Origin of the sequence: Mesorhizobium sp. AA22 (assembly GCF_001672375.2) — a bacterium.
GTDB classification, from domain to species: Bacteria; Pseudomonadota; Alphaproteobacteria; order Rhizobiales; family Rhizobiaceae; genus Mesorhizobium; species Mesorhizobium wenxiniae.
On the sequence record NZ_CP048406.1, the window covers coordinates 1,641,043 to 1,751,879 of the forward strand.

Here is a 110,837-nt window from a genome sequence, read left to right on the forward strand (position 1 = left end):
GCGCGGCACTTTCGTGCTTTTGCGCAAGCGGCTGTCCTATCCGATCGGCGCCCGCACCCGTTTTTCGGAGGGCTTGCAAGGGCAGGCGACGGAGCGCCGCAGCGTGCTGCTCGAATCGGCGGTCGAGCCGGCCAGCCGGCGCGTCGCCGAAGGGCTGGGGCTTGCCAAGAGTTCGAATGTCATACGCCTTGAGACGCGCGGCGAAGCCGACGGACAGCCGGTCTCGCGTGCCACCGGCTGGTTCGATGCGAAACGCTTCGAAGGCATCGAGGCCGCTATCGCGGAAACTGGATCGGTGACCGCCTCGCTCCAGCGTTTCGGCATTAGTGACTATCTCAGGCAATCGACAGTGCTGTCGGCGCGCCACGCAGATGCCGCCGATCTCGCCGATCTCGATCTGCAGTCCGGCGCCATCGTGCTGGTCACGGTCGCGGTCAATGTCACGCCGGACGGCCAGCCAATCCAGTTCGCCGAAACGCGTTTTCCGGCTGAGCGCGTCGAGCTCAAATTGTCGGCGCGGTAGGTAGGAGCGCGTCTATCCCGGTCTCATCCGACCTGAATGACCGCCTTGATCAGGCCGGATTTCTCATGCGCCCAGCGGCCGAGGTCGCGCGGTGTGTCGCCAAGCGTCGTGCGATGGGTGACGAGCTTTGCCAGCGGCACCGCGCCGTCGCGGATCGAGGCGGCGACGTGGTCGAAGTCGGCGCGCAGCGCGTTGCGGCTGCCGATCAGCGTCATCTCGCGCTTGTGGAATTCGGGGTCGGAAAAGACGATGTCGTCCTTGACGACGCTGACCAGGACCAGCGTTCCGCCATGCGCGACATGGGCGAAAGCCGACTGGACTGACTGGGTGTTGCCTGTGGCGTCGAAAACCACGTCAAAGCCTTCGCCGTCAGTCGCCTCCCGCGCCAGATCGGTTGCCGATCCCTTCGAGCCGTCGAGGGTGGCAAAGTCGAGTTCCCTTGCGGCGAAACCCAGCCTCTCGGCACTCATGTCGAGCAGCTTCACGTCGAGACCGGCGATGCGGGCAAACAGCGCCGTGCCGAGCCCTATCGGCCCGGCGCCGACGACCAGCGTGCGCGCGCCGGGCTGCGCCAGCGAGCGCCGAACGGCATGCGCCCCGATCGCCAGGAACTCGACGGCGGCGGCGTCGGCCAGCGACAGGCCGTTGGCCGGGTAGAGGTTCTGCGCCGGCACCAGGATCCGTTCGCACATGGCGCCGTCGCGGTGGACGCCGAGCACCTCGATCCTGACGCAGCAATTAGGCTTGCCTTGCCGGCAGGCGATGCATTTGCCGCAAGCGAGATAGGGATTGATGATCACAGGTTCGCCAACGGCCAGATCGACGCCTTCGCCGGCCTCGATCACAGTGCCGGAAACCTCGTGGCCCATGATGCGGGGATAAGCGAGGAACGGATGCTTGCCCTCAAAGATATGATAGTCGGTGCCGCAGATGCCGACATGACTAACCGCGACCAGCGCCCAGCCAGAGGGCGGAGTGCCTGGCGCCGGGCGGTCTTCCAGAACAAGCTCACCGGGCGAGCGGCAGACGACGGCTTTCATAGTTCAATCCAGTCTGTTCATGAAACCGCCGGCCCCGCTAGCGCCGGGCCGGCGGTTGTTAATATGGTCTACTTGCCGCGGCGGCGCAGGCCGTCGAAATAGACGATGACGATAATTAGCACGCCGGTAATGATGCGCTGCCAGAAGGCATTGACGTTCAAGAGATTGGCGCCGTTGTTGATGGTGGCGAGGATGAAGGCGCCGAGCAGCGGTCCGTGCACCGAGCCGACGGCGCCGAACAGCGAGGTGCCGCCAATCACCGACGAGGCGATCGCCTGCAACTCCCAGCCCTCGGCCTGCGTCGGATTGCCGATGCCGATGCGCGAGGCAAGCAGCACGCCGACAAAAGCCGCACAGAGGCCCGACAGCGTATAGGCCATGTAGATGGTGCGCTGGACGTTGACACCGGACAGACGCGATGCCTCGGCGTTGGAGCCGACCGAGAACAGATACCGGCCCCAGCGGCTGTGATGCAGGAAGGTGTAGGCGGGGATGCCGACGAGGATCACCATCCAGAACAGATTGGGGACGCCGAGAAACGAGCTGCGCGAAAACATTTGGAAGGCATCGTTGTTGATCGAGATCGAGTTGCCGTTGGTCATCAAGAGGCCGATGCCGCGCAAGGATGTCAGCGTCGCCAGCGTGATGATGAAGGGCGGCAGGCCCATTCTGACGATGCCAAAGCCATGGAACATGCCGATGGCGACGCCAACCAGCAAGGTGATCAGGATGGCGAGGAAAATCGGCACGCCGGCATTGATCAACATCGCCACGATGACGGTGGCGAAGCCGACGACGGCGCCGACGGAAAGGTCGATGCCTCCGGTGATGATGACGAAGGTCTGGCCGACTGCCAGGATGGCGATCATCGAACCTTGCCGCAGCAGATTCGAGATGTTGTTGGCAGAGGCGAAGCTCGGCGTCGCCACCGACAGGATGACCCACAACAATACCAACAGCGCCAGCAGTGTCAGCCCGAACAGGGCGTTGTAGTTGCGTTTCGGCCTTTCGGCCGGGATCGCCTCGGTGCTCATATCTGTCCTCCCGGTTTTTCTTGTTTCTCGGCCAGCGCTTGGGTGAGGATCTCCTCATGGTCGGCAGTGCGGAAACCATGAGTGGCCACCAGTTTGCCGCGCCGGAACACATGCAGTGTGTCGGCCAGTTCATAGACCTCGGGCAGATAGGACGAGATCAGGATGATGCCGGCGCCATTGGACAAAAGCGCGCTGAACAGGCGGTAGATCTCGGCCTTGGTGCCGACATCGACGCCGACTGTCGGCTCGTCGAAGATGAACAGCTTGGCGCCGTGCGCCAGCCACTTGCCGATGACGATCTTCTGCTGGTTGCCGCCGGACAGGCTGGAGGCGAGCGCGTTGCGCGTCGGTGTCTTGATCCTGAGATTGGCGATCTGGCGATCCGCCTCGGTCTTCTCCTGTGCGCTGGAGATCAGCAGATTGCTGGAGATGCGCTTGTAGATCGGCAGATTGAGATTGAGGCCGACCGGCAGGTTGAGGCAGAGGCCCTGGTCGCGGCGGCTTTCCGGCGCCAGCGCCATGCCGAGCCTGATAGCGTCATGCTCGGAATTGACCTGAACCGCCTTGCCCTCCCAGAGGATCTGGCCGGCCGACTTGCGATGACGGCCGTAAAGCGTGGTGACGAACTCGCTGCGCCCGGCACCGATCAGGCCGTAGAGCCCGACGATTTCGCCGGCACGGACCGTCATCGAGACATTTTCGAAGCCCTTGCCGGAGAGATTTCGGGCTTCGAGCAGCGTCGCGCCCGGGGTAAAATGCTCCTTGTGATAGACTTGCTCGATCGAGCGGTTGATCATCATCTTGACCAGCTCGGCGTCGTTGGTTTCGGCGATGTTCCTGGTGCCGACAAGCGTGCCGTCGCGCAGCACCGAGACGCGGTCGGCGAGCTCGAACACCTCTTCCATGCGGTGGCTGATGTAGATGATGGTGACGCCTTCGCCCTTCAGCCGGCGGATCAGCGTGAACAGCTGGTCGGCTTCCTTCCGGGTGAGATAGGCAGTCGGCTCGTCGAAGATCAGGAACTTGGTGCCGCGCACGGTGGCGCGGGCGGCGGCGATCAGCTGCTGCTGGCCTATGGTCAGGTCACCTAGCACGACATGCGCCGGCAGATCAAAGCCGAGATCGTCGATGATCTTCTGCGCTTCCCTGACCATGGCCCGCTGCTGCAGGATGCCGAAGCGGGAATCCTCCTCGCCGAGGAACATGTTGGCTGCGACAGTGAGATGGCGGCACAGAACGACCTCCTGATGCACAGCATTGATGCCCAGCGCCATCGCCTCATGCGGCGTCGCCAGCGCTGCCGGCTTGCCCTCCCAGATGACGTCGCCGGAGGTGCGCGGCATGACGCCGGTCAGCAGCTTGATCAGGGTGGATTTGCCGGCACCGTTCTCGCCGACAATGGCGTGGATTTCGCTGGCCTTGAAGGCGAGGTTAACCGGCTTCAGCGCGTGCGTGCCGGGATATCGCTTCTCCAAGCCCTTGAGTTCGAGGATCGTCCTGCCCGGTTCCAGCGTTGGGGCCGGATGCAGTTCCTGCGCCGTCGATGTCATGACAATCCTCCCAGATTGGCCTCACGATTGGCACGTAGCGATGCTGGCCGGGTCGCATCGTCAAGGGTATTGAAGCCGGCTGATTTCGAACCACTTTCAGGGTGTTTCCGGGGCAACGAGGCCCCGGAAACGGTGCACCTGCCGGTGCTCAGTCGAGCTTCGGATTGAGCAGCGCGTCGATCTTCGGATCCTTCATATTGGCCTTGGTGACGAGGTTGGCGCCGGTGTCGACATTGGCCTCGACCTTCTCGCCTTTCGAGGCCGCGAGCGCCGTCTTGATGCCGTCATAGCCCATCCGGTACGGATCCTGGACGACGAGAGCCGAAATGACGCCGTCGTTGAGGAACTTGATCAGCTTCTCGTCGCTGTCGAAGCCGACGAGTCCGACCTTGCCGGCCAGGCTGTTCTCGGCGATCGCCTGACCGACGCCCTGCGCCATGATCAGGTTGGAGGCGAAGATGCCCTTGAGGTTCGGATTGGCGGTTATCAGGTCGGTCGCGATGTTGAGGCCGGTAGTGGCTTGGCCGTCGGCGTACTTGTCGGCAACAAGCTTCAGGCCGGGATATTTGGCGGCAAGCTGCTCCTTGAAGCCCTGGGCGCGCTGTTCGAGCGAACCAGCGCCCGGAAGTGCGGTGATCAGGGCGACGTCGCCCTCGATTTTGCCGCCATTGGCTTCGCCGATCGCGGCCGCCAGCCCGTCGGCGGCGACGCGGCCGCCCTGGATATTGTCTGTGGTCAGGAACGAGGTGAAGGCCTTGGAGTCGGCGCCGGAGTCGATGCCGATGATCTTGACCTTGGTGGCTGCCTCATCGATCGGCTTGCCGAGCGCCTTGGCTTCGGTCGGCGCGATGACGACGGCAGCCGGGGTGCCGGCGACGGCGTTTTCAAGGATCGAGATCTGGCCGTTGACGTCGGTCTCTGCCTGGGCGCCGAGTTCCGGCACATTGACGCCGAGGTCCTTGCCGGCTTTGCGGGCGCCGGCCAGGACGATCTGCCAGTAGAAAGAGGTGGTGTCCTTGACGATGATCGGAATGGTTACGTCCGCCGCCGAAGCTGGCGCCGAATGCAACACGCCGGCAAGCATCGAGGCGGCGGCGAGCGCCACGAATGCGCGGCGGTTGAGAATGCTGGTCACGAATTTCATAAGGCTTCCTCCCTAAGTCGCCCGGTGAACGTTGCTGAAGCTCGGTTTGGATGGGCGCTGTCCAAACAGAACTTTATCAATAAAAAACATTTACCGCATTTTGATAGTGCATAGGTTGGGTCGACGCAAGCGGTGTTTCGCATCGGTCTCCTTATGGCTAGACCGATCTCATTGCCAAACCCTACAGATCCTCTCGAAAGGTATGGAATATTAATTCCACCAACCAGTCAAGGTGGAATATTCATTCTTTTGGGGGCGTCCGATTGTTACGCCTCCTGATTGCGCCGTCCGCCGTTTAACCGACGAGGGCGAAGGCCGCAGCGCGTTAGCCGAGTTTCTGTACGACCGTGTAACGATCATATTTGGCGAATTCGGTTTCGGGCACCTGGATGTCGAGCAGTTGGAGATTTCGCGCCAGATTGGTCGGTTTGGCGGTGCCCGTCAGCACAGAAGCGACAACAGGCTCGTGCAGCGGGAACTGAAACGCCGCCGCTGCAAGCGGATAGCCGCCTTCGGCGGCGATTTTTTCCATCGCCCCGACGCGGCCGAGAATGTCCGCGGTGGCCGGCAGATAATCGAAATGGGCGCCCGGTACCGGGCCCGTTGCCAGGATACCGGAATTGAAGACGCCACCGATGATCAGCGAGGTCTGCCGTTGCCGGCAAAGCGGCAGCAATTCGGCTTCGACGGTGCGGTCGAGCAGCGAATAGCGGCTGGCGAGCAGGATGCAGTCGAGCGGCGCCTGGCGCAGCACATCGAGACAGATCTGAACCTCGTTGACGCCAAGGCCGTAGGCGGAAATGACCATGGACGACTTCAGCTCTTCCAGCGCCTTCAGTCCGCCATCCATGAACTGGCGGAAATGCAGCTTCGTCTTCTCGGCTCCATGTGTGTAGACGCCGATGTCGTGGACGAACAGGATGTCGATCCGATTGAGGCCAAGCCGCGCATAGCTGAACTCGACCGAGCGCATAATGCCGTCGTAGGAATAGTCGTAGTCGAGCGCAAAGGGCAGCGGATCGACATAAGAATGGTCTGGAATCTGGTCTTCCGGCACCGGCCGGAACAGGCGCCCAACCTTGGTCGACAGCACGTAGGAGTCCCGCGGCTTGTCGCGCAGGAAATCGCCGAAGCGGCGTTCCGAGAGGCCGAAGCCGTAGAAGGGCGCCGTATCGAAATAGCGCAGGCCGGCTTCCCAGGCGACCTGCAGCGTCTGCATCGCCGCCTCGCGCGGGCAAGCTCGGTAGAGGCCACCGACCGCCGCGCCGCCGAAGCTGACCTCGGTTATTTCCAGCGCGGTGCTGCCGACACGGCGTTTCTTCATGCAAAGCCTCCCACCGGCCATTTGCCTGGCCCGCGTCTTGAGTCAGTTAATGGCTGTTCTAGAGGGTCGCGCCGAGGTGCCAGGGCACGAACTCGTTGTCGCCGTAGCCGAACTCCTCGCTCTTGGTCTTGCGGCCGGAAGCCGTCTCGACGATCAGTTCGAAGATCTCGCGGCCCATGCCGGCAATGGTCTTTTCGCCCGAGGCGATGACGCCGCAATTCACGTCCATGTCCTCTTCCATGGTGTGGTACATGGTCGAGTTGCTGGCGACCTTGATCGACGGTGTTGGCCGGCAGCCGAAGCAGGAGCCGCGGCCGGTGGTGAAGACGATGACATTGGCGCCGCCCGCCACCTGGCCGGTGGCGGAAACCGGGTCGTAACCGGGCGTGTCCATGAACACCAAGCCGTGCCCGGTGACCTTCTCGGCATAGCCGAAGACACCGTTGAGCGGCGTCTGGCCGCCCTTGGCGACCGCGCCCAGCGACTTCTCCAAAATGGTGGTCAGGCCGCCGCGCTTGTTACCGGGCGACGGATTGTTGTCGATGGAGGCGCCATGCTTGGCGACATGGTCTTCCCACCACTTCACATAGCCATCGAGCTTGGCTGCGATCTCCGGGGTCGCCGCACGGTAGGCAAGCAGATGCTCGGCGCCGTAGATTTCCGTCGTCTCGGAGAGGATGCCGATGCCACCAACACCGGCCAGGATGTCGACGGCGGCGCCCAGCGCCGGATTGGCGGTGATGCCGGACATGCCGTCCGAGCCGCCGCATTGCAGGCCGACGACGATCTCGCTGACCGGGATCGGCTCACGCTCAAGCTTGCCGACCTCCTCGGCGATCTGGGCCAGCACCAGCATCGCCTTCTCGACCGATTTGCGCGAGCCGCCGGCTTCCTGGATGTTGAAATGGCGTTTTCCCGCAGCGACACCCTTCTGCCCATAGAGGGTGAGCTGGTTGACCTCGCAGCCGAGCCCGACCATCAGCACGCCGCCGAAATTCGGATGGCGGGCGTAGCCGGCCAGCGTGCGGTGCAGCACCATCATGCCGTCGCCGGTGGCGCTCATCCCGCAGCCCTGGCCGTGGACGATCGGAACGAAGCCGTCGATGCCGGGATATCTGGGCAGGAGAGTGCGGTTCGCCTCGTCGGCGATGGCATGGCAAACGGTGGCCGAGCAATTGACGCTGGCGAGAATGCCGACGAAGTTGCGCGTGCCGGCACGGCCGTCGGCGCGACGGTAGCCCATGAAGGTGCGGGCGCGGTCGGCCTCGGTCGCGTGCACGGCTTCGCTCGGCGGCACCACCGGCAAACGCCCGGACTCGAAGACCAGATTGTGCGAATGGACATGCTCGCCGGGTGCGATGTCCTGGGTGGCGCGGCCGATCGCCTGAGCGTATTTGACCACGGCCTCGCCGGCGGCGATCGGCTTGATCGCTACCTTGTGGCCGGGTTCGATCAACGCGGTGGCGACGGCACCGCCCGGCAGTACCGCGCCGATCTCGATGCGGCCGTTGGCGACCGCGACATTGTCGGCGGGGGACAGAAGAATGCTGTTTGCGGCGTTCACGGGCAGTTTCCTGGGTGTTCCTGGGATGGGCAAGCGGATTGACACGCGCCTGTTAACAGTTAATGTCTTTTATCGTGAAAAAACAGTTTTGCGTCAATTGTTTTTTCGTGACAGCGCCGCGCGTTCTTAAGGATGTGCAGAGGATCGGACACTGGAACCAGGGCTGACTTTCGAAAAGCGATTCTCGCTTTTTTGGAGGCCTTTGCGTTTGGAACATTTGTCATATCGCGCTTCAAACCGCCGCAAGCGCCGGCGTAACGGGGCAGGGGATGTCGAAGAGCAACAACGTCTACAAAGACGCCTACAATCGGGGTTTGCGGCTGCTCGACGAAACGAAAAGCCTGCCGTCCGAGCCCGAGCTTGGCACGCTGCTCGGCGTCAGCCGCACGACGATCCGCACCATCCTTACGCGCATGGAAGAGACGGGGCTGATTGCCTGGAACAAGCGCAGCAAGACGGTTTTGCGCGTGCCGCGGCCGGACGATTTTTTCCCCGAGGAAGAGACCGACACGCTGTCGCAAATCATCGAGCGCTCCTTCATGCGGCGGCTGCTTGCCGGCGGCGCCGAGCCCGGCATGCAGATCAACGAACTCGAGTTGGCGCGCGAGATCGGCGTCGGCACCACCAGCGTGCGCGAGTTCCTGATCCGCTTTTCCCGCTTCGGGCTGATCGAGAAACGCCGCAACAGCCATTGGGTGCTGAAAGGTTTTACCCGCGCTTTCGCGCTGGAATTGACCGAAATCCGCGAGATGTTCGAATTGCGCTCGGCTGCCGCGTTCGCTGCTCTGCCGGACGATAGCCCGGTCTGGGCCGACCTCGACTGGCTGGAAGACGAGCATCGCCGGCTGGCGAGCGAGATCGCCACGCGCTTCAACGAATTCTCGGAGCTCGACGAGCGCTTTCACCGGCTGATCCACCGCGCGTCGCACAATCGCTTCATCGTCGATTTCTACGACGTCATCGCCATGATCTTCCACTACCACTACCAGTGGAATAAGGCGCAGGAGCGCGAGCGCAACGAAGTGGCGGTCGCGGAACACCTGGCCTATATCGCGGCGCTCAAATCGCGCGATCTCGGCAAGGTCGACGCTGCCTGCCGCAAGCATCTGAAGTCGGCGCGCAATACCCTGTTGACCTCGATCCCCGAGGGCCAGCAACCGTAGCGGGCTTAAAGCGCTGCGTTGCCGCAGTAGTAATTTGGCGATTTTCCGCCCGCCGAGCGCGTGCTAGGTATTTGCCGTTGCTGCGTGAAGAGGCAGGCTTTTGAACATCCAGCGGAGACGATGGAGCATGCCGGCGGCGTTCGTCGCGGCCTATTTGCTCGTGCTCCAGTCGGTGTTTGGCGCATTCGCCTCCGGCTTCCCCGATGCTTCGCAACTCGACGCCTTCGGCAATGTAATCTGCACCCAGCAGGGCGCGGCCCAGCTTCCAGGCGGCGATCCTCACCAGCAGCACGTGCCGGCTTGCTGTGTGCTCGGCTGTGGCATGGCCTCGGCGGCTTACGCGCCGCCGCCCGTTGCCGCCACTGTGTCCGGCATTTTTTCCGTCGAAGCCGTTGCGTTTGTGCTGCCGGCGTTCAGGCATCTCGACTTTGCCCGCGACCGCTCTCCGTCGAATCCGCGCGCGCCGCCGGTGACGGCCTGATCCGTTCCAGTTCGCCTTGCGGAGTTTTTCGCGGGCGAATTCGTTCAACATCGAAACTGTTCGCGACCGGCCGACGGCGCGATTTTCTCAGTTCCTGGAGCTATCATGTCTCACACTTTTCGCGCGCGGCTCGGCCGCAACAGCCGCTTCCTGCGCAGCTTCGAGGAGCGACTCGGCATCACCGTGTTCCTCCTTGCCGTTCTGTCCATCAGCGCCCAGGCCGTTTTCGCGCATGAGTTCAGGGTTGGCGACCTCAAGATCGTGCATCCCTGGTCGCGCGCCACGCCGCCCGGCGCCAAAGTGGCCGGCGGCTACTTCAGTATCACCAACACTGGCAGTTCGCCGGACCGGCTGCTGTCGATCTCCTCTGAAATTTCGGCCAAGACCGAACTGCATGAGATGGGCGTCAAGGACGGCGTCATGACCATGCGGCCGGTCAGCGGCGGCCTCGAAATCCCGGCCGGCGGCAAGGTCGCGCTGGCACCCGGCGGCTATCATCTGATGTTCGTCGGGCTGAAACGGCAACCGAAGCAAGGCAAGGCGTTTTCCGCCACGCTGACTTTCGAAAAGGCCGGCACGGTGACCGTCGAGTTCGCCGTCGAGGGCATGGGCGAAACGGGCAGCATGGCTGACCACGCAAATTGATCCGGAAAAATCTTAAAGGTCGCAATCAGAAGCACCATAATGGAAAACAGAGAGACCATCATGAACAAGTATCTTTTGTCGGCCTGCGCGTTTCTCGTCTTCGGGACGGGTGCGGCTTTCGCCCATGTCACGCTCGAAACCCAGGAGGCGCCTGTCGGCTCGACCTACAAGGCGATCCTGCGCGTGCCGCATGGCTGTGAGGGCAAGGCGACGACCGCCGTGCGCGTGCAGATCCCAGAAGGGGTGATTTCGGTAAAGCCGATGCCGAAGCCGGGCTGGACGCTGCAGGCCAAGCAAGGCAGATACGAAAAGTCCTACCAGCTTCACGGCCAGGCGGTGACATCAGGTGCCAAGCAAATCGACTGGAGCGGCGGCAGCCTGCCGGACGAATTCTACGACGAGTTCGTCTTCCGCGGGACACTGGCGGCGGACCTGCCGGCCGGCCAAACGCTCTATTTCCCGGTGGTGCAGGAATGCGATGGCGTTACCGAACGCTGGATCGAGATTCCGGCGGCCGGCCAGGATGAGGATGCGCTGGAATATCCCGCACCTGGTCTCAAGCTGCTGCCTAAGAAGTGATCCTTAGGCGGCGCGCTCTATCCGAAAGAGCGCGCCGCTGTTTGTATGGCAGTGGCATGAGCGCGGCACCCTTCCTGCGGACGATCTGCACAACCAGCAAGCGCGCCGGTCGGCTTGCGGTCGGGCAGCTGGCTGCGATCGTGCTGCTCGCCATAATTGCTGCGCCAAGTCAGGTCTTTGCCCATGCGGCGCTGATCACGACCGAGCCGGCTGATGGCGCGGTGCTGGGACAAAGTCCTACGCAATTTTCGCTGACCTTCAGCGAACCGGTGTCACCGCTGGTGCTGACCTTGGTGCGGCCTGACGGGACGCCGGTTCCGCTGACCTCGTTTCGGCTCAATGGCCAGACGCTCGACATCGACAATCCGCAAAGGCTCGGATCCGGCACGCATGTGCTGAGCTGGCGGGTGATCTCCGCCGATGGCCATCCGGTCGGCGGCTCGGTGTTGTTTTCCATCGGCGCGCCGAGTGCTGCGCCCGCCGTCTCCGAAGCTGTCGACCGGGGCCTGAGGTCGGCAATCTGGATCGGCAAGATCTTTCTCTATGTCGGCCTCTTTCTCGGCGTCGGCGGCGCCTTTGCCATCGCTTGGCTGGCGAAGGGCGGACGTTCCGGCCACCGCTTCGCCATCGCCGCAATCCTATGCGGCCTTGTCGCGGCGCCTTTGTCGCTCGGCTTGCAGGGACTGGACGCGCTCGGTGCACCGCTCACCCGGCTGGCGCAGCCGGGCGTCTGGCAGGCCGGGCTCGCCACTAGCTTCGGCTGGACGGTGCTGATCGCGCTGGTGGCGCTCGGGCTTGGGCTGCTGTCGCTGGTCGGACCGCGCGGCGGCGCAAAACTGTTTGCCGCTGCCGGTTTGGCCGGTGTCGGCGCCGCCCTCGCCGCCAGCGGGCATGCAAGTGCCGCCGAACCGCAATGGCTGACAAGGCCGATGGTGTTTCTGCACGGCGCCGGCATTGCCTTCTGGGCCGGGGCGCTGGCGCCGCTCGGTCTCGCCATGCGGCCGAAGCCGGCCGAGGCCGCGCCTTTCCTGCATCGGTTTTCCCAAGCGATCCTGCCTGTCGTGGCCGTGCTTGCGGCCACCGGCATCGTGCTGGCTGTCATCCAGGTGCAGGCGCCCGCGGCTTTGCTCGAAACCGCCTATGGCCGGCTGCTGCTGGTCAAGCTGGCGCTGCTGTTCCTACTGTTTACGCTTGCCGCCATTAACCGCTGGAAGCTGACCGGTCCCACGGAAGCGGGAGAGACGGAAGCACAGAGGAGGCTGGTCCGCTCGATCGGCATTGAGATGCTGATCGTTCTGGCGATCTTCGGCGTTGCCGCCGGCTGGCGCTTCACGCCGCCGCCACGCGCCCTGGCGATCGCAGCGGCGCAGCCGGCGTCGGTGCATATCCACACGCCGAAGGCGATGGCCGACCTCAGCATCACGCCCGGCCATGTTGGGCCGGTTGCCGCCTCGATGGTCATCATGACCGGGGATTTCGGCCCGCTCGATGCAAGCCAAGTGACGTTGGTGCTGTCAAAACCCGACTCCGGCATCGAGCCGATCAAGCGCGCGGCGAAAAAACCAGGCGACGGCACCTGGCGCGTCGACGATCTCGTCGTCCCGGTTCCCGGCCGATGGACAGCGCGGCTCGATATCCTCATCTCGGACTTCGAGATCGTGAAGATAGAGGCGCCGATCGACATCAGGCCGGAGTGACGTGCTGATATTCAGGTGATGCCGGCTTGCAAATGGCGGTATCCTGCGCTTGCCTACAGCGCCGCGCGCCCTCTCGGGCGCGCAAAGGACGCTGTAGCACTTTGATTTTGCGCATGATCCTTTCCGAAATCCACCTCGATTTCGGGGTCATGCGCGTGCTCACGTACTCAAGTACGCTCCGCTCCGGTTCTCGGAAACCACCTGTTTGGTCGCTTCGCGCCCGTCTTCGACTCCGGCTCGGCCTGACCTGAATCACAACACGCCCCAGCTGTAGCACAATTCGGCAAGGCGGTTGACGCGGCCCTGAAGGCCCGTCAATCATCCCAGCAAGAATGGCATCCCGAAAAGAATGGGCATCGCCACAAATCGCGGCCTCAACAAAAGATCCGAAAGTAGGGAAGAAACGATGGAAAAAGCCGAAATCGGCCTGATCGGCCTTGGCACGATGGGCTCCAACCTGGCGCTCAACATCGCCGAGAAGGGGCACCGCATAGCCGTTTTTAACCGCACCGCGGCACGCAGCGACGCCTTTGTCGAGAATGCCGGGGCGCTCAGGGATATGGTGGTGCCCTGCTACAGCCTGGAGGAACTCGCCGCCGCCATCCGGCCGCCGCGGCCGATCATCATCATGGTGCTGGCCGGCAAGCCGGTCGATGAGCAGATCGCGGCACTGAGCGGCGTGTTGTCGGCCAACGACATCGTCATCGATGCCGGCAACGCCAATTTCCGCGACACCATGCGGCGCTTCTCCGAGCTTTCCGGTTCGGGGCTCACCTTCATCGGCATGGGCGTGTCCGGTGGCGAGGAGGGCGCGCGCCATGGACCGTCGATCATGGTCGGCGGCACGGAAGAGTCCTGGAAACGCGTCGAAAAGGTGCTGACCGCCATTTCGGCCAAGTTCAGGGACGAGCCCTGTGCGGCATGGCTTGGCACCGATGGCGCCGGGCATTTCGTCAAGACCGTCCATAACGGCATCGAATATGCCGACATGCAGATGATCGCCGAGATCTACGGCATTTTGCGCGACGGCTTAAGCATGGGGCCGAAGGAGATCGCACAGGTGTTTGCCGGCTGGAACAAGGGCCGGCTCAACTCCTATCTGATCGAGATCACCGCCAAGGTGCTGGCCGCCGACGATCCGAAGACGGGCAAGCCGGTGGTCGACATCATCCTCGACCGCGCTGGCCAGAAGGGCACCGGCAAATGGTCGGTCATCGAGGCACAGCAGCTCGGCATTCCGGCCACCGCGATCGAGGCGGCGGTGGCGGCGCGCGTCTTGTCGTCGATCAAGGACGAGCGCCTGGCCGCCGAAAAGGCCTATGGCAATGGCGGCGTGACCAAGATTTCCGGAGACAAGGGCGCGCTTCTGGGCGATCTCGAGCTGGCGCTGTTCGCCGGCAAGATATCAGCCTATGCGCAAGGTTTCGCGGTGATGAGCGGCGCGTCGAAGGAATTCAACTGGAACCTGCCGATGCCGACCATCGCCAAGATCTGGCGGGCCGGCTGCATCATCCGCTCGCAATTGCTGGACACGATGGCGGAAGCCTTCGGCACCGGCGGGGCGGCCACCAATCTTTTGATGGCACCGGCTTTCATCGCGATGATGCAGGAGGCGCATCCATCGCTCCGGCGGATCGTGGCAAGGGCGTCGGAGGCTGGTTCGCCGGTGCCGGCGCTGTCGTCCGCGCTGGCCTATTTCGACAGCTATCGCCAGGGACGCGGCACCTCGAACCTGATCCAGGCGCAACGCGATTTCTTCGGCGCGCATGGCTTCGAGCGTATCGACGGGCCGGGCGCCTTCCATGGCCCTTGGGGGAGCGGAGCGGCAGGCTAGCGCCTATTTCGGTCGTTCAATGGTACGATCAGCTAGCTCGAAAGCGGACGGGGTGCTGGGAGCACCGGGGTCAATGTATGGCGCCCTATAGGCCGGCCGCATTATGGCTCGATGATCGGCCTGCAGCCGGCATACGTAAAGGACATTATGTTATATAGAATTGCTCCTGCCGAAGGTTTCGACTTGTCGTTCCGGAACGCAGAGTGACAGCTCCGGCTAGCGTGTCTTCGCCGCGCGCTCGACCTGGTGCCAGATCGGGATCTTCCGACGTTTATGGGTGCAGCGGGTGTTGAACAGTTTGATCCACGCGAATTGCACGTCCATGAGGATGCCCATAGTCCGGGCTACCAAGATGTCGTCGATGGCTTCCGGATCGCCGTGGATGAACGCATTGCGGCGCTCCTGGATCGTGCGGATCTGCTCGGCCAGCGGTACGTAGTCCATGGGGCCAGGTCCTCCCAGAAGGACACACCCCACAGCGACTTGTGCAGCTCGTCGAGTTGGCCGCCGACGAACTTGAACTTGCGTAGGATCTTAGCCGCTTCGGCTTCGTCGAGGTCGCCAAGTGCCGCGTGATAGAAGCGGTCCATCAGGGACTCGAAGAACGTCCAGAACAAGATGACGATAACCAGCTTCCGCGATGTCTTGCCCATCGGCGCCGGGCCATCGTCCCCGCGCTCCCATTCCCGCCTCATCATCTCGAGCAAGAGATGGGTGGACCAGCCCAGGGCACCCGGCACGGTTCGCCGCTCGACATAGCTTCCGTCAGGCTGCCTGACCTTTTCGGCTTCAATCACGTGGCCGCAAATGGGGCAGGCGATTCGGTCGTGCAGCGCGTTGCACTCGTAGCAATGCACCTGCGTTATCAGGCCTCTGTGAAAATCGTCCACACTTACCTTCCGAACAGCCGGACAATCGCGTTCCAGATCCGCCGCAGTAGGCCGGGCTTCGGTTCGCGCGACCGATAGTAGGCTTCGCGCTTCAGCTGGTCGCTCTGAAGAGCCGCGGCGGTCTGCGCCGCTGACATCGTTGCGGCCCAATCAACACGGCCGTTCGATATGACGTAATGGGAATTGCAGGGCAGCTGACCGCTGCCGATCGACGGCCACAAGCTCGGCTTGCCGTCCGTCTTGCTGAACGTCCACTCAGCGGCGCCCAAGGGCACGGCTACCTTGCTGCCGCACCCGCAGGCGCAAAGGTGCACGGCGACGCCGAACTCTTCGGACACGTACAGAATGCCCGGCTCGAGTTCGCGGGGAACATACTGAACCTGCCTCAGCGCGATCTGGCTCAGGGGCATGTGAAAGAGAACAGGCGGTTTGAGGCGGTCTCCATGACCAGATGATACGTCGCGGCATCGCTCGCGTAAAACCCTCGCCACTGCTTGTAGCGGAGGATGGCGATGCCGGCGTTAATGGCATTCAACTCGGCAATCTGAATATTGGTGCGGTATTCGTCGCCCGGCTGGTCGGACGTCTCGACCAGGTTCTGGCTGAGGATATTGGCCGCGGTAGCGGGCTGTAGGAGGGTCGCGCGCATCATCCCGGCCAAGGCACCGTCCTGCCGGTTGAGCCCCATGCCGACGTCGATGAACGGAATCCCCAACGCGATCAATAGGTCGAAGATTTCCTTGCGGGCTGAGCCTTTGTCGACACAGACGAAGGCAAACGCGACGCCGGCCAGATCCTCCGCGCAGCTCGCGTCGATAAACTTGTCGACGAGCTTTAGCCCGTGGCGAAAATTGTCGTAGCGGGCCTGATACACTTCGACCTTCGGGCGCCGGAATTCGGCCTCGAGGACACTCCCCGGCGAGCGGTAGGCATTGTGAATGTAGTAGGCATCGGAATCGAAGCCCCTGACCTCTTTCACATTGGTTTTCACCAGGAAGTCCAGGAGATAGCTCCCGGTCCCACCCAGGCCGATCAAGGCTACCACATCTTCTTTGAATTTCGCCGCCAGGTCGCCGATCTCGGCTCGGCTAGTCAGGGTGTCGTGGAACTTGAAGATGCTGTCTTCGACCACGTCATGGTCGACGTCGAAGGTGTAAATCTTCGCGTCCGGAAATCGGCTGAGGGCGGGGCCAGCCAGGATCGTAACGTAGTGGTCGATCTTCTCGGCAAGGTTGGCAAATCCGTTCGGGGGCTTGTTGGAGAATGAGCGCTGTACGACAACATCCGGCTTGGCCAGCTGCATCGTAGTGGCTCCGCCTGCGAGATTGGGGATGGGCTGCCCGTTCAGGCCATACGGCACGTCGCCGGCGAAGTAGATCTGATGGTCATCCTGAATGACATGGTTCTGGTCGGTGAAGACGAGCTTGGAGACGATGGCCCCGTAACAGAGCTCCAATTGCGAGCTCAGGTACGGGATGTTGCGCACGACCAGGCATTTGCTGTCGAACCGGAGCGCGTAGCCCCGGTCCATCAGCTGCCGGATGTCCGCATTATGATTGGCTAGTGCGATTAACACGGAAAACCATCCCATCCTTCGCCTTCACCGAGGTGCCCGGCGCAAGAATGCCTTCCTTATCGTTGTGGCCCTTGGTGTACGTGACGGAGTAAGTCGCGCCAGGGTTTTGCGGGAAGTCGGGGTACGCGAGAGTGACGACTTCCTCGAACGACAGTTCTTCCTTCTTCGGCACCTCGTAAGGCGTGCCGTTGACGATGATCTCGATCATCTTGTCCTTACCCTTACCCTGGGCTTCGTTCTCGTTGTGCATTTCTATTCCTTTGCCTGTTTGAGTGCCTTAGCCACGCGGAGGGTAAGGGTCTCGGCCGTGGCTGTCGCTCTGCGCGATCTTGCCGTCCTGATTATGGATCTTGAGCTCAGTCGACTGATTGCGGCTGACGCCGCGCCCGAAATCCACGGCTTCCCGCTTGGTGTCGAAATGCCCGGAAGCGCGCTGGGACCCACCGCGCTTGACATCCCAACCACCGTTGCTCGGGACCACGTGATGGGTGCGCCCACCTTTTGAACCTGCCATTCCAGTCATCCTTCTTGTTTCGTAGGACTAAAAGTGCGCCTACTCCGAACATTGTGGACGCGGATCGTTTCGGTTGTCAAGCACCTGGGGTGCTGCTACTCTGAACTTATCAACTGAAAGGAGCTGTCGTGGCCACGCCTCTCGGCGAAAAAATTCGTACTTTGCGTAAGAGCAAGGGCTTCACCCTCGATCGACTGGCTGAACTGTCGGAATCGAGCAAGAGCTACATCTGGGAGCTTGAGAACAAGGATCCGCCGCGGCCCTCGGCCGACAAGATCGCGAAGATCGCGGTCGCCCTAGCTGTTACCCCGGACTACCTTATTACCGAGGAGGTGGCTGTTGAGGATGCCACCGATACTGCCTTCTTTCGCAAATACCGGCGCATGGATCCAGGGGTCAAAGAAAAGATCAGGAAAATGCTCGACGTTATGGGGGAGGACGGCGAGTGAGCTGGTCGGCGGAGCGCTGGGCATTCGAACTGACAAAGCTTCTGAATGCCGCACTCGGCCCAGACCGTTTTCCGGTCGACGTCCGCCAGGTTGCGATCGAGGTCTCGAAGCAGCGGTTTCCTGATGACCGGATCGTCGACGTCGTCGGCGCAAACCTACCGAACTTTGACGGCGCCCTCTACCGCATGAGGACCGGTGGCGGTTGGAAGATCGTCTACAACAATGCCATCGCTTCGGCCGGCCGCATCAACTTCACGCTGGCGCACGAGCTCGGTCACTACTTCCTGCATCGTCTGGCCTATCCGAACGGCTTTGAGTGCGGTCAGCAGGAAGTCGTGCGCTGGGATACGGAGTATGGCCAGATCGAGGCCCAGGCGAATGAGTTTGCGGCGACGCTGCTTATGCCGCTTGACGATTTCCGGCGCCAAATTTCTGCCCGCGAAAGGGTCGACCTCGAGCGCCTCAAGGAGTGCGCCGCCCGCTACCGGGTATCGCTCATTGCCGTTGTTCTACGGTGGCTGCGTTACACCGAGCGTCGGGCGGTCATCGTGGTATCTCGTGACGGTTTTATTCTCTGGTCGAGGGCCAGTGCCGCAGCACATCGCAGCGGCGCGTTCTTCCGAACGTCAAATGTCACGGTCCCTGTTCCGGACAATTCACTCGCAGCCAATACCCAAAATCTGGTCGGCGGGCGAGGCGATGTCGATCACCGCGCCGGTGTGTGGCTTGCAGATCCGGTACGCGAGATGACAATTCACGCAGAACAATACGATTTCTCCATATCATTGCTGACGCTCGACGATGCAACACCGCGATTTACTCAACCCGATGAAGAGCGTGAGCCTGATGCGTCTGATCGCTTCGCTGCAAAGCCACGTGAACGGTTTTCCATCGGCTAGCTTGCGACCCTGGGAAGCTCATCCCGTTGGGTCGTGTAGCCCAGCGATTTTCGATGGAACGTTGTAGACCCGCCTCCGTAGCCCATGGCAGCGGGAATCAGTGCATTCCGACCGGACCGCCATTCACCTCGTCCATGGCCTGGTTGAACCGCACTCGCTGCGACCGGTCGATCGCCGCCAGCAGCGACGTCTGCACCATATTCACCGGCGCCGGTTTTGTGCGTATGACCGCTTGCTGATTGCCCGAATGTCCATAATTCTCGCCAAATTGGGAGATTGCTGGGAATGCGCATGGTTCATCTTGATGCGAAAGCCCGTCGGAAGATCGTGGAGCTGAAGAACATTGCTGTCGCCAATTTCTCGAGTTCGCACTGGCTCGAGTTGGGGACGCTGACAAACCAGTACGATTTGGTGGACAACCACGGCCGCCTTCTCCGAAGCCTGAGCTTTGGGGATGACGACTATGACGGATGCGCGATACAGGTCCTGACGAGTATCGCCGAGGCCGCCGATGAAAATCTAGCCGAGATTGAGGATTACATAATCTCGAGGTTCGGCGGGGGAGGTCACAGCGTCTCGAGCTCGGCGCAGGCTGGCCCGAGGATCTATTTCCAGCCATCGGTGTTCTCGATGCCCTCCGAGAAGCCCGATCCAAGTCTTCTGTCAGCCATGATGCCGTTCACAGGCAGCTTCGCAGGGGTGTATCAGGCGATCCAGCAAGCCAGCCGGAACAACGGCATGACCTGCGAGCGTGCCGATAACATCTGGAAGGAATCGGCCGTGATACAGGACATTTTCGGGCTGATCTTCCGGTCGTATATCGTCGTCTGCGACTTCACGGGAAAGAATCCCAACGTGTTTTACGAGGCCGGTATCGCCCACACGTTGGGCAAGCATGTCATACCGATTACGCAGTCCGCCGACGACATTCCGTTCGACCTGCGTCATCACCGCTACCTTCTTTACTTGAACAACGGCGAGGGGCTTTCGGTCCTACAACACAAGCTGTCCGAGCGCATTGCAACGCTCTATACCGACAGTCTGGCGCGTCTGTTTTCCAACTCTTGAGCGGCCAATGGCCGACTTTGCAATTTTCCGCGGACGGCGCGGCAAGTTTCCGCCTTCCTTGCTCAAAAGCAGGTGGTCCGCTTATGATGCGGTGGACGGCTCTCCTCCGCCTTGCGGCTATAGTCGCTGGGCCAGAGCTGGAGGAGAGCTGAGATGGACAAGGGTACGACGATTGGTCTGGATATCGCGAAGTCCGTGTTTCAAGTCCACGGCGTAGATGCCGTGGGCCAGGTTGTCATTCGAAGGAAGCTGACCCGTGGGCGAGTGCTGGGGTTCTTCGAGAAGCTGCCGCGATGTCTGGTCGGGATCGAAGCCTGCAGTTCCTCGCACTATTGGGCGAGAGAGCTGACCGCACGAGGTCATGATGTGCGACTGCTGCCGGCACAGTATGTGAAGCCCTATTTGAAGCGACAGAAGAACGATGCGGCCGATGCCGAGGCCATCTGCGAGGCGGTGACCAGGCCGACCATGCGCTTCGTCCCGGTGAAGTCACCCGAGCAGCAGAGCGTGATGATGCTGCACCGGGTTCGGTTGATGCTCAACCGCCAGCGCACGCAGATATCGAACGCGTTGCGGGCCCATCTGTCCGAGTTCGGAGTCGTGGCGCCGATCGGGCGGATCGGGATCGAGCAACTGCTTGTCGTCATTAACGACGATAACGACACGAGGATACCGGCTGACGCGCGGCTCTGTCTGCGGATGCTCGAGGCGCAGCTCACAGTCGTGAAGGCACAGATCCTCGAGAACGATCGCAGGGTGCGGGCGAGTGCACGAGAGACCGAGCTGGGTCGCAGGTTGATGGAGATACCAGGGGTGGGCCCGCTGTTGGCGAGTGCGTTCGTCGCGACCGTCGCCGATCCGCTCGCATTCAAGTCGGGGCGATGCCTCTCGGCCTGGATCGGGCTCGTTCCCAAGCAGAACTCAAGCGGGGGCAAGGAGAAGCTCGGCAGCATCTCCAAAGCCGGCAATCGATACCTGCGCCAGCTGCTCGTGGTCGGAGCGATGGCGGTCATCCGCTATGCCGAGCGGCACGGGACGAGGCGACCCTGGCTCGTGCAGCTGATGGCCCGACGAACGACGAAGGTGGCGGCGGTCGCGCTCGCCAACAAGACCGCCCGGATGGTCTGGGCACTGATGACGAACGGCGAGCGCTACAAGGAGCCGATCATCGCATAAATCGAGATAGGGCGAGTGATCGCCGACGAGTTGGAAAGGGCGAACAGGAGCTAATGCACAGAGCCGGTTGAAACCGCCGGATCAGGAAAACCCACTGGGGCCGTGCACCTCGAGTGCGAGCTTTCGATCGGGACCTGAGCCGCGCGAATGGCATTATGGCCAGCGGCGCGTGAAAAGCCGCACTTACAGGTCGGATACATGGCCGCACCAACCAGCAACTGCAAAATGCTCAAATAAACCCTTGCCAACGGAGAGCCGTCCATACACGGCCCCAAGGCTGCCAATCAGCAGCGCGCATTTTGCAGCCAAGTGGAATCACTTGGCGCCGCAGAAATGCGGCTAAGACAAATAGATGGAGCGCAGTTCAATCTGACATATCCCGCTCTAGTCGGAACGGCGATAGGCCACAACCTCGCCAGGCACGCACAGGCTTTGCAAGAAGCCAGGTGCCGCGCCGCCGATCCAGCCCAGCACCGAGCGGGCGAGCTCGGCGCCGGCCAGCCGGAAGTCCTCGTTGACCACCAGCAATTCCCTGCGGAACAGGTGCAGCAGGTCGGACGACTGCTTGGACACCACGTCGACGTCCCGGCCGAGCTTGAGGCCGGCGTCCTCGATGCCGGCGACGATGGCGAGGGTAGCGGCGGCGGCACTGCTGACGAAACCGTCCGGCCTGACCTCGCGGCGCATCAGCTGCGCGGTCCTCATCCTGATCTGCTCGATCGAATGGTCGACCGAAACGGTGTTGAACGGGATCTCGCTGGCGCCGACCTCGCTCAGCGCATCGGTGAAACCGCTCAGCGTATGACTGTGGTAGGTCAGCTCGACTGGGGGCGCCAGCAGAGCCAGCCTGCGGCGGCCGATGCCGGCCAGGTGGCGCACAGCCTCGGTCGCGAACGCGTAGTTGTCGAAGTCATGGTAGGGGTGGATCAGCCCCATATCGGTGCGGCCGTGCGTGGCGAAGGGGATGCCACGCTCGAGCATGTAACGGGCCCTGGGGTCATTCGGCTGGGTGCGCGAAATGATGACGCCGTCGGCGGAGCCGGTCTCCACCAGATAGCGTATCGGGTCCAGGGGATCCTGCGAGCGTGAATAGGGCGTAACGATCAGGTGATAGGGTGTGTCGGCGATGACTTCCGAGACGCCGTAGATGATATCAGAGACAAAGCTCATGATCTCGCGCTCGGTGTTGAGCACGAGGCTTATGACGTTGGTCTTGCCGGTCCGCAGGCGCACACCGGCACGATTGGGGCGATAGCCGATCTGCTTGGCGACGAGCTGGACGCGCCGCCTTGTTTCGGCGCCGATCTCGGGCGCGTCCTTCAGCGCCCGCGACACGGTGGTGACGCCCAGCCCGGTCATGAAGGCAAGCGTCTTCAGTGTCGGCCGGCCCAGTCCCGACGCCTCGTCGTCCTTTTCCGTCTGGTCTCTGTCCATTCATCCCGCCGGTCAGGCGCATAGCAGTTGCCGTGCAGATCGGCAATCGGCGGGTCGCCCGCCTGATGAACACCCTATATACTGAAACGTTACAGATTGTCACTTGCCATCGCGCAGCGGCCAGTAAAAGCTAACCTGGATGAGTGGCGCTCCGTTCGACGCAAAGTCGTATGCGTCGGCAAGGGCTTGTCCGCTGAGCAAGGTTTTGCCGAATGTCACGCATTGCAGCATCATTTTTGCCATGCAGCCTGGCTTGCTGCGGCGCAGTGGGTGGACATTGCACGGCGAGTTTGTTTGCGGCTCGAAAAAATGCCGAACTGCTCCTGTTCGGGGTTGCGCGCCTCCAACAATTGCCGTATCGAAAATCTGTAACGTTTCAGATTCTGGGAGGAGCCGAAATGCGATACCAATTCATGACCGCTGCGTTGGCGATGACAACCGCGCTGCCATTTGCCAGCCCGGCGGCAGCGACGGATCTGGAAGTCACCCATTGGTGGACTTCGGGCGGGGAGGCGGCGGCGGTCGCCGAATTCGCCAAGGCGTTCGACGCGACAGGCAATCATTGGGTCGACGGCGCCATTGCCGGCTCCGGCGGCACGGCGCGGCCGATCATGATCAGCCGCATCACTGGCGGCGACCCTATGGGCGCCACCCAGTTCAACCACGGAAGGCAAGCGGAAGAATTGGTGCAGGCCGGTCTGATGCGCGATTTGACCGAGCTGGCCACCAGGGACAAGTGGGCGGAAATCGTCCAGCCGAAGAGCCTGCTCGACGGCTGTACCCTCGACGGCAAGATCTATTGCGTGCCGGTCAACATTCACTCCTGGCAGTGGCTGTGGCTGTCGAACGGCGCCTTCGAAAAGGCCGGTGTGCCGGTGCCGAAGAATTGGAATGAATATGTTGCAGCAGCCCCTGCGCTGGAGAAGGCAGGCATCATACCGCTCGCGGTCGGCGGGCAGCCCTGGCAATCCTCCGGGGCTTTCGACGTGCTGCTTACGGCGGTCGGCGGCACGGACGCCTTCTTGAAGGTCTATCGCGACAAGGATGCCGAATTCGCCGCCGGGCCCGAGGTCGCCAAGGTATTCAAGGCCGCGGACGATGCCCGCAAGATGGCGAAGAACACCAATGTGCAGGACTGGAACCAGGCCACCAATCTCGTCATCTCCGGCAAGGCCGGCGGCCAGATCATGGGCGACTGGGCGCAGGGCGAGTTCCAGGTTGCCGGCCAGACCGCCGGCAAGGACTATACGTGTCTTCCCGGCCTTGGCCTGAACGAGGTCATCGCCACCGGCGGCGACGCCGTCTACTTCCCGCTGCTGCAGGACGCTGAAAAGTCCAAGGCGCAGGAAGCGCTGGCCGAAACGCTGCTCGATCCCAAGACGCAGGTCGCCTTCAACCTCAAGAAGGGCTCGCTGCCGGTGCGCGTCGATATCGACCTCAAGGCGGCGAACGACTGCATGAAGAAAGGGCTCGACATCCTGGCCAAGGGCAGCGTCATGCCCTGGACGGACCAGCTGCTGTCGCAGGACACCCAAAAGCAGAAGGAGGACCTTTTCTCCGAGTTCTTCGCCAAGCCTGATATGACCGTGGAAGATGCGCAAAAGCGCTTCGCCGACATCGTCGCCTCAGCGGACTGACGATCGACGAACCGCTCGCTCCCGGCCCGCGACCGCGGGGCCGGGAGCTCCGGGACAAGTCTTGACCCTCCCGCCCTTACCCGACGGCTGTGCAGATGAGCAAGAGCGAACGCCCCAACCAACTCTTCCGCAACCTCAACGCCAAGGTCGCCTCGATTCCGATGGTCCTCACCGCACTGGTGATCTTCGTCGGCGGCAGCGCCTGGACGGTGCTCTATTCCTTCACCAATTCAAAACTGCTGCCGCGGCTGAACTTCGTCGGGCTCGACCAGTATTATCGGCTGTGGTCGACGCCGCGCTGGCTGGTCTCGATCGAGAACCTCCTGGTCTACGGCGTGCTGTCGCTGGTGTTCTCTCTGGTCATCGGCTTCATGCTGGCGGCGTTGCTCGATCAGAAGATCCGCTTCGAAGACACGTTCCGCACTATCTTCCTCTACCCCTTCGCGCTTTCCTTCATCGTCACCGGCCTTGTCTGGCAGTGGCTGCTCAACCCGGAGTTCGGAATCCAGGGGGTGGTGCGCGGCCTGGGCTGGGAAAGCTTCAATTTCGATCCGCTCTACAATTCCAACATCGTCATCTACGGCATATTGATCGCCGCGCTTTGGCAAGGCACCGGGCTCATCATGTGCCTGATGCTGGCGGGCCTGCGCGGCATCGACGAGGATATCTGGAAGGCCGCGCGGGTGGATGGGATACCCACGTTGAAGACCTATCTCTTCATCATCATCCCGATGATGCGACCGGTCTTCATCACCGCGCTTGTCATCATCGCTGCCGGTATCGTCAAGGTCTATGACCTGGTCGTCGCCCAGACCAGCGGCGGTCCCGGCATCGCCTCCGAAGTGCCGGCCAAATATGTCTATGACTACATGTTCTTCGCCCAGAACCTCGGCCAGGGTTTTGCTGCCTCGACGATGATGCTGCTGTCGGTGGTGGTCGTCATCGTGCCGTGGGCCTATCTCGAATTCGGAGGCAGCAAGCGTGGCTGATCTTGCCGTTCCCCTGCCTGCCACTACGGGCTCTATCGGGCTCGAGGCATCCGGGCCGCGAGGACCGAAGCCGCGGCATGTGTTCTCGCGCCGCAACATCTTCCTCTATGGCACGCTCATCGTGGTGGCGCTGTACTATCTGCTGCCGCTCTACGTGATGGTGGTGACGTCGCTCAAAGGCATGCCGGAGATACGCCTCGGCAACATCTTCTCACCGCCGCTCGAGATCACCTTTGAGCCTTGGGTGAAGGCCTGGTCCAGCGCCTGCACCGGCCTCAACTGCGACGGACTCTCGCGCGGCTTCTGGAATTCGGTGCGCATCACCGTTCCGTCGGTCATCCTGTCGATCGCGATCGCTTCCGTGAACGGCTACGCGCTTGCCAACTGGCGCTTCAAGGGCGCCGACACTTTCTTCGTCATCCTGATCGTCGGCGCCTTCATCCCCTACCAGGTGATGATCTATCCGATCGTCATTATCCTGCGCGAAATCGGCCTCTATGGCAGCCTGAGCGGTCTGGTGATCGTCCATTCCATCTTCGGCATGCCGATCCTGACCCTGTTGTTCCGCAACTATTTTTCTTCCACGCCGGATGAACTGTTCCGGGCGGCGCGCGTCGACGGCGCGGGCTTCTGGGGCATCTATTTCCGTATCATGCTGCCGATGTCGCTGCCGATCTTCGTCGTCGCCATCATCCTGCAGGTGACCGGCATCTGGAACGACTTCCTGTTCGGTGTCGTCTACACTCGCCCCGACACATATCCGATGACGGTGCAGCTCAACAATATCGTCAACTCGGTGCAGGGCGTGAAGGAATACAACGTCAATATGGCCGCCACCATCCTGACCGGCCTCGTACCGCTCGTCGTCTACTTCGTTTCCGGCAAGCTCTTCGTGCGTGGCATCGCTGCCGGCGCGGTGAAAGGATGATGATGACAAGAATGGAAAATCCCAGTGTCTCGATCCAGGACCTGTCGCTGAATTTCGGCGCAGTGTCGGTGCTGGAGACGCTCAACATCGATGTCGCCGAGGGCGAGTTCATCGTGCTTCTCGGCCCGTCCGGCTGCGGCAAGTCGACTTTGCTCAACTGCATCGCCGGTCTGCTCGACGTTTCCGACGGCCGCATCTTCATCAAGGGCAAGAACGTCACCTGGGAGGAGCCCAAGGACCGTGGCATCGGCATGGTGTTCCAGTCCTATGCGCTCTACCCGCAGATGACTGTCGAGAAGAACCTGTCCTTCGGGCTGCGCGTTGCCGGCATCCCCAGGGAGGAGATCGCCAAGCGCATCGCGCGGGCCGCAGAAATCCTGCAGATCGAGCCACTGCTGCAACGCAAGCCGTCGGCGCTTTCGGGCGGCCAGCGCCAGCGTGTGGCCATCGGGCGGGCGCTGGTGCGCGACGTCGACGTCTTCCTTTTCGATGAGCCGCTTTCCAATCTCGACGCCAAGCTGCGCGCGGAACTGCGTGTTGAGATCAAGCTGCTGCACAGCAAGCTGCAGAACACCATGATCTATGTCACCCACGATCAGATCGAGGCGATGACGCTGGCCGACCGTATCGCGGTGATGAAGGGCGGCGTGATCCAGCAGCTCGACGCACCGCAGACGATCTACAATCGCCCGGTCAACCGGTTCGTCGCCGGCTTCCTCGGCTCGCCGGCGATGAATTTCCTCGACGGCAGGCTGGAGAAGGACGATGGCAACTGGCGATTCGTCGCCGAGGATGTGCGGATCCCGCTTGCCACCTACGCTTTCGAAAAGGAGCCCGTGCCGGGGGCGGCCGTCTTCGGTATCCGGCCCGAGCATGTCGCGTTCAACAGCGGCGCTGGATGGCCTTTCACAGCCACGGCGAATGTCGTGGTCGTCGAACCCATGGGTTCCGACACGCTGGTCTGGCTGAAGCTCGGAAATCAGAATTTCACCGTGCGGGTGACTTCTGAGCGCACGCCAAACAATGCCGACACGGTGAGCATCGGTTTTGACCCGATGCGCGCTTCGCTGTTCGACGCCGCCACCGGCAACCGCCTCTAATTCCCAAGAACTTCACCTCAAGCACATCCATCCCCAGAGAACGGACAGAGACGATGAACTGGTCATTCCAACTTTACAGCGCGCGAAATTTCCAACCTTGGAAAGGGGTGCTCAAGATGCTGGGCGAGCTCGGCTACGCGCAAGTCGAGGGGTTCGGCGGCGTCTATGACGACCCCAAGGCGTTTCGGGCCGAACTCGACAAGAACGGGCTTGCCATGCCGACCGGCCATTTCTCGATCGATGCGCTCGAGACGGATTTCGATGGCGTACGCAAAATCGCCGACGCGCTCGGCATCACGCTGCTCATCTGCCCCTATCTGGTCGCCGAGAGCAGACCAACCGACACGGCCGGCTGGCGCGGCTTCGGCGCACGCCTGGCCAAGGTCGGCGAGGCGGCTGGCAAAGCCGGCTACGGCTTTGCGTGGCACAACCATGATTTTGAGTTCAAGAAGCTTGCCGACGGCTCGATGCCGCAGGAGCACATCCTCGCGGCGGCACCCGACATCGGCTGGGAGATGGACGTGGCCTGGGTGGTGCGCGGCGGCGGCGATCCGCTGCCCTGGATCGAGAAGTATGGCAAACGTATCGTCGCCGTCCATGTCAAGGACATTGCCAAGCCTGGCGAGGGCGTTGACGAGGACGGCTGGTCCGATGTCGGCCACGGCACGATCGACTGGGCCGGCCTGATTAAGGCGCTGCGCGCCAAGAGTGCCGCCAAATACTACGTCATGGAACAGGATAATCCCAACGACATCGAGCGTTTCGCTCGCCGCTCGATCGCAGCCGCCAGGACCTATTAGGAGCAAATCAGCATGGCAAGAAAACTTGGGATCGGCGTTGTAGGCTGCGGCAACATTTCGAAAGCATATTTTTCGCTGGCGCCGCTGTTTCGCGGCATCGAGATGCGCGCCTGCGCGGATATCAACATGGATGCGGCCAAGGCGCGGGCGAAGGAGTTCAAGCTGCGCGCCGAGACGGTCGAAGGGCTGCTCAAGGCCGGCGACATCGACATCATCGTCAATCTCACCATTCCGGCGGTGCACTACGAGGTATCGAAACAGATCCTCGATGCCGGCAAGCACGTCTATTCGGAAAAGCCGTTCGTGCTGTCGGTCATGGAAGGGCTCGATCTGAAGAAGTTGGCCGAGCGAGACGGACTGCGCATCGGCTCGGCGCCGGACACTTTCCTCGGTGGCGCGCACCAGCTTGTCCGCAACCTGATCGACACTGGCAAGCTCGGCAAGATCACCAGCGGCACATGCCATGTGATGAGCCATGGGATGGAGCATTGGCACCCCAATCCGGACTTCTTCTTCCAGCCTGGCGCCGGTCCGGTGCTCGATATCGGACCCTATTACATCACCAATCTGATCCAGCTGATCGGACCGGTGAAGCAGGTGGCAGCCTTTGCTTCGATCCCGAAGACAGAACGCACGATCTCGTCCAAGCCTCGCGCGGGCGAAAAAATCCTGGTCGCCACGCCGACGACGATTCATGGCGTGATGGAGTTCGAGAATGGCGCCGTGGTGACGCTCAATACCAGCTGGGACGTGTGGAGCCATGGCCACGCGCCGATGGAACTCTACGGCGAGTTGGGCACGGTGTTTTTGCCGGATCCGAATTTCTTCGGCGGCGACGTTCGCTTTACCGACGCCGCCAAGCCGGTCAAGAAGCTGCCGAAATGGAAGCATCCGTTCGGCGTGGCCAACCAGATGCATTCGCACGGCATGATGGCCAACTATCGCACCGCCGGTCTCGCCGACATGGCGCTGGCGATTGCGGAAGGCCGGCCGCACCGGTGCTCGATGGAGCTGGCGCTGCATGCCGTGGATGTGATGACCGGCATGTTGCGGTCGGGCGCGAGCGGAAAGTTCGTTGCCATGCAGACCACCTGCGAACGCCCTGCGGCACTGGGCGTCAAGGATGCGGAAGCGCTCTTGGCGAACAAGAAAGGGCTCCTGGCGAAGAAGAAATAGGGCAAGCGCTTCAGTGATTGCGACATGTGTTGTTTACCGTCGACCCCTCTCCCCATAGAAACGGCGAGACGCTAAGGGTGAGGGGCAGAGCCGACTCACCCTTTTTTGCGGTGGCAACTGCCGGGCTCGAATTGATTTAAAGGACTTCCCATGCCCTATGTGCCTGCCGAAAACCGCTACGAGAAAATGATCTACAATCGCTGCGGGCGATCCGGCCTGAAATTGCCGGCGATCTCGCTCGGCCTCTGGCACAATTTCGGGGACGACACGCCGCACCGGACCAAGCAGGCGATCGCGCGCAAGGCCTTCGATCTCGGCATCACGCATTTCGACCTCGCCAACAATTACGGCCCGCCGCCCGGTTCGGCTGAGACAGCTTTCGGCGAAATCCTGCGGACGGATTTCTCCTCCTATCGCGACGAGCTGATCATCTCGACCAAGGCCGGCTACGAGATGTGGGCCGGACCTTATGGTGAATGGGGCGGGCGCAAATATGTGCTGGCCAGCCTCGACCAAAGCCTGAAGCGGATGGGGCTCGACTATGTCGACATCTTCTATTCGCACCGTTTCGATCCCGATACTCCGCTGGAAGAAACGATGGGTGCGCTCGATCATGCGGTGCGCTCGGGTAAGGCGCTTTATGCCGGCATCTCTTCCTACAATTCGCAGCGCACGCGCGAGGCCGCCGACATTTTGAAGCAGCTCGGTACGCCTTGCGTCATCCATCAGCCGAGCTATTCGATGCTCAACCGATGGGTCGAGGACGATGGTTTGCTCGACACGCTGGAGGGGCTCGGCGTCGGCTCGATCGTGTTCACGCCGCTGGCGCAAGGCATGCTGACCGACAAATATCTCGGCGGCATCCCTGAGGGCAGCCGCGCCAGCCAAGGCAAGTCGCTGAGGCCGGCCTTCATCAACGACAAGACCATCGCCAACATCAAGGCGCTGAACGCGATTGCCGGCCGACGCGGCCAGACGTTGGCGCAGATGGCGCTGGCCTGGGTGCTGCGCAAGGGCCGGGTGACCTCGGCGCTGATCGGCGCCAGCCGGCCGGAACAGGTCGAGGATTGCGTCGGCGCGCTGAAGGCGCTCGACTTCAGCGATGCCGAGCTCGCGGAAATCGACACGTATGCGCGCGAAGCCGACATCAATCTGTGGGCCGCCTCCGCAGAGCGCAAAGGTCCGCCACGGAAGTGATCCACCACGGAAGTGGTCCACCACGGAAGTTTTTCACTACAGAAGTGACTGGCAACGCGTAGCCGACCAGGTGCGGCGGGAACTGCTCCCGCCGTTTTTATTTACTCGGCCCGCCAATGTCTGCTTCGAAATTTAAGCCTGCCCGGAGTTGGCCGGCTTCTGGGCCATGCCGACACAGAAACAGTAGCAAAAAGGCCCGTTCGTCGCTATCTGGATAGAACTGAAGCCGCTTGCATGCGGAAATGACGTGCGAGCGGCGCGAACGGGTTGGAAACAGGATCATGGCAGCAAGGGATGTGCTGACGAAAAACCAGTTGTGCGTGCTCGAGAAACTCGAGGCCGCCAGCGGGCCGCTCAGCGCCTATACATTGCTTGACCAGCTTCGCGAGCGGGGTTTTCGCGCACCGCTGCAGGTCTATCGCGCGCTCGACACGCTGGTTAAGTCCGGTTTCGTGCACAGGCTCGAAAGCCTCAATTCCTTTGTCGCCTGCGCCGAGCCGCACGACCACAGCCATTCGATGACCGCCTTTGCCATCTGCGACACATGCGGGCAGGTGACCGAATTTTCCGACCATGATGTCGGACACCGGCTCGACGAATGGGTGCGCTCGACTGGTTTCGTCGCGAAGAAGGCGGTGATCGAATTCCGCGGCACCTGTGCCAAATGCCTGGCCGAGGCGGCTTAAAGGTCTGGTATGCCGCGACTTAGCGGTGGATGCAGGAGGGAAGCGCCCCCCTCTGTCCTGCCGGACATCTCCCCCACTTGGGGGGAGATCGGCCATCATCCCGGCTTTCGCCAATCTCCAACGGAGCAAGATGGTTGCAGCGCCGAAGCTGCCAATCTCCCCCCTCGTGGGGGAGATGTCCGGCAGGACAGAGGGGGGCGCCAAGGATCGCTACAGATTGCAACTGGTCGCCGCGAAAATCCGCATGAGGTCCTAATGAGCCTCTTCCCAATTGTCGGCGGCGCGGGCATCGACATGCAGCGGCACCGACATCGACACCGCCGGCATCGCAGCGTTCTCCATCACATGGCGCACGACGGGGATCGTCGCCTCGACCTCCGCTTCGGCCGTCTCGAAGACCAGCTCGTCATGCACTTGCAGCAGCATACGGGCGGAAAGCTTCGCCTTTTCCAACGCATCGTCCATGCGTATCATGGCGCGGCGGATGATGTCGGCCGCGGTGCCCTGCAGCCGCGCGTTGATCGAGGCGCGCTCGTTGAAGGCACGGACTGACGGGTTTGACGACCGTATCTCCGGATAGTGGATGCGGCGGCCGAAGATTGTTTCGACGAAGCCGTATTCGCGGGCATAGGCTTTGGTAGCGTCGATATAGTCGCGGATGCCCGGGAAGCGTTCGAAATATTTCTTGATATAGGCGCCGGCCTCTTCGCGCGGGATCGACAGCTGGTTGGCGAGACCAAAGGCGGAAATGCCGTAGATGATGCCGAAATTGATCGCCTTGGCGCGGCGGCGTATCTCCGAGGGCATGCCCTCGACCGGCACGTTGAACATCTCCGACGCGGTGATGGCGTGGATGTCGGCGCCGTCGGCGAAGGCCTGTTTGAGCTGCGGGATCTCGGCGACATGGGCGAGCACGCGCAGCTCGATCTGGCTGTAGTCGGCGGAAACCAGCTTGTTACCCTTGTCGGCGATGAAGGCCGTCCTGATCTTCCGCCCCTCGATGGTGCGTACCGGAATGTTCTGCAGATTGGGATCGGAGGACGACAGCCGTCCCGTCGTTGTCGCGGCAAGGGCGTAGGAGGTGTGGACGCGCTTCGTATCGGGATGGACGAAACCGGGCAGTGCGTCGGTATAGGTCGATTTCAATTTGGTCAGCTGGCGCCAGTCGACGATCTTGCGCGGCAGCTCGTGGCCTTCGGCGGCGAGGTCTTCCAGGAGCTGCGCCGAGGTCGACCATTGGCCGGTCTTGGTTTTGGAGCCGCCGGGCAGGCCCATCCTGCCGAACAGGATGTCGCCGAGCTGTTTTGGCGAGCCGATATTGATGCGCTCGCCGACGAGCTGATAAATTTCATCCTCCAGCCGCGCGGCGCCTTGTGCCAGTTCGCCGGAGAGCCGCGACAGGATCTGCCGGTCGACGGAGATGCCGCGCTGCTCCATCCTTGCCAGCACCGGCACCAGCGGCCGTTCCAGCCGCTCGTAAACCGAGACGAGGCCTTTGGCGGCAAGCCGTGGCTTCAGCACCCGCCAGAGCCTGAGCGCGACATCGGCGTGCTCCGCGGCATAGGCTGTGGCCTTGTCGATGTCGATCTGGTCGAAGCCGACGAAGCTTCTTCCAGAGCCGGCCAGATCCTTGAGGGCAATGGTCGAGTGGCCGAGCCACTTTTCCGACAGAGCCGCCATGCCGTGGCCGCCTGAAGTGCCTGCGTCGAGCACGTAGGAAATCAGCATGGTGTCGTCGAAGGGGGCGACATCGATTCCGTGGCGGCTCATGACGACGAGGTCGTATTTCAGCTCCTGCACGATCTTGAGAACCGACTTGTCCTCCAGCAACGGCTTCAGAATGCCAAGCGCCTCTCGGATCGGGATCTGGTTTTCGACCACTCCGCCGCCGAGCAGGTCGCCGTTGCCGCTTTTGTGGGCTAACGGCACATAGGCCGCGCGACCGGGCGCGGTGGCCATGGACAGGCCGATCAGTTCGGCCTGCATCGGATCGGGCGAGGAGGCCTCGATATCGAAGGCGACGATGCCTGTCTCCATCGCCTCGGCGATCCAGGCCCTCAGCGTCGCGGCATCACGGATGGAGACGTATGCGCCGGTGTCGATCTTGCGGGCGGTCGCAGCCTCCAGGCGAAGCGCCGAAAGCAAAGAAGGCGTATCGCCTTGCTTGGCGGCTTCGGCGGGAGCCTCGTCGGACGGCGCAGGTATGTTCTCGGCAGCCGCCGGCGCGCCAAAGCCCATGTCGGGGCCATGTGCCGTATCGGCCCGCTCTATCGTAACGGCGGTGGCCGCGACGTCGCCTGGATCGGTTCCCGTCGCTTCGGCCACACGGCGGGTCAGCGAGGTGAATTCCATGGTCTTGAGGAAGCCGATCAGCCTGGCACCGTCGGGCGCCTGCAACACGAATTGGTCGAGCCCCTCGCTCACCGGAACGTCGTTCTTCAGCGTCACCAGCTCACGCGAAATGCGCGCCTTGTCGGCATTGGCGATGATCGATTCGCGCCGCTTGTCCTGCTTGATCTCGACGGCACGGGCGAGCAGCGTATCGAGATCGCCGAACTGTTCCAGCAATTGCGCCGCCGTCTTCGGCCCGATGCCGGGCACGCCCGGCACATTGTCGACCGAATCACCGGTCAGCGCCTGCAGGTCGATCATCTTTTCCGGCGGCACGCCCCATTTCTCGATCACCTCGGGGACGCCGATTTGGCGGTCCTTCATCGGGTCGTACATAGCGACCGTCGGGCCGACCAGTTGCATCAGATCCTTGTCGGAGGAGATGATGGTGGTGTCGGCGCCGGCTTCGCAGGCAAGCCGGCAATAGGTGGCGATCAGGTCGTCGGCTTCGTAGCCTTCTGTCTCGAGGCAGGGCAGGTTGAAGGCCCTGGTCGCCTGCCGGATCAGGCCGAATTGCGGAATCAGGTCTTCCGGCGGGGCCGAGCGGTTGGCCTTGTATTCGGGGTAGAGATCGCTGCGGAAGGTTTTCGACGAATAGTCGAAGATGACGGCGAAATGCGTCGGCACGATGCCGACATCGGTGTTGCGGGCGTCCTGCGTCAGCTTCCACACCATGTTGCAGAAGCCGAGCACGGCACTGGTCGGCAGCCCGTCGGATTTGCGGGTCAGCGGCGGTAGTGCGTGATACGCACGGAAGATGTAGCCGGAACCGTCGACAAGGAAGAGATGATCGCCTTTTTTCATGGGACGAAGGGATAGCGCGGCGCAGCGTCGTGGTCCATGCCAAAGGCGGCCTCAACCGCCGGTTCCGGCAACATCCCTGACAGTCGATCCGATCACGGGTATGTTACGAAAGTGTAATCTTCATGCCCTTGAATCGCCACGTTCGGAGACACAGATAAGCGCCATCGGCATTTTTCGCCGAAGTCCGGAGCAAGGCCCGTCCCCCGCCTATCCCGGACACTTGCGGCAGCCTATCCCCCTCTCCGGGCTGCCGCATCGTTTCGAGTAAAGGCCGCCGTGGTTCCCCTCCACCACGGCGGCATTTTTTTGCCTTTCGACGCCGGTGGTCCAACGACGGCCGGCTTTTCGTTTCTGCCTTGCGGCTTTAGGGTTGCTGCTCAGAATCGAAAGGCTTGATAAAAATGTCCAGAATTTCTCCCGTCCTCGATCGTCTCGACAAAAACCTCGACGAGAGCCTGGAACGCCTGTTTGGCCTGCTCAGGATCAAGTCGATGTCGACCGATCCGAGCTATGCCGCCGATTGCCGCAAGGCGGCGGAATGGCTGGTGGCGGAGCTCAAGCTGATCGGCTTCGACGCCAGCGTGCGTGACACGCCAGGTCATCCGATGGTGGTGGCGCACCATGACGGGCCGGCGGGCGCACCGCATGTCCTGTTCTATGGCCATTACGACGTGCAGCCGGTCGATCCGATCGAGCTCTGGGAAACCGACCCGTTCGCGCCTTCGGTGAAGGAGATCGAGCCCGGCCACCAGGTGATCACGGGACGTGGTTCGGCCGACGATAAGGGGCAACTGATGACCTTCGTTGAGGCTTGCCGCGCCTGGAAGCAGGTGCATGGCGGGCTGCCGTGCCGCATCACGATCCTGTTCGAAGGCGAGGAGGAGTCCGGCTCGCCATCGCTGAAGCCGTTCCTCGAGGCAAATGCGGCCGAACTCAAGGCCGACTTTGCGCTTGTCTGCGACACTGGCATGTGGGACCGCGATACGCCGTCCATCTGCGTTGCGCTGCGCGGGCTGGTCGGCGAGGAGATCACGGTGAAGGCCGCCGACCGCGACCTGCATTCCGGTCTCTATGGCGGTGCTGCTGCCAATCCAATCCGCATCCTGGCCAGGATATTGGCCGACATCCACGACGAGGACGGCCATGTCACCATTCCGGGGTTCTATGACGGCGTCGAAGAGACGCCTTCGCAGATCCTGAAGTCATGGGAGGCGCTCGGCGAAACCGCCGAGACATTCCTTGGGCCTGTCGGCCTGTCGATTCCGTCCGGCGAACAGGGGCGCTCGGTGCTCGAACTCACCTGGGCGCGGCCGACGGCCGAGTTCAACGGCATTATCGGCGGCTATACCGGCAAGGGGTTCAAGACGGTGATCGCGGCGGAAGCCTCGGCAAAAGTGTCCTTCCGCCTCGTCCACAAGCAGAATCCCCAGAAGATTCGCGCCGCTTTCCAAGGCTTCGTCAGGGAACGCCTCCCGGCCGACTGCTCAGTCGATTTCCAGCCGCATGGCGGCTCGCCGGCGATCCAGCTTTCCTACGACTCGCCGTTTCTCGCCAAGGCCAAGGACGCGCTGTCTGACGAATGGCCGAAACCGGCGGTGACGACGGGAAGCGGCGGCTCGATCCCGGTGGTCGGCGATTTCCAGACCTATCTCGGTATCGAATCGTTGCTGGTGGGTTTCGGGCTCGACGATGACCGCATCCATTCGCCGAACGAGAAGTACGAGATGAGTTCATTCCACAAGGGCCAGCGCTCCTGGGCGCGCATTCTCGATGCGCTGACACGCTGAGGGGGCGAGAATTCAACTTTCTGTTGATTTTTCATCGGATCGCGGCAAGGACGGGCTAGAGCGACGTGCGTCCAGCCGCGACCGGAGAATACGATGAGCGATATCCGCTTCCATAAGAACGACCTGCCGGGGCTCTTGCACTACGACGTCGGGGCGGTCGCCATCGACACGGAGACGCTGGGGCTCAATCCGCATCGCGACCGGCTTTGCGTAGTGCAGATCTCGCCGGGCGACGGTTCCGCCGACGTCATCCAGATCGCGCCCGGCCAGAAGAAGGCGCCAAACCTCGTCAGCCTGCTGAAGAACCGCAGCATAACCAAGCTGTTCCATTTCGGCCGTTTCGATCTCGCCGTGCTCTACAACGCCTTCGGCGTCATGCCGGAGCCGGTGTTCTGCACCAAGATCGCCTCGCGGCTTACCCGAACCTATACCGACCGGCACGGGCTGAAGGACATCTGCTTTGAGCTTCTCGGCGTCAGCCTGTCGAAAGCGCAGCAGTCATCGGACTGGGCGGCGGAGACGTTATCGCCCGAACAACTCGAATACGCCGCCTCCGACGTGCTCTATCTGCACCAGCTGCGCGATGTCCTGACAGCGCGGCTTGCGCGCGACAACCGGACCAGGGAGGCCGAAGCCTGCTTCCGCTTCCTGCCGACGCGTGCGAAACTCGACCTGATGGGCTGGGATGAGGCAGACATCTTCGCCCATAGCTAAGGCGGAACCTGGTGTTCGCCGCGACGTTCTGTCGGTCCGTGGAGGGATGAAATGGCTGCCAGAAAACCAATCGAAACAGCACCCAAGGATGGCTCCAAGGTCACCGTCTACTGGAAGGACAGCGACGGGGTGATGAACGAATCCATCGCGCAGTACCGGTCGCTCGACCGGCTGAAAGCGGCCGGCGGCGACTGGGACGAGAACGACACCGGCTGGTGGGCCTATACGGACGGTCATACGCAAAGGAAGGTCGAGCCGATTAGCTGGCGGCCTGCATCCGGGGATGGCGACGACGTATGACGCCGCTGGCGGCGCCGGCTCCTTTCCAATAGGTTGGACATGTTCAATCGGAGGTCGATTCGGAGCTCTCTGCTCCGCGACCATTCGCTCGGGAGGGATCTGCAATGGGTACTGAGAGCCTGCTTGTCTTCATCATCATCGGTGCCATCGCCGGCTGGCTCGCCGGCCTGATCGTCAAGGGTTTCGGCCTCGGCCTGGTCGGCAATATCGTCGTCGGCATCGTTGGTGCCTTAATAGCCGGCTGGCTCTTCCCAAGGATGGGGTTCGCCATAGGCGGCGGTATATTTGCCTCCATCATCCACGCCACGATCGGCGCGGTGATCCTGCTCGTGCTGATCAAATTGGTGAAGCAGGCCTGATCCTCGAAGCACATCAAGGGCGCGCCATGAAGCAGAACATGCTCTATCTCATCATCGGCGCGCTCGTCGTCGTGGTCATCGCGCTCGGCGTCTATGTCTATCGCGAGCAAACCAGGCCGAAGGGCGTGGAACTCAAGATCGACGACAAAGGCATTTCAATCCAGCAGAACTGAGCGGCGTTGGGTTGGCGCCGCAAAGGTGCCGATGACCTGCCCCATCGGGTCAAAAATTGAGCGCCAAGGCAGGCCGCTCCATCCTTCGATGCACCCGGAGAGAAGCCAATCTGGATACGGAATAAGAGTGACGTATCAACACATCCGCGGTATGATCTTGGTACAGGGAGTTTGGGGCCAACCCACCTACTATTAGGAGGTTGCCATGAGGCACCAAACACTGGACCAACTGCATGCGGTGGCAAAGGTACACAGAGACCCAACACCTCCTAGAATGGACCGAACCCAGCGTCTCGAACGTTGGTCAAAACTTCTAGAACGGCAGCCCAGCCGACTCCTTACCGCGCTTATCGGGACCGAATATCGTTCGTCGCCGGAGCGCGAAATCATGCGTGGCGAAGGCTCGCCAATATCGGTTGCCTTCGAGGATCCGATTCTGCGCGATGAGGGGCTGAAAGACGACACTTATGGCGAAGCAAAGCGTTTCTTCGAACTGACCGACGATCAGCTCCACGAAATTGTCTGCTACTGCCATGTCGGCGAGACGATGCAATCATCCTGGGCAGCGCTTTCCGTTCGTGATGCGATCGACTAACGCATGATCCACCAAGGTGAATAACTTTGGTGGCAAGGTCATGCGCAGATTCAACGGTTTAGAGCAGCGATCGAACGCAAGAGACGGTGGCTGAGCGGTTGGTGCTGAATCCGAGAAGGCCGTCGCGCGAGGGACGCCATTGTTGCAAACCGCCAGAAGCAAGGAACGCAGCGGTGACGTCCCGTAACGCGTTGAATTAACTTTGAACCATTTAACCCGCCCTTAAATCGCCGCATCTACTCTTCACCCGAACGCCATGGAGCGATGTGCGTCCGTTCGGACGCACAAGTACGCTCTCAGACTTTGAAGCTTCGCATCGTGTTTCCGAAAATCGCGATTTTCGGGGCGATGCGATAGGCATCGGGACATACAGCGCAGCGCATGGCGAACCGCAGAGACAGCCGCATCGAACCCAGCTTCGAGGGACCGCCACGGGCGAAATCCTCGGCCGGTTTTTCTGTGAGCGAGGAGGATCGCGTCGTGCCGAGCAACCGCAAGACCTCTGCAAAGCGCCAACCGGCCCGGACAAAATCGTCGCGTCGCGGACGTGGCAAAAGCCGGCGCGGCCTGTTCGGCGTGCTCGGCCGGTTGGCCTACTGGTGCTTCGTGCTGGCCATCTGGGGCGGCATCGCCAGCGCAGGCATCGTCGTCTATTACGGTGCGAAAATGCCGGCGGCCACCACCTGGGCGATTCCCGACCGCGCGCCCAATATCAGGATCGTCTCCGTCGAAGGAAAACTGCTCGCCAACCGCGGCATGAGCGGCGGCGAAGCTGTCGGCCTGCATGAAATGTCGGCCTATATTCCCGAGGCCGTCATCGCCATCGAAGATCGCCGCTTCTATTCGCATTTGGGAATCGATCCGATCGGTCTGTCCAGAGCCATGGTCGCCAACGTTCTCGGCGGGCGTTTTTCGCAGGGCGGCTCGACGCTGACCCAGCAATTGGCGAAAAACCTGTTCCTGACGCCTGATCGCACGCTGGAACGCAAGGTGCAGGAAGTGCTTCTGGCGCTGTGGCTCGAGCACAAGCACACCAAGGACCAGATCCTCGAAATGTACCTCAACCGGGTCTATTTCGGCTCCGGCGCCTATGGTGTCGAAGCGGCCTCGCGCCGCTATTTCGGCAAGAGCGCACGCGATGTCACGCTGCCCGAGGCGGCACTCCTCGCTGGCCTGTTGAAAGCGCCGTCGCGTCTGTCTCCGGCGCGTGACCCGAAGGCGGCCGAGCAGCGCTCGCAGCTCGTTCTCGCCGCCATGCGCGACGAAGGCAAGATCAGCGCTAAGGAACTGACCACGGCGATGAGCGCGCCGGCGTCGCGGGTGGCATCCTACTGGACGGGCTCGGAAAACTACGTCGCTGACACCATCGTGGAAGAACTGCCCGACCTGATCGGCGATGTGCGGGGCGACATCATCGTCGACACCACCGTCGACCTCACGCTGCAAAAGCTCGCCGAACAATCGATCCGCCGGCTGATCGACGGGAGCGGCAAGAAGCTCAATGCCAGCCAGGGTGTGCTGGTGTCGATCGACAATTCCGGGGCGGTACGTGCCATGGTCGGCGGCTATGATTATTCGACCAGCCAGTTCGACCGCGCCTCGGAGGCGCGCCGCCAGCCGGGCTCGGCGTTCAAGCCGTTCGTTTACATGGCGGCGCTGGAAGCCGGCCGCACACCAGACAGCGTGCGCAATGACGCGCCGATCAGAATAGGCAAATGGACGCCAACCAATTACGGCGGCAAGTATTTCGGCAAGGTGACGCTGGCGACGGCACTGGCGAAGTCGCTGAACTCGGTGGCTGCCCAGTTAACCATGGAAGTCGGCCCTGACGCGGTGGTCGAGGCGGCGCATCGCATGGGCATCCAGTCCGACCTCACGGCCAACACCTCGATCGCGCTCGGCACCTCTGAAGTGACGCCGCTGGAACTGACGTCGGCCTATGTCCCCTTCGCCAATGGCGGCTACCGCCCGGACGTCCATTTTATCCGCCGCGTGACGACAGCCGGCGGCAAGGTGCTCTACGACAACAATGGCGGCGGCGCCCCGCGCGTCATCAAGCCCGAGATCGTCGGGATGATGAATTCTATGATGACCGGCACTGTCGAAATCGGCACTGCCAGGAAGGCGGCCTTTGCCTGGCCGGCCGCCGGCAAGACCGGCACCAGCCAGAATTCGCGCGACGCCTGGTTCATCGGCTACACCGCCAATCTCACCACCGGAGTCTGGTTCGGCAATGACGATGGCGGTCCGATGAAGAAGGTCACCGGCGGCGCGCTGCCGGCGCAGGCCTGGCATGAATTCATGGTCGCCGCTCATGAAGGCGTGCCGGTGCGGCCGCTGCCTGGAACATGGAGGTCGACGCCCGCGGATACGATCGTGCAGGACGAAATACCGTCCAACGCGGCGCAACCGGCGCCGGTGCCGTCCGCTTCGGTTGGCCAATCCGCGCCGTCCGCCCAAAAAGCGTCGCCGCCTCGCGCCGTGCGTCCCGCCGAAACGGTCGATGCCGCAGGCTTCGGCGTGCCGGGCGGTGGCGGGACCACCGCATCGATCAAACGCCCGGTGCCGCCCGGCGATGTCGGCGGCCCGGTCAAGAAGCGGCAGACCTCGATCTTCGACATCCTCACCGGCGGCTGACCCCTCGTCATCGCTGCCGTGTTCCGCTACATCTCCGGGTTAAAAGTGCTAGAGCGTGCTTTGTGCGCCCAAAGGGACGCACGTCGCCTAAAGCGCGTCGCGTTTGACCGGCCTCATGCGATGCGCTTTAGGTTGTTGTTTTATGCATGTCGTTATCGCAAAACCGCTGCGCACTTTTGCGCGACATGCATTAGAGAGATCGCGAATGGCTGAGACCGACACCAGAAAGACAATCGTGCTGACCGGCGCCAGCCGCGGCATCGGCCATGCCACGGTCAAGCGCTTTTCGCGCGAAGGCTGGCGCGTCATCACCTGCTCGCGCCAGGCCTTTGCCGACGACTGCCCGTGGCCGGCCGGTCCGGAAGACCATATCAAGGTCGATCTCGCCGACCAGGAGGATGTCGGCATCGCGATCTCGGAAATCCGCCATCGGCTGGAGGCGCATGGCGGCCAGCTTCATGCGCTGGTCAACAATGCCGGCATCTCGCCGAAGCTCAAGGACGGCAACAGCCGCATGAATTCGATCGACACGCCGATGCATGTCTGGCGTGACGTGTTCCAGGTCAATTTCTTCGCGCCGATCATGCTGGCGCGGGGATTATTTAGGGAATTGGCGTCGGCCAAAGGCTCGATCGTCAATGTCACCTCGATCGCCGGTACCCGCGTGCATCCCTTCGCCGGCACCGCCTATGCGACGTCGAAAGCCGCGCTCGGCTCGCTGACGCGGGAAATGGCGCACGATTTCGGCCCGCACGGCATCCGCGTCAACGCCATCGCACCCGGCGAGATCGATACGGCGATCCTGTCGCCGGGCACGGAAAAGATCGTCGAGACGATCCCGCTGCGGCGGCTGGGGACCACGGCGGAAGTCGCCGACATCATCTTTTTCCTGTGCTCGCAGCAGGCTTCCTATGTGACGGGCTCCGAAATCCACATCAATGGCGGCCAGCATGTGTAAGCGAACGCCGGCGATCGAGGTCTAAGTAATCGGTGCTTTCGGCTCTTCGGCCGCCTCTGTCTTGCCTTCCATCACCTCTTCCACAATCCCACGCGCGATCTCGCGCTCACCCATGATGACCGTGTCGGCTCCGAGCCCCTTGAGATGCTCGACCTCGGCATCGGAATGGGCGCGGGCAATGACGTTGATCTTCGGGTTGGCGGCGCGGGCGCGCAGCACGATCTGTCCCGCCTCGAAGGCGTTGGGGATGGCGAGGATCAGCCGCTTGGCGCCCTCGGGATTGGAAGCAGCGAACACCTCGCTATTCGCGGCGTTGCCGGACACGGTTTCGATGCCGTCGTGCCTGAGCTTCGCCAGCGTCTTGTCGGCATCCTCGATGACGAGGAAGGGCAGGGCGGCCTTCTTCAATGACGCGCCGACGAGACTGCCGACGCGGCCATAGCCGACCAGGATGGAATGGCCGGTAAGCGCTGTCCTGGGCGGCGGGCCGTCCTCTTTCACGGGTGCCGCAACCGAAGCCAGCTGGCCTGGCTCCGTCGCGGGGCCGATCGGCTTTGCCTCGTCGAGCGAAGCCGTCTTGCCGGCGCGCCTTTCCAGCCAGGGTTTCATCCAGTCGACGGCAAGGAACATCAGCGGGTTGAGGACGATCGACAGGATAGCACCGGCGAGGATGAGGTCGCGTCCTTGTTCGTGCAGCAGCTTCAGCCCGACGCCGAGCTCGGCCAGAATGAACGAGAATTCGCCGATCTGGGCAAGGCTTGCCGAAATCATCAGCGCGGTCGCGATCGGATAGCGGAAGGCGACGACGATAGCGAAGGCCGCCAGCGATTTGCCGATGACGATGATGGCCAGTGTCGCCAGGATCGGCCAGCCATTGCTGATCAGGCTGAACGGGTCGAACAGCATGCCGACCGAAACGAAGAACAGCACGGAAAAGGCGTCGCGCAGCGGCAGCGATTCCTCGGCGGCTCGATGGCTGAGCGCGGATTCGCTCATGATCATGCCGGCGAAGAAAGCGCCCAGCGCCAGCGAGACGCCGAATAGCTTGGCGGCGCCGAAGGCGACGCCGAGCGCGATGGCCAGCACCGCCAGCCGGAACAATTCACGCGAACCGGTATGGGCGACGTAGTGCAGGATCCAGGGGATGACACGGCGGCCCACCACCAGCATGACGACGACAAAGGCGGCGACCTTGGCCAGCGTGATGCCGACGACACTCCAGATGCCGTAGCTGGCCGGCAGCGACAGCAGGCTGCTATGGGTCTCCCCTTGCTGCTGGCCGCCCAGCACGCCAGCCAACGCCGGCAAAAGCACCAGCGCCAGCACCATGGCCAGATCCTCGACGATCAGCCATCCGACGGCGATGCGGCCGCGCTCCGTCTCGATCAGCCGCCGCTCCTGCAAGGCACGCAACAGCACCACGGTCGAGGCGACGGAAAGCGCCAGCCCGAAGACCAGCCCCGCGCCCATCGACCAGCCGAGCATCCAGGCAAGAGCGGCGCCGAGCGCTGTCGCGAAGCCGATCTGCACGATGGCGCCGGGCACGGCGATGGCGCGGACCGACAACAAATCCTTCAGCGAGAAATGCAGGCCGACGCCGAACATCAACAGGATCACGCCGATTTCGGCCAGTTCATTGGCGAGGCCGGCATCGGCGACGAAGCCCGGCGTGTTAGGCCCGACCAGCACGCCAGCGATGAGGTAACCGACCAGCGGCGGGATGCGGAAGCGATTGGCAATTGCGCCGAAGACGAAAGCCAGCCCCAACCGGCGACAATGGTGGCGATAAGGGGCGTGTCATGCGGCATGGTCGATGGAGCGCCTTTCAAAAATCACGATGTCGGATATGCACCGCCCGAAGCAGCCGCCTTTGCAATATGGCGGCTCGGATGGTCGAGGCAACCCGCAAATGCCATGAAATCGACGACAGCGATGACAGAAGGCGAGCCGCCTCGGGCTGGCAATGGTTGCGCGAAAAAGAAGGGGATTGCTGCAAAAAGGAAGGGGCCTGCGCGCCCGATGCCCGCGATCAGGCCGCCTGCAGCAGGTTTTCGATGTCGACGATGGTGTGGTTGGTCAGCGTCTTCGAAATTTCCACTGTGATTTTCTCGGCGACTTCCTTGTGCAGTTTTCGACGCATGTCGCCCAGCACCTGCGGCGGTGCGATCAGCACCATCTCCTTGAAGGCGCCGCGATGCGCGAGTTTGTACAGCCGCTCGGCAATTTCGTCGGCGAAACGCTCCTTGCCGAGACGATGCCAGTCGGTGTCCTCGACTGCGCTGCGGTGGACGGAAGGGCCGTCGCTGTAGCGGCCGGGGCGGTCCGAACCTTGCTCTCGCGTCGCCGGATTTGCCTGTTCCATTTCCTGCACGACTTGAAGGTCGGGATATTGGGTGTCGCCACGGTTCTCGAGGAACAGCGCCTTCTCGCCGTCGGCCACTACGATCCACAGTCCGCGTTTCAGCTGGAGGTTATTCACGGAGCGCTCCTTTTTTCTGTTTTTCATGGTTTTCTAGGCCCCTCTCTGGAGCCATTGCCGCGGCTGAACAGCCAGGCTCGGATTCGCAGGGCAAACGCGCGCCGACGCAGGAATGTTCCGGTGTTCAGCGCATCGCAGCTTTAGTCTACTAGATTCGTAGAATTTAGAAAAAAGTGTTTTGTAATATACCTCGCTTGTCGCTAGAACCGCCACAGATCAAGGCTCGCAACAGCGGCTTGGATCCGCTCCACTCGTGGCTGTGGAATTTTTTTCTCCTGCCTTTGGTGCTTGCGGAAAAGCGATTGCTTCGCACGAAGCGATGCGCGAGTGCGTTCCTTCTGCTTTTTCGCGCCCGCGCGTAGAACTGCCAGCGTATTCAGGATCCGCTCGCCATGCCGCAGGCCACCGCCAAGCTCAACGCCTTTCCCGTATTCATGCGGGTCGAGGGCGAAGCCGTGGCCATCGTCGGCGGCGGCGAGGAGGCTCTGGCCAAGGCGCGGCTGATCGGCCAGTCGAGCGCCGTGCTGCGCATCATAGCCGATGCCGCCGAGGCCGAGTTGCTGGCCTTCATCGCCGCGAATGGTGCCATCCACATTGCTGCCGCCTACGAAGCCGCGCATCTCGAAGGCGCGGTCATGGCGTTTGCCGCCAGCGGCAATGAGGCGCTCGACCGCCGGGTTGCCGAAGATGCGCGCCGGATGGGCATTCCGGTCAATGCCGTCGACCGGCCGGAGCTGTGCGATTTCTTCACCCCAGCGCTGGTCAACCGCGCGCCGGTCGCCATTGCTATCGGCACGGAAGGGGCCGGCCCGGTGCTTGCCCAGATGCTGCGCAGCCGCATCGACCGCATGCTGTCGCCGTCGCTCGGGCCGCTTGCTTCGCTTGCCGCCTCGTTACGCGGCACCGCTGAGATATTGCTGCCGAAAGGCAATGCCCGTCGGCGCTTCTGGAGCGACTTTTTCGGCGGCGCGCCGGCCCGCGCCATGGCGGCCGGCCAGCTTTCGCAGGCGCATGATACCGCCGTTGACCTGTTGCTTTCGAACGCGCCGGCATCGGGCCACATTGCCCTGGTTGGCGCGGGTCCCGGCGCCGAAGACCTGCTGACGTTGCGCGCCCACCGCCTGCTGATGGAAGCCGATGTCATCGTCCATGACGCACTCGTGCCGGAGACGATCGTCGCCATGGGCCGCCGCGACGCCGAGCGTCTGCCGGTGGGCAAACGCAAGGGCTGCCATACCAAGAGCCAGGCCGAAATCAACGCGCTGCTGATTGAACTCGGCCGCGACGGCAAGCGCGTCGTGCGGCTGAAATCCGGCGATCCGCTGGTGTTCGGCCGGGCGGGCGAGGAAATGGCGGCGCTGCGCGATGCCGGCATCGCTTATGAGGTGGTTCCTGGCGTCACCGCGGCCTTCGCCGCCGCCGCCGATTTCGAGTTGCCGCTGACGCTGCGCGGCGTGTCGTCATCTATGGTGTTCACCACCGGCCATGACCTCAAGGGAAATTCGCTGCCTGACTGGGCCAAGCTCGCCATCTCCGGCGCAACGGTCGCCGTCTATATGGGCCGCTCAGTCGCGGCCGAGGTTGCCGGCCGGCTGATCGAGGCGGGCCTGTCGCCGGATACGGCGATCGCCGTGGTCGAGAATGCCAGCCTTGCCAACCGCCGCCGTTTCCACGGCACGCTCGCCGACCTGCCGTCGCTTGAGGTCCGCGCCGACCTTACCGGCCCGGTCATGACGATCATCGGCGATGCAGTCGCCGGCGCCAACTTTGAACGTTCCGAGCCGCTCGCGGCACACAGGCATGAAGGCGCGGCCCAAACAGCCGCCGAAGGAGCTGAACGATGAAAGTTCTGACCGCAAACCGCCTGACCGACGGCGAAGCCGTCTGGTACGCCAACGGCGGCTGGGCCGAGATCATCGACAATGCCGATGTCGCCTTTGATAAGGCGGCTGAAGACCGGCTGGAGGCGATCGGCGCCACGGCCTATGCCAACAACGAAGTGGTCGATGTTAATCTGATCGACGTGACCGTCGCCAATGGAGCGGTCGAGCCGGTCCGGCTGCGCGAAAAGATCCGCGCCGCCGGCCCGACCAACCGCAACGACCTGGGCAAGCAGGCCCGCCCGGAAGCCGCCCGGGCGGCGTAAACGACCACATTGATGAAACGGGCGGACGCGCCCGGAAAGACCAGACATGTACCGTTACGATGAGTTCGATCACGATTTCGTCCAGGCCCGCGTCGCCGAGTTCAGCGATCAGGTCGCGCGGCGGCTTGCTGGCGAGATCACCGAGGATCAGTTCCGGCCGCTGAGGCTGATGAACGGCGTCTACCTGCAATTGCACGCTTACATGCTGCGCATTGCGGTGCCTTACGGCACGCTGAACAGCAAGCAGCTGCGCATGCTCGGCCACATCGCCCGCAAATACGACAAGGGCTACGGCCATTTCACGACGCGCCAGAACATCCAGTTCAACTGGCCGGCGCTGTCGGACATCCCGGCGATCCTGGCCGATCTGGCGAGTGTGGAAATGCACGCCATCCAGACCAGCGGCAATTGCATCCGCAACGTCACCGCCGACCACTTTGCCGGTGCCGCCGCCGACGAGGTTGCCGATCCGCGCCCCTATGCGGAAATCCTGCGCCAATGGTCGTCGGTGCATCCGGAGTTCTCGTTCCTGCCGAGAAAATTCAAGATCGCGGTGACCGGCGCCGAGCGCGACCGCGCCGCCATCCAGACGCATGACATCGGCCTGCATTTGAAGAAGAACGCTGCCGGCGAACTCGGTTTTGCCGTCTATGTCGGCGGCGGTCAGGGCCGTACACCGATGATCGCCAAGAAGATCCGCGACTTCCTGCCCGAGGCGGACCTTCTGTCCTACTGCACGGCGATCCTGCGCGTTTACAACCTCTACGGCCGCCGCGACAACAAATACAAGGCGCGCATCAAGATCCTCGTCCACGAAACCGGCGTCGAGGAGATCACCCGTCAGGTCGAGGCCGAATGGCAGGAGCTGAAAGAGGCGTATCTGAAGCTGCCGGAAGCCGACATCCGCGCCATCGATGCCTATTTCGCGCCGCCGGCGCTGGCCGACCGGCCGGAAGGCGACGAGGTGGTCAAGCAAGCCCGCCTCGATTCCAAGAGCTTTTCGGAATGGCTCGATCAGAACGTGGTGACCCACCGCCATCCTGATTATGCCGCCGTGACCATTTCGCTCAAGGGCATCGGCGAAGCGCCAGGCGATGCCTCCGACAGCCAGATGGAAGCGGTCGCCGACCTTGCCGAGAAATATGCCTTCGACGAGTTGCGCGTCAGCCACGAGCAGAACCTGATCCTGCCGCATGTTGCGCGCGCAGACCTCAAGGTGGTCTATGACGCTCTGGTCGAGATCGGACTGGCGACGGCCAATTCCAACCTGATATCAGACATCATCTCCTGCCCCGGCCTCGATTATTGCGCGCTGGCCACGGCGCGTTCCATTCCGGTGGCACAGGAAATCTCGCTTCGTTTCGCTTCGCTTGAGCGGCAGCGCGAGATCGGCGAATTGAAGCTGAAGATTTCCGGCTGCATCAACGCCTGCGGCCATCATCATGTCGGCCATATCGGCATCCTCGGGGTCGAAAAGAAAGGCGCCGAACTCTATCAGGTCACACTCGGCGGCTCGGCCGACGAGAACACCTCGGTCGGCGAGATCATCGGCCGCGGCTTCAGTTCGGAAGAGATCACCGACGCCATCGAGCAGATCGTCGAGACCTATCTCGGCCTCCGGCTCGACAGAAACGAAAAATTCATCGACGCCTACCGCCGTGTCGGTCCCGCGCCGTTCAAGGAGGCGCTCTATGCTGGCGAAGCCAAGGCCGCTTGATCGTATCGTCGACGTCGAGGCCGGCATCGCCGCCGAAGCGGCAGGGCTCGATGCGCTCTATGGTCATCTGAAGCCGCTTGAGATCATCGAGCGGTCGGCCCGGGAGTTCTTTCGCGGCGAAATCGCCGCAGTTTCGTCCTTTGGCGCGGATTCGGCGGTGCTGCTGCATATGATCGCCAAGATCGACCGGACGTTGCCGGTGATCTTCCTCGACACCGGCAAGCATTTCGAGGAGACGCTCGGCTATCGCGACGCGCTCGTTGCCGATTTCGGACTGACCGATATCCGGGTGATCACGCCGGACGAAGCAGCGCTCGAACGGATCGATCCGACCGGCAATCTGAACGAGACCGACACCGACGCCTGCTGCGACGTCCGCAAGGTCGAGCCACTGGCGCGCGGCGTCGAGCCGTTCCGCGCCTGGTTCACCGGCCGCAAGCGTTTTCAGGCGACCACGCGGGCAGCACTTCCGGTGTTCGAGGCGGTCGGTTCGCGCATCCGCATCAATCCGCTGGCGCACTGGACGACATCGGACCAGGCCGCCTACATGCGCAAGCATCAGCTGCGCGAGAACCCGCTGGTCGCCTATGGCTATCTGTCGATAGGCTGCTTCCCGTGCACGCAGCCGGTGCAGCCGGGCGAGGACGCGCGCAGCGGCCGCTGGGCAGGGCACGCCAAGACCGAGTGCGGCATCCATTTGTCGGGGCTGGAAAAGTCGCTGACCGACGCATCGCTTTAGGGTATGTTGATTTTCAGGTGATGCCGGCCTGCAAACGGTAGCTTCCTGCGCTTCCGGTGCTCACGTACTCAAAAGTACGCTCCGCTCCGGTTCTCGCAAGCCACCATTTTTGCCTCGGCCTGACCTGAATCTCAACACACCCTGGACTGTTTGATTTTTAGGAATTTCGATGACCGAACCGACGACACTGGAGACCCGCCTCTGGACCCCGAAGGGTTTTCGCGAGGACGAGTGGACCCATGCCGAAAGTGCCGACGCACTGTCCGGCAATGGCCGCTTCATCCTGCCGCTGCAGGTGTTTCTCGCCCTCGACCCGGCGGTGCGCCGGTCGGCGAAGGAACGCATCGGCGTCCAGCTTCAGCCCGGCGACCAGCTCGAAAAGATCGCCGACCTGCTCGACCAGATATCGCTGGTGGCGTTGGCCTTCCCGGCTTTCAGTGACGGCCGTTCCTTCTCAAAGGGAGAACTGCTGCGCAGCCGCTACCATTTCGAGGGCGCGGTCCGCGCAACCGGGCAAGTTCTGGTCGACCAGCTGCCGCATATGCTGCGCCTCGGCTTCGACGAATTCGAAGTGTCGCATCCGGTGCTTTTGAAACGGCTCGAGGAAGGCCGCACCGGCGGTCTGCCGCTGTATTATCAGCCGACCGAGAGGCCGGAGGCCAAAGGCCCTAAATATTCCTGGCGGCGGGTGCGCGCCGGCTGATCGCCTGCGCCGGGCAGATCGCCGCATCTGGTCGGACCACCTTGCAGATTCAGTCTTTTATTTTCGGTGTCCTGCCCTTAGGATAGGCTCATCATTTCGCGCTCCGAAATAAATATGGCCACCAAGGGAGGAACCGGAATGGCTGGTAAGAAGATATTGATGCTCGTTGGCGAGTTCAGCGAGGAATACGAGATTTTCGTCTTTGAACAGACCATGCATGCGGTCGGCCACACGGTTCACGTCGTGTGTCCGGACAAGAAGGCGGGCGACATACTGAAGACGTCGCTGCACGACTTCGAGGGCCACCAAACCTATACGGAAAAGCTTGGTCACGATTACATCCTCAACAAGACCTTTGCCGAGGTGAATCCGGCCGAATACGACGCCGTCTATGCGGCGGGCGGGCGCGGGCCGGAATATATCCGCATCGACAAGCGCGTGCAGGCGCTGGTGCGGCATTTCCATGAAACCGGCAAGCCGATCTTCACCATCTGCCATGGCGCGCAGATCCTGATGGCGGTCGACGGCGTGCTGCGCGGCAGGGAAGTCGCGGCGCTGCAGTATTGCGAGCCAGAAGTCACGCTCGCCGGCGGCACCTACATCGATGTCGCGCCGACCGGCGCCCATGTCGACGGCAATCTGGTATCAGCCAAGGGCTGGCCGGGTCTCGCCGCCTTCATGCGCGAATGCCTGAAGGTGCTCGGCACCGAGATCCGCCACGGCGAGATATTGATGCGCGACGAACGCAAGGCGGCTTAAGCAAGGCTTGGGAACCGCCGCATTTGTCGTGCGGCGGCTCTACAGCGCCGCGCGTCCTTTTGGGACGCGCAAAGGACGCTGTAGCAATTTGATTCCACGCATGATCCTTTCCGAAAATCGATTTCGATTTTCGGGGTCATGCGTTACGCAGTCATCCGCGCTTCGCGAAACGATACCAGCTTGCTGCGGTTCTCATCCCACAGCGCCAGCTTGACGCAGCGCAGGCTCTCCAGAAGCGTGACACGGCCGATTTCGCGCAGTTCCGGATAGTCCCTCAGGACCTCCTGCAGTCGATAGCACGGCACCTTGGCGGAGAGGTGGTGCACGTGATGCACGCCGATATTGCCGGTGAACCAGTTCAGCACCGGCGGCAGGTCATAATAGGACGAGCCGTGCAGGGCCGCATGCTGGAACTCCCATTCGGAGTCCTTTGCCCACTCGGTTTCCTCGAATTGGTGCTGGACGTAAAACAGCCAGATGCCGGCGGAACCGGCCAGAACGACGATGGGTAAGTGGACAACCAGGAACGCTTCGAGGCCGACGAACCAGACGAGGGCGGCGGCGGCGACCGCGATGGCCACGTTGGTTGCCATCGATGACACCCAGGGCGTGAGGCCGCCTCGCATCATGCCGACCGGCAGTCTCTGCTCAAAGATGAAAAGCCAAATGGGGCCGAGGCCGAACATGACGAGCGGATGGCGATAGAGACGATAGGCAAGGCGGCCCCGCCAGGACATTTGCCGGTATTCGGCGACAGTCAGCGTCCTGATGTCGCCCGTGCCGCGCTCATCGAGGTTGCCGGCGCTGGCGTGATGGGTTGCGTGGGCACGTCGCCAGCAATCGTAGGGCGTCAAGGTCAGGATGCCTAGGCCGCGGCCGATCCAGTCGTCGGCGGTGCGGTTGGCGAAGAAGGAACCGTGGCCGCAATCGTGCTGGATCATGAAGATCCGTACCAGAAAGCCGGCGGCCGGAAGTATGAGGATCAGACCCCACCAATGACCATGGGCATAAGCAACTGAGGACAGTGCCCACAGCGTGGCAAAGGGAATGAGGGTGATGGCAAGTTCGACGGCGCTGCGCCGCCTGTCAGGTTTCTTGTAGCGCGCCAGGATCTTCAACCAGGCACGTTTGCTGTTCGCCACAGCTTCGGGGGAAATCATGTTCATCAGGAAGCATAGACAGACCATTCCGTCGCCGCAAGGCAGGGATCACGCCAAGTTACTGCGGGTAATTGTCGCGCGACGCGTAAGGTGCTTCAATGTGGGAGGGCATGCTTCCGGCGGCACGCAACGACAGGCGAATGTGTTGGTCTACCGCCGGGGGCCACGGGCGGCTACGCTGCTCTCGATGCCGTCCAGGCGGTCGAGCAATTCCCTGAAACGATCGGGAATGTCGTTCTCCGTCCGGAACGCCGGCAGCGCACGCAGAAAGCGCATCGTTGCCTCGGTGCCGAACTGGCGCCTGATGCCGGCCGCGAGCCTTTCACGTCTTTCGTCATTGTTGCGGGCGCCATTCTTGTTACGGTCGCCGTCGTTGCGGGTCATCATCTCAAAATCCTGTATCGGCTTCGAAACTCTTCCAGCAGACGAATGGTTCCTCCAACGCAGCATCTTGGCAAGCAAAGCCGGCGGGTACAGTAAAATTTGAATTAATATCGAAAGGTCTTCATGATGCGTCGTCGAACCGCCAGCGGCCCCTCCGGTATCGCTTGCCACTTGATTTTTGGCCGACAAACCTCGATATCGGGCACAAAATCCACACCATTCGAAATGACGGGAAATGGCGATGAGCGACCAGGCAAAAGACGAACGCGCGCCCGATGAAGCCGAGACGACCGGGGCTGCTACCGAACATACGGAAGGCAGCGTCGACGGCGACTACGAGGCGCTTGTGCGGCTGCTGAAGGAAAACGACGAGTTGAAGGACCGCGCGCTCCGCGTCGCGGCCGAGATGGAGAATCTGCGCCGCCGTACCGCCCGCGATGTGCACGACGCGCGTGCCTACGCCGTTGCCAATTTCGCCCGTGACATGCTGTCGGTGTCGGACAATCTGCGCCGCGCGCTGGATGCGATTCCGGCTGAGGCCAAGGCGGCGGGCGATGCCGGCTTCAAGGCGCTGATCGAGGGTGTCGAGCTCACCGAACGCGCCATGCTATCGGCGCTGGAGCGGCACGGGGTGAAGAAGCTCGAGCCGGAAGGCGAGAAATTCGACCCGAATTTCCACCAGGCGATGTTCGAGGTGCCCAATCCGGATGTGCCGGCCAACACCGTGGTCCAGGTCGTGCAGCCAGGCTATTCGATCGGCGAGCGGGTGCTGCGGCCGGCCATGGTCGGCGTTGCCAAGGGCGGTCCCAAGCATGTGGCTGGTGAAGCGCCGGTCGAGCCAGGGCCGGTGAATGAGCAAGCTGAGAAGGATGCGTGATTAGGCAGTAAGGGAGTAGGGTAGTAAGGGACTTGATAGAGGAGCCGTAGCAATCGTGCGGCTTCATGCTATTCATACTCCCCTATTCACCCACTCCCTTACTCCACTATGTCCTTGAACCCAATCGAGCTTCTCGACTATGCCGGCGTCGCCGTCTTTGCCGCGACCGGTGCGCTGGCCGCCTCGCGCAAACAGCTCGACATTATCGGTTACCTGTTCCTGGCCAGCGTAGCCGGCATCGGTGGCGGCACGTTTCGCGACGTCATCCTCAACGTGCCGGTGTTCTGGGTCGGAAACCGCGACTATGTGCTGATCTGCGCGGCGGTGGCGGTCTTGGTCTTCTTCAGCGCACACCGTGTCGAATCCCGCTACAAATTGCTGCTCTGGCTAGACGCCATCGGCCTTGCCGCCTTTTCGGTGATGGGCGCGGCCAAGGGGCTGGCGATCACCGGCTCGCCGGCGGTTTCGATCGTTACCGGCATGCTCACCGCCACCCTTGGCGGCATCCTTCGCGATCTGTTGACCGGGGAGCCTTCAGTGCTGTTGAGACCGGAGATCTACGCTACCGCAGCACTTGCGGGCGCCGCTCTCTACACGCTCGGCGATCTCGCCGGACTGCCGCCGCTCGCCTCGGGCCTGGCAGGCTTCATGGCTGCTTTTTGCGTGCGTGGCGGCGCGCTCAAATTCGGCTGGACCTTTCCGTCCTACAAGAGCAGGCCTGGTCGGCGACCGGAAGATATTCCATGAAATGAGCGCGGTTAGCGATAACAATCTGCAGCGAATTGGAGGAACTCCCGCTACTCGCTACTCGCTACTCACTGAAATCTCAAGCGGCGAAGCGCTGGGCTTCCCCGCCATAATAGTTGACGTAGCGGGCGCCGATCTCTTGGACCGGCATCACCACGAACACGTCGACCGTCGAGAATTCGCGATCGACGACGCAGCCGTCGCCGATGCGCGCGCCGACGCGCAGATAGCCCTTGACCAGCGGCGGCATCGCCGCGATCGCGGCCTTGGCATTGACCGCCTCGATCGGCATCAAATCCATGGAACAATAGCGCCCGGCGACCGCACGCACGTCCCAGGCCGAATTCGTCCGGCAGTGATGGGCGAGATAGGTCAGCGCTTCGGCGTGTGCCGCCGGCACAGTGCCGTGGAACGAAGCGCAACCGGTCATCACGCCGATCCCGTAATGGTTGATATAGGCCCAAATACCTTGCCAAAGCGCCTCGATGGTGCGCTTCGAGCGGTATTCCGGCAAGACGCAGGAGCGGCCGAGCTCGAGGAAACGCTGGCCGGGGTGGCGGGCGATAAGATTGGTCAGCTCGAATTCGCCCTCGGAATAGAAGCCGCCGGCCGCTGCCGCGATTTCCTGCCGCAGCAGGCGGTAGGTGCCAACAATGCGGCGATGCTCGGGACCGGACAGCGAGGTGTCGAAGACGAGCAAATGATCACAAAGCGGATCGAAATGGTCGGCGTCGCGGCGATCCTGCACCTGGAACAGGTTCTTCCTGGCGCCAAGCTCGTCATAGAACACCCGGTAGCGCACTTCCTGCGCGGCGGCGATCTCGGCCTCGTTGCGGGCGAGCCGCACTTCGAGGTTGCCGATACGGCCGAGCGCTTCGCCTTTTGTGACGGCATCGACGTCCCGCCCGGTGAGCAAAGCACCGCTGGCGTTCTGCCGAGCGTCACATTCCGGCATAACTGTATGCACGAGTGATTCTCCTTCGAGCCATCCCTCTTGGCACGGGGATACGGTGTAGGTGCAACAGGATTGTGACAGTACCGTGATACGGTGCTGCGGGCAATACTTCGTCGGCTGGGTAATCCTTCAACCGGCTATGTTACGCGGCGGGAGCCAGGAAGGACAGCCGGCGGATCACGCGGCCACCTGGCCCTCGACCGCATGGACAAGCGCGTCGGGGTCGAGCGGCTTGGTGACGAAGCCGCTGGCGCCGTGGGCAAGCACTGCGTGGCGGGTCTTTTCCTGGCTGTCCGCCGACAGCACCATGATCGGAACCGGCGCCACGGCGGTTTCCTCCTCATGCCGGCGGATGGCGGCGATGGCGTCCAGCCCGTCCATGACAGGCATGTGCAGGTCCATCAGCACCACGTCGAAGCGGTGCTTGTGGCCGGTGCCAGTGACTGCCTCGACGGCGGCCTTGCCGTCGCCGACCACTTTCACGCGATGCCCGGCCTTCAGAAGCGTGGCGCGGGCAAGCATGGCGTTGATGTCGTTATCCTCGGCGATCAGCACCGACAGGCCCTGCTGGCGGTTGCCAATGGCGCGGACGGATGGTGCGCCGCGCTTTTCCGGCTGTGGCTGGGTGAGGGCGGGTACGCTGCTGGTCAAAAGCACGCGCAACAGCGTCTCGCCACGCACCGGCCTTGCCAGGAAGGTCGCGTAGCCGCTGGCGCGGAACTCGCCCAGCATGCCGCGGTCGGTCGGCGCGATCAGCGTGATCGCCTCGCAGTCGGCAAAGCCGCTCTGGCGAAGGCGGCTTAGCAACCTGCCGTCGCCCTCCTCCATGGCCGCATCGACCAGAAGCACGTCGCAGCCTTCTGCGAAGGACGCTGCCTGGGCGTCGGTCGCGGCCAGATCGACCATGCCGCCATTGGCACGGATGGTGCGGGCGATGGCGTCGGCTTCGATGGCGTTCTTCGACAGTATCACCGCGCGCTGCCCTGACAGCGCATTCTGGCGGGTCTGCGGCGGCTCGGTGGCCGATATGGCAGGAATATCGAAGACGAACTCGGAGCCTTGGCCGAGCCGGCTCGAAACCGAAATCGTGCCGCCCATGGCGATCACCAGGCGCTTGGAAATGGCAAGACCGAGCCCGGCGCCGCCATGCGCGCGGGTCGACGTGCCATCGGCCTGTTCGAATTCCTCGAAGATGCGCTCCATATCGTCCTCGTGCAGGCCGGGACCCGTATCGGCGATGGTGAAGCATATGCGGTTGGTGGTTTCGGTGCAGGCACGAGCGATGCTCACCAATACGCCGCCGCTGTCGGTGAACTTGATCGCGTTGCCGATCAAGTTGAGCAGCACCTGCCTGACCCTTCCTGGATCGGCGGTGATCATCTGCGGCACGTCGGGTTCGACATGGCAGCCAAGGCCGATATTCTTGGCGAAGGCGCGCGCCGCCAAGAGTTCGACGATGTTGTCGGCGATCTCGCGCACCGACATTGGCTGCGGTTCGGGATCGAAGCGGCCGGCCTCGATCTTGGAATAGTCGAGCAGATCTTCGATCAGCGCCAGCAACGCGCTGGCCGAGGTCGAGACGGCGCCCACATAGGTCCGTTGTTCGGGTGAAAGATTGGTGTCCGCCAGCAGCCTGGCCATGCCCATGATGCCGTTCATCGGTGTGCGGATCTCATGGCTGACGGTGGCGAGGAAGCGCGATTTGGCCTGGCTTGCGTATTCGGCTCGCTCACGGGCGGTGATCAGCGACGATTCGGCGTGCTTGCGGGCGGTAATGTCGCGGGCGATGGCGCGATGCGAGACGGCGCCGCTCTCCTTGTCGCGCACGGACAGTTCGATCCATGAGAACCAGCGCGGGCCGCTCGGCGTGCTAATGGCGACGTCGGTGGAGCTCAGGCATTCGTGGTCGGAAAAAGCGGCATCGGGAACGATGCCGACGTCGATGCCGAGTTCGACCAGGGTCCTGCCGGCAAGATCGCGCTGGTCGGCTCCGACAAGATCGGCGAAAACCTTGTTGGCATAGACGATATGGCCGTCACGGTCGCGGTGGACGACGAGATCGCCAAGCGCGTCGATCAGCCCGCGAAAGCGTTCCTCGCTCTCCTGCATCTCCCACATGCGGTCGGCCAGGGTCTCGACCTCGGCGCGGCTGCGAGCTGCGGTCTCGCCAAGGATGGCAACCGTGCGACGCACCGTGCGCCTGGCACGCAGATGCACGGCGAGACCGGCCATGCCAGTCGCCAAAAGGCCAACGGTGATGACGATCGGCGCGCCAGTCAGGTGCGACAGCCCTGCCAGCATGACGATGGCGACGAGCGTCAGGAATGGCAGGCCTTCGCGATTGGCGGCGGGCAGTTCGGGCGCCAGTGGCGGCGCTGCGATATGCTGCCGCCTTGGCGCCTCCGGGCCGATCGCGTCGACGCTTTCGGCGCTCTCCGTTTCTCCGATGGCGGATTCCGTGACCATGCGGAAACCCTTGCCAGACAGAGATTATGGAAAATTGCGGCGGATCGTTCGAATTTTATCGGTCGCGCGGTTTTTGCCTTTCTTTCGTGCAAAACGGCAGACGCCAGAACTCACATATCCACCACTACGCGGCCACGGATCTTGCCCTCGACGATGTTGTGCGCGGCGTCGATGATGCCGTCAAAGCCGATGGTCGTGGACAGGCTGGCGAGCTTCTGGAGGTCGAGGTCCGTGCCGATGCGGCGCCACGCCTCCATGCGGACCGGCTTTGGCGCCATCACCGAATCGATGCCGAGCAGGCAAACGCCGCGCAGGATGAACGGGGCGACGCTCGCTGGCAGATCCATGCCGCCTGCCAGGCCGCAGGCGGCGACGGCGCCGCCATACGAGGTCATCGAAAGGACGTTGGCCAACGTGTGACTGCCGACCGCGTCGACGCCGCCGGCCCAGCGTTCCTTGGCGAGCGGCTTTGCCGGCTGGGCAAGCTCGTCGCGCGAAATCACCTCCGCAGCACCCAGGTCGATCAGGTAGGAGCTTTCAGCGCTGCGGCCGGTCGAGGCGATGACATGATAGCCGAGGCTGGACAGGATCGAGACCGCGACGGAGCCGACGCCGCCGGCCGCGCCCGTCACCACCACCGGGCCGCGATCGGGCACGATGCCGTGCCGTTCCAGCGCGATGACGCAAAGCATGGCGGTGTAGCCTGCGGTGCCGATCGCCATGGCATCATGCGGGCTCATACCCTGAGGCAGCGGCACCAGCCAGTCTCCCTTGACTCGGGCGCGCCCGGCATAGGCGCCAAAATGCGTTTCGCCGACGCCCCAGCCGTTCAATATGACCTTGTCCCCCTTGCGCCAGTCGGCATGGGAAGACGAGATGACGGTGCCGGCGAAATCAATGCCCGGCACCAGCGGCCAGCGGCGGATCACCGGCGCCTTGCCTGATATAGCGAGGCCGTCCTTGTAGTTCACCGTCGTCGCCTCGACGGCGACGGTGACATCGCCTTCCATCAGGTCGGCCTCGGTGAGGTCGGTCACCGCGACCGACTGCTTCTTCTCGGCATCGCGCGAAACGAGGATGGCTTTGAAGGTTTCGGGCATGTCTTCTCCTCGGGCTTTTCGAATGGCCACTGTATGGCGGCAGAAGGCCAGGTCAATCGCTTGAGGGCTTGGCCTCGCGCCGCCAACCGATGAGTTCGTCGAAGACGACCACCACCGCGCCGACCGCGATGAAGGCATCAGCGAGGTTGAAGATGGCAAAGGACCATACCGGGGTGTGGAACAGGATGTAGTCTATCACGTGACCATGGGTAGCGCGGTCGAGCAGATTGCCGAGCGCGCCGCCGACGATCAGCGCAAAGCCGATGCGGGTAAGCACGTGGCCGGGCGGAGTGCGGGCCGCGAGATAGAGCACGAATGCGACGACGAAAGCGGCGATGACCACCAGGCCGGTGTCGCCGAAGGATGAAAACATGGAGAAGGCAATGCCGGTGTTGTAGGTGCGGTACAATGCCAGGAACGGCACAAGATCGACCTTTTCCTGGAAGGCGAGGCCGGTCTCGACCAGATATTTCACCCACTGGTCGAGCGCTATCGCGGCGGCGACCAGCAGGATGTAGGGGAACCACGATTTTGCCGTTTGGGATTTCACCATTTGGGATGTCACGGTCTGGCGTCCTCCGGGGCAAATTTCAGCGCGCCGCGCCGGATCTCGAACAGCATGATGCCGGTGGCCACCGCGAGATTGAGCGAATCGGCCCGGCCGGCCTGTGGAATCCGCAGCAATCTGTCGCAGCTTTCGGCTAGGCTGTCGGGCAGGCCCTGCTGTTCGTTGCCCATCATCAGCAGCACCGGGCCTTTGGAAAAGTCGACCGAACGGTAGTCGACCGCACCTTTCAGATGTGTGCCGGCAACGAGGCCAGGAAAGTTTTTTCGCCACACGAGGAAGGCGTCCGGCGTCGCCTTGGCCACCGGCACGGCGAAGATCGAGCCCATGGTGGCGCGCACGGTCTCGACGGAAAAAGGATCGGTGGTCTCGCCGACCAGTATGACGCCCTTGGCGCCAACGGCATCGACGGTGCGGATGACGGTGCCGAGATTGCCTGGGTCGCGCACGCGGTCGAGCGCCACCCAGACGTCGCTGTCTCGAACGCGGATGTCCTTCAGCGGCAGGAACTTCTGCGAAAAGACGCCGACCACCATTTGCGGGTTATCGCGGCGGGTGATGGCGACGAGCACTTTTTCGGAAACTTCGAGCACGGTGCCGCCGGCGGCAACCGTGCGCGCAGCGACCTTTTCGACTGCCGCGTTGCCGCGTCCGGCCTTGGCAAAGACCAGCGTCCGGATCGACCAGCCGAGGTCGAGCGCGTCGATGACCAGCTTCAGCCCCTCGGCCATGAAGGCGTTCTGCTGGTCGCGGAATTTCTTCAGGGCGAGAGCCTTGATGTCCTTGATCAACGGATTGGCGAGGCTGGTGACCTCTTTCACCTGCCCTGGCGCGCCGACGTGCCGCTCGCTCATCAGGCCACCCAGCGCGAGAACAGCGACGTCGACAGCGCCCGGCCGGCGGATTTCTCGCGGATGATCAGTTCGCCGGATTCGACCGTGCCGCCCATGCCTGCGAAAGTGTCGCGCATTAAGGCATGGATGGCGAAGAAGGAGGCGCGGATCGAATAGGCGGTCAGCACGACAGCAAGCGGCTTCGGCGTCAGGATCGAGCGGCAGATGTCGGTCAGATCAGGCAGGTCCTCGAACAATTGCCAGACCTCGCCCTTGGGGCCACGGCCATAGGCGGGCGGATCGAACAGGATGATGTCGTAGCGGCTGCCGCGGCGCTCCTCGCGCTCGGCGAATTTGATGGCGTCGTCGATGATCCAGCGGATCGGCTTTTGCGACAAGCCCGCCATCTCCTGGTTCTCCCTAGCCCAGCCGATTGCCTTCTTGGACGCATCGACATGGGTGACCTCGGCGCCGGCGCGCGCCGCCACCAGCGAGGCAAGGCCGGTATAGCCGAACAGATTCAGTACCTTGACCGGTCGCTTCGCCGCCGCGATCAGCCCGGCCATGTGGTCCCAGTGCGAGGCCTGCTCGGGGAAGACGCCGACATGGCGAAACGAGGTGAAGCGGCCGAGATAGTCGATGCCGTCATGCTTCATCGGCCAGGTCTCGCCGAGCGGCGTCCTGGGGAAGCGCCAGCGGCCGATGCCTTCCTCGTCGGTGTCGCCGGTGAAAATGGCGTCGGCGCGGTCCCAGTTTTCGGCCGGCAACGCTTTTTGCCAGATCGCCTGGCCTTCGGGCCGGACGATGCGATAGGGCCCGTACTGCTCGAGCTTTTGACCGGCGCCGCTGTCGAGCAGCGCATAGTCGGCGTTGGGCGCCACTTCGAGGATCAGCGGCAGGTGTTCGGCGGGCAGGGCGCCGTCGCGGCGGGAAAGGACGCGCGGCGCGGTGCGGTTGCCCGATGCTGTGCCGGTTGCGCGCGGCGCCTGTTCCGCCCCGCCCTTTGCGAGCTGATGCGAGCGGCTGTCGCGGCGTTTGTCGCGAAAAGGTTTCAAGAAGAGCATCTCCGGGGCGACTTGGCCCGCTTCTGCCACAGCACCTTCACCGGTGCAACAAACGCGGTCGCTGGACATTTCCGAAACGGTCAGCCGCGCCTGATCCAAAGCAGGGCGACAATCAGCGATACGAAACCGACGGCCTTGAAGCCGGCGACGATCATATGGCCGGTTTCCCAGCGCAGTCGGATCACTTCGAAATTTTCCGGGATCGGTCCAGGCACCCAGGTGGCCAGAATATCGTTCGCCGGCTTGACGAGAGCAAACCACATCGCAAGAGACACCGCATAGAGCACGGCAGCGGCCAACGCATACCAGAACGCCGGACGGTCATTGCGCAGCATCCATGCGAGAAGTCCCGGACAGCCGATCGCGGCCACGTCCAGTGGCGCGCCAATGACGGCAAACAGCTGGAACTGGGCCTTGAAGACAGTCGTCTCGCGCCAGAGAGAAGGTGACCACTTCGTCAGCCGAGGAGCCGATTCCAGGACATGGGCGAAGGATGGTCCAAGGCTGAGCGCCGCCATGACGGCGGCCAAGATGGACCAGAACAACAGGAACCCGCGGATCTCTATAACGCCCGAACAACGGTGCGACGCCGGAGACGTTCCCGCCGATCGGGAACAGAGAAGTAGGGGAGTAGGGGAGTAGCGGAGTAAGGGAGTAAGGGAGTAAGGGTAGATATGACTGGCACGAAGCCGCACGATTGGTATAGCTTCCCTACTTCCCTACTTCCCTACTTCCCTACTTCCCTACTTCCCTACTTCCCTACTTCCCTACTTCCCTACTTCCCTACTTCCCTACTTCCCTACTTCCCTACTTCCCTACTTCCCTACTTCCCTACTTCCCTACTTCCCTACTTCCCTACTTCCCTACTTCCCTACTTCCCTACTTCCCTACTTCCCTACTTCCCTACTTCCCAGCGCCTTGTACACCGCAATGCCGGCGGCGAGGTCTTCGAGGGCTGCGCCGACCGATTTGAACAGCGTGATCTCACTGGGGCTCTGCCGGCCCTTCTTCTGGCCGCGTGCCAATTCATGCAGGTCGGCGACGATGGCTTGCGGCTTCAGCACGCCCGAGGCCAGCGGCTGGACGATATCGCCCGCCTCCTTGGCGGCGCCTGCCCGGGTATCGACGTAGACGCGAGCACGCGCAATCGCATCGTCGTCGCTTTCGCGCATGACCGGCGTGAAGCCGCCGACCAGATCGACATGGGTGCCCGGCTTCAACAGCGCGCCCTTGATCAGCGGCGTGGTCGTGATGGTCGCCGACGAAACGATGTCGGCCTGGCCGATTTCGGCGTCGAGATCGCTCGCGGCGGTGGCCGCAAAGCCCTCGGCGCGCAATTCCGCCGCAACCTTTTCGGCATTGGCCGGTGTGCGGTTCCAGATGCGGATTGCGGTGATCGGCCGCACCGCTGAATGCGCCCTGGCGAGGAACGGCGACAGCGCGCCGGCGCCGACCACCAGCAGCCGCTCAGCGTCCTCGCGGGCCAGATAGGAAGCGGCCAGCGCCGAGGCGCAGGCCGTGCGCCACTGCGTCAGCCGCTGGCCATCGATCATGGCTTCAGGCTCGCCGGTCGCGCCGTCGAGCAGGAGGTAAAGCCCCATCACAGCGGGTTTGCCTACGGTGTTGTTGTCGGGCGACACCGTGACGATCTTGACGCCGATATGGCCGCCTGCCGACGTGCCGGCCGCATTGAAGTCGGTCCAGGCAGGCATCAGGAGCAGCGTCGAGGCCGCGCCGTCGGGCCGTTCGACCGTATGGTGATGCCTGACCGGTTGTACCGCGCCATCGCGAAAGGCCGCGCGCAGCGTCTCGACCAGGCCGGGAAAGGTCAGCGCTTGATCGACCTCGGCCGCCGAAATGGTCAGCATGGGAAACTCCATGGAGAGAAATACGCCTAACGCATAACCGAAAATGGTACAGCGTCCTTTGCGCGTCCCAAAGGACGTGCGGCGCTGTGTTGGCTCAGCTGGTCGGCTTCGGCAAGGCGGGGCCTTGTGGCGCAGCCGGTGCGCGGCTGACTGCCTGGCGCAGGTTTTCGGCCTCGACGCCGCGCTGGCGCGCCAGCTTGCGATAGCGGCCCTGCTTGACCCAAGTGGCCAGGCTGCCGACGATCATGCCGATGGCGAGAGCCAGGAACAGGAAGATGAAAAGCGGCAGCGTCATCGTTAGCGCCGGATTGCCGGGGTTGAACGGATCCAGGGTGAAGGCAACCGGATCGCGATTGGCGACCGCCAGCGCGATCAGAATGACGGCCAGCGGTACGAAGACCACGATGAGCATGAGGCGATTGAACATGGAATTTCCTGTCGAAGGCGGGCTCTACCGCAGGCCTACTGAAAAGGCCGGCACGCTGCACGAGCTCGCGCGGCGCCTATTTGCCGCCGTTCAGCCTTTCACGCAATTCCTTGCCGGTCTTGAAGAACGGCACCCATTTCTCCTCGACCTCGACGGATTCGCCGGTGCGCGGGTTGCGGCCGGTGCGGGCGGGGCGGTTTTTCACCGAGAAAGCACCGAAACCGCGCAGTTCGACCCGGTTGCCTTCGGCAAGCGCGTCGGTGATCTCGTCGAAAATCGCGCCGACGATGTTTTCGACGTCGCGCAGAAAAAGGTGCGGGTTGCGTGTGGCGATGATCTGCACAAGTTCGGATTTGATCATGAGAAGGCTCCCCGTGAAAACACAGCAGTCAAAATTATGAGGATGATTTTATTTGCTTTTTTCACTCGTCTCAAGGGTGCCAGACGGAAACGAGACCGTCAAGAAACAAGCGGTCGGCACCAAGTTCGTGAATGATCTCGCCGCCATAGTCGGGCAGGCCGAGCGCACTGCCGATGGTTCGCGCCATCGCTTTCGAGAACAGGAAGCCGCTGCTTTCCGCGTCCTTCCACTCCACCACCTTGAGCTTGGCGTCGACGCCCTTGGTCGCGAGCCAATCGATCGCTTCGGTCTCGCCGCCGACCGCGTCGATCAATTTGTTGGCAACAGCCTGCCGGCCGGTGAAGATCGACCCGTCGGCCAGGGCCAGCGCCTCGGGCTTGGTCATGTTGCGGCGCTCGGCGACGACGCCGACGAACCAGTCGTAGCTGTCCAGGATGAGCTTGCGGACCATGGTGCGCTCGTGGTCACTGGTCGGCTTGAAAGGCGATGGCGAGGCTTTCAGCGGCGAGGATTTCACTTCCTCGAGCTTGATGCCGAGCTTGTCCATAAGGCCGCTGACGTCCGGATACTGGATCAGCACGCCTATCGAGCCGACGATCGACGATTTGCGCGCGACAATATGATCGGCCGCGGTGGCGATCATATAGCCCGCCGATGCGGCCAGCGTGCCGACCTCGGCCACCACCGGCTTCTCGGCGGCCAGCTTGCGAACTGCCTCGTAGATCGATTCGCCCCCGACGGTGGTGCCGCCCGGTGAATCGATCGACAGGATCACCGCTTTCACCCTTGAGGATTGACGGATGGTCTCCAGTTGTTTGATCAGGTCTTCGTCTTCGGTAATGGTGCCCTCGATCTTGACCTTGGCGATATGGTCGACCGCCGTGCCGGTGAAGTCGTCACCGTAAATCCAGCTCGAAAAGGCAATCAGCCCGGCTGCTGCGACAACAAGCGCTGCAACGCGCCAGAATGTCAGCTTGCGGCGCAAGCGGCGGCGGTCGATCAGGTCGTCGGCTCTCAGTGCCATGGTCAGCCTCATAGTCGGTGGAAGCAGATGCTTTTAAAGCAACCATCCGCGCCCGGCTACCGATTCCTGACGAGCTTGCGCCAAAGACAGGTCTCGACGTTCGCGAACCGGCGTTTCAAGAGATGTTAAGACCAATCCACAGGCCCCTAACGCTGCCCGCCTGTATCTGGTATGACATGCAAGTTGTGCCGGTTTCATTTTCGTTTGTGCAACAGCAACCGTCACACTTTTGCGGTTTTCCTCCGCTTGTGCTTGCTTGAGGGCGCCGGCATCCCACCTATAGGGGTGCTTGGCGGCAGGGGTTTAAAAGAAAGCAGTTATGTTAGCGCGACCGATTGAACCGACCAACACCGAGACGGAGTTGGCTCCCCCGGACGTAGGCCCGGCGCGGGTCGACGCCTTCGGCATTGCCCAGCGCCATTCGCGCCGCGTGCGGATATTGAAGCTGGCGGTGCCGCTGGCCGCTGCCGCGATCGCGGTCGCCTTCCCGGTCTATTCCTATCTCGCGGCGCCTGGCTCAATTCAGGTCCAGGCCGACGGCAGCGCCTTCGCCAACGGCAAGCTGGTGATGGCCAATCCCAAGCTCAACGGGTTCACCAAGCAGAAACTGCCCTATTCCATGACGGCCTTGCGCGCCATACAGGACGTGACCAAGCAAGGAATCATCAACTTGGAGGGCATCGACGCCAAGCTGCCGATATCGACCGACAATGTGGCGGCCATCAATGCCTCGCACGGCACCTATAATCGCGATGGCAACACGATGAGCCTGACCAGCGATGTCACCATAACCACCACCGATGGCTTGGCGGCAAAGTTCAAATCAGTCTTTCTCGACATGGGCAAAGGCACTATGAAGACGAACGATCCGGTCGACGTCAGCCGCGGCGGGTCGCGGATCACCGCAGAGTCGATGTCGATCCAAGACAACGGCAAGATCGTGGTTTTCGAGAACAGAGTGCGTGTCAACATCGATCCCGCCAGCTTGAAGGCGGCAGAGGCAATGAGCGGAGAATCCAATGCGGTTCAGTAGTTCGACACGGCTCGTGGCCGCAGCTTCGGCGTTGCCGGCCCTTGGGTTGGCTTTGGGGCTGGTCCTGGGGTTGGGGACGGCGCCGGCTCTGGCGCAGTCCAAGGCCACCAGCCAGCTATCGGGCCTCAAACTGTCCGGCGACAAGCCCATCCAGATCGAAAGCGATAAGCTCGAGGTCCGCCAGGCGGATAGCGTCGCCGTGTTCACAGGCAATGTGAGCGTCGTCCAGGGTCCGACCTTGCTCAAGGCCGGCAAGATGACGGTCTATTACGTCAAGGATGCCGACGCTGACGCCAAGGATGCACAGGCCGCAGGTGCCGCGATGACCGGCTCGGCCAACATCGACCGCCTGGAGGTCGCCAACAAGGTCTATATCAAATCGGACGACCAGGTCGCCACCGGCGACAGCGGCACCTTCGACATGAAGACGGAAGTGCTGGTGCTTTCAGGCAGCAAGGTCGTGCTTTCGCAAGGTGACAATGTATTGGTCGGCTGTAAGCTCACCGTGCAGATGAAGAGCGGCCTGGCTCAGGTCGACGCCTGCGGGGGCCGCGTCATGATGTCGATCACGCCGCCGGCGAAGTCGGGAGCGGCGAACCCCTGATGGTCGACGTAGCATCGCTGATGGCGCGTCTTCCAGGACGCGTCGCCAGCAAACTTGCGGCACCGGCCACGGTCAGCGTCGACCAGGTAAAGTTCAAGGGAACCTTGATCGCCAAGGGCCTGACCAAGAGCTACAAGGGCCGCAAAGTTGTCAGCGGCGTGACGATCGGCGTGCGCGCCGGTGAGGCGGTCGGACTGCTCGGTCCCAATGGCGCCGGCAAGACGACCTGCTTCTACATGGTCACCGGCCTTGTGCCGGTCGACGAAGGCACAATCGAAATCGACGGCTTCGATGTCACCTCGATGCCGATGTACCGCCGCGCCCGCCTCGGCATCGGCTACCTTCCGCAGGAAGCGTCGATCTTTCGCGGCTTGAGCGTCGAGCAAAACATCCGTGCCGTGCTCGAAGTGGTCGAAAAGAACCGCAAAAAGCGCGAACACAGTCTCGACGAACTGCTCGATGAGTTTCACATCAGCCATCTGCGCAAAGCCCCGTCGCTGTCGCTTTCCGGCGGCGAGCGGCGGCGCCTTGAAATCGCGCGCGCACTGGCGACCCGCCCCGCATACATGCTGCTCGACGAGCCTTTCGCTGGCATAGATCCGATCGCCGTCGCCGATATCCAGCAACTCGTGCGTCATCTGACGGCGCGTGGCATCGGCGTGCTCATCACCGATCACAATGTCCGCGAGACGCTCGGCCTGATCGACCGCGCCTACATCATCCATGCCGGGCAGGTGCTGACCCATGGCCGGGCCGACGAAGTGGTCGCAAACCCGGATGTGCGGCGGCTTTATCTCGGTGAGGGATTTACACTCTAAGCGGGAAAATTCTCCTCGAAACGCGATTTTTGGCGCGAGACCAGCCTTTTTTCTCCGATTTCTCTTCCAAATAAAGCAGCGACAGGCGAGTTTTGATCGCCGTCGCCTTGACAAGCAAAAGCCGGGCCAGTTTCTATGCCCGACTCCTTCCGGCAGTCCGGGTGCGTAGACAGGGCGTTTGAAACCGAACCATGGCGTTGGCGGCAAAACTACAGCTACGACAATCCCAGTCGCTGGTGATGACGCCGCAACTCATGCAGTCGATACGGCTGCTGCAGTTCACCCACATCGAGCTGGAACGCTTCATTGACGACGAGATCGAGCGCAATCCTCTGCTCGAGCGCGCCGAGCCGCAGGACGATCCCGTCAGCGACCAGGCGCAGAAGATCGATGCCGCGCCGGAAACGGCCACCGACGGCGATTGGTTCGAGAAGGAAACGGCGTGGAGCGCCGAGGCGATCTCGGAAAAGCTCGATACTTCGCTTGAAAACCTATTTCCCGACGACCCCGGCATCAGCGAGCGGCTCGGTCCCGACCTGACGGCTCAATGGAAGTCGGCATCCGGCAACGGTTCCGCGTCCTCTTCCGACGGCTTCGACGTCGGAGACATGGCGGCCGCCGCCATCACGCTGCGCGAGCATGTCGGCGAACAGGTCGCGCTTGCCTTCGCCGACCCGGCAGCACGCCTGATCGCCAGCGAACTGGCCGATGGCCTCGACGAGGCCGGCTATATGCGCGCCGACATGGCCGAGATCGCCGCCCGTCTCGGCACCGACCGAGCGGCGGTGGCGAATGCGCTCGCGGTCTGCCAGACATTTGAGCCCGCCGGCATCTTTGCCCGCGACCTCGCCGAATGCCTGTCGCTGCAGCTTGCCGTCCGCGACCGGCTCGATCCGGCGATGAAGGCTTTGATCGCCAATCTCGAACTCTTGGCGCGGCGCGATTTCCAGACCCTGAAACGGATTTGTGGGGTCGACGAGGAGGATCTGCTCGACATGCTGGCCGAGATACGTGCGCTCGATCCGCGCCCGGGCATGGCGTTTTCGGCGGGCGCCAGCGACGCGATCATCGCCGATGTCGAAGTGCGGGCGGCTAATGACGGAAGCTGGGTGATCGAACTCAACCCCGAAACGCTGCCGCGCGTGCTGGTCGACCATATCTATTTCGCCCAGGTTTCACCGCATGCGAAAAACCAGACGGAAAAGGATTTCCTGGCAGAATGCCTGCAAAACGCCAACTGGCTGACGCGCAGCCTCGACCAGCGGGCAAAGACCATTCTTAAGGTTGCCTCAGAAATCGTGCGCCAGCAGGACGCCTTCCTCATCCATGGCGTGCGTCACCTGAAGCCGCTCAACCTGCGCACGGTGGCCGACGCCATCGGCATGCACGAATCGACCGTCAGCCGGGTCACCACCAACAAATACATGCTGACGCCGCGCGGCGTGTTCGAACTGCGCTATTTCTTCACCGCGTCGATCGCTTCGTCGGCTGGCGGCGATGCGCATTCGTCTGAAGCGGTGCGCGACCGCATCAAGCAGTTGATCGATGAGGAGAAACCTGCCGACGTGCTTTCCGACGACGCGATTGTGGATATGTTGCGGGAAAGTGGCGTCGATATCGCCAGGCGCACGGTCGCCAAGTATCGGGAGGGCATGAATATTCCCTCGTCGGTGCAGCGGCGGCGTGAAAAACGCGCTTTGGCCAGCGCCGGACGTTGATCTCCGACGGAATTTCCACAACTTTCGCGCTTCATTGACAAGCCGCAATGAAGTGGCTAGAAGCCCGCCCGCATGGGACGGGCTACTGCCCGCATGCGGATGGTCCGTCACGACGTTGGCCACGGGACGGTCAAAGAAGGCGGCTTGTGATCAACCGGAAAGTTCGGATTTAAAATCGGCGCAAGTGACGCCGCAAAGCTTGTGCGCACAGACCACGGGTATAAACTCGGGACAGTTTGAAGCCTGAGCAAGGAAGGTCAGTTTTCAGATGACACTGCGCATATCAGGAAAACACATGGACATCGGCGATGCGTTCCGTACGCGCATCAACGACCGTGTCGGAGAAGTGATCGGGAAATATTTCGATCGGGGCTTTTCAGGGCAAATTGTAGTCGTCAAATCGGGGTCGCGCTACACGGCCGATTGCATGATCCGGCTGGATTCCGGCGCTTCGCTGCAGGCGACCGGTGAAGCCCAGGACCCGACGCTCGCTTTCGAGGCGGCGGCGGATCGCCTCGAAACCCGCCTTCGGCGCTACAAGCGTCGGCTGAAGTCACATAATTCAGGCAATGCCAACGGCGAGCTCACCGACATCGCCTATACGGTGATGGCGCCGCTTGCCGACGACGACGAGGAAATACCGGAGAATTTCGCGCCAGCCATCGTCGCCGAATCAACCATGACGCTGCGGACCATGTCGGTGGCGTCAGCCGTGATCGAGCTCGACACCAAGGACAGCCCGGTTCTCGTCTTCCGCAATGCCGGAACCGAGCATCTCAATATCGTCTATCGCCGGCCGGACGGAAATATCGGCTGGATCGACCCGTCTACGACCAAGGTCGCGCAGGGATGACGGCCAAGGCCGCACTGGGATAAAGCACCAAGCCGCACGCGAGAGTGAGGGCTGGCGACGGTAGGCGAACGAGGGATTTCAAGTATGGATCTGAGCGATCTCATCAACGTTCCGGCAATCTTGCCGGCGTTGAAGGCGAACTCCAAGAAGCAACTGCTGCAAATGCTGTCCGAAAGGGCTGCGGCGATTGCCGGCATTCCGGAACGGGAGGTGTTCGACACCATCCTGCAGCGTGAACGGCTGGGCTCGACCGGTGTCGGCAATGGCATTGCCATTCCGCATGGCAAGCTGGCGGGGGTGAAGCGGATCGCCGGGGTTTTCGCCCGGCTGGAGACGCCGGTCGATTTCGAGGCGCTGGACGACCAGCCGGTCGATCTGGTGTTCCTGCTTTTGGCGCCCGAAGGCGCCGGCGCCGACCACCTCAAGGCGCTGTCGCGCATCGCGCGGGTGCTGCGCGACGCCGACACGGTGGCCAAGATAAGGGGCACCCGCGACGCCGCAGCGATCCACGCGCTTTTGTCGGACACGCAGGCCTCGCATGCAGCCTGAGCTTTTTTGATCAGATCCGTTGAAGGGCCGCCGTGAGCGGCCCTGTCCGTTTCCAATGAGATCGCTGCGCCGTATTGTTAGTGGATGGGGACAGGGGTCAGGTCGTTCTCCAGGGCGCCAGCCAGCGCTCTGTCACGAGCGTCTGAAAGCAGGATCGGCTGGCCATTGGCGGCAAACAGGGCCCACAGTTCCAGGCCGGGCGCGATTTCGCCGAGGCCCGGGAAACGGCCGCGCAGATCGTCGCTCGACACTTTCCTGAGATAGGCGACCGAGCCTTCGCCGAGATGGGCGAATTCGCCGCTGGTCATGATGAGGTTTTCGTCAGTTCTGGTCATTTCAAGCCTCCTTGGCGCGAGGACGCCGCTCAAGGCCGCCTCGCATGAGAGCCATTTGAGCGCCGTGTGTCCAATTGGACACACAAAGGACGCTCTAACACTTCAATTTGCTGCATCATGCTTTCGGAAAATCGGTTCCGATTTTCCGGCCGATGCAGTGGTAAGGATCAGTCTTTCACCGATATATTTATTTTCCGTACCATCCGTTCGGATTCGGGCCGATCGAGATCGATCGCCAAAAGGCCGTTCTTCAGCTCCGCTGCGATCACCCGCATGCCGTCGGCCAGCACGAAACAGCGCTGGAACTGGCGTGCGGCAATGCCGCGATGAAGGAATTCGCGCTCGGTGTCATCGTTCTGACGGCCGCGCACGACCAACTGGTTCTCCTCCGTGGTCACATCGAGATCGTTTTCGGCGAAACCGGCGACAGCGAGCGTGATACGCAGCCTTTCGGCCTTCCCGTCTGCACCGCTGAGGCGCTCGATGTTGTAGGGAGGGTAGCTGTCACCCGACTTCGCCAGACGTTCCAGGGTCTTTTCCATGGCGTCGAAACCCAGGAGCAGCGGGCTAGAAAAAGGCGTCATTCGGCTCATGTTACACTGTCCTCTCAAGAGCGACATAAAGTGGAAAAACCCAGATGGCATTTTTCCCGATGGCCTTGATATGGTCCGCCCCGCGGTCAAGTTCAAGCCGTCAAAAGCCCCGCCCAAAAAGACTCCCCAAACAAGGAATTGAAATGCCCGAATCCCGCAAGATCATCATCGACACGGACCCCGGCCAGGATGATGCCGTCGCCATTTTGCTGGCACTCGGCAGCGCCGAGTTGGAGATCGTCGGAATGACCGCCGTTGCCGGCAACGTGCCGCTGAGGCTCACCGAAAAGAACGCACGCAAGATCTGCGAACTGGCTGGCAGGCCAGACATCAAAGTCTATGCCGGCGCCATCCGCCCTTTGGCGCGTGAACTGGTCACCGCCGAGGAGGTGCATGGCGAGACCGGTCTCAATGGACCGCAATTGCCCGAACCGACAATGAAGCTGCAGGACCAGTATGCCGTCGATTTCATCGTCGAGACACTGATGAAGGAAGAGAGCGGCACGATCACGCTCTGCGCGCTCGGGCCGCTCACCAACATAGCGCTGGCGCTGATCCGCGAGCCGAAGATCGCACCGCGCATCAAGGAAATCGTACTGATGGGCGGCGGCTTCTTCGAAGGCGGCAATGTCACCCCGACCGCCGAATTCAACATTTATGTCGACCCGCATGCCGCCGATGTCGTGTTCAAATCCGGCATCCCAATCGTCATGATGCCGCTCGACGTCACCCACAAGGCGCTGACCACGGCCAAGCGCACCCAGGCCTTCCGCAAGCTCGGCACCAGAGTCGGCACGGCTACGACGGAGATGCTGGAATTCTTCGAGCGCTTCGACGAAGAGAAATACGGCACCGATGGCGGACCGCTGCACGACCCTTGCGTCATCGCTTATCTGTTGAAGCCGGAGCTCTTCAGGGGCCGCAACTGCAACGTTACCGTGGAAACCGCCTCGGAGCTCACCATGGGCATGACCGTGATCGACTGGTGGGGCGTGACCAAGCGACCGAACAACGCCATGGTGATGCGCGACATCGACCACGATGCGTTTTTCGCGCTGCTGCTGGAAAGGCTGGGGCGGCTTTAGAGCCGCTCACTCACTCATCGAGCAATTGGTACGTTTCGGTGCCATTGAGACGGTACCGCCGCTCGATCGCAACTTCTGATCCGATCGCTCGCGGCATTGCTGCGTTACCATATACGAATACCAGAAGGTCATTTTCGTTGAGACGGATTCCGTACTGATAACGGAATCCTCTTCCGATCCATGCTTCGGGGCTCGGAGGAACATTGAGAACGTTGACCACAGTGCCAGTCGTCGACTCCACATCGACGATTGGGCTGCTCCGCCTTGCAATAAGTGCGCCGATTGCCAGAATGCAGACACCGACCACAAGGCTGGTGATGACGATGCCCCGGAGATTTTCCCGCAGTATTAGCAAGGTGAGGGCCAGCCGCGCTCTTGCCATACGGTTCACTCCGGAAACCGGTAGAAGACGAAGCCGTTGTCGCGCGTGACGCGCTCTATGGCGACACGCGCACCCATAAGATGCGGCCGATCGTCGTCGATGAAGACAGATGAACAGTCCTCGAACAGCATATAGACACTCTGGCCTTTGCCCCAATGCGGACTTTTGACCGTGGCATCGATTGGCTCGACCGAGCGGATCGGGCTGGCGTCATTCGTCCACTTGTGCGGATCCAAGGCAAGCAACGCCACAAACAACGATGCGATCAGGATCACGCCGATCGCGTGCCTTTTCACATCCGCAAAAGTCCATGGCACCGGCATGAATCCCCAGCCATCGATTCATGTGGTGCACAGAAGGCCGACTTTCAATCGGCCTTCCTGTCCAGGAGATCGCTGGTTGCGTCCCGGCTCTCGGCCGCCGTTACTTCGCCTTTGAAAACGCCAGCCACAGGCCGCCGCCGATCAGGAAACTGCCGCTGATTCTGGACATGAGCTTGATGCGGCCGGCCGAGAGCAGGCGTCCGGCGCGGCCGGCGGCCAGCGCGAAGGTCGAATCCGACACGGCGGCGAAGATTAGTGCGGTGAGACCCATGACGAGGATCTGCAACGCGTAGTTACCTTCAGGGGCGACGAACTGCGGAAAGAAGGCGCCGAAGAACACCAGCGTCTTGGGATTGCTGATCGCCACCAGCAGGCCTTGCAGGAAGAAGCCGCCGCGCGGTGTCTTCGCCGATCCGTCCGCGTTCAGCTTGCGCTTGGAGCGGAACATCTGCACACCCATCCAGATCAGATAGGCAGCGCCAATCAGCCTGACCCATTCGAACCAATGGCCCATGCCCGCGATCAGCGAAGTCAATCCGATGCCGACAATGGCAATCATGATGGCCAGCCCGGCCTGCGTGCCGGCGACGTTGGCGAGGCCGGCGCGGGAGCCATGGCGGATGCTGTTGGCGATGATCAGCGTGACCGTCGGTCCAGGCACCAGGACAATGACGATACAGGCAACGACATAAGTAGCGTAGAGTTCCAGTGACATGGTTTTCCTCGACAGTATGCGGCTTGCGACGCGGCCGACCGTGATCAATGCATGACAGCAACGCAGGTGCAAGCCGGCAGCACATGTCGCTGGCAGCCCTGACCTGGATTTTAGGCTCCGGCCTGCCATGGCAGCGTCGTCTCGTAGGCCGCCGCCGCTCTCAGCACGGCCATGTCGCCGCGCGGCCGTCCGATCAATTGCATGCCCATCGGCCTGCCTCTGGCATCGAAGCCCGCCGGTACGTTGACCGCAGGGCAGCCGCCCAGCGTGGCGAACGCTGAAACCTGCATCCAGCGGTGATAGCTGTCCATGGCACGCCCGGCCACTTGCGTCGGCCAGTGGGTGGAGACCTCGAAGGGGAAGATCTGCGCAGTCGGCAATGCGACGAGGTCGAAGCGGTCGAAGAGCGATAGTAGGGTTTTGTGCCAGGACGAGCGCCTCACCGTGGCGGCGTGGATCTGCGGCGCCGTGAGCTGAAGCGCGTGTTCCACCTCCCACACGGCCTCCGGCTTCAGAAGACTGCGTTTCAGGGGATCGTCGTAATGCGCCTTGAGCGCACAACCGCTGCTCGCCTGGCGCAGCGTCACAAAGGCCTGCCACAGCGCTTCGAAGTTGAAATCAGGTACCAGCGCTTCCGTCTGAAAGGATACGTCGGCGAATCGGCCGAGCGCGGCCTCGCAAAGCTGTAGAATGCCGGGTTCAACCGGAAGATGGCCGCCAAGATCGCCGAACCAGGCGATGCGGCCGCCGGTCGTCGGCGTTCGAAGCCCTTCGAGGAACGAGCCGAGCTTGTGATGTGAGAGCGGCGCGCGAGGGTCGTAGCCAGCCTGCTCGTCGAGCAGCAGCGCCATGTCGCGCACGTTGCGGCCCATCGGCCCTTCGACTCCCATCTGCGCGTGAAAGACGTCAAGCTCGCCGGCCGGGACAAGTCCCTGCGACGGACGGAAGCCATAGACATTGTTATAGGCGGCCGGGTTTCGCAGCGAGCCGCCAAAGTCGCTGCCGTCGGCGACAGGCACCATGTCGAGCGCCAGTGCGACCGCCGCGCCGCCGCTCGAACCGCCGGCGGTCAGGGCCGGATCGAAAGCGTTGAGCGTCGGACCGAACACGGTGTTGTAGGTGTTGGAGCCAAGGCCAAATTCGGGAACGTTGGTCTTGCCGATGATGATGGCGCCGGCCTTGCGGACGCGTTCGACGAAGAAATCGTCTTCCTGCGGCACGAAATCGGCGAAGATCGGCGAGCCGAAGCTGGTTCTGAGGCCCTTGGTCTGCGCGAGATCCTTGATGGCGATCGGCAGGCCGAACAGGGACCCGGCATGTTCTGCACGCGCCAGATGGCTGTCCGCCCTGTCGGCCTCGCGCAGGATGTCGCCGCGCTCGCGCAGCGAGACGACGGCGTTGACCAGCGGGTTCACGGCGTCGATCCGGTCGAGGAATGCCGTCATCACCTCGCGCACCGACAACTGCCGGCGCCGGATCGCGTCGGCAAGATCCACGGCGGACAGGCGGCAGATATCGCCGGCGGGCGGCACGGCGTGTTTTGTGGCCGGACGCATGGCTCTCACCTAGCTGGCGGATTTTGTAGCGCCACGTCGACTTCCTTCGCCAGCGGGATCGCCGGCTGGGCGCCGGGTTTCAGGCAAGCCAGCGAACCAGCGGCTGCGGCACGGGCGAGCACCTGATCGAGCGGCAGGCCGGATGACAGCCCGGCGGCGAAGTAGCCGCAAAACGTGTCGCCGGCGCCGACCGTGTCGACAGGGGTGATCTTCAGCGCCGGAACCATCAGAAGATCGGCTGGCGTGGCAGCCAGAACGCCGTCACCGCCGAGCGTGACGACGATTGTGCGGCCGGTCTTCCCGGCGTAATCGCGCATCCGCGCCGGGCGATCACGGCCGCTCAACGACAGCGCCTCGCCATAGAGGTCGAATTCGGTTTCATTGGCGACGACATAGTCGGCCTTGCCGAGGAAGGCGGCCGCCTCGCCACGGAATGGTGCCGTGTTAAGCACGGTGACGGTGCCTGCCGCCCGTGCGACGTCCAGTGCTGCTTCGACAGTCTGAAGCGGGATCTCAAGCTGCAACAGCACGACATCGCCCTTTTTCATGAAAGCCTTGGAAAGGTCGCCTGTCACGACCGAGTCATTGGCGCCGGGCACCACGGCAATCACGTTCTCGCCGTCGTCGGCGACCATGATCAATGCCGTGCCGGTCGAGGCGAAGGTCTCGCCGACACCGGAAAGGTCGATCTTGCCGTCCCGCAGCAGCGCCAGCGCTTCAGTGGCGAAGTTGTCCTTACCGACCGCGCCGACCATGCGCACTTTGGCGCCGGCGCGCGCCGCGGCCAGCGCCTGGTTGGCGCCCTTGCCGCCGGGTGCGGTGGTGAAGCCGGAGCCCCGAACCGTCTCGCCCGGTGCGGGCAAGCGGTCGACATTGGCGATTAGATCGAGGTTGATCGAGCCGATAACGATTATCAAGTGGTGCCTCCCTGCTGACGCGTCGTGCTTTCCGAAAATCGGAGTCGATTTTTGGAAAGTACGATGCGTAGAAAGTGCTAGAGCGTACTTTCCGAATGGACGCACGTCGCTCTAATTGCGCGGGAAGCTACTCCGTAAGGCCGCTGCTTGCCAGACCGCGCGAGATGAACTCGCGCGCTGGCGCCCGAATCTATGGGCGTTTCATCAAGAACCAACGTGTCCCGCTTCCCAGCCAAGGATGGCGCGTTTGCGGGTCAGGCCCCAGTGGTAGCCGGTGAGCGCGCCTGATTTGCCGAGAGCCCGGTGGCACGGCACCACGAAGGACATCGGATTGGCGCCGACCGCGGCACCCACCGCCCGGCTGGCACTCGGTGCGCCGATGCGGGCGGCGATCGAGGAATAGGTGCAGGCCTTGCCCATCGGAATGCGCAGCAGAGCCTCCCAGACGCGGACCTGAAAGTCGGTGCCGATCAAGACGACGCGCAGCGGCTGGTCGGCGCGCCAAAGTGCCGGGTCGAAGATGCGCGCGCCATAGGGCGCCGTCGCGGCCATGTCCTCGACATAGGTTGCGTTCGGCCAGCGGGCGGACATGTCGGCAAAGGCCGCGCGCTCGCCGCCGGCATCGCTGAAGGCGAGGCCGGCAAGCCCACGGTCGGTGACCATGATCAGGGCAATGCCGAAGGGCGAGATGTGGTAGCCGTATCGGATCGTCAGCCCGGCGCCGCGGGTCTTGTAGTCACCCGGCGACATCGCCTCGTGAGTGACGAAAAGGTCGTGCAACCGGCCGGGGCCTGACATGCCGACCTCGAAAGAGGTCTCGAGCAGCGGCATGCCGGAATAGAGCAGTTTGCGCGCGTGGTCTAGCGTGACAGCCTGGAGGAAGGCCTTGGGCGACAGGCCGGCCCAGCGGGTGAAGAGCTTCTGCAGGCCGGTCGGCGTCTCGCCGACTTCCTCGGCCAGTATTTCGAGCGACGGCTGGTCACGGTAGTCAAGGCTGATCTTCTCGATCGCGCGCCGAACAACTTCGTAGTCACCGCCTTCGGGTGTGATGTCTTTCTGAAGGACTGCTGTCGTCTTGAGAGGCATTTGGGCGTTCATGGGACTATCTCCTTGGCCGTGAATATCGGCCTTCGCGGCGCCGATCACCACCCGAAACTTGCCTTCTTGCCGCTCTTCCCCAGATGGAATTGGCTTCGGGAAACGAGCCGATGATGGCTGGCTAAAAGGTGCATCTCCCCAAGGAGAAGGAGAAGGAGACGCTGCTAATCACCGTCTTGACAAGGCACTGGAGACGGCCTCAATCGCTGCTGAAAGACCATTTCGCGGACGAGGCGGTTTGCTCAGCGCGCTTTCGCGGTCGCCAAGGCGCGCGAAAAGGCTGACGCAAAGCTCTCGCGGTCGTCGGGATTGAGGAAACCGCCGATCGGCACATTCTGCCCTTGTGCTTCCACCGCCATCCTGGTGATGCCGATCTCGGCGTGGTGGGCGACCGAAAAACGCGCCCAGAACGGATTGAAGCGATGCGCTTCCGATTTGCCTGACGGCGCGGTCTTGCGGATGTCGAGGCTGGTGCGCGAGACCGACACTTCCTCGCGGGCGCGGGCGGCACGATAGTTGGCGCGAAAGGCGATGTAGACGGCGATGACGTCGAGACCGAGGAAGCCGAACACCGGCCAGGCACCGCGCGACAGGAAAAACGCTCCGGTCACCAGCGAGCCGAACAGCAGAGCGCCCATCAGGATGGCAAAGCCGGTTTTGCCCAGCGACCGATGCGGTATCAGCAACGCCTGGAAGAATGGCTCGTCGGCCTCACATGAGGCGTTTGTGTCGCTCATGACGGGATATTATAGGAAGGGAATGACGAGCCCCAAGCCCAAAAATTCCTCTACACCCAAAAATGAACCGCTCCCCGGCCGACGCGACGGCGCGAACGCCAAACCGCGTGCCCGGCCGGTGCGGTCCTCCTACAGCCCGGCCGAGGTGCACGAGATTTTCCGACGCTTTTCCGTTCAGCGGCCCGAGCCGAAGGGCGAGCTCGAACATGTCAACGCCTTCACGCTGCTGGTGGCGGTGGCGCTTTCGGCACAGGCGACCGATGTCGGCGTCAACAAAGCAACGCGGGCGCTGTTCAAGGTCGCCGACACGCCGCAACAGATGCTGGCGCTCGGCGAGGCCAAGGTCGGCGAGTATATCCGCACCGTCGGGCTTTGGCGCAACAAGGCCAAGAACGTCATTGCGCTGTCGGAAGCGCTGATCCGCGACCATGGCGGCGAGGTGCCTGACGACCGCGACCAGCTGGTCAAGCTGCCGGGCGTCGGGCGCAAGACCGCCAATGTCGTGCTCAACATGGCCTTCGGCCAGCACACGATGGCGGTCGACACGCATATCTTCCGCATCGGCAATCGGCTGGGACTGGCGCCCGGCAAAACGCCGGAACAGGTAGAGCAGGGGCTGTTGAGGATCATTCCGGACGAATATATGCGCCACGCGCATCATTGGCTGATCCTGCATGGCCGCTACGTCTGCAAGGCGCGCAAACCGGATTGTCCGGTCTGTGTGATCGCTGACATCTGCAAGGCCGAGGAGAAGACGAATGATGTTCCGGCGCCGCTGGTCGAAATTGCGCCGCTCGAACCCGTAGGCGAAGTTCAATAGCCGTGGCCGCGCGCCATCGCCGCGGCGAAGACCGGGATCAGCAGGAAGATGAAGGCTTCGGCGCGGACATAAGTTCGAACGGATGCAAGTTGCGCCGCCGGCACTTGAAAACCGGGGTTGGCCGAGGCCTGCCTGTTCCAGGAAACAAAGCGGACCGTCGGAATGATCGACAGCAGCCCGACGATGACGAAGGCCGCCATCTTTGCCCAGAACACCCAGTTGTAGACGTAGAATTCCCAACCCTTCAGGCCGTAGATGACGCGGCCGATGCCGACGACGATGATCAGCATGGCGATGATGCCGTAATGGCGATCGATGCCGACAAGCCGCCGAAGCGTCGCGGCGGGCAGATCGCCGCGGATCAGGACAAATTCGGCGCCGATGATGCCCGCCAATGAAAACACCAGCAGATGATGAAAGACGGCAAGCAGAAGATCGGAGGTATCCATGCCCTTTTTCCTTCGTCTGACGGTACAGCGGACGCTGAATCAGCTGCTGGTGAAAAGTAGCACCGCTGGGCAGGATTCACATTGGGCTGGAAGATGATCTGCACAGGCTTTGGCTCTTGTCTGGTGCAGGCGATTTGGATCTCTGTCGCATATCGCTGTCCCCCAAACCGCCGAGCACTGGGCGACATGCATCTAAGCACACAGGCAAAACGCAACCGAGGGATGACACATGGGTAATCCACAGGCGCTCGTCGCTCCCGTCATCGAAACGCCGCGCACCGTGCTGCGGCCGCACCAGCTCGATGATTTTGATGCCTATGTCGCGATGTGGGCCGATCCGGCCGTCACCCGCTTCATCGGCGGCAAGCCGCGCACGCGCGAGGAAAGCTGGATGCGCTTCCTGCGTCATGCCGGCCTGTGGTCTTTGCTGGGCTATGGCTTTTGGGCGATCGAGGACAAGGCGACCGGCCGCTTCATCGGCGAAGCCGGCTTTCACGATCTGAAGCGCAACATCGTGCCGTCGATCGAAGGCGTTCCGGAAGCTGGTTGGGCGCTGGTCCCGAGCGCCCACGGCCAAGGCTTCGCCAGCGAAGTCGTCGGACGGGTTCTCGCCTGGGGCGACGAGGCATTCGGGCGCGCAAGGACTGTCTGCATCATCGATCCGGAAAACACCGCTTCGCTGAGCGTCGCGGCCAAATGCGGCTACAGCGAAGTGTTGCGGACCACCTATCACGACGATGCGACGATCCTGCTGGAACGGCAGCCTTGAGGGTTGCGGTCTGTCATCCTGTGGTTCTGATCGGGCCGAATCGAGGCTTTCTAGGCCTGCCGCTTCAGCACCGGCGTTCCGTTTAGGCTTTTAGGGCCGCCTGTTCGAGCATCGAGGCGTCTTCGCCGAAAGCGCGGGTGGCGCGCGCGGCCGCCTCGATCAGCGGCTTTTTCATGCGCTGAAGAAAAGCCGCGTCGACGCGCGTGCTCGGGCCTGACAGCGTCAACGCACCGATCAAGGTGTGCCCCGGCCCGAACACTGGTGCCGAAACGCCCGCCGTCTCGGGGTCGCGATCGCCGACCGACAAACAATGGTAGGTTTTGCGGATCGTCTCGTAAGGCTCGCCCTGCTGACCGGAAAACGCCGCAAGTACGCGGCCGCCCGTACCGGCCAGCAGGGGCAGCACGTCACCTTCCCGTATGGTGTAGCGGATGGGATGCTTGGATTCGACGCGGTAGAGGCAGGTGCGCACGTCGCCCGAGCGGACATAGAAAGCGATGCTTTCCCAGCTTCGCTCGGCCAGATCGCGCATGATCGGCAGCAGGATGTCGATCGCCACGACCGAACGCTGGTATAGGGCACCCAGCCGGAAGGTGGCAGGGCCGATACGATAGCGGCCATCGTCGAGACGCTCCAGCAACTGCCCGCGCAGCAATGAGTTGGCCAGCCTCAGGATCGTGCTCTTGTAGAGGCCGGTCCGCGCCGCGATTTCGGCTAGGCTGAGCGACCGGTCGGCGGTAGCGAAAGCATCGAGGATGGCGATCGCACGGTCTAGCGCGGCAACACCGTTGGTCGACGCAGGCTTGGATTGTGTTACGGTCATCTGCTTGATCACGTCGTTCCGTTCCCGGTTGGACAGAAGGGCCGATCGGAGCAACTATGCCGCGTGCAGACAGTTCTGTCCAGTAGAATGCCGTTCCTGTTGACAGAACAAGACAAAGGCTGCATGAATTTTTGTCGAGCGGGTCTGGATTCAGGCTACGTTGCTGGCAGGCACCAGAGGAGGTGTCGTGATTGGAGGAATCCCATGCTGAACAGACGCAGATTTTTAATGAGCACCGCCGCTGCCGGCGCCGCCGGTTTCGCAGCGTTGCATCTCTCCCCCGCTTTTGCGCAGGATGCGCCGCAGCTCCAGATCTTCGTGCCTGCAGCGCCCGGCGGCGGCTGGGATCAGACGGCGCGCACGATGGACCAGGTGCTGCGCAGTGAGAAGCTGATCTCCGGTTCGCAGATCACCAATGTCGGCGGCGCCGGCGGCACGGTCGGCCTGCCGCAATTCATCAGCCAGTGGAACGGCAAGGGCAATTCGCTGATGGTTGCCGGCATGGTCATGGTTGGCGCCATTATCGCCAACAAATCGGCAAACAATCTCACCGAAGTCACGCCGATCGCCCGCCTCACCGGCGAATTCGAGGCGCTTGTGGTGCCGTCGGGCTCGCCGTTCAAGACCGCAGCAGATTTCGTCGCCGCCCTCAAGGCCGATCCGACCAAGGTTCCGGTGGCTGGCGGTTCGGCCGGCGGCTCGGACCACATATTGTTCGGCCTTATCGCGAAGACGGCCGGTGTTCCGGCGGCCAACCTCTCCTACGTGCCGTTCGCCGGCGGCGGCGAGGCACTGTCGGCGCTTCTCGGCAACCAGGTCGCGGCCGGCATCTCCGGCTATGGCGAGTTCTCCGAACAGGTCAAGGCAGGCGCGCTTCGGCTGCTTGCCATTTCCGCGGACGAGCGCCAGGAAGGCATCGACGCACCGACGCTGAAGGAAGCCGGCATCGATGTCGAATTGTTCAATTGGCGCGGCGTCTTCGCACCGCCTGGCGTTTCCGACGCCGACAAGGCGGCAATGATCACGCTGGTCGAGACCATGGCCAAAAGCGATGCCTGGGCCACCGAATGCAAAAACCGCAACTGGACACAAATCCTGCTCACCGGCGACGACTATGCCAAATTTCTCGCCGAAGACACGGCCCGGATCGCAGCCATCCTCAAGGACCTCGGCCTTGCCTGATGTCCTCGGAAAGGGGCGGTCTGCACTGCCCCTTTCCGATCTTCGCCAGCCGCATGGACATACGATCCGGCGCGAGTGAAACTGCGGTAAGGTCGGCTGTGGGAGACCGGCCTATCCAGGGAGGACGATCATGAGCACCAGCGACCAGCAGGCGGCGCGGCCGCGCCTTGCCGTGCCCGAATTGCTGATCGGCATCGGGCTTCTCGCCTGCGCCGGCGCAGTTGCCTGGCAAACCCTGTCGATTCCGGTGTCGCCGCTCTACTCGAAGGTCGGCCCCACCGTCTTCCCCTACATCACCATGGTCGGCATGACGATCCTTTCCCTCCTGCTGATCGTCGCTGCCCTGCGGGGCGGCTGGCAACCGGAGGAAGAAAAGGAAACGCCGACCGACTGGAAGGCGATGGGCATCGTCGCCGTCGGATTGGTCGCGAACCTTGTGCTGATCCAGCCGCTTGGCTTCACCGCGGCCTCGGTGATCATGTTCGTTCTCATTTGCCACGGGTTCGGCAGCAGACATCCGCTGCGTGATGTGCTGCTCGGCCTGATCTTGGCGCTTGCCGCCTATTTCGGCTTCGCCAGGGCGCTCGGCGTCAATATCGGCGCCGGCTTCATCGAGAACCAGCTGAACACGGGTCTAGATTCGATTATCCGTATGTTGAGAGGCTGAAGCCATGGAAACGCTCAGCCATCTCGCGCACGGATTTTCGGTCGCTTTTACGCCGGTCAATCTCATGTGGTGCCTGCTCGGCACGACACTGGGGACCGCGATCGGCGTGCTGCCCGGCCTCGGACCGGCGCTGACCATCGCGCTGCTTTTGCCGATCACCTATCAGGTGGCACCGGAAGCATCCTTCATCCTGTTTGCCGGTATCTATTACGGCGCCATGTATGGTGGTTCGACGACATCGATCCTGCTCAACACGCCGGGCGAAAGTGCGACCATCGTCACTGCGCTGGAAGGCAACAGGATGGCCCGTTCCGGCCGCGGCGGCGCGGCACTTGCCACATCGGCGATCGGCTCCTTCGTCGCCGGCACTCTCGGCACGCTGGGTGTCGCTTTCCTTGCCCCGGTCGTGGTCAAATTCGCGCTGTCTTTTGGCCCGGCCGAATATTTTTCGCTGATGGTGCTGGCCTTCATCACGGTTTCGGCGGTGCTCGGCTCATCGTCGGTGCGTGGCCTGACCAGCCTGTTCGTCGGCTTCGTCATCGGCATGATCGGCGTCGATCTGCAGACCGGCCAGCCGCGCTTCACCTTCGGCATGAGCCAGTTGCTCGACGGTGTCGACGTGATCGTCGTCGCCGTCGGCCTCTTTGCGGTCGGCGAGACGCTCTACATGGCCTCGCGCCGCTATGCCGGCAAGGACGAGATCGTGCCGCTGAAGGGATCGCTCTACATGACCGCCGCCGAATGGGCGCGCTCGTGGAAAGCTTGGCTGCGCGGCGCCCTGGTAGGCTTCCCGATCGGGGCTCTGCCGGCTGGCGGCGCCGAAATCCCGACGTTCCTGTCCTATGCGATGGAGAAGAAGCTCTCCAAACACAAGGAGGAGTTCGGCACGACCGGCGCCATCGAAGGCGTTGCCGGCCCGGAGGCCGCCAACAACGCATCGGCCGCCGGCGTGCTGGTGCCGATGCTGACGCTCGGCCTGCCGACCTCGGCGACGGCCGCGATCATGCTGTCGGCCTTCCAGAGCTATGGCATCAACCCCGGGCCGATGCTGTTCATGACGCAGGCCAATCTGGTCTGGGGGCTGATCGCCAGCCTGTTCATCGCCAATGTCATTCTCGTCATCCTCAACCTGCCGCTGATCGGGTTGTGGGTGCGGCTGCTGAAAATCCCGGCGCCGCAGCTCTATGCCGGCATCCTGGTGTTCGCCACGGTCGGCACCTACGGTATTTCGCAGTCGCCGACCGACCTCGTCATCCTCTATCTGCTCGGCGGGGCCGGATTCCTGATGCGGCGCTTCGATTTCCCGACGGCGCCGGTCATCATCGGCATGATCCTGTGGCCACTCGCCGAGACCCAGTTCCGCCGTGCGATGACCATCTCGAACGGCGACTGGTCGGTGTTCTATACGCATCCGCTGTCGCTGACGCTGCTGACGCTGGCGTTCATCGGGCTGATCGGGCCGCATATCTGGGCCTACATCGAGCACAGGCGCAGGCGTGGACCCGAGCATGTGCCGGGCGATGCCTGATCTGTTTGTGAGACCATGACCGATCTGCTGTCCGGTATCCGCGTCCTCGACCTGACCAATGTTCTGGCTGGCCCTTACTGCGCCTATCAGCTGGCGCTGCTCGGGGGTGACGTGATCAAGGTCGAGGCGCCGCAAGGCGGCGACCTGGCGCGCCAGCTCGGCGGCTCGCCGGAACTCAACAGTGCCGGAATGGGCGCTTCGTTCCTGGCGCAGAACGCCGGCAAACGCTCGGTGGTGCTCGATCTCAAGCAAGAGGCCGGTCGCGAACGCTTTCTCGATCTGGTCGCCTCCGCCGACGCGCTGGTCGAGAATTTCCGCCCCGGCGTGATGGACCGGCTGGGGCTTGGCTTTGCGAGGCTGAAGGAGGTCCGCCCCAGCCTTGTCTATTGCGCGATTTCGGGCTTCGGCCAGACCGGGCCGATGCGCGACAATCCTGCCTACGACCAGATCATCCAGGGCCTTTCAGGCATCATGAGCATCACCGGCACACCGGAGACCGCGCCGCTGCGTGTCGGCTATCCGGTCGCCGACACGCTGGGCGGGCTGGTCGGGGCGTTCGCCATCGCCGCGGCACTCGTGAAGCAGAAGACGACAGGCGAGGGCGCCTTCCTCGACGTGTCGATGCTCGAATGCACGCTCTCTGCGCTGGGCTGGCCGGTCTCCAACTACCTGACGGCTGACGTCGAGCCGCAGCCGATGGGCAATGAGAACATGACGGCTGCACCTTCCGGGACATTTCGCACCGGCGACGGTCTGCTCAACATCGCCGCCAACAAACAGGAGCAGTTCGTGGCGCTCTGCCGGCTGGTCGGGCTGCCGGAGCTGGCGTCAGACCCGCGCTTTGCCGAGCGCGAGACGCGCAAGCGCAACCGCATCGCCCTGAAGGCACTGATCGAGGATGCCCTGGCGAACAGCTCGGCCGCAGCCTGGGAGGAGACGCTCAATCGCGCAGGCGTGCCGGCGGGCAGGGTGCTGACGATCCCGCAAGTGCTGGCCGAGCAGCAAGTGATCGAGCGCGAGATGACCACCCGTTTCGATGGCATGCCGAATATCGACCGGCCGCTGACCGTCGTGCGCGGCGGGTTCATGGTCGATGGTGCGGCACCCTTGCCGACCAAACCGCCGCCGGCGCTGGGCGAGCATATGGACGAGGTGTTTGCCGGTCTGCCGCCGCGCGTCAAGAAAAGGGCGCAGGGATGAGCGACGCGAGGACATGAGCAACGTTGAGAAAAAAACCGGCCGCGAGCGCGGCGAGGAATGGTGGCAGACCGATATCATCGAAATGCGCCCTGGCGTGATCCGGCTGCGCGGCTATGAGATCCAGGACCTGATCGGCCGCGTCAGCTTTCCGGCGATGATCTGGCTGATGCTGCGCGGCGAACTGCCTGGTAAGGAGCAGGCGGCGCTGCTCGGCATCGCGCTCGGTGCCGCCGTCGACCACGGGCCGCAGGCGCCGTCAATCGCCATTGCCCGCATGGCGGCTACCTGCGGCGTCGGCATCAACAGCGCCATGGCCTCAGCCATAAATGTGCTTGGCGACGTGCATGGCGGCGCTGGCGAGCAGGCGCTTGCCTTCTACGGCGACATCGCCGCGGCACTGGACGCAGGAGTGACGCTTGCCGATGCCGTCGCGGCGCGGCTCGATCGTATCTTCGCCGAGGAAAAATCCTATGTGCCGGGGCTCGGGCACCGCTTCCACCCGGTCGATCCGCGGGCGCCGCGCCTCATTGAGCTGACCCGCGATTTTGCCGCGCGCGGCATCATCAGTGGACGTTTCGCCGACATCGCCGAGGCTGTTGAGGCCGATGTCACGCGGCGCAAGGGCAAGAAGATCCCGCTCAACATCGACGGCGCCACCGCCGTCATCTATGGCGAGCTCGGCTTTCCGCCGCCGCTGACACGCGGCCTTTTCGTGCTCTCGCGCTCGGTCGGCATATTGGCGCATGCGTGGGAACAGTCGCAACAGAGCGGCCGCAACAAGGGACCACTGCCACGCGAATGGTTGTGGGCCTATACCGGCACGCCGGTGCGGCCTTTTCCTCAGGGAGATGACGACTCCAAATGAGGCTTTGGTTCTAGTTCGCCAGCGGGCGCTGGTTGGGGAATTTTCAAGTCCTTCAGCAGCGTTGAAAGGTCGGGCTCATCGATGAGCACTGCTGCGTCTCCCGGCGTCAGCCATGCTCGCTGCCGCCTTTTGGCTTCCTGCCAATTGGCCAACTCCTCCGTCACCGCCAGCAGGTAGACGATGACGTCGACGCGGACGAAGCGGTTTGTCAGCCGCTTCCAGTAGGAATAGGTGCCGGCCGGCTGCTTCAGCGTCTTGCCGAGGACGCCGGCTTCCTCCTGCGCTTCGATGGTGGCTGCCTTGCGCCCACTCTTGCCCTTCATCGGCCAGCCCTTGGGCACGATAAAGCGCCTTGTCGATATCGAGGTGACCAGCATCACCTCGACGTTGCCATGCTCGCTCAGCCGAAAAGGAATCGCCGCGACCTGACGGATCCGCTCGCCCTTCCTCGCCTTGCGTACAACCTTCTTCTTGGTGGCTGCCATTCCCGAGATCCAATCAGGGCAGTGCCCAAGCACAAAGGCACGTTGCGAAAATCAAAACCGATTTGATGCTACTTCAAGTGGAGCAAGGCTATAAGCCGCTAATAAATGAAAGCGTCGGCTGATCAGCGGCAGGTGCTGATAAAGCGGCTGCCCGACCGCCGCAACTGGCACGTAGGCCTCATCTGCTGAATATCAGGCCGTTGCGGCGCGACCTCGCGATCCTGGGCACGGAACTGCTGTTGCTGCTGCTGGTATCGCTGCCGCCGCAGCCTGTTCTCCAGCATCTGCAATTCGTTTTGCGGGACCAGCGCGTTGCGGTTGGCGGGAGTGACGATCTGCGCGGAGACAGCCGCGTCCGGCAGCATCGCTGTTGCCAGCATTGCCGACATGAAGATCGTCGATGGGCGAAGCGGCGACATCCATTTATTCCCGCACCAAACTGGAGCCTCCAATCATATAGGGCATTTGCCCGGTGATGCCATGGCTAAAGCCTCGCGGGGCGGAATTGGCGGGTTGAGTTACCGGAAATCAAAAGCCGGCCGACCCATGCGTGCCGGGCAAGGGGATAAATCTCGAGATCGGCGACAAGAATTTGAGGGCATCCTGCAGCTCAGCACTTGTCAGGCCGCCGGTTGCCTGGTGCCCGTGGCATTCAACGCGAAAATCACGCCGCTGCTCAAGGCCGCCACCATTTTTGAGAATTAATGCGGTCGCGCTCGATACAGGCTAGCCGATCAGCTTTCCCATCTCATTGGCCGGCTCCAGCGGCGCGCTTTCTCGAACCGCGGAACTCTCGGCCGATTGAGCGTTGTCCACCAGGATTATATTCAATCCACTTCCCGCAGACGATATCCGACGCCGGTTTCGGTGGTGATGTAACGCGGCTGGTCGGGCGTTTTCTCGATCTTTTGCCTGAGCTGCCGCACATAGACCCTGAGATACTGCACGTCGGTCGAATCGCCCCAGACCTGCCTCAAAAGAAACTGGTGGGTGAGAACCTTGCCGGCGTGCTGCACGAGGATGCGCAGGATGTCGTACTCCTTCGGCGAGAGCTTTATCTCCCTGCCCTCGATCGTGACGATGCGCTGTCGCAGGCTTTGATGAAGGCGAAGAACAGGGCGAAAAACAAAAACCCTGTTCCGAGAACGATGATGTCCATCGGACTTGCTCCTTATTTTCGTTTTGCACTGCCTTGCCTGCAGCCGGCAGGGTTGAAGTCATGTGAAGACACTCAGTCGCGCTGGTAATGGCGACCAAGATAAGTCCTTCCCGACGGGATATGGACCAAAACCCCATAAAGGTTCGAGACGTGGCGAAGAGGAAAGAAATAAAAATTCTATAGGGATTTTCCCGCCGGGATCTCAGCGCACGGCGTTTAAAGACAAGTCGTGCGCCGGCGCGTTCCGAAAATCAGCGATGGCGCGTATAGATCACGGCATAGTCGTCGGCATACGCGCGCTTCCAGCCCAGTTCATCGAAGAATGGAATGCGGCTGTCGTCCGGCGTCAGCAAGGCCCAGTCTATCGCATGCTTCTTTAGCTGGGCTTCGAGGACAGGTTTTCCACCGCTGCGTCCTGTCTCGGCATCTGTCTTCATAAAGCCGTTGAGAAAGAGCTGATCGGTCCGGCCGTCGATGAATGTTTTGATTCCATGGAAGATCAAGCTGCCGCCGAAGTTGTAGGAATTCAGGACATTGCCTGACAAATGATTATTTTCGACGAATGCGAGCGCTTCCTTGGCCGAAGTCTTCTGGCTCGGCTCGACCTGATAGGCGCTCGTGAGCATTGCGGTTGCCCCCACCAGCAAAACGCCTGCCACGCCACAGATCCGGTAAAATCGCTCGGCGAAAAACCGTTCCAGCCCGTCGCGTCTGTCGGACACCCATTTCGCCAGGGAAAGCGCGGGATGTTGCTCGGCAATCTCGGCCGCAAGCACGATCGGGACCAGCAAAAAGAACAGGTACATGAAGCGCAGATGGGTGAGATAGATATGCAAGGCAAAGACGATGAACAGCGCTTTCGCCCAGCCGACGCGAAGTCTCGACACAAGCAGCGCGAAAACGAACAGTAGGATACCCACTTCCTGGAACGGTTGATCCGAGGCGTCGAACGGTTTCCACTCGATAATCAAGGGAACCGCTTCGTTGCCATAGGCTACCGTGAAAGTGGCAAGGATGGCCTTGATGCCGTAGGGATTGATCAAGCTGACCACCGGGCAAAGCAGTCCGAAGGCAACCCATTTGCCAAGGAGTACGGGGTTGGACAGGCGGGTTCGCACAAGAACATCGAGGCCGGCGAAAGCCGCAATGACGAAGCCGATGGTAAAGGTCGCGTGGAGATTGGCCCACAGGACAAGCAGGGCAAGTAGCCACAGAGGCGGTCTCTGCTCATAGCGCGCTGCGCGGAAAAGCATTGCGGTCCAGATCACGATGATGGGCAAGGTGAAGATGTGTGGACGCGCGGTGAAGATCGGGGAGATCAAGGCCGCCGCAAACAAGGCCAGTCCCACTGCCGCCGTGGGTCTCAACCAGGTGCTGAGACACCATGACAGCAGCGCCGCTGTCAGGGCGATGGTTGAGATGATCAGCAGCGCCACGCCGTTCCAGCCGCCTGTCGTGTAGGCGAGTGCGAGGAGAACCTGTCCAAGCCATTCCTTGGCGATCCACGGCTGGCCGGCGAAAGTATGAGAATAGCTGTCGACAAGCGGGAACGTACGATTTGCCAGCAGATCGAGCCCCACCTTGACCTGCCACCAACAGTCGGGGTCCTGCAGGATGGCTTGGGCGTGGGCGGAAAGCGCGAATGCCACGACAGGTGCGACGAGCAGGCAGAACATCGCCCTGGCCCGCTGCGCGTCGTTGACCGACGACGCGGTCGCGACGGTCGCTACGGTCGCCTGAATCCCGTTCATATCATAGCTCCAAGCCGCCCTGCGGCAGATCGATTGGGGGTTTCAGCTTGTCGCTCATCCGAGGCCATGGCGTCCGCTCAAACGGCCGGCTTGACCGCATGCACGAAATATTGGGCTCCCACAGGCATCCTGGTCAGGAAGCGCTCCAAGGGTCGCAATTTTGCGAGCACGCGTGGGAAAAAGATCCGGTAGACGACATCGGATTTGGAGAAGCCGGCCGCAGCCATTCGCTTGCGCAAATCGCGGCTGTTGATCAGAATTGCGTTCTCGTCGAAAGCACAGTTTCGCACCGCGTGCGTCGTCAGCGGATTCCAGGGATTGTGCTCGAACAAAAAGAAGCTGCCACCACCGGTCAGCACTCTCTCGATCTCCTTGATCAGGCCGACATGGAGGTCTTCAGGGATGTGATGGAACACGCATGCGGCGAAGGCAAGATCGAAACTTGCGTCGTCATAAGGGATCGTTTCGCCGTCGAAGTGCCTGAAATCGGCTTGGCCGGGAAAGCGCTTGCGGGCGATGTCGAGCGACTGCGAGGAGGGATCGAGCAAGGTGATTTCGCTGTCGGGAAATGCGGCGCGCATGGGCCCCAGCGAATTGCCGACGCCCGCGCCGAAGTCGAGTATCCGCCGCGGCTTCACGCCTGAGCGGGCGAGCCTTGCCGCGACATCGTCGATCTTGTACCGCGCGAAGAAATCCGGGGTTTCGCCGCTCAGCCGGATACTTGCGGCATGCTGCTGCTGATATTCCAGCGCGAACTGATCAAACTCGGCCTGAAGCACGCGCGGCTCCCTTCGCCAGTTCATGGGCCATTTCCTGAAGACGATGTACGGGCAGTTTCCCGGCGGCAGGATCATGGGCAGCAATCTCGTTTATGAGGTAAAGCGGCCGCCGCTTGGTCTCCATATACATGCGCCCGAGATATTCCCCGAAAATCCCAAGGACCAGAAGCTGAACGCTGCCGAGGATCAGGACGATTGCCGCCAAGCTGGTCCAGCCGGGCAACACGCTGCCGGCAAACCATGAGAAGAGCGTGTAGCCGAGCGCAGCAAGCCCGAGAAAACCGAAGATTAAGCCGAGATGCGAGGCGAACCGCAAGGGCACGATGGAGAAGCTCGTCATCGCATCCATTGCCAGAAGCACCATCTTCTTCAATGGGTAATGCGTGGTGCCTGCGAAGCGCTGGTGCCGCTCATAGGCAAAAGCCACCTGCTTCAGGCCGATCCAGCTCACCATGCCGCGAATGAAGCGGTAACGCTCGGGCATCGCATTGAGGTGATCAAGCGCGCGGCGGCTCATAAGTCGAAAATCCCCGGAATCGAGCGCCATCTCGACGTCCACCATCTTGCGCAGCAGACGGTAGAACAATGCGGCGGTAGCGCGCTTGAACCAGCCTTCGCCCCGGCGCTTCACCCGCTGGCCATAGACGACGTCGAACCCCTCATCCATCTTTGCCATCATGGCGTTGAGCAATTCCGGCGGGTCCTGGAGGTCGGCATCGAGAATGAGAATACGCTGGCCGCGGCAAAACTCCAGGCCGGCGCTGAGCGCAATCTGGTGGCCGTAATTTCGGGCGAGGTCTATGCCGACGACGTGGCTGTCCTGTTTGGCGAGTTCGAATATGGCCTCCCGGGTGCCGTCGGTGGCTCCGTCGATGACCAGCACGATCTCGTAGGAATGCCCCGCTTGTGCACGGCAAACGGCTGTGACGCGCCGGTAAAGTTCGGCGACCCCACCAATTTCATTATAGCACGGCACGACAACCGACAGCGCGACAGCGCGTCGCGCCGCGATTTTCTCTGTTTGCGCCAAAAGCCCAGCTCCCATGGTTAGAACGGGAATAGGCCGAATTTGTTAGAAAATTGATAAGCCACTCATGATTGCCGGCCCGCGACGCCAGATAAGCGAAGCGTACGGATGGCCGGGCGCGTGCGACGGTGATACGGCGAGGGCAGACGCTCCGCCAAATCGGCGGCTCAGCCTTCGGCCTTGAAGTTCTTCGCTTCCTTCTCGACCTTGGGGCTGTTCTTGCCGTGCTTGCGCATCAGATCCTTCGCTTGGTTGGGCGAAACGTCGGTGGTCTCGGCCAGGCGCAGGGCTTCCTCGTCGTCGGGTTGGCGTTTCTTCCGATCGGCCATAGCGGTCCGTTTTTCAGCCATCACAACGCCTTTATGCTCTTGGCGATTTCGTTCAGCACCTTGCGATCGGTGCCGTGGCGCTTGATCAAGGTGCGTGCCTGCTCGGGAGTGATGCCGGCTTCCTCGGCGAGGTGCCTTACCTCATAATCTTCGTCGCCGGCTACTTGCGAGCGATCACGGTTGTCGGTCTTGGTTTTGTCATCGGGCATGACAGTTCTCCTCGCTTAGAGCTAGAGCATAACGACGGAGATTTCGTGAGGTTCCTTAATTGCATGTCGCCCAAAAGTGCGCAGCGGTTTTGGGATAACGACATGCATAAACAACAGCACTGCATGTCGCCCAAAAGTGCGCAGCGGTTTTGCGATAACGACATGCATAAACAACAGCACTGCATGTCGCCCAAAGTGCGCAGCGGTTTTGGGATAACGACATGCATGAACAGCACTGCATGTCGCCCAAAGTGCGCAGCGGTTTTGGGATAACGACATGCATGAACAGCACTGCACGTCGCCCAAACTGCGCAGCGGTTTTGAGACAACGACATGCATAAAACGAAAACTGAAAGCGCGACGCATCGATCTCTTCAGACGTGACGCGCTTTAATGCCGGCCTTCGCGCACAAACAGATGGGCTTCCTTAGCGGCGGCCGTGAATGCCCGCCGCGCACTGCCAACCGCCCGCCGCTGCTCCATCGCATCCATCATGGCTTTCAAGGCCGCGCGATATTTCGGCCCGCGCTTTTCGTCTGGCCATTTGTCGACCAGAAGCGAGGCCGCCTGGACCGTCTTCGTCACAGAGAGGGGGCGGCCGATCCGCTCGCTCTCGATCGTCACCGGAACATCGAACTGTTCATCACGCATTACCGCCACTCCTTGACTCCAAGGACAGCAACGGCGCAGCGGGACTATTCGTTCCGATGACGAATGGCGTGATCCATCCCGATCACAATTCATGGTTACTGAGTGGCTTACGTCGCCGCTCTAGTTCCGACAGTGCGCAAGCTAATTGGGCGCAGAGCGACATGCAATTAGCGGGACCGATGGTCGAACACGACCCCCATGGTCCTACCAATTGCGGTCATCACGACAAGCTCGACCAGATGGTCGTCGCTGTCCTCAAAAGCCGGGGCTGCCCGGCGGATGGCGTCTATTGCGGCTCTGGTCGATATGGTGTCGCCGGCGCGAAATTTTGAAAGCGCAGATGAAACAAGTTCTTGGGCCGTCAAGTCAACGACAGGCACTCTCGAAACGATGTTCATTGACCTCCTCCGCCATGAACCCTCCCCCAAAAGAATGATACGCCGAATGGCGGTTTCCGCTAGCGAAATAGTGGTCCGACCAGAGGCCAATCGGACCGCCGACAGTTGCTTTTTTGCAGGGCTCAGCGCGACCCTGCCGACTTCGATTTCTCTCGGCTCCTCGCGACTGGCTTGACGCTTGCCTTGCCGATCTTTGCGATTTCCTCGAACAACCCGTCGGCAATCTTGGCCGAGGCATTGTCTGCGTCGATCAGCACTGCACGCCGTGAAGAACGTGGTTCGGTAGGCAAGGTGAGCCCCTATTTTTGACTTCGCACCAAATGACATATGGTGCAGGGGTAACTTTTTTGTCGTTTCGACGAACGTCACTACTTCTCCCGATACAAGATCATACCCGCGTGATGCAGCACGCCGTCAATGAACGTTCCGTCAGCGGTAAAGCCGGTGTCGTCCCAATAGTCGATGTGATTTCCTCGGATCTCATAGCGCCCCTGGTACGCACTCTCACGGTTTCCGCGCGCTTCGTCATAGCGACAGTGTGGAAGCAAGTTGTGGCGGATATAGCCATCGGCCGTGACCCACATCCCGACATAGGGATGGCTTCCCGAAGGTTGGGTAACCGTATTTTGCTCGACATTCATCTGGGCGAGACCTTTCTGTACTGGTAAAACGGCGGCGCCGGCAGGAAACACGGCAGCGGCAAGCGTCGAAATCTGCTTCATGCGACAGCTCCTCAGGGTTGTTTTCCGGGAGCGGCGCGATGCTCCGTGAACAGCTCGGAGAGCGTTTGCGATGCTGCGATCGCGCGACGAGGTGTGAAAACGAAAATCCATTCTTGCCTCCCTACTTGTTGGCTGTCGGCCGGATGACGATCTCATTCACGTCGACATCGTCCGGCTGTTCGATGGCGAAGCGCACGGCACGGCCGAAGGCGTCGGGCTGCAGCGCGATGGCGCGATAGGTCTTCATCGCTTCCACCGCGGCCGGATCGGTGATCGTGTCGGCGAGCTCGCTATCGACCACGCCGGGATGGATGCAAGTGATGCGGATGTTGTCGTGCTCCTGCCGCAAGCCATCGGAGATGGCGCGCACCGCGAATTTGGTCGCGCAATAGACCGCGGCTGTCGGCGACACCGAAAACGCGCCGATGGAGGCGATGTTGACGACATGGCCGGAACCTCGGGCCGTCATCTCCGGCAGCACCGCGGCGATGCCGTAGAGCACGCCCTTGATGTTGACGTCGACCATCCGATCCCATTCATCGACCTTAATCGAGGCCATCAGCGACAACGGCATAACGCCGGCATTATTGACGATCACGTCGACGCGTCCCCAGGCCTGGCGCGCCGCCTCGGCAAAGGCGGCGACTTCTGCGCGATCGGTTACGTCCAGGCGGCGTGTCATTGCCTCCCCGCCCTTTGCCCTGATTTCTCCTGCGAGTATGTCCAGCCGATCGGTGCGGCGCGCACCGAGCATGACCTTTGCTCCGGCAGCACCGAGCGACCGGCCGATGGCGGCTCCAATGCCGCTCGAAGCCCCGGTAATGAGCACGACTTTGTTGAGGGACATGTTCGTCTCCGTCTTGTTGATCCTGCGGACCGCCATTCAGGCGGTTGCCACGAAGATGGATCTGTTTCACTGTTGCGATAAGACGACCATTTGTTCACAGCGTGGAAAGCACATCTAACCAATGCAGCCGGATCTCAATGCGCTTGCGGTGTTCGCCCTCGTGGCCGAGGAGCGGAGCTTTCGCGCGGCTGCGGACCGGACGGGCGTCACCCGCTCGGCGGTGAGCCAAACGATGAAGCGGCTGGAAGAGACGCTCGGTATCGCGCTTGTCCAGCGCACGACGCGAAGCGTCAGCCTTACCGAGGCTGGCGAACGCCTCTACGCCGGGATAGCGCCGGCCATTGCCGACATGCGCGCGGCAATGGAGACCACCGGGGATATGCGCGGGCGTCCGCGCGGGCAGTTGCGGCTCGCCGTCTCGTCGATCGCCGAGCGCTTTCTTTCAGGGCCGTTCCTGGCGACCTTTGCCGAAGCGAATCCCGAGGTTCAGATCGACATCACGGTGACGGACGAGGAGTTCGACATCGTCGCCGAGGCATACGATGCCGGCGTCAGGCTCGGCGAGGTGATCGAGCAGGACATGATTGCGGTGTCTGTCGCCGGTGACGAGCGGCAGCTGGCCGTCTGCGCGCCGGCCTATCGCGATCGGTTCGGGGCGCCTGCGCATCCGAGCGAGCTTGCCGGCCATCGCTGCATTGGCTGGCGCCGCGCACCCAAGGTTGCGCCCTATCGCTGGGAATTCGCCGAGAATGGCAAGGAGTTCAGCGTCGCCGTTGCGCCGGAGATCACGACCAACGACATGGCGTTGATGACAAAGCTCGCCATAGCCGGCGCCGGCATCACCTTCGGCATGGAGGAGAGCTTTCGCCCGTCGATCGATCGAGGCGAGCTGGTGGCAGTTCTCGAAGGCTATTGCCCGCGCTTTGCCGGCTTCTACCTCTACTATCCGAGCCGTCGTAACGTCGCGCCGAAGCTGCGTGCCCTTGTCGATCACCTGCGGCGTCTTGGCTAGCGTTTTCCGCGCGGGCGATCGCGCCATTGCAGTCCTTTTCGAATAGCGGGAGCGAACCGAATTTGCTTTCCGCTCCCGGCGATTCTGTCTCGCGTTGGACGCGACATGTTGCACATCGCAAGCGACTTCCTTTCACCGTCCGCCAACCAGCCCACCACCTTTTTTGGGATGAGAGCCCAGATCGTCAACCTCGCTGCGCACCGGCATCTCGATGTTGCAGTTACATTGGTCTAGGGCGGTTCGGATGTTGAGGCGGTGATGGCCAATCGAGCCCAAACGAAAACCCCGGCCGCTGGGCCGGGGTTTTCCTTGCGTCCCCAAAGGATCAGAACTTGTAGCTGACGCCGACCCTCACCGCGTGCGTGGTTAGGTCAACCGGCATATCGACACCCGGGAATCCCGGAGCCAAGTTGCCTGAGGCTTCTCCGAAGTCTGTATACCGATACGCCAGTCGCGCGGTCCAATGTTCGTTGAAGGCCCACTCGCCGCCGGCACCGATTGTCCAGCCGTTGAGCGTATCCGAATAGCCCCCGCTGACAGGAAGCGGGAAGGGGCCGCCACCGAAGTCGAAATCGCCGATCGCCCAGCCGCCGGTAACGTAGAGAAGTGCGTTGTCGTATACGTAGCCGAGCCTTGCGCGGATCGAGCCCTGCCAGTTCAATTCGCTGGTTCCAACAGAAGTGGCTCCGGTAGCATTTTCGAAGCTGCCCTCCACGTCACCGCCTTCGAAATCGCCCTCGACACCGTAAACAAAAGAGCCGGACTGCCAGTTATACCCGACATGGACGCCACCAATGAAGCCATCGGGATCGGAATCGTCACTTGGCGCACCGTTGGAGTAGCTGTGTTCTGCTTGCCCCCAGAGATAGCCGCCCTGAAGACCGACATAAAAGCCGCTCCAGTCGTAGGCAACTGCGACGGGTGCCGTGGGCTCGTAAACAACTGCATCGGCCGCGAAGGCCGGAGCCGCAAGCAAGGCCGCACCGCTGAAACCGAGCAGGAACGTAGTGGCAAACGCGATTTTCTTCATGGAATGATGCCTGTGTTGAAAGGAAGTCACCAAAAATTGAATAACACACAGGTTGTGGCTGAACTGTAACTGCGGCGCAACACACGGAAGCAAATGCACGGTTCAGTTGTGGCGGTGATCCTGGTTCCTGTTTTGCTCGCATGACTCTTGCCGGCGTCCTGGCCGCCGAGGAGTCGCTGGCAATCCGTACCTGAAAGCGAAAGGCGGTTAGTCCGACTTTAGAGAAACGCGATCGCTGGGTTGCTGGCGCTGACGATCTAAATTGATATTGGCCTACCGAGCCGGCGGGAATTACGGGAATTACGGTGACAGTGCACCATTTCTATCCCCGCCTGCCGCCTCTTTCCGATTTCACGGCTGTCCGGTTTGCCGGGCCCAGAAGTGCTTCGCTGCCCGTCGGCTGCGCAGATGCCGAAATCGGCGGCGCGGCGATGCAAGTCGAGCCATACGGTCAATCTACAGCGACAGCCGAGCGAGTGCACTGTCACCGTAATTCCACTCGCTGGAGTCGGCGGTGCGAAGGAGATCATCTTCTTCACGGGATGACCCGCCAACCAGCCTTTGGGACAGGAGTCGAGATCGCGAACCTCGCTGTGCGCACCGGCATCTCGATGTTGCAATTAGATTAGCGTGAGCGCATGTTTTCGTCAGCCGGCGCAAGCCGGTTAGGCCCGGTGGCTGGCCGGTCACCCCCATAGGCTGCCGGGCCGCCAGCAACGGCTTGGGGAGGACATGACATGCCGAAAATCTCGGATCTTTTTCAAGACAGCGATCGTCTTCCTTAGCCGGCCTGCAGATGGCAATTTCAGGCAATCACGGTGCCACGCGCACATCAACCTTCTTGGGATGGGTGACGAGTGCAATATTCGGTGGGTACTACGCTCTGAACCCGACAACAGCCGCCCGCAGGATCGCGATGGTCCCGGCGTCTACAATCTTGGCCTGATCGTGATGGCTCTTTACGTGATGCTGCATAGAAATCCAGCCCTTGAGCCGATCGTTGCCACCGGCACCATGATCGTCGCTGTCAGCGTTCTCATCTTTGCCTTCGTGGTTTTCTCCGCCGAAACGGCGCGCTCAGTCTCGGGAATACCTGCGGTTCCACGCTAGACGGCGTCCAGATGTGCTGAGCCAAAAAAGGCTCGCGCCTCCGAGAGTTTGGTCATCATTGTGCCGGCAATGCTTTCGCGGCGGCGGTCAGGGTCGCCCGATCGTTGCCGTGCCTGCGGATCAGCTCGCGCACCTGCGCCGGCGTGATGTTGTTCTGCAGAGCGAAAAAGTTCACCTCATAATCGTCGTATGCCGATATCTTGTTGCGGTCGCGAAAGTCGCGTTTGCTTTTGTCGTCTGTCATATCGCACGTCCTTTTGGAATTTCGTCATATTCACTATGGCTAATATACGCCAGTGACCTAGACTAGGTTCCATGCGTAGGCGGGCAGTGGCCGGCACCGGCCGGCTAGAGTTCATCCTCCCGATGGAGCCCAAGCTGGTGGCCAAGCCGCCCGAGGGTGACAACTGGATTCACGAGATCAAGCTCGACGGCTATCGTGCCCAGATCATCATCAACGGCCCCGAGGATATCCGCGTCTATGCCGAAACCGGTAAGGACTGGACGCGTAAATATCTGGGCATCGTGGAAGCGGCGACGGAGCTTGAGGTCAAGAACGCCATCATCGACGGCGAGGCGGTCGTTACCGACAAGGCCGGTATGCCCGACTTCAACGCGCTCCAGAACGCGGTCCACAACAATCCCTATGGCATGTACCTCTGCGCATTCGACATTCTGCACCTGAATGGCCATGATTTGCGCGACATCGGCTGCAAGGCGCGCCGCGAAATTCTCGGCGGCATCATCAAGCCGAACAGCCGGATCCAGTTCAGCGAGGCCATGCCTGGTGACGCCAAGTCAATCTTCTATCTCGTCGAGCAGGTCGAGCTTGAGGGAATTGTCTCGAAGCGCGCCGACAGCAAATACCGCAGCGGCCCGACTTCGAACTGGCTGAAGACCAAGAGCTTCACGGTCGACGAATTCGAACTGCTGGGCATCGAGCGCGAGCCTGGCAATGCAGCCTTCGCACTTTTGGCACAGCCAGGAACTGGGAAATATCTCGGTACCGCCTTCATCACCTTGGGCCGCGACATGAAGGAGCGGCTGTTGAAGCGGGTTCGAGAGCATGCCGGGCCGCCGCCAGAGGCCATGAAGAAACGGCCGGCGACCCAATGGGTCAGGCCTGGAGTCAAGCTGCGCGTCAAGCATCTCCGTGGCGACCACACCCACATACGCCAGGGGTCGCTGCTGGGTTTCAGTGACGAGAGCTAGTGCGCCTGTCTGCGCTCTTTGAGCGTTGACGAGATCTGACTTCCCCGAGCAGCTCGCGCTCGTTGGTAGTTACGTTTCGAAAGATTGCGACAATCGTCACCGCTAAGGCTTCGGCATCCCGGCTAAACGGGTCGATGACTCCATCTGCGCAAACCTGATCAAACACGCGTTCACAAATAGCCAAATCGTGAGGGCTGAGGCAGGTGCGAGTGAAACGCCGGCGCGGCATTTGCGAACCTTCGGAGCCCGCTGTCCGTGCAAAAGATAGTGGGCCTTCACAGCCAGACCGAGGGGACGAGAGTCCGGCCTCGTGCAAGAAACGCGAGTCGCTGACTGTTTGTTCCCGGCTACAAAAATTGGTTAATTCCGTACAAGTGAGCGGGCGGTGTAGATAGATGCTCAACCGGTGTCAAAGCCACTCCGGCCATAGGGATGATTTATCAGACCTTCAGCTTGCCGATGACGCTCGTGGACAAGTTGAACCGGACGTATTCGCCGTTAGGCTTGCTTGATCATCAGCGCCTCACCGATGGGCGGTCCAGTATGCGGCGGCATGTTTCCCGATTTCGCGGCTTTCCGGTGCTCGGCAATCCGGTCCAGAAGTGCTTCGCTGCCCACCGGCCGCCCAGATGCCGACATCGGCAGCGCGGCAATGCAAGTCGAGCCATGCTTTCAATCTACACACAGCGACAGCCGAGCAAACATGGCAAAAAGTGCACTGTCACCGTGATTTATGTCACCGTAATTTTATTCCAGCTTTGGCCGGCTGATTTTTTGCGTACTGGATCTTCCGATTGACTCGGATGATCCCACAGTCCTTCTCCCCTCGCGGGCATAGGCGTCATCCCATTGGCCCGATGCGTTGGTCGTGCAATGCCCGCGCGCTCCGCCAGAGGCGCGCGTCATCTGTTCGGCCGATGCGCCGGTCCGTTGGAGGGTAGAGATTGAGAATCTGCCTTAGCACTAGACCGCTTCGTGCTGGCGGTCGCCTCTGCAGACTTCGGATGAAGGGCTGACCTATATTGTTGCGCGCAGGTTCATATCCGATCGCGGCAAGGGTTGCTTTCCTTGTCGCGTTGGCCGGCGTTCTCCTGCTCGCCCTTTTTCCGGATTGGCTCCTGCAGAATTTGGGAGTGACCTTCACGCATCATGGCAAGCTCATCCACGCCGCCGCATTCGCTGTTTTGGCGGCCTTGGGAAGTGTCGGCTGGACGAAACACAAGGCAAAGCTGATTGTTCTCCTCGCATTTTCGGGCCTGGCGATTGAAGTTGTTCAGGGCGCGCAACTGATAGGGCGCGGTCCGGATGTATTCGACTGGATTGCCGACTGTGCTGGCATGGCCTGCGGGATCACAATCGCAAGCTGGACAAAGTGGCTCGCTGGAGGGCTGCCATAGGTCCATTGGCCCAGATCAGTGGTGGTGTATGGTTGGCGGAGAGAGCGGCCGCCGATGCAATGTTCCAGTGGCGTCCAATGCCGTCCAAAAATAAGGTAAAAACAATCGGTTGCTGAAAGAGTGGCTTGTTCATTGTCCACAGATGTGGGCCGAAATGTGGGGTTAGAAGTTTGGCGGAGCCGTGAAAAATTCGGGGAAGCATCCGGAGAAGGCGCTCGATGCATTGCAGGTTAAGCAGCTAAAGGGTCCTGGCCGCTATGCCGACGGTAACGGCCTTTATCTGATAGTTGACCCATCGGGAGCCAAACGCTGGCTGCTCCAAACAGTAGTGCAGGGACGGCGACGCGACATTGGCCTCGCAGGACTTTCGGTCACTTCGCTCGCCGAGGCGCGGGAAGCGTGCAGGCTTATCGTAAAGTCGCGCGGGAAGGTGGCGACCCGCTGGCTACGCCGCGCGAAGCTCGAAGGATCGTGCCGACCTTCAGGGTTGCCGCTGAAATTGTGCATGCCGAACACGAGATCAGCTGGAAAAATCCCAAGCATGCAAAACAGTGGATCACCACGCTGACGCGGTATGCGTACCCTGTTATTGGCGACTATCGCGTCAATGCGATTGCGACATCAGACGTGCTCAGGGTGCTTTCGCCGATCTGGCTGACCAAACCTGAGACCGCGATACGAGTTCGTCAGCGGATCAGTACTGTCATGGATTGGGCGAAGGCGGCAGGTTATCGCTCAGGACACAATCCGGTGGAAGGGGTCACCCGCGGATTGCCAAAGCAAACGGACACTGATCAGCACCACGCTGCGGTGCCTTCATAAGGTCGCTGGCTTTGTCCAGGCACTCCGATAATCCAATCCTGGGCCGATTGCGAAGTTGGCCTTCGAATTCCTAATTCTCACGACTTCCCGAACGAGTGAGGCTCTTCATGCCCCTGTCAGGCAGGTGTCTTGAAATTTTGACCGCTGCACAGGCTGTGTCGTCAGAGGCAGAGTTCGTTTTCCGAATGCATCGGGTGATGGCCCACTGTCCAACATGGTTTTCTTAGCTGTTCCGGGACGGGCGCCAGGAGCCGGTCAAATATCGGCTGCCATTTGCCGGATTGAGATGACGACGCTCCGAGACTCTGGAGCAGGGGAATGAACAGGAAGAGGCCGGCACCTTCGAGAACCGCCGCGGCCAAACCAAGTCCGACGATAGTCGGCCCGGCCATGCAGGTGCTGCCGCCAAGCGGATGAGCCGCCGCAACCGCCCGAACAGTGACGCGCTGATATTCACCAGCTGGTCTCTTCATAGAGCGGACGGAACTTGGCGTTCTTGTTGCGCATCCGTTTCACTCCAACCTTGATCCAGCGAGGAACCAACCTAGCCCTGCAGTAAATGTCTATCATATTGGGCAGGCGAGAAATCGCCGTGCGCGGATCCAGGACGAAGAGTTTTTTCGATAGGTCGCAGGCCGCGTAAAGCTGCCCGCCGATCAAAGCTCTCAACGCAAGCCAATGGATCATATCGACCAGATGCGCATCGAGATCGCTGCCGAACTGCGGATATTTTTCGCGAAACTCGGCAAGAACAATCTCACACGAACGAAGCATCTGCATGACATCGCTCGACATGTTGACGTTCGTTATCCGGTAACCCACGAGATGCTGAGGCACGACGCGGAATTCGTAATTTTCCGCTATTCTGAGGCACATTAGAAGATCCTCGCAGCCTTGTGCATTCCTGGCCCTCAGCGAAGGATCGAATTGTCCCGCCCGCTCGAATGCGGAGCGACGCACCAGCATCGAACTTCCGTTGCCAACAAAGTTCATTCTGCACATCCGTTGCAGAACGCGGCCATCGGCATCGGGCCGGAAGGATAGTGAGAATACCCGGCCGTTCTCGTCGATTTGGGCAAACCAGCAATATGCCAGGCCCGCAGAAGAGCCGCCTTCCTGCAGGGCGCGCAGTTGCAGTGCGATCTTGGATGGGGCCCAGAGATCATCCGCGTCGACAAACGCCAGAAACTCCGCATCGGTAGAGGCCGCACCGCTGTTGCGGGCCTGCGCAACACCGGCGTTGGACTGCCTCATTAGGCGTATACGCCGGTCTCTCTCAGCACAGGAGGCCACAATCGAGGCGGACTGGTCCGTCGACCCGTCGTCCACCACGATAATGTCCAGCGCCTGATGGTCCTGCTGGCAGATGCTGGTCAAGGTGGCGCGAATGGTTCGCTCGGCATTGAACATCGGCACCACGACGCCTACCGTCGCATTGTCTTGGATCATTGGAGCCTTCGTTTTTTCTGCAGGAGCTGGTAAACGACGGATGGCGCCAGCATTGCAATCAGCACCGCTCTTCCATGATCGGGGCGAATTCGAGGCAAATGAGGTCGGTCATTCAGCCTGAACCTATCGTAGCTGGCGGGTTCGGACCGTGACGAAGCAACGCCATATCCGGAAAACAGACACAAGGATCGATCGCGTAACGCTGCCTTATTAGCCTCTACTGAACAAGCCCGTCAACTGGCGCCGCGCGACGCGGATTGGCAGTCGCCCGCAACTTCGGCCTCGCGTGTACGGGACCGTGTGCTGGTCCTCGTTGATCACTGCGCGATTGTAGCGACATGTTCTACGGGCACGACGCGGCCTCGGCCGGCGACGCCGAGCGGGCCATGGTGCGCGATCCGATATCCTCATCCTGGACGAAGCCACCAATGCGGTGGACGGACTTTCGGAAGCGGCAATCGTCGAGACCCTGAAGTCGAGGACCGGCCGCCGCACGACCATAGTCATCAGCCATCATCACAGCACCACCTCGTTCTGCGACGACGTGGTGATCCTGAGCGGCGGGCGTGTGAAAAAGCAGGCGCCTTTCGCCGCTCTGGCATCGCTCAGCATTGATGAACTCTACCGGCATTAATCAAGTGACTGGGGCTGTCGTGCCTGCTGCGTGCGCCGGGCCGTCGTGACGAGCGACACTTTAGCCATATCAAGCCCAGACGAGTGTCCGGCTATTTTTTGGGAGATGTTACCAACTGGAATTGTCGCTCGCCGGGGGCGCTGCTGCGAGCGACGATGACCCGGTCGCGACCCTCACCCTTGGCCTCGTAAAGCGCGTGATCCGCAGCATTCGTGAGTTCGGCCCAGCTCGCTCCATGCTCCGGGTAAGCGGCGACCCCGAACGAAACTGTAACAGTGCCCAGCGTCCGCCCGCGATGCGACAAGTGAAGCTGCCTGATTGCCTGGCGCAGCGTCTCTGCCCTCTCAGCGCCTTCCTCCAGCGAGCATCCCGGCATTACGAGGGCGAATTCCTCACCGCCGTAGCGCGATACGACATCGCTATCCCTGGCATGCTCGATCAATGTGGCGGCGACCTGCTTCAAGACTAAGTCGCCGGCCTCGTGGCCGAACGTGTCGTTGAACTGTTTGAAATGATCGACGTCGAGCATCATGATCACCAGCGGCTGAGCCGAGCGCTCCATCCGGCGCAGTTCACGGCTGCTGGTTTCCTCGAGATACCGCCTGTTGAACAGACCGGTGTTCGGATCGCGGATCGATTGCTGCCGCAGCGTCTCGCGCAAGCGCAGATTGGCGAGCGCCAATGCCAGCGTATCGACAACGCCGCGCAGGATCTGCTGCCTCTCAGCCAGCCATTGCGGTTTGTCAGCCGCATTCGGTTCACACAAGTGGAGGATGCCCAGCGTTTCGCCTTGTGCCGCCAGAGGCATGCAGACGTAGCCCTTGCCGCCATTCTCGGTGATATGGGCGCAGCGCGGCGACAGCATGCCCGGGCCGGCGACATGCTCCTGCCCGCGGCGCAACGCCCAGCAGTCTTCCGGCGCAAATTGGGTAGCGCTCGACCGAACGGAGCCCCAATGCGCCACCTCTTCCACCAGGTTGCGCGAGGCGCTGGTCAGGTGGACGGTCCCACTCAAGCCGCCGAGGAACTCGGCCATGGCGGTGCCAACCACTGAAAACGCTTCAGGAAACGTAACGCAGGCCTGCAGCAGCTCCCCTAGCTTCACCAGACGGGAGGTGGTTTCCGACTTCTCGTGCAATTCGCGATTTAGCACCGCTAGTTGATCGGCACGCTCGTTCACAACGCCTTCCGCGCGGCGTAGTTCGCTGATGTCGTTGAGCGTGAGGACGAGACCACCGTCGGACTTGCTGAGGGGACTGCAGCTCGCGATGACCGGCAAATGCGAGCCATCCCATTTTGTCAAGCGCACTTCGCTCTGGTGTTGGCGGCCCGAGGTCAAGGCCAGCTCGACGGGAGATGTCCCGGCAGCGAACTCGCCGCCTCTCGGATCACGCATCGTCATGACCGAGCGCCATTCCTGGCCGACGATCTTGTCGGCGCGCCGCCCAATCATCAAGGCCGCCGCGGGATTGACGCTGGCAATCCGGCCATCACCGTCGAGGACGGCAATGCCTTCGGCCGCCGTGTCGACGATATCCTCGATGTGGGCTCGCGCCGATTCAAGCTCGGCCGCCATGGTGTTGAAGCCATGCGCCAGTTGCCCGAACTCATCCTTGCGAGTGTGGGTTATGCGCGTCATGGCATCGCCCTTGGCCAGCGCTTCCATGCCTTTCGTCAGGTCTGAAAGCCCGGAGCCGAAACGACGCAGTAGCGCCGCTGCGAATCCGGCCGCAACCAGCATGGCGGCTGCCGCATTGAGGCCGACCAACCAAAGCATGTTGCTGGTGCGCCTTTCGGCATCGCCTAGCAGGGGGTCGTAATCCAAAAGCACGGCGCCGATGATCGTGTCCTCGGGATGTTCGATCGGAACGACCAGTAAGTCATCGATCTCATGAGGATCGTTAAACCTGCGTGGGACGCCATCCTCGAGGGTCTTGCCGACTTCATTGCCGGGGTCGTGATCGAACTTGTCGCCGATATTGTGGTCTTCGTCGGAAGCGTGGGCCAGGAGGATCTTGTTGCGGTCGACGACCAGGAAATCCCTGCGCAAACCATGGTGCTGATGCTCCAGAAACTCGCGTAGCGCGTCGGGTCGCTCGAACAGCGAAGGTGCCCCATCGGATGACTTGAAGACGATCGTGTTGGCCAATTCCTGCGCGACATTGGCCGCTTCGGTCAATCCCAACGACCTGATCGCGGCCATCTGTATAAAAATCGCAACGCCGCCTACGAGGCCAATCAAAGCCGAGGCGGCCACCATGCTGACAATGATCTGGCTCTTGATGCGCACGTCACAGGCCCGCTGAAAACGACGGCATCATACATACCCGATCGAGCCAGCATTTCATTTTCCGTCTTTTATTACCAAATGCTTATCAACGTCCTAACGATGAGCCAATCCGGCGGCTCTTTTGCCTCTCCGGCCCACAGCGATTCGCCTCGGGCGCCTAGTTGCGAGGGTGAGCATCCGACTTCGTACAGCGCCAGGCAGGCCATACGTACGGCCCTTGCAGGATTCAGCCGATAGCCAGCCGGCTGCGCCGGCCCGCAAGACATCATTTCCCGGGCGCGCCCGGGAAATGTGTCATCAATTTCTGCTCGGCTGTCGCCCAAGCTCGATCGTGGTAACCGCGCAGAAGCAAGATGCTTATAACGAAAGCCAAAATTCCGGAAATCACGCCGAGAACCATCCCTGAACCGATCACCGATGTCGCAACTATGCCCGCAAAGACGCCTGCGATCGCGCCGCTGATCGTACTCACCATGCCTGCGGTCGTCATGAAATACTGCAGGGGCGATGGTCTCAGTCCCTTGTCGACGAGCACTGCCGAGCGGTCGTCGTGCGTAGAGTGGATAAGATACTTTTGCATGATCGGCGCGAGTTCGACGTAATAGTGCCGGATCCGCGCCATGCCACGGGCGTGCACCATATCCTCGATCGCAACCTGCACGGCGCGCACGAAAGTGACCAGACCGATGAAGAACAGGCAAGGCAGCAGGATCAGGCTGAACAGCACGAAGGGCATACCCATTTCCGTGACTTGCGCGACGAATGACAGAGCGATCGTTACGCTCGAGACCGACGTGAGGAACAGATTGGCGCGCTGGTTCGCTTCTTGAATCGTGGCTGCGCGGGCGGTCTGCAGCACGAAATGCTCGGTTGTCATGCACTGCAGGACTTGCTGCGTGTTGGTGCTCTCTTTCGTCATTGCGTCCTCCTTCGTTCGGCTCAACCACAACGCGACCGAAGGCGACTATGATCGGCCTGCCGGTTTTCCGTGGCCGGCCAGCGAAGCCGACAGGGCCTCCTCACTCCGGTGATTGGATTTGCCATCGGAGCCTCAGGCAGCCCTCGGGAGGAAGTCGAGAGCTTGCCGCGACGATCGGCTTCGGAGCGTGTCTTGAGAGAACGTCGCGGAGCGCAAAGTGTTGCAAAGGAGTGCTGCGAGTGAGTCTTGGGATCGCAGTCGCCCGCGACAGCCATCCATCCAACCGGCAACCTTCTTGAACGGAAATCGATTGCCGAAGGAGACGTTGCCGGAACTCACGATGTCAGCCTGCTGCAAGCCAGGCATCGCGCTTGGTGATCCGCCCTCAAGAGGCGGCTGCTTCTGGCAGGCCCTCCAAACAAAGCCATTTATGCTTTCTGTGAGGCCAATGGAGCATTATCGGGGGTGGGAATTCCGGGTCCTCCAGGCAGCCGACCGATACCGACAGCGCATCCTTCAGCCCTTCTGCCCGCATGAAGACGACCGAGCCGCATGTGGTGCAGAATGTCTGCTCCAGCCATTGTCCCGACGAGCCCGTTCTGCGCCAGGATCTGGTCTCGCCTTTCTGGCCGACGAGGGCGGAACCGGCGTAGATGGCCCGGTATGAGAACGCCGTTCCGGTGCAGCGCTGGCACTCCATGCAACTGCATGCATAGACGCGTCGCGGCTCTCCGGCGAGGACAAGTTCGACGCCCCGGCATGAGCAGGTCGCGGTTCGTTTCGTCTTGCCGCTATGAATTCGCTGGCTCCCGGCTCTGGCGCGACGAGCCATTTCGAAACAGCGGCGCGAGAGATGCAAAATCATCTTCCATGCGCCCGAGCGAAAGCGCCTGCCGAAAGATCATATCCATGGCGCGCGGCATAGCCGCGTCGAGCCCTCGCTCCTCGCATGCCTCAAGCAGATGGCGGAAGGCGCTGTAGTGGACGCCCAATGACGCCAGCGTCGCGTCGTCGCCGGCAAAACGGCGTGCATTCGTTCTATCCACCAGGTCGAACAGGGCGGCATCGACAACAGGCTTGAATCCGGAAAGATGGTTCCTGAACGTCGCCAGGTCGAGACCTTCGGCCTCGGCGACAGCCATGCCCTGAAGTGCTCCGAAGAGCCCGCCCCACATCTGCGTGAGCAGAGCGGTATCAAGCGCAGAGGCTTGACCCGGCAGTTCCCCGACATAGCTTGTGCCGCCGCCGAGTGCGAAAAGCAGGGGCTTGTGCTTCTCGTAAACGTCACGGGAACCCGAATAAAGCAGTGCGGTCTCTGATTTGCCGATAAAGTCCGGAGTGGCCATGATCGCTCCGTCCAGATAGCCGGCACCATGCGCTTCCACCCAGCGGGCTTCTTCCCGCGCCAGACGCGGTGAGCCGGAGGTGAGTTGTACGACGGCCTTCCCGGCCAATGCCGAAGCGACGTCACCTCGCTTCAGCAAAGCCTCGCTGGCGGCATAGTCGAGAACATTGATGATCACGAGTTCGGCCGCCTCAATTCCAGCCTCCACCGAGGGGGCGACCTTCGCGCCAAGGGCCGCTAATGGCTCGCACTTTGCCGCGGTCCGATTCCAGACCCATGTTGGATAGCCGCAGTCGAGCAGCGTTCGAGCAATGGACGAGCCCATTCGGCCCGCGCCGAGCACGCAGACATTCGATGCCATAGTAACTTCTCCGATAGACTGATGGCCCTGTCGACGAGGGTCCGTTTTATGTTTGGCGCGCTCGATCGGAAGATATAAATTCTTGCTGCGTTGAGAAGTACGCACCTTGAGGTAAGCTATCGCCATCATGACAGGAGCTGCCAAATGAGGCGCAAGGAACCAGACAGCTGCGGTTTTGCTGCCGCGCTGCAGGCCATCGGCGGAAAGTGGAAAACCTCGCTGCTATGGGAATTGCACCTGCGGCCATACCGCTTTGCCGAACTGCGCCGCTTGCTGCCTGGCGTCAGCGAAAAGGTGCTCACGCAACAATTGCGGCAGATGGAAGCCGACGGGCTGATCAGCCGGCGCGCCTATGACGAGGTGCCGCCTCGCGTGGAATACTCGATCACGCCGCTCGGCTTTAGCCTGAACGATGCGGTGACAGTCATGTCGGCGTGGGGCAAGCACCACGAGACATGGAAATCGCAGCGTAAGGCGGCCTGACACGGGCAGGCCTATGGAGGCTTTGGCCGACCGCCGCACGATTTCTAGTCGATGCGCGGTCGGTGCATGCCACGGCGGGCCAGGAGATTAGCGACGACGAGCAGGATGATCGACAGTGCCATCATCAGCGTCGCGGCGGCGGTGATTGCCGGGCTCAGTTTCTCGCGCAGACCGATGAACATTTCGAGCGGCATAGTGCGCTGATTGGCGCTGGCCAGGAACTGCACCACGACGACCTCATCGAACGAGGTGACGAACGCAAAGGCCGCCCCTGACAGCACGCCGGGCAGGATCAGCGGCAGCATCACCCTGAAGAACGATGTGATGGGTTTTGCTCCGGAGATGGCGGCGGCGCGCATCAGATTGCGGTCGAAGCCGGTGAGGCTCGCTCCCACCGTGACGACGACGAACGGACTGGCTAGCGCGGTATGCGCCAGGATGATGCCGGCATAGGTGCTGGCAAGTCCGACACGTGCGTAGAACAGATACGAGCCGACGGCGGTGATCACCACCGGCACGATCAGCGGCGACAACAAAAGCGGCATGACAATGCGGCGACCGGGGAACTTTTCGTCGGAAAGCGCGATTGCCGTCAACGTGCCCAGCGTCGTTGCGATCAGCGTCGTGCCGAAGGCAACGATCAGGCTGTTGCCGATCGCAGATTGCCAGCGCTGGGTTCCAAGCACGACCTCGTACCAGCGTGTCGAAATTCCCTCCAGCGGGAAGATGAAGAAGGCGCCGCTGTTGAACGACAGGGGAACGGGAACGAGGATCGGCACGAGGAGGAACAGGATCACCATGCCGCACCACAGCCAGAGCAGGGTGATGCGGATTCTTTCGCCTGTCGTCGGGTAGGAAGACAGCAACATGGCTACACCAGCTTGAGGCGGTCGAGGCCGAGCATGCGGGCGAAGATGCCGAACAGCGCCAGGGTGAAGACGAGCAGGATGAAGCTGAGCGCCGCAGCCATCTCCCAGTTCAGTTCGACATTAACGTAGCTGGCGATGAAATTGCTGATCAGCTGGTCGCTAGCGCCGCCAATCAGCGCCGGCGTGATGTAATAGCCGAGGCAGAGGATGAAGGTGAGCAGGCAGCCGGCCATCACGCCCGGAAAGACCTGTGGAAGATAAACGCGGCGAAACGCAGTATAAGGTTTTGCGCCGAGCGAATAGGCAGCCTTCATCTGCGAAGGCTGGATGGTGCGCATGACGCTGTAGATCGGCAGCAGCGTGAACGGCAGCTGGATGTGGGTCATGGCGATGATCAATCCGATGCGGCTGTACATCAGGTCGAGCCGGTCGTCGGCGACGCCGAGCCACAGCAGCAGGTCGTTGACCAGACCGAATTTCTGCAGGAGCACCGTCCAGGCCGCGGTTCGCACCAGGATCGACGTCCAGAACGGCAACAGCACCGCGACGATGAGGATGGCGGCGAGGCCCTTGGGCACGGAGGCGATGAGGTAGGCGAGGGGGAAGCCCAGTATCAGCGTGGCCAGCGTCACCGCTGCGGCGACGAAAAATGTGCGCATGAACACCTGCACGAAGATCGCCTGTTCGGGTGGCACCCTTTCGATGCCGCCATCGGCATTCCAGCGCAGATCAAGCGCGCTCAGCAGGTAGAACGACGTCACGCTATGGGTGCCGCTCTCGATGACCGGCCATGTGCCCGGCGCCGACCAGAACGGCACGGCTTTCATCACCTCCAGCGGCGGCCTGTCGGCGGCTTCCAGTTGGCGCACCGTCTTGAGCACCTGGCTGCGTGCACCCGGCAGGCGGGCGTTGAGGCTCTTGGCGAGTTCATAGGCGGTGCCCTTGGCCTGATTGCTCCGGAGGTCGGCGGCAAGAGCCAGGAAGGCAGCGTCGTCGGGCAATCCCGTGCCGTTCCAGCCGCGCAATGCTTGGCTGGTCTGCGGTAAGGCGTCGGCAATCGTCGGATCATAGACGGCGCGCGACAGAAGCAGGACGATCGGGATGCCGAAGCTCAGCGCCAGCAGCACAAGTAAAGGTGCCGCCAGCGCCAGCGACCGCAGCCGGTCGCCGAGATCGGCGCGCCGAAGCGCTGCCGCGACCGACTTTGCTGTGCCGGAATCGGCGGCCGACCAGTCGCGGCTTGGCCGCGGCCGGTCCAGTTTCGTGGGCTCAAGCGCCGACATTTTCCCTACTGCGCGAGCCAGGCGTTGAAGCGCTTGACCAGATCCTCGCCATAGTCTCCCCAGAATTCGGTATCGGCGACTAGGTAAGCGGTCATGTGGTCAGGCGCGTTCGGCAATTTCGGCAGGGCGTCCGGCGCGACAAAGGAAGCTGCATCGATGCGCACCGGCCCGTAAGTGATATAGCTGGCGAGCTTGGCGTTGATTTCCGGCTGGCTGATATAGGCAAGGTATTTGTAGGCCAGCTCCGGGTTCTTGGCGCCCTTCGGAATGGCGATCATGTCGTATTCGAGGATCTGGTTGTTCCAGACGATCTTGAACGGCGCCCCGTCCTTGTCGATGGCGTTCTGGATACGGCCGTTCCAGGCGGTGGTCATCACCACTTCCCTGGATGCGAGGAGCTGCGGCGGCTGCGCGCCGGCATCCCACCAGACGATGTCCTGCTTGATGGTGTCGAGC

General features: G+C 61.9%; 117 protein-coding genes and 6 pseudogenes (2 of these 123 only partly in view). 60 read left to right on the top strand and 63 right to left on the bottom strand.

Annotated features, from left to right (window positions below):
* Positions 1–523, top strand: partial view of a phosphonate metabolism transcriptional regulator PhnF gene (gene phnF / locus A9K68_RS07975; RefSeq protein ID WP_065009745.1) — the 3' portion only. Its footprint begins 227 nt before the window's first position; 523 of the gene's 750 nt are visible here — the last part of the coding sequence; the start codon falls outside the window, past its left edge; it ends in the stop codon at positions 521–523.
* A 23-nt stretch (positions 524–546) separates the two neighbouring features.
* On the opposite strand, the gene A9K68_RS07980 is transcribed toward phnF, so the two are convergent.
* The 6 genes from A9K68_RS07980 to A9K68_RS08005 form a co-directional block, all read right to left on the bottom strand.
* On the bottom strand, positions 547–1,563 hold the full coding sequence (locus A9K68_RS07980) for a zinc-binding alcohol dehydrogenase family protein (RefSeq protein ID WP_065009744.1): 1,017 nt from the start codon (positions 1,561–1,563) through the stop codon (positions 547–549).
* Between the two features lie 68 nt (positions 1,564–1,631).
* On the bottom strand, positions 1,632–2,597 hold the full coding sequence (locus A9K68_RS07985; RefSeq protein ID WP_065009743.1) for an ABC transporter permease: 966 nt from the start codon (positions 2,595–2,597) through the stop codon (positions 1,632–1,634).
* Complete coding sequence (locus tag A9K68_RS07990; protein WP_065009742.1) at positions 2,594–4,147, bottom strand: sugar ABC transporter ATP-binding protein; 1,554 nt, start codon at positions 4,145–4,147, stop codon at positions 2,594–2,596. The genes A9K68_RS07985 and A9K68_RS07990 overlap by 4 nt, the downstream gene beginning before the upstream one ends.
* A gap of 148 nt (positions 4,148–4,295) precedes the next feature.
* Positions 4,296–5,291 (bottom strand): ABC transporter substrate-binding protein, encoded by a 996-nt coding sequence (locus tag A9K68_RS07995; protein WP_065009741.1) that lies wholly within the window; start codon positions 5,289–5,291, stop codon positions 4,296–4,298.
* A 325-nt stretch (positions 5,292–5,616) separates the two neighbouring features.
* Positions 5,617–6,615, bottom strand: a complete 999-nt coding sequence (locus tag A9K68_RS08000) for an aldo/keto reductase (RefSeq protein ID WP_065009740.1) — start codon at positions 6,613–6,615, stop codon at positions 5,617–5,619.
* 58 nt (positions 6,616–6,673) lie between these two features.
* Positions 6,674–8,179 (bottom strand): altronate dehydratase family protein, encoded by a 1,506-nt coding sequence (locus tag A9K68_RS08005; RefSeq protein ID WP_065009739.1) that lies wholly within the window; start codon positions 8,177–8,179, stop codon positions 6,674–6,676.
* A 269-nt stretch (positions 8,180–8,448) separates the two neighbouring features.
* On the opposite strand from A9K68_RS08005, the gene A9K68_RS08010 reads away from it, so the two are divergent.
* From A9K68_RS08010 to gndA, 6 genes are all read left to right on the top strand, one after another.
* Positions 8,449–9,342: a GntR family transcriptional regulator gene (locus A9K68_RS08010; RefSeq protein WP_065009738.1), complete on the top strand. Its 894-nt coding sequence runs from the start codon at positions 8,449–8,451 to the stop codon at positions 9,340–9,342.
* A 127-nt stretch (positions 9,343–9,469) separates the two neighbouring features.
* Positions 9,470–9,823, top strand: a complete 354-nt coding sequence (locus tag A9K68_RS08015) for a DUF2946 family protein (RefSeq protein ID WP_065009737.1) — start codon at positions 9,470–9,472, stop codon at positions 9,821–9,823.
* A gap of 105 nt (positions 9,824–9,928) precedes the next feature.
* Positions 9,929–10,468 carry a copper chaperone PCu(A)C gene (locus A9K68_RS08020; RefSeq protein WP_065009736.1) on the top strand — a complete coding sequence of 180 codons (540 nt, stop codon included), beginning with the start codon at positions 9,929–9,931 and terminating at the stop codon, positions 10,466–10,468.
* Positions 10,469–10,528: 60 nt separating this feature from the next.
* Positions 10,529–11,047, top strand: a complete 519-nt coding sequence (locus A9K68_RS08025) for a YcnI family protein (protein ID WP_065009786.1) — start codon at positions 10,529–10,531, stop codon at positions 11,045–11,047.
* 56 nt (positions 11,048–11,103) lie between these two features.
* The gene (locus tag A9K68_RS08030) at positions 11,104–12,744 is read left to right on the top strand and encodes a copper resistance CopC/CopD family protein (protein ID WP_065009735.1); all 1,641 of its coding nucleotides are present in this window, start codon (positions 11,104–11,106) and stop codon (positions 12,742–12,744) included.
* A 406-nt stretch (positions 12,745–13,150) separates the two neighbouring features.
* The gene (gndA, locus tag A9K68_RS08035; RefSeq protein ID WP_065009785.1) at positions 13,151–14,578 is read left to right on the top strand and encodes an NADP-dependent phosphogluconate dehydrogenase; all 1,428 of its coding nucleotides are present in this window, start codon (positions 13,151–13,153) and stop codon (positions 14,576–14,578) included.
* 216 nt (positions 14,579–14,794) lie between these two features.
* On the opposite strand, the gene A9K68_RS08040 is transcribed toward gndA, so the two are convergent.
* The 5 genes from A9K68_RS08040 to A9K68_RS08060 all read right to left on the bottom strand — a co-directional run bounded on the left by A9K68_RS08040 (position 14,795) and on the right by A9K68_RS08060 (position 17,558).
* Positions 14,795–15,022, bottom strand: coding sequence for a hypothetical protein (locus tag A9K68_RS08040; protein WP_156768414.1), 228 nt, complete (start codon positions 15,020–15,022; stop codon positions 14,795–14,797).
* 448 nt (positions 15,023–15,470) lie between these two features.
* Positions 15,471–15,878 carry a DUF6527 family protein gene (locus A9K68_RS08045; protein ID WP_065009733.1) on the bottom strand — a complete coding sequence of 136 codons (408 nt, stop codon included), beginning with the start codon at positions 15,876–15,878 and terminating at the stop codon, positions 15,471–15,473.
* Entirely contained in the window at positions 15,869–16,999 is a 1,131-nt protein-coding gene (locus tag A9K68_RS08050) for a ThiF family adenylyltransferase (RefSeq protein WP_246811313.1), read from the bottom strand. Before A9K68_RS08050 ends, A9K68_RS08045 begins: the two co-directional genes overlap by 10 nt.
* 19 nt (positions 17,000–17,018) lie before the next feature.
* Positions 17,019–17,294 (bottom strand): multiubiquitin domain-containing protein, encoded by a 276-nt coding sequence (locus A9K68_RS08055; RefSeq protein WP_065009731.1) that lies wholly within the window; start codon positions 17,292–17,294, stop codon positions 17,019–17,021.
* Between the two features lie 27 nt (positions 17,295–17,321).
* Positions 17,322–17,558 (bottom strand): DUF2188 domain-containing protein, encoded by a 237-nt coding sequence (locus A9K68_RS08060; RefSeq protein ID WP_082982522.1) that lies wholly within the window; start codon positions 17,556–17,558, stop codon positions 17,322–17,324.
* 128 nt (positions 17,559–17,686) lie between these two features.
* On the opposite strand from A9K68_RS08060, the gene A9K68_RS08065 reads away from it, so the two are divergent.
* The 4 genes from A9K68_RS08065 to A9K68_RS08080 all read left to right on the top strand — a co-directional run bounded on the left by A9K68_RS08065 (position 17,687) and on the right by A9K68_RS08080 (position 21,150).
* Positions 17,687–18,007 carry a helix-turn-helix domain-containing protein gene (locus A9K68_RS08065; protein WP_065009729.1) on the top strand — a complete coding sequence of 107 codons (321 nt, stop codon included), beginning with the start codon at positions 17,687–17,689 and terminating at the stop codon, positions 18,005–18,007.
* Entirely contained in the window at positions 18,004–18,906 is a 903-nt protein-coding gene (locus A9K68_RS08070; protein WP_065009728.1) for an ImmA/IrrE family metallo-endopeptidase, read from the top strand. Before A9K68_RS08065 ends, A9K68_RS08070 begins: the two co-directional genes overlap by 4 nt.
* Positions 18,907–19,191: 285 nt before the next feature.
* The gene (locus A9K68_RS08075) at positions 19,192–19,974 is read left to right on the top strand and encodes a hypothetical protein (protein ID WP_203546891.1); all 783 of its coding nucleotides are present in this window, start codon (positions 19,192–19,194) and stop codon (positions 19,972–19,974) included.
* Between the two features lie 153 nt (positions 19,975–20,127).
* On the top strand, positions 20,128–21,150 hold the full coding sequence (locus A9K68_RS08080; protein WP_065010339.1) for an IS110 family transposase: 1,023 nt from the start codon (positions 20,128–20,130) through the stop codon (positions 21,148–21,150).
* Between the two features lie 384 nt (positions 21,151–21,534).
* Here the strand turns inward: A9K68_RS08080 and A9K68_RS08085 are convergent, their stop codons facing one another.
* Complete coding sequence (locus A9K68_RS08085) at positions 21,535–22,584, bottom strand: LacI family transcriptional regulator (protein WP_065010163.1); 1,050 nt, start codon at positions 22,582–22,584, stop codon at positions 21,535–21,537.
* 99 nt (positions 22,585–22,683) lie between these two features.
* Complete coding sequence (locus A9K68_RS08090; RefSeq protein ID WP_156768449.1) at positions 22,684–22,827, bottom strand: hypothetical protein; 144 nt, start codon at positions 22,825–22,827, stop codon at positions 22,684–22,686.
* Positions 22,828–22,982: 155 nt separating this feature from the next.
* Here A9K68_RS08090 and A9K68_RS08095 point away from each other — a divergent pair, with 155 nt between their 5' ends.
* From A9K68_RS08095 to A9K68_RS08130, 8 genes are all read left to right on the top strand, one after another.
* A complete protein-coding gene (locus A9K68_RS08095) occupies positions 22,983–24,221 on the top strand; it encodes an ABC transporter substrate-binding protein (RefSeq protein ID WP_065010162.1) in 1,239 nt (412 codons plus the stop codon).
* Between the two features lie 95 nt (positions 24,222–24,316).
* Positions 24,317–25,210, top strand: coding sequence for a sugar ABC transporter permease (locus A9K68_RS08100; protein WP_065010161.1), 894 nt, complete (start codon positions 24,317–24,319; stop codon positions 25,208–25,210).
* Positions 25,211–25,244: 34 nt separating this feature from the next.
* Complete coding sequence (locus A9K68_RS08105; RefSeq protein ID WP_246811402.1) at positions 25,245–26,138, top strand: carbohydrate ABC transporter permease; 894 nt, start codon at positions 25,245–25,247, stop codon at positions 26,136–26,138.
* A 2-nt stretch (positions 26,139–26,140) separates the two neighbouring features.
* A complete protein-coding gene (locus A9K68_RS08110; RefSeq protein ID WP_065010173.1) occupies positions 26,141–27,238 on the top strand; it encodes an ABC transporter ATP-binding protein in 1,098 nt (365 codons plus the stop codon).
* Between the two features lie 53 nt (positions 27,239–27,291).
* Positions 27,292–28,038, top strand: a complete 747-nt coding sequence (locus A9K68_RS08115; protein WP_065010159.1) for a sugar phosphate isomerase/epimerase — start codon at positions 27,292–27,294, stop codon at positions 28,036–28,038.
* 12 nt (positions 28,039–28,050) lie between these two features.
* Entirely contained in the window at positions 28,051–29,214 is a 1,164-nt protein-coding gene (locus A9K68_RS08120) for a Gfo/Idh/MocA family oxidoreductase (RefSeq protein WP_065010158.1), read from the top strand.
* 150 nt (positions 29,215–29,364) lie between these two features.
* On the top strand, positions 29,365–30,411 hold the full coding sequence (gene mgrA, locus A9K68_RS08125) for an L-glyceraldehyde 3-phosphate reductase (RefSeq protein WP_065010157.1): 1,047 nt from the start codon (positions 29,365–29,367) through the stop codon (positions 30,409–30,411).
* A gap of 281 nt (positions 30,412–30,692) precedes the next feature.
* Positions 30,693–31,097, top strand: a complete 405-nt coding sequence (locus A9K68_RS08130; protein ID WP_065010172.1) for a Fur family transcriptional regulator — start codon at positions 30,693–30,695, stop codon at positions 31,095–31,097.
* A 252-nt stretch (positions 31,098–31,349) separates the two neighbouring features.
* Here A9K68_RS08130 and polA read toward each other — a convergent pair whose 3' ends face one another.
* Positions 31,350–34,292, bottom strand: coding sequence for a DNA polymerase I (polA, locus tag A9K68_RS08135; protein ID WP_065010155.1), 2,943 nt, complete (start codon positions 34,290–34,292; stop codon positions 31,350–31,352).
* Positions 34,293–34,693: 401 nt separating this feature from the next.
* Here polA and A9K68_RS08140 point away from each other — a divergent pair, with 401 nt between their 5' ends.
* The 8 genes from A9K68_RS08140 to A9K68_RS08170 all read left to right on the top strand — a co-directional run bounded on the left by A9K68_RS08140 (position 34,694) and on the right by A9K68_RS08170 (position 41,815).
* The gene (locus A9K68_RS08140; RefSeq protein WP_065010154.1) at positions 34,694–36,079 is read left to right on the top strand and encodes a M20/M25/M40 family metallo-hydrolase; all 1,386 of its coding nucleotides are present in this window, start codon (positions 34,694–34,696) and stop codon (positions 36,077–36,079) included.
* A 93-nt stretch (positions 36,080–36,172) separates the two neighbouring features.
* On the top strand, positions 36,173–36,793 hold the full coding sequence (locus A9K68_RS08145; protein ID WP_029348220.1) for a ribonuclease D: 621 nt from the start codon (positions 36,173–36,175) through the stop codon (positions 36,791–36,793).
* Positions 36,794–36,844: 51 nt separating this feature from the next.
* Positions 36,845–37,093 (top strand): hypothetical protein, encoded by a 249-nt coding sequence (locus A9K68_RS08150; protein ID WP_029348218.1) that lies wholly within the window; start codon positions 36,845–36,847, stop codon positions 37,091–37,093.
* A gap of 104 nt (positions 37,094–37,197) precedes the next feature.
* On the top strand, positions 37,198–37,452 hold the full coding sequence (locus A9K68_RS08155; RefSeq protein WP_065010153.1) for a GlsB/YeaQ/YmgE family stress response membrane protein: 255 nt from the start codon (positions 37,198–37,200) through the stop codon (positions 37,450–37,452).
* Positions 37,453–37,478: 26 nt separating this feature from the next.
* The gene (locus tag A9K68_RS31265; RefSeq protein ID WP_029348215.1) at positions 37,479–37,625 is read left to right on the top strand and encodes a hypothetical protein; all 147 of its coding nucleotides are present in this window, start codon (positions 37,479–37,481) and stop codon (positions 37,623–37,625) included.
* Positions 37,626–37,830: 205 nt separating this feature from the next.
* Positions 37,831–38,220 (top strand): hypothetical protein, encoded by a 390-nt coding sequence (locus A9K68_RS08160; RefSeq protein ID WP_065010152.1) that lies wholly within the window; start codon positions 37,831–37,833, stop codon positions 38,218–38,220.
* A 381-nt stretch (positions 38,221–38,601) separates the two neighbouring features.
* On the top strand, positions 38,602–40,857 hold the full coding sequence (locus A9K68_RS08165; protein ID WP_065010151.1) for a transglycosylase domain-containing protein: 2,256 nt from the start codon (positions 38,602–38,604) through the stop codon (positions 40,855–40,857).
* 205 nt (positions 40,858–41,062) lie between these two features.
* Positions 41,063–41,815 carry an SDR family oxidoreductase gene (locus A9K68_RS08170; protein ID WP_065010150.1) on the top strand — a complete coding sequence of 251 codons (753 nt, stop codon included), beginning with the start codon at positions 41,063–41,065 and terminating at the stop codon, positions 41,813–41,815.
* A gap of 21 nt (positions 41,816–41,836) precedes the next feature.
* On the opposite strand, the pseudogene ybaL reads toward A9K68_RS08170, so the two are convergent.
* Both ybaL and A9K68_RS08180 read right to left on the bottom strand, forming a co-directional pair.
* Positions 41,837–43,623 (bottom strand): annotated as a pseudogene (gene ybaL / locus A9K68_RS08175) (YbaL family putative K(+) efflux transporter).
* Between the two features lie 221 nt (positions 43,624–43,844).
* On the bottom strand, positions 43,845–44,294 hold the full coding sequence (locus tag A9K68_RS08180) for a host attachment family protein (RefSeq protein WP_065010171.1): 450 nt from the start codon (positions 44,292–44,294) through the stop codon (positions 43,845–43,847).
* A gap of 392 nt (positions 44,295–44,686) precedes the next feature.
* Here A9K68_RS08180 and cysG point away from each other — a divergent pair, with 392 nt between their 5' ends.
* The 6 genes from cysG to A9K68_RS08210 all read left to right on the top strand — a co-directional run bounded on the left by cysG (position 44,687) and on the right by A9K68_RS08210 (position 50,358).
* Complete coding sequence (gene cysG, locus A9K68_RS08185) at positions 44,687–46,138, top strand: siroheme synthase CysG (RefSeq protein WP_065010149.1); 1,452 nt, start codon at positions 44,687–44,689, stop codon at positions 46,136–46,138.
* The gene (locus A9K68_RS08190) at positions 46,135–46,440 is read left to right on the top strand and encodes a DUF2849 domain-containing protein (RefSeq protein WP_065010148.1); all 306 of its coding nucleotides are present in this window, start codon (positions 46,135–46,137) and stop codon (positions 46,438–46,440) included. The genes cysG and A9K68_RS08190 overlap by 4 nt, the downstream gene beginning before the upstream one ends.
* A 46-nt stretch (positions 46,441–46,486) precedes the next feature.
* Positions 46,487–48,157, top strand: coding sequence for a nitrite/sulfite reductase (locus A9K68_RS08195; protein WP_065010147.1), 1,671 nt, complete (start codon positions 46,487–46,489; stop codon positions 48,155–48,157).
* Positions 48,132–48,896 (top strand): phosphoadenylyl-sulfate reductase, encoded by a 765-nt coding sequence (locus A9K68_RS08200; RefSeq protein ID WP_065010146.1) that lies wholly within the window; start codon positions 48,132–48,134, stop codon positions 48,894–48,896. Before A9K68_RS08195 ends, A9K68_RS08200 begins: the two co-directional genes overlap by 26 nt.
* A 169-nt stretch (positions 48,897–49,065) precedes the next feature.
* Positions 49,066–49,599 (top strand): DUF934 domain-containing protein, encoded by a 534-nt coding sequence (locus tag A9K68_RS08205; RefSeq protein WP_065010145.1) that lies wholly within the window; start codon positions 49,066–49,068, stop codon positions 49,597–49,599.
* Positions 49,600–49,737: 138 nt separating this feature from the next.
* A complete protein-coding gene (locus A9K68_RS08210) occupies positions 49,738–50,358 on the top strand; it encodes a DJ-1/PfpI family protein (RefSeq protein ID WP_029348200.1) in 621 nt (206 codons plus the stop codon).
* A gap of 143 nt (positions 50,359–50,501) precedes the next feature.
* On the opposite strand, the gene A9K68_RS08215 is transcribed toward A9K68_RS08210, so the two are convergent.
* Entirely contained in the window at positions 50,502–51,524 is a 1,023-nt protein-coding gene (locus A9K68_RS08215; RefSeq protein ID WP_065010144.1) for a fatty acid desaturase, read from the bottom strand.
* 144 nt (positions 51,525–51,668) lie between these two features.
* Positions 51,669–51,905: a hypothetical protein gene (locus A9K68_RS08220; RefSeq protein WP_029348195.1), complete on the bottom strand. Its 237-nt coding sequence runs from the start codon at positions 51,903–51,905 to the stop codon at positions 51,669–51,671.
* 238 nt (positions 51,906–52,143) lie between these two features.
* Here A9K68_RS08220 and grpE point away from each other — a divergent pair, with 238 nt between their 5' ends.
* Both grpE and A9K68_RS08230 read left to right on the top strand, forming a co-directional pair.
* Positions 52,144–52,779 carry a nucleotide exchange factor GrpE gene (grpE, locus tag A9K68_RS08225; RefSeq protein ID WP_065010170.1) on the top strand — a complete coding sequence of 212 codons (636 nt, stop codon included), beginning with the start codon at positions 52,144–52,146 and terminating at the stop codon, positions 52,777–52,779.
* Positions 52,780–52,893: 114 nt separating this feature from the next.
* On the top strand, positions 52,894–53,526 hold the full coding sequence (locus tag A9K68_RS08230) for a trimeric intracellular cation channel family protein (RefSeq protein WP_065010169.1): 633 nt from the start codon (positions 52,894–52,896) through the stop codon (positions 53,524–53,526).
* Between the two features lie 79 nt (positions 53,527–53,605).
* Here the strand turns inward: A9K68_RS08230 and A9K68_RS08235 are convergent, their stop codons facing one another.
* The 11 genes from A9K68_RS08235 to sppA form a co-directional block, all read right to left on the bottom strand.
* Positions 53,606–54,493: a GNAT family N-acetyltransferase gene (locus A9K68_RS08235; RefSeq protein ID WP_082982566.1), complete on the bottom strand. Its 888-nt coding sequence runs from the start codon at positions 54,491–54,493 to the stop codon at positions 53,606–53,608.
* 165 nt (positions 54,494–54,658) lie between these two features.
* Entirely contained in the window at positions 54,659–56,947 is a 2,289-nt protein-coding gene (locus A9K68_RS08240; RefSeq protein WP_065010142.1) for a PAS domain-containing hybrid sensor histidine kinase/response regulator, read from the bottom strand.
* Positions 56,948–57,057: 110 nt separating this feature from the next.
* Positions 57,058–58,047, bottom strand: coding sequence for an MDR family oxidoreductase (locus tag A9K68_RS08245; protein ID WP_065010141.1), 990 nt, complete (start codon positions 58,045–58,047; stop codon positions 57,058–57,060).
* 52 nt (positions 58,048–58,099) lie between these two features.
* A complete protein-coding gene (gene lspA, locus A9K68_RS08250; protein ID WP_065010140.1) occupies positions 58,100–58,600 on the bottom strand; it encodes a signal peptidase II in 501 nt (166 codons plus the stop codon).
* Positions 58,601–58,608: 8 nt separating this feature from the next.
* Positions 58,609–59,466, bottom strand: a complete 858-nt coding sequence (locus A9K68_RS08255; RefSeq protein WP_065010139.1) for an RNA methyltransferase — start codon at positions 59,464–59,466, stop codon at positions 58,609–58,611.
* A complete protein-coding gene (locus A9K68_RS08260; RefSeq protein WP_065010168.1) occupies positions 59,466–60,500 on the bottom strand; it encodes a class I SAM-dependent rRNA methyltransferase in 1,035 nt (344 codons plus the stop codon). Before A9K68_RS08260 ends, A9K68_RS08255 begins: the two co-directional genes overlap by 1 nt.
* 89 nt (positions 60,501–60,589) lie before the next feature.
* On the bottom strand, positions 60,590–61,027 hold the full coding sequence (locus A9K68_RS08265; RefSeq protein ID WP_065010167.1) for a hypothetical protein: 438 nt from the start codon (positions 61,025–61,027) through the stop codon (positions 60,590–60,592).
* Positions 61,028–61,396: 369 nt separating this feature from the next.
* Positions 61,397–62,377 (bottom strand): ornithine cyclodeaminase family protein, encoded by a 981-nt coding sequence (locus A9K68_RS08270; RefSeq protein WP_065010166.1) that lies wholly within the window; start codon positions 62,375–62,377, stop codon positions 61,397–61,399.
* Positions 62,378–62,471: 94 nt separating this feature from the next.
* Positions 62,472–62,804, bottom strand: a complete 333-nt coding sequence (locus tag A9K68_RS08275; RefSeq protein WP_029348180.1) for a LapA family protein — start codon at positions 62,802–62,804, stop codon at positions 62,472–62,474.
* 76 nt (positions 62,805–62,880) lie between these two features.
* Positions 62,881–63,165 carry an integration host factor subunit beta gene (locus A9K68_RS08280; protein WP_006200394.1) on the bottom strand — a complete coding sequence of 95 codons (285 nt, stop codon included), beginning with the start codon at positions 63,163–63,165 and terminating at the stop codon, positions 62,881–62,883.
* Positions 63,166–63,235: 70 nt separating this feature from the next.
* Positions 63,236–64,189, bottom strand: a complete 954-nt coding sequence (gene sppA / locus A9K68_RS08285; RefSeq protein WP_065010165.1) for a signal peptide peptidase SppA — start codon at positions 64,187–64,189, stop codon at positions 63,236–63,238.
* Between the two features lie 319 nt (positions 64,190–64,508).
* Between sppA and lptC the strand changes: the two genes are divergently transcribed.
* From lptC to ptsN, 6 genes are all read left to right on the top strand, one after another.
* Positions 64,509–65,222, top strand: a complete 714-nt coding sequence (gene lptC, locus A9K68_RS08290) for an LPS export ABC transporter periplasmic protein LptC (protein WP_065010138.1) — start codon at positions 64,509–64,511, stop codon at positions 65,220–65,222.
* The gene (locus A9K68_RS08295) at positions 65,209–65,826 is read left to right on the top strand and encodes an LptA/OstA family protein (protein ID WP_065010137.1); all 618 of its coding nucleotides are present in this window, start codon (positions 65,209–65,211) and stop codon (positions 65,824–65,826) included. The genes lptC and A9K68_RS08295 overlap by 14 nt, the downstream gene beginning before the upstream one ends.
* Complete coding sequence (gene lptB / locus A9K68_RS08300; protein WP_029348172.1) at positions 65,826–66,644, top strand: LPS export ABC transporter ATP-binding protein; 819 nt, start codon at positions 65,826–65,828, stop codon at positions 66,642–66,644. Before A9K68_RS08295 ends, lptB begins: the two co-directional genes overlap by 1 nt.
* 191 nt (positions 66,645–66,835) lie before the next feature.
* Positions 66,836–68,362 carry an RNA polymerase factor sigma-54 gene (rpoN, locus tag A9K68_RS08305; RefSeq protein WP_065010136.1) on the top strand — a complete coding sequence of 509 codons (1,527 nt, stop codon included), beginning with the start codon at positions 66,836–66,838 and terminating at the stop codon, positions 68,360–68,362.
* A gap of 268 nt (positions 68,363–68,630) precedes the next feature.
* Positions 68,631–69,215 (top strand): ribosome-associated translation inhibitor RaiA, encoded by a 585-nt coding sequence (gene raiA / locus A9K68_RS08310; protein WP_065010135.1) that lies wholly within the window; start codon positions 68,631–68,633, stop codon positions 69,213–69,215.
* A gap of 84 nt (positions 69,216–69,299) precedes the next feature.
* Positions 69,300–69,764 carry a PTS IIA-like nitrogen regulatory protein PtsN gene (gene ptsN / locus A9K68_RS08315; RefSeq protein WP_023797448.1) on the top strand — a complete coding sequence of 155 codons (465 nt, stop codon included), beginning with the start codon at positions 69,300–69,302 and terminating at the stop codon, positions 69,762–69,764.
* Between the two features lie 77 nt (positions 69,765–69,841).
* On the opposite strand, the gene A9K68_RS08320 is transcribed toward ptsN, so the two are convergent.
* On the bottom strand, positions 69,842–70,099 hold the full coding sequence (locus A9K68_RS08320; protein WP_029348168.1) for a DUF1150 family protein: 258 nt from the start codon (positions 70,097–70,099) through the stop codon (positions 69,842–69,844).
* Positions 70,100–70,266: 167 nt separating this feature from the next.
* The gene (locus A9K68_RS08325) at positions 70,267–70,692 is read right to left on the bottom strand and encodes an Hsp20 family protein (RefSeq protein WP_065010134.1); all 426 of its coding nucleotides are present in this window, start codon (positions 70,690–70,692) and stop codon (positions 70,267–70,269) included.
* 143 nt (positions 70,693–70,835) lie between these two features.
* Between A9K68_RS08325 and A9K68_RS08330 the strand changes: the two genes are divergently transcribed.
* On the top strand, positions 70,836–71,777 hold the full coding sequence (locus A9K68_RS08330; protein ID WP_065010133.1) for a nucleoside hydrolase: 942 nt from the start codon (positions 70,836–70,838) through the stop codon (positions 71,775–71,777).
* A 10-nt stretch (positions 71,778–71,787) separates the two neighbouring features.
* Here the strand turns inward: A9K68_RS08330 and A9K68_RS08335 are convergent, their stop codons facing one another.
* The 7 genes from A9K68_RS08335 to A9K68_RS08365 form a co-directional block, all read right to left on the bottom strand.
* Positions 71,788–72,159, bottom strand: a complete 372-nt coding sequence (locus A9K68_RS08335; RefSeq protein WP_065010132.1) for a hypothetical protein — start codon at positions 72,157–72,159, stop codon at positions 71,788–71,790.
* A 5-nt stretch (positions 72,160–72,164) separates the two neighbouring features.
* Positions 72,165–72,455 (bottom strand): hypothetical protein, encoded by a 291-nt coding sequence (locus tag A9K68_RS08340; protein WP_246811314.1) that lies wholly within the window; start codon positions 72,453–72,455, stop codon positions 72,165–72,167.
* Between the two features lie 127 nt (positions 72,456–72,582).
* Positions 72,583–73,197: a LysE family translocator gene (locus tag A9K68_RS08345; RefSeq protein ID WP_065010164.1), complete on the bottom strand. Its 615-nt coding sequence runs from the start codon at positions 73,195–73,197 to the stop codon at positions 72,583–72,585.
* A 110-nt stretch (positions 73,198–73,307) separates the two neighbouring features.
* Entirely contained in the window at positions 73,308–74,753 is a 1,446-nt protein-coding gene (locus tag A9K68_RS08350; protein ID WP_065012133.1) for an amidase, read from the bottom strand.
* 5 nt (positions 74,754–74,758) lie between these two features.
* Positions 74,759–75,670: a ribokinase gene (locus A9K68_RS08355; RefSeq protein ID WP_065012132.1), complete on the bottom strand. Its 912-nt coding sequence runs from the start codon at positions 75,668–75,670 to the stop codon at positions 74,759–74,761.
* A 204-nt stretch (positions 75,671–75,874) separates the two neighbouring features.
* Complete coding sequence (locus A9K68_RS08360) at positions 75,875–76,768, bottom strand: methylated-DNA--[protein]-cysteine S-methyltransferase (protein WP_065012135.1); 894 nt, start codon at positions 76,766–76,768, stop codon at positions 75,875–75,877.
* Between the two features lie 242 nt (positions 76,769–77,010).
* Complete coding sequence (locus A9K68_RS08365; protein ID WP_065012131.1) at positions 77,011–77,505, bottom strand: DUF2244 domain-containing protein; 495 nt, start codon at positions 77,503–77,505, stop codon at positions 77,011–77,013.
* A 22-nt stretch (positions 77,506–77,527) separates the two neighbouring features.
* On the opposite strand from A9K68_RS08365, the gene nth reads away from it, so the two are divergent.
* On the top strand, positions 77,528–78,325 hold the full coding sequence (nth, locus tag A9K68_RS08370; protein WP_065012130.1) for an endonuclease III: 798 nt from the start codon (positions 77,528–77,530) through the stop codon (positions 78,323–78,325).
* On the opposite strand, the gene A9K68_RS08375 is transcribed toward nth, so the two are convergent.
* On the bottom strand, positions 78,319–78,774 hold the full coding sequence (locus A9K68_RS08375; protein ID WP_065012129.1) for a DUF2214 family protein: 456 nt from the start codon (positions 78,772–78,774) through the stop codon (positions 78,319–78,321). The genes nth and A9K68_RS08375 overlap by 7 nt on opposite strands.
* 229 nt (positions 78,775–79,003) lie before the next feature.
* Between A9K68_RS08375 and A9K68_RS08380 the strand changes: the two genes are divergently transcribed.
* Positions 79,004–79,543, top strand: a complete 540-nt coding sequence (locus A9K68_RS08380; RefSeq protein WP_065012128.1) for a GNAT family N-acetyltransferase — start codon at positions 79,004–79,006, stop codon at positions 79,541–79,543.
* Positions 79,544–79,625: 82 nt separating this feature from the next.
* Here A9K68_RS08380 and A9K68_RS08385 read toward each other — a convergent pair whose 3' ends face one another.
* Complete coding sequence (locus A9K68_RS08385; protein ID WP_065012134.1) at positions 79,626–80,366, bottom strand: IclR family transcriptional regulator; 741 nt, start codon at positions 80,364–80,366, stop codon at positions 79,626–79,628.
* Between the two features lie 204 nt (positions 80,367–80,570).
* Here A9K68_RS08385 and A9K68_RS08390 point away from each other — a divergent pair, with 204 nt between their 5' ends.
* The 5 genes from A9K68_RS08390 (at position 80,571) to A9K68_RS08410 (ending at position 85,808) form a co-directional block, all read left to right on the top strand.
* The gene (locus A9K68_RS08390; RefSeq protein ID WP_065012127.1) at positions 80,571–81,548 is read left to right on the top strand and encodes a tripartite tricarboxylate transporter substrate-binding protein; all 978 of its coding nucleotides are present in this window, start codon (positions 80,571–80,573) and stop codon (positions 81,546–81,548) included.
* Positions 81,549–81,678: 130 nt separating this feature from the next.
* On the top strand, positions 81,679–82,215 hold the full coding sequence (locus tag A9K68_RS08395) for a tripartite tricarboxylate transporter TctB family protein (protein ID WP_023797463.1): 537 nt from the start codon (positions 81,679–81,681) through the stop codon (positions 82,213–82,215).
* Between the two features lie 4 nt (positions 82,216–82,219).
* Complete coding sequence (locus tag A9K68_RS08400; protein ID WP_065012126.1) at positions 82,220–83,743, top strand: tripartite tricarboxylate transporter permease; 1,524 nt, start codon at positions 82,220–82,222, stop codon at positions 83,741–83,743.
* Between the two features lie 15 nt (positions 83,744–83,758).
* Positions 83,759–84,943: a CoA transferase gene (locus tag A9K68_RS08405; protein WP_065012125.1), complete on the top strand. Its 1,185-nt coding sequence runs from the start codon at positions 83,759–83,761 to the stop codon at positions 84,941–84,943.
* A 13-nt stretch (positions 84,944–84,956) separates the two neighbouring features.
* Positions 84,957–85,808 (top strand): citryl-CoA lyase, encoded by an 852-nt coding sequence (locus tag A9K68_RS08410; RefSeq protein ID WP_065012124.1) that lies wholly within the window; start codon positions 84,957–84,959, stop codon positions 85,806–85,808.
* Here the strand turns inward: A9K68_RS08410 and A9K68_RS08415 are convergent.
* Both A9K68_RS08415 and A9K68_RS08420 read right to left on the bottom strand, forming a co-directional pair.
* The gene (locus A9K68_RS08415) at positions 85,784–86,293 is read right to left on the bottom strand and encodes an NUDIX hydrolase (RefSeq protein WP_065012123.1); all 510 of its coding nucleotides are present in this window, start codon (positions 86,291–86,293) and stop codon (positions 85,784–85,786) included. The genes A9K68_RS08410 and A9K68_RS08415 overlap by 25 nt on opposite strands.
* Before the next feature lie 122 nt (positions 86,294–86,415).
* Positions 86,416–86,682 carry a hypothetical protein gene (locus A9K68_RS08420; protein ID WP_082982777.1) on the bottom strand — a complete coding sequence of 89 codons (267 nt, stop codon included), beginning with the start codon at positions 86,680–86,682 and terminating at the stop codon, positions 86,416–86,418.
* Here A9K68_RS08420 and A9K68_RS31610 point away from each other — a divergent pair.
* The gene (locus tag A9K68_RS31610) at positions 86,681–86,998 is read left to right on the top strand and encodes a hypothetical protein (protein WP_246811315.1); all 318 of its coding nucleotides are present in this window, start codon (positions 86,681–86,683) and stop codon (positions 86,996–86,998) included. The genes A9K68_RS08420 and A9K68_RS31610 overlap by 2 nt on opposite strands.
* A 122-nt stretch (positions 86,999–87,120) precedes the next feature.
* Here the strand turns inward: A9K68_RS31610 and A9K68_RS08430 are convergent.
* Positions 87,121–87,381 (bottom strand): annotated as a pseudogene (locus A9K68_RS08430) (helix-turn-helix domain-containing protein); the annotation flags it as partial.
* Between A9K68_RS08430 and A9K68_RS08435 the strand changes: the two are divergent.
* The gene (locus tag A9K68_RS08435) at positions 87,280–87,540 is read left to right on the top strand and encodes a hypothetical protein (protein ID WP_163602994.1); all 261 of its coding nucleotides are present in this window, start codon (positions 87,280–87,282) and stop codon (positions 87,538–87,540) included. The pseudogene A9K68_RS08430 and the gene A9K68_RS08435 overlap by 102 nt on opposite strands.
* A gap of 163 nt (positions 87,541–87,703) precedes the next feature.
* Here A9K68_RS08435 and A9K68_RS08440 read toward each other — a convergent pair whose 3' ends face one another.
* From A9K68_RS08440 to A9K68_RS08485, 10 genes and pseudogenes are all read right to left on the bottom strand, one after another.
* Complete coding sequence (locus tag A9K68_RS08440) at positions 87,704–88,888, bottom strand: hypothetical protein (protein WP_246811316.1); 1,185 nt, start codon at positions 88,886–88,888, stop codon at positions 87,704–87,706.
* 392 nt (positions 88,889–89,280) lie between these two features.
* Positions 89,281–90,006 (bottom strand): class I SAM-dependent methyltransferase, encoded by a 726-nt coding sequence (locus A9K68_RS08445; RefSeq protein ID WP_246811317.1) that lies wholly within the window; start codon positions 90,004–90,006, stop codon positions 89,281–89,283.
* Positions 89,963–91,012, bottom strand: a complete 1,050-nt coding sequence (locus A9K68_RS08450) for a glycosyltransferase family 2 protein (protein ID WP_065008663.1) — start codon at positions 91,010–91,012, stop codon at positions 89,963–89,965. Before A9K68_RS08450 ends, A9K68_RS08445 begins: the two co-directional genes overlap by 44 nt.
* A 164-nt stretch (positions 91,013–91,176) precedes the next feature.
* Positions 91,177–91,359: a hypothetical protein gene (locus A9K68_RS08455; protein WP_029348124.1), complete on the bottom strand. Its 183-nt coding sequence runs from the start codon at positions 91,357–91,359 to the stop codon at positions 91,177–91,179.
* Positions 91,359–91,547, bottom strand: a complete 189-nt coding sequence (locus tag A9K68_RS08460) for a DUF3606 domain-containing protein (RefSeq protein ID WP_065008570.1) — start codon at positions 91,545–91,547, stop codon at positions 91,359–91,361. The genes A9K68_RS08455 and A9K68_RS08460 overlap by 1 nt, the downstream gene beginning before the upstream one ends.
* 390 nt (positions 91,548–91,937) lie before the next feature.
* On the bottom strand, positions 91,938–92,198 hold the full coding sequence (locus A9K68_RS08465; protein WP_065008571.1) for a DUF982 domain-containing protein: 261 nt from the start codon (positions 92,196–92,198) through the stop codon (positions 91,938–91,940).
* Positions 92,199–92,365: 167 nt separating this feature from the next.
* Entirely contained in the window at positions 92,366–92,596 is a 231-nt protein-coding gene (locus A9K68_RS08470) for a hypothetical protein (protein ID WP_065008572.1), read from the bottom strand.
* Between the two features lie 164 nt (positions 92,597–92,760).
* Positions 92,761–92,886: pseudogene (locus tag A9K68_RS08475) on the bottom strand (Maebl); the annotation flags it as partial.
* A 78-nt stretch (positions 92,887–92,964) separates the two neighbouring features.
* Entirely contained in the window at positions 92,965–93,237 is a 273-nt protein-coding gene (locus A9K68_RS08480) for an Atu4866 domain-containing protein (protein ID WP_156768347.1), read from the bottom strand.
* A gap of 202 nt (positions 93,238–93,439) precedes the next feature.
* Positions 93,440–94,165 carry an SDR family oxidoreductase gene (locus A9K68_RS08485; protein WP_065008665.1) on the bottom strand — a complete coding sequence of 242 codons (726 nt, stop codon included), beginning with the start codon at positions 94,163–94,165 and terminating at the stop codon, positions 93,440–93,442.
* A 121-nt stretch (positions 94,166–94,286) separates the two neighbouring features.
* On the opposite strand from A9K68_RS08485, the gene A9K68_RS08490 reads away from it, so the two are divergent.
* On the top strand, positions 94,287–95,177 hold the full coding sequence (locus A9K68_RS08490) for a LysR family transcriptional regulator (RefSeq protein WP_065008574.1): 891 nt from the start codon (positions 94,287–94,289) through the stop codon (positions 95,175–95,177).
* Between the two features lie 325 nt (positions 95,178–95,502).
* Here the strand turns inward: A9K68_RS08490 and A9K68_RS08495 are convergent, their stop codons facing one another.
* On the bottom strand, positions 95,503–96,207 hold the full coding sequence (locus tag A9K68_RS08495; protein ID WP_065008575.1) for an outer membrane protein: 705 nt from the start codon (positions 96,205–96,207) through the stop codon (positions 95,503–95,505).
* A 732-nt stretch (positions 96,208–96,939) separates the two neighbouring features.
* Between A9K68_RS08495 and A9K68_RS08500 the strand changes: the two are divergent.
* Positions 96,940–97,317: pseudogene (locus A9K68_RS08500) on the top strand (hypothetical protein).
* A 55-nt stretch (positions 97,318–97,372) separates the two neighbouring features.
* Here A9K68_RS08500 and A9K68_RS08505 read toward each other — a convergent pair.
* Complete coding sequence (locus tag A9K68_RS08505) at positions 97,373–97,561, bottom strand: DUF3606 domain-containing protein (RefSeq protein WP_065008576.1); 189 nt, start codon at positions 97,559–97,561, stop codon at positions 97,373–97,375.
* A gap of 71 nt (positions 97,562–97,632) precedes the next feature.
* Between A9K68_RS08505 and A9K68_RS08510 the strand changes: the two genes are divergently transcribed.
* From A9K68_RS08510 to A9K68_RS31620, 5 genes and pseudogenes are all read left to right on the top strand, one after another.
* On the top strand, positions 97,633–98,529 hold the full coding sequence (locus A9K68_RS08510; protein ID WP_065008577.1) for an RNA ligase family protein: 897 nt from the start codon (positions 97,633–97,635) through the stop codon (positions 98,527–98,529).
* Between the two features lie 432 nt (positions 98,530–98,961).
* On the top strand, positions 98,962–99,327 hold the full coding sequence (locus A9K68_RS08515; protein ID WP_156768341.1) for a hypothetical protein: 366 nt from the start codon (positions 98,962–98,964) through the stop codon (positions 99,325–99,327).
* A gap of 224 nt (positions 99,328–99,551) precedes the next feature.
* Positions 99,552–99,926 (top strand): VanZ family protein, encoded by a 375-nt coding sequence (locus A9K68_RS08520; protein ID WP_156768342.1) that lies wholly within the window; start codon positions 99,552–99,554, stop codon positions 99,924–99,926.
* Positions 99,927–100,107: 181 nt separating this feature from the next.
* Positions 100,108–100,272, top strand: a pseudogene (locus tag A9K68_RS31615) (Arm DNA-binding domain-containing protein); the annotation flags it as partial.
* A 53-nt stretch (positions 100,273–100,325) separates the two neighbouring features.
* Entirely contained in the window at positions 100,326–100,748 is a 423-nt protein-coding gene (locus A9K68_RS31620; protein WP_065008578.1) for a hypothetical protein, read from the top strand.
* A gap of 453 nt (positions 100,749–101,201) precedes the next feature.
* Here the strand turns inward: A9K68_RS31620 and A9K68_RS08530 are convergent, their stop codons facing one another.
* Positions 101,202–102,197, bottom strand: a complete 996-nt coding sequence (locus tag A9K68_RS08530; RefSeq protein WP_065008579.1) for a glycosyltransferase family A protein — start codon at positions 102,195–102,197, stop codon at positions 101,202–101,204.
* Between the two features lie 380 nt (positions 102,198–102,577).
* Here A9K68_RS08530 and A9K68_RS08535 point away from each other — a divergent pair.
* Positions 102,578–102,831: pseudogene (locus A9K68_RS08535) on the top strand (ABC transporter ATP-binding protein); the annotation flags it as partial.
* A 91-nt stretch (positions 102,832–102,922) separates the two neighbouring features.
* Here the strand turns inward: A9K68_RS08535 and A9K68_RS08540 are convergent.
* From A9K68_RS08540 to A9K68_RS08555, 4 genes are all read right to left on the bottom strand, one after another.
* Positions 102,923–105,034, bottom strand: a complete 2,112-nt coding sequence (locus A9K68_RS08540; RefSeq protein WP_163602995.1) for a diguanylate cyclase — start codon at positions 105,032–105,034, stop codon at positions 102,923–102,925.
* A 352-nt stretch (positions 105,035–105,386) separates the two neighbouring features.
* Entirely contained in the window at positions 105,387–105,980 is a 594-nt protein-coding gene (locus tag A9K68_RS08545; RefSeq protein WP_246811318.1) for a hypothetical protein, read from the bottom strand.
* A gap of 445 nt (positions 105,981–106,425) precedes the next feature.
* A complete protein-coding gene (locus A9K68_RS08550) occupies positions 106,426–106,905 on the bottom strand; it encodes a GFA family protein (RefSeq protein WP_348640709.1) in 480 nt (159 codons plus the stop codon).
* Complete coding sequence (locus A9K68_RS08555; RefSeq protein ID WP_246811320.1) at positions 106,832–107,875, bottom strand: NAD(P)-dependent oxidoreductase; 1,044 nt, start codon at positions 107,873–107,875, stop codon at positions 106,832–106,834. The genes A9K68_RS08550 and A9K68_RS08555 overlap by 74 nt, the downstream gene beginning before the upstream one ends.
* A gap of 15 nt (positions 107,876–107,890) precedes the next feature.
* Between A9K68_RS08555 and A9K68_RS08560 the strand changes: the two genes are divergently transcribed.
* Positions 107,891–108,229 carry a helix-turn-helix domain-containing protein gene (locus A9K68_RS08560; RefSeq protein WP_065008584.1) on the top strand — a complete coding sequence of 113 codons (339 nt, stop codon included), beginning with the start codon at positions 107,891–107,893 and terminating at the stop codon, positions 108,227–108,229.
* A 44-nt stretch (positions 108,230–108,273) separates the two neighbouring features.
* Here the strand turns inward: A9K68_RS08560 and A9K68_RS08565 are convergent, their stop codons facing one another.
* The 3 genes in view from A9K68_RS08565 to A9K68_RS08575 are tightly spaced (at most 5 nt apart) and all read right to left on the bottom strand, a layout consistent with a single transcriptional unit that may run on beyond the window.
* Positions 108,274–109,098: an ABC transporter permease gene (locus A9K68_RS08565; protein ID WP_065008585.1), complete on the bottom strand. Its 825-nt coding sequence runs from the start codon at positions 109,096–109,098 to the stop codon at positions 108,274–108,276.
* A 2-nt stretch (positions 109,099–109,100) separates the two neighbouring features.
* Complete coding sequence (locus A9K68_RS08570) at positions 109,101–110,381, bottom strand: ABC transporter permease (protein WP_065008586.1); 1,281 nt, start codon at positions 110,379–110,381, stop codon at positions 109,101–109,103.
* 5 nt (positions 110,382–110,386) lie between these two features.
* Positions 110,387–110,837 carry the 3' end of an ABC transporter substrate-binding protein gene (locus A9K68_RS08575; protein ID WP_065008587.1) on the bottom strand. The gene runs 599 nt beyond the window's last position, so the window shows 451 of its 1,050 coding nt (coding positions 600–1,050); the start codon falls outside the window, past its right edge; its stop codon occupies positions 110,387–110,389.

Bases quoted from the DNA above. Each gene is read 5' to 3' on its own strand.
- A9K68_RS08410 (WP_065012124.1), top strand. From the start codon at position 84,957: ATGAGCAACGTTGAGAAAAAAACCGGCCGCGAGCGCGGCGAGGAATGG.
- A9K68_RS08330 (WP_065010133.1), top strand. From the start codon at position 70,836: ATGCCCGAATCCCGCAAGATCATCATCGACACGGACCCCGGCCAGGAT.
- A9K68_RS31265 (WP_029348215.1), top strand. From the start codon at position 37,479: ATGAAGCAGAACATGCTCTATCTCATCATCGGCGCGCTCGTCGTCGTG.
- A9K68_RS08455 (WP_029348124.1), bottom strand. From the start codon at position 91,359: ATGGCTGAAAAACGGACCGCTATGGCCGATCGGAAGAAACGCCAACCC.
- A9K68_RS08115 (WP_065010159.1), top strand. From the start codon at position 27,292: ATGAACTGGTCATTCCAACTTTACAGCGCGCGAAATTTCCAACCTTGG.
- A9K68_RS08120 (WP_065010158.1), top strand. From the start codon at position 28,051: ATGGCAAGAAAACTTGGGATCGGCGTTGTAGGCTGCGGCAACATTTCG.
- A9K68_RS08560 (WP_065008584.1), top strand. From the start codon at position 107,891: ATGAGGCGCAAGGAACCAGACAGCTGCGGTTTTGCTGCCGCGCTGCAG.
- lspA (WP_065010140.1), bottom strand. From the start codon at position 58,600: ATGGTGAAATCCCAAACGGCAAAATCGTGGTTCCCCTACATCCTGCTG.
- A9K68_RS07980 (WP_065009744.1), bottom strand. From the start codon at position 1,563: ATGAAAGCCGTCGTCTGCCGCTCGCCCGGTGAGCTTGTTCTGGAAGAC.
- A9K68_RS08165 (WP_065010151.1), top strand. From the start codon at position 38,602: ATGGCGAACCGCAGAGACAGCCGCATCGAACCCAGCTTCGAGGGACCG.
- A9K68_RS08020 (WP_065009736.1), top strand. From the start codon at position 9,929: ATGTCTCACACTTTTCGCGCGCGGCTCGGCCGCAACAGCCGCTTCCTG.
- A9K68_RS08015 (WP_065009737.1), top strand. From the start codon at position 9,470: ATGCCGGCGGCGTTCGTCGCGGCCTATTTGCTCGTGCTCCAGTCGGTG.
- A9K68_RS08515 (WP_156768341.1), top strand. From the start codon at position 98,962: ATGATTTATCAGACCTTCAGCTTGCCGATGACGCTCGTGGACAAGTTG.
- A9K68_RS08510 (WP_065008577.1), top strand. From the start codon at position 97,633: ATGCGTAGGCGGGCAGTGGCCGGCACCGGCCGGCTAGAGTTCATCCTC.
- A9K68_RS07990 (WP_065009742.1), bottom strand. From the start codon at position 4,147: ATGACATCGACGGCGCAGGAACTGCATCCGGCCCCAACGCTGGAACCG.
- A9K68_RS08025 (WP_065009786.1), top strand. From the start codon at position 10,529: ATGAACAAGTATCTTTTGTCGGCCTGCGCGTTTCTCGTCTTCGGGACG.
- A9K68_RS08240 (WP_065010142.1), bottom strand. From the start codon at position 56,947: ATGGTCACGGAATCCGCCATCGGAGAAACGGAGAGCGCCGAAAGCGTC.
- A9K68_RS08505 (WP_065008576.1), bottom strand. From the start codon at position 97,561: ATGACAGACGACAAAAGCAAACGCGACTTTCGCGACCGCAACAAGATA.
- A9K68_RS08275 (WP_029348180.1), bottom strand. From the start codon at position 62,804: ATGTTCAATCGCCTCATGCTCATCGTGGTCTTCGTACCGCTGGCCGTC.
- cysG (WP_065010149.1), top strand. From the start codon at position 44,687: ATGCCGCAGGCCACCGCCAAGCTCAACGCCTTTCCCGTATTCATGCGG.
- ptsN (WP_023797448.1), top strand. From the start codon at position 69,300: ATGGATCTGAGCGATCTCATCAACGTTCCGGCAATCTTGCCGGCGTTG.
- A9K68_RS08200 (WP_065010146.1), top strand. From the start codon at position 48,132: ATGCTGGCGAAGCCAAGGCCGCTTGATCGTATCGTCGACGTCGAGGCC.
- A9K68_RS08470 (WP_065008572.1), bottom strand. From the start codon at position 92,596: ATGAACATCGTTTCGAGAGTGCCTGTCGTTGACTTGACGGCCCAAGAA.
- A9K68_RS08190 (WP_065010148.1), top strand. From the start codon at position 46,135: ATGAAAGTTCTGACCGCAAACCGCCTGACCGACGGCGAAGCCGTCTGG.
- mgrA (WP_065010157.1), top strand. From the start codon at position 29,365: ATGCCCTATGTGCCTGCCGAAAACCGCTACGAGAAAATGATCTACAAT.
- A9K68_RS08485 (WP_065008665.1), bottom strand. From the start codon at position 94,165: ATGTCCCTCAACAAAGTCGTGCTCATTACCGGGGCTTCGAGCGGCATT.
- A9K68_RS08395 (WP_023797463.1), top strand. From the start codon at position 81,679: ATGAGCACCAGCGACCAGCAGGCGGCGCGGCCGCGCCTTGCCGTGCCC.
- A9K68_RS08565 (WP_065008585.1), bottom strand. From the start codon at position 109,098: ATGTTGCTGTCTTCCTACCCGACGACAGGCGAAAGAATCCGCATCACC.
- A9K68_RS08150 (WP_029348218.1), top strand. From the start codon at position 36,845: ATGGCTGCCAGAAAACCAATCGAAACAGCACCCAAGGATGGCTCCAAG.
- A9K68_RS08030 (WP_065009735.1), top strand. From the start codon at position 11,104: ATGAGCGCGGCACCCTTCCTGCGGACGATCTGCACAACCAGCAAGCGC.
- A9K68_RS08365 (WP_065012131.1), bottom strand. From the start codon at position 77,505: ATGAGCGACACAAACGCCTCATGTGAGGCCGACGAGCCATTCTTCCAG.
- A9K68_RS08320 (WP_029348168.1), bottom strand. From the start codon at position 70,099: ATGACCAGAACTGACGAAAACCTCATCATGACCAGCGGCGAATTCGCC.
- A9K68_RS08130 (WP_065010172.1), top strand. From the start codon at position 30,693: ATGGCAGCAAGGGATGTGCTGACGAAAAACCAGTTGTGCGTGCTCGAG.
- A9K68_RS08335 (WP_065010132.1), bottom strand. From the start codon at position 72,159: ATGGCAAGAGCGCGGCTGGCCCTCACCTTGCTAATACTGCGGGAAAAT.
- grpE (WP_065010170.1), top strand. From the start codon at position 52,144: ATGAGCGACCAGGCAAAAGACGAACGCGCGCCCGATGAAGCCGAGACG.
- A9K68_RS08555 (WP_246811320.1), bottom strand. From the start codon at position 107,875: ATGATGGCGATAGCTTACCTCAAGGTGCGTACTTCTCAACGCAGCAAG.
- raiA (WP_065010135.1), top strand. From the start codon at position 68,631: ATGACACTGCGCATATCAGGAAAACACATGGACATCGGCGATGCGTTC.
- A9K68_RS08360 (WP_065012135.1), bottom strand. From the start codon at position 76,768: ATGAACGCCCAAATGCCTCTCAAGACGACAGCAGTCCTTCAGAAAGAC.
- rpoN (WP_065010136.1), top strand. From the start codon at position 66,836: ATGGCGTTGGCGGCAAAACTACAGCTACGACAATCCCAGTCGCTGGTG.
- A9K68_RS08000 (WP_065009740.1), bottom strand. From the start codon at position 6,615: ATGAAGAAACGCCGTGTCGGCAGCACCGCGCTGGAAATAACCGAGGTC.
- A9K68_RS08445 (WP_246811317.1), bottom strand. From the start codon at position 90,006: ATGAACTGGCGAAGGGAGCCGCGCGTGCTTCAGGCCGAGTTTGATCAG.
- A9K68_RS08295 (WP_065010137.1), top strand. From the start codon at position 65,209: ATGCGGTTCAGTAGTTCGACACGGCTCGTGGCCGCAGCTTCGGCGTTG.
- A9K68_RS08380 (WP_065012128.1), top strand. From the start codon at position 79,004: ATGGGTAATCCACAGGCGCTCGTCGCTCCCGTCATCGAAACGCCGCGC.
- A9K68_RS08155 (WP_065010153.1), top strand. From the start codon at position 37,198: ATGGGTACTGAGAGCCTGCTTGTCTTCATCATCATCGGTGCCATCGCC.
- A9K68_RS08490 (WP_065008574.1), top strand. From the start codon at position 94,287: ATGCAGCCGGATCTCAATGCGCTTGCGGTGTTCGCCCTCGTGGCCGAG.
- polA (WP_065010155.1), bottom strand. From the start codon at position 34,292: ATGAAAAAAGGCGATCATCTCTTCCTTGTCGACGGTTCCGGCTACATC.
- A9K68_RS08405 (WP_065012125.1), top strand. From the start codon at position 83,759: ATGACCGATCTGCTGTCCGGTATCCGCGTCCTCGACCTGACCAATGTT.
- A9K68_RS08325 (WP_065010134.1), bottom strand. From the start codon at position 70,692: ATGAGCCGAATGACGCCTTTTTCTAGCCCGCTGCTCCTGGGTTTCGAC.
- A9K68_RS08090 (WP_156768449.1), bottom strand. From the start codon at position 22,827: ATGGCAAAAATGATGCTGCAATGCGTGACATTCGGCAAAACCTTGCTC.
- A9K68_RS08345 (WP_065010164.1), bottom strand. From the start codon at position 73,197: ATGTCACTGGAACTCTACGCTACTTATGTCGTTGCCTGTATCGTCATT.
- A9K68_RS08215 (WP_065010144.1), bottom strand. From the start codon at position 51,524: ATGAACATGATTTCCCCCGAAGCTGTGGCGAACAGCAAACGTGCCTGG.
- A9K68_RS08210 (WP_029348200.1), top strand. From the start codon at position 49,738: ATGGCTGGTAAGAAGATATTGATGCTCGTTGGCGAGTTCAGCGAGGAA.
- A9K68_RS08270 (WP_065010166.1), bottom strand. From the start codon at position 62,377: ATGCTGACCATTTCGGCGGCCGAGGTCGATCAAGCGCTGACCTTTCCC.
- A9K68_RS08050 (WP_246811313.1), bottom strand. From the start codon at position 16,999: ATGGACCGGGGCTACGCGCTCCGGTTCGACAGCAAATGCCTGGTCGTG.
- A9K68_RS08075 (WP_203546891.1), top strand. From the start codon at position 19,192: ATGCGCATGGTTCATCTTGATGCGAAAGCCCGTCGGAAGATCGTGGAG.
- gndA (WP_065009785.1), top strand. From the start codon at position 13,151: ATGGAAAAAGCCGAAATCGGCCTGATCGGCCTTGGCACGATGGGCTCC.
- A9K68_RS07995 (WP_065009741.1), bottom strand. From the start codon at position 5,291: ATGAAATTCGTGACCAGCATTCTCAACCGCCGCGCATTCGTGGCGCTC.
- A9K68_RS31610 (WP_246811315.1), top strand. From the start codon at position 86,681: ATGAAGATCGTCGATGGGCGAAGCGGCGACATCCATTTATTCCCGCAC.
- A9K68_RS08080 (WP_065010339.1), top strand. From the start codon at position 20,128: ATGGACAAGGGTACGACGATTGGTCTGGATATCGCGAAGTCCGTGTTT.
- A9K68_RS08245 (WP_065010141.1), bottom strand. From the start codon at position 58,047: ATGCCCGAAACCTTCAAAGCCATCCTCGTTTCGCGCGATGCCGAGAAG.
- A9K68_RS08420 (WP_082982777.1), bottom strand. From the start codon at position 86,682: ATGTCGGCAATGCTGGCAACAGCGATGCTGCCGGACGCGGCTGTCTCC.
- A9K68_RS08220 (WP_029348195.1), bottom strand. From the start codon at position 51,905: ATGATGACCCGCAACGACGGCGACCGTAACAAGAATGGCGCCCGCAAC.
- A9K68_RS08145 (WP_029348220.1), top strand. From the start codon at position 36,173: ATGAGCGATATCCGCTTCCATAAGAACGACCTGCCGGGGCTCTTGCAC.
- A9K68_RS08060 (WP_082982522.1), bottom strand. From the start codon at position 17,558: ATGGCAGGTTCAAAAGGTGGGCGCACCCATCACGTGGTCCCGAGCAAC.
- A9K68_RS08265 (WP_065010167.1), bottom strand. From the start codon at position 61,027: ATGGCGGCGCTCAGCCTTGGACCATCCTTCGCCCATGTCCTGGAATCG.
- A9K68_RS08100 (WP_065010161.1), top strand. From the start codon at position 24,317: ATGAGCAAGAGCGAACGCCCCAACCAACTCTTCCGCAACCTCAACGCC.
- A9K68_RS08045 (WP_065009733.1), bottom strand. From the start codon at position 15,878: ATGCCCCTGAGCCAGATCGCGCTGAGGCAGGTTCAGTATGTTCCCCGC.
- A9K68_RS08055 (WP_065009731.1), bottom strand. From the start codon at position 17,294: ATGCACAACGAGAACGAAGCCCAGGGTAAGGGTAAGGACAAGATGATC.
- A9K68_RS08255 (WP_065010139.1), bottom strand. From the start codon at position 59,466: ATGAGCGAGCGGCACGTCGGCGCGCCAGGGCAGGTGAAAGAGGTCACC.
- A9K68_RS08570 (WP_065008586.1), bottom strand. From the start codon at position 110,381: ATGTCGGCGCTTGAGCCCACGAAACTGGACCGGCCGCGGCCAAGCCGC.
- A9K68_RS08205 (WP_065010145.1), top strand. From the start codon at position 49,066: ATGACCGAACCGACGACACTGGAGACCCGCCTCTGGACCCCGAAGGGT.
- A9K68_RS08280 (WP_006200394.1), bottom strand. From the start codon at position 63,165: ATGATCAAATCCGAACTTGTGCAGATCATCGCCACACGCAACCCGCAC.
- A9K68_RS08160 (WP_065010152.1), top strand. From the start codon at position 37,831: ATGAGGCACCAAACACTGGACCAACTGCATGCGGTGGCAAAGGTACAC.
- A9K68_RS08460 (WP_065008570.1), bottom strand. From the start codon at position 91,547: ATGCCCGATGACAAAACCAAGACCGACAACCGTGATCGCTCGCAAGTA.
- A9K68_RS08350 (WP_065012133.1), bottom strand. From the start codon at position 74,753: ATGCGTCCGGCCACAAAACACGCCGTGCCGCCCGCCGGCGATATCTGC.
- A9K68_RS08390 (WP_065012127.1), top strand. From the start codon at position 80,571: ATGCTGAACAGACGCAGATTTTTAATGAGCACCGCCGCTGCCGGCGCC.
- lptB (WP_029348172.1), top strand. From the start codon at position 65,826: ATGGTCGACGTAGCATCGCTGATGGCGCGTCTTCCAGGACGCGTCGCC.
- A9K68_RS08465 (WP_065008571.1), bottom strand. From the start codon at position 92,198: ATGCGTGATGAACAGTTCGATGTTCCGGTGACGATCGAGAGCGAGCGG.
- nth (WP_065012130.1), top strand. From the start codon at position 77,528: ATGACGAGCCCCAAGCCCAAAAATTCCTCTACACCCAAAAATGAACCG.
- A9K68_RS08010 (WP_065009738.1), top strand. From the start codon at position 8,449: ATGTCGAAGAGCAACAACGTCTACAAAGACGCCTACAATCGGGGTTTG.
- A9K68_RS08085 (WP_065010163.1), bottom strand. From the start codon at position 22,584: ATGGACAGAGACCAGACGGAAAAGGACGACGAGGCGTCGGGACTGGGC.
- lptC (WP_065010138.1), top strand. From the start codon at position 64,509: ATGTTAGCGCGACCGATTGAACCGACCAACACCGAGACGGAGTTGGCT.
- A9K68_RS08095 (WP_065010162.1), top strand. From the start codon at position 22,983: ATGCGATACCAATTCATGACCGCTGCGTTGGCGATGACAACCGCGCTG.
- A9K68_RS08110 (WP_065010173.1), top strand. From the start codon at position 26,141: ATGACAAGAATGGAAAATCCCAGTGTCTCGATCCAGGACCTGTCGCTG.
- sppA (WP_065010165.1), bottom strand. From the start codon at position 64,189: ATGGCACTGAGAGCCGACGACCTGATCGACCGCCGCCGCTTGCGCCGC.
- A9K68_RS08140 (WP_065010154.1), top strand. From the start codon at position 34,694: ATGTCCAGAATTTCTCCCGTCCTCGATCGTCTCGACAAAAACCTCGAC.
- A9K68_RS08540 (WP_163602995.1), bottom strand. From the start codon at position 105,034: ATGGCCGCGATCAGGTCGTTGGGATTGACCGAAGCGGCCAATGTCGCG.
- A9K68_RS08495 (WP_065008575.1), bottom strand. From the start codon at position 96,207: ATGAAGAAAATCGCGTTTGCCACTACGTTCCTGCTCGGTTTCAGCGGT.
- A9K68_RS08375 (WP_065012129.1), bottom strand. From the start codon at position 78,774: ATGGATACCTCCGATCTTCTGCTTGCCGTCTTTCATCATCTGCTGGTG.
- A9K68_RS08195 (WP_065010147.1), top strand. From the start codon at position 46,487: ATGTACCGTTACGATGAGTTCGATCACGATTTCGTCCAGGCCCGCGTC.
- A9K68_RS08170 (WP_065010150.1), top strand. From the start codon at position 41,063: ATGGCTGAGACCGACACCAGAAAGACAATCGTGCTGACCGGCGCCAGC.
- A9K68_RS08550 (WP_348640709.1), bottom strand. From the start codon at position 106,905: ATGATTTTGCATCTCTCGCGCCGCTGTTTCGAAATGGCTCGTCGCGCC.
- A9K68_RS07985 (WP_065009743.1), bottom strand. From the start codon at position 2,597: ATGAGCACCGAGGCGATCCCGGCCGAAAGGCCGAAACGCAACTACAAC.
- A9K68_RS08040 (WP_156768414.1), bottom strand. From the start codon at position 15,022: ATGGACTACGTACCGCTGGCCGAGCAGATCCGCACGATCCAGGAGCGC.
- A9K68_RS08415 (WP_065012123.1), bottom strand. From the start codon at position 86,293: ATGGCAGCCACCAAGAAGAAGGTTGTACGCAAGGCGAGGAAGGGCGAG.
- A9K68_RS08385 (WP_065012134.1), bottom strand. From the start codon at position 80,366: ATGACCGTAACACAATCCAAGCCTGCGTCGACCAACGGTGTTGCCGCG.
- A9K68_RS08530 (WP_065008579.1), bottom strand. From the start codon at position 102,197: ATGATCCAAGACAATGCGACGGTAGGCGTCGTGGTGCCGATGTTCAAT.
- A9K68_RS08400 (WP_065012126.1), top strand. From the start codon at position 82,220: ATGGAAACGCTCAGCCATCTCGCGCACGGATTTTCGGTCGCTTTTACG.
- A9K68_RS08480 (WP_156768347.1), bottom strand. From the start codon at position 93,237: ATGAATGTCGAGCAAAATACGGTTACCCAACCTTCGGGAAGCCATCCC.